This is a genomic window from Citrobacter sp. RHBSTW-00570 (genome assembly GCF_013739755.1).
Lineage (GTDB): Bacteria > Pseudomonadota > Gammaproteobacteria > Enterobacterales > Enterobacteriaceae > Citrobacter > Citrobacter braakii.
Window position 1 is genome coordinate 1,901,283 of record NZ_CP056399.1, and the last position, 115,343, is coordinate 2,016,625.

Consider the following 115,343-nt stretch of genomic DNA (forward strand, 5'->3'; position numbering starts at 1 on the left):
AGCGCGACACCGGCAAATCCAATACCCAACTCCGGGAATGCTGCGGCCAGAACTGCGCTACCGCACCCACCAAAGACGAGCCAAAACGTACCGAAGAATTCGGCTGCTAATTTCCTGAACATAACCACCTCAATTAAAAGTTCCGGGTTCGTGTTCCTTACCCGGTAATTCATCGCTAAAAGGGACGATGATGAAAGAGCCGGTATTTTAGAAAAAAACATCATCCCTTCGCCAGTTAAATTGATGAAAAAATTTGATTTAAGGCAATATGTTGTGATTCCTTTTTGAATATTGGATGAATGAAGCATAGTTCAATTAGCAAAACGGCGATGATTGAGTTCTGAAATAATATTCTGGAGAAAACATAAGAAGAATATTCTTATATTTTTTGATTTCTGCGACTAACCTCCTGATCATATCGGGTGTCCTGAGCGCCCGCTTGCCGTTATACTCCTGATAACTTGAAGGAAAAAGTTAGCATTTCCGGAGGCTATATGATTCTCGAACGCGTTGAGATTGTTGGATTTCGTGGTATTAACCGTCTGTCGTTGATGCTGGAGCAAAGCAACGTGCTGATTGGGGAGAACGCGTGGGGTAAGTCCAGTCTGCTGGATGCTTTAACCCTGTTGCTGTCGCCGGAAACTGATTTGTACCACTTTGACCGCGAAGATTTCTGGTTCCCGCCGGGTGATATACAAGGCCGGGAACATCATCTGCATATCATCCTGACGTTTCGTGAGTCTCAACCGGGTCGCCACCGCGTGCGCAGGTATCGTCCTCTGGAAGCCAGCTGGACGCTGTGTCAGGATGGCTATCACCGCATTTTCTATCGACTGGAAGGTGAATGTGCGGACGACGGTAGCGTTCTGACGTTACGCAGTTTTCTGGATGGCGAGGGCCATCAGCTTCCCCTCGACGACATTAACGATCAGGCGCGGCACCTCGTGCGTTTGATGCCAGTACTGCGCCTGCGCGACGCGCGTTTTATGCGACGGATCCGTAACGGTACGGTGCCGGATTCGGCGGATGTCGAAGTGACCGCGCGGCAACTGGATTTTCTGGCACGTGAACTGGCTACCCGACCGCAAAACCTGACAGATGGGCAGATACGTCAGGGGTTATCGGCCATGGTACAGCTATTGGAACACTATTTTTCTGAGCAAGGTTCCAGTCAGTCCCGCTATCGTCTGATGCGTCGACGTTCCAATAACGAACAACGTAGCTGGCGCTATCTGGATATTATCAACCGTATGATTGATAGACCGGGCGGACGCACGCACCGCGTGATCTTGTTGGGACTGTTTTCGACGCTGTTACAGGCCAAAGGTACGCTGAGGCTCGATAAAGACGCCCGGCCGTTACTGTTGGTAGAAGATCCTGAAACGCGTTTACATCCGATTATGCTGTCGGTTGCCTGGCACCTGCTGAATTTGCTTCCTCTGCAACGGGTGGCGACCACCAACTCAGGTGAGTTACTGTCCCTCACCCCCGTGGAACACGTTGTCCGCCTGGTGCGTGAGTCCTCCCGCGTCGCCGCTTGGCGGCTTGGGCCAGGTGGGATCAGCGCAGAAGATGGTCGGCGTATTGCCTTTCATATTCGTTTTAACCGTGCATCGTCGTTGTTTGCCCGCTGTTGGCTGCTGGTGGAAGGCGAAACGGAAACCTGGGTCATTAACGAACTGGCCCGCCAGTGTGGGCACCACTTTGATGCGGAAGGTATCAAAGTCATTGAATTTGCCCAGTCCGGCCTTAAGCCGCTGGTTAAGTTCGCCCGCCGGATGGGTATCGAGTGGCATGTGCTGGTTGATGGTGATGAAGCCGGGAAAAAGTATGCCGCTACGGTGCGGAGTTTGTTGAATAACGACAGAGAAGAAGAGCGCGATCATTTAACCATGCTTCCCGCGCTGGACATGGAACACTTTATGTATCGCCAGGGGTTCGCTGACGTTTTTCACAGGGTGGCGCAAATCCCCGAAAACGTGCCCATGAATATGCGCAAAATTATCTCGAAGGCGATTCACCGGTCGTCAAAACCAGATTTAGCCATTGAGGTGGCGATGGAAGCCGGGCGGCGCGGCGTTGACGCGGTGCCAACGCTACTGCGAAAAATGTTTTCCCGCGTGCTGTGGTTGGCACGCGGCAGAGCGGATTAGTTGCGAAACATCGACGACAGCTGCGAGTGGATGCTGTCCAGTAACTGGTAGCGACGGCGGTATTCCGCGCGTTTTTTGCTGGCAATGTCCGCTTCGCTTTTTCGCGCCATTGTGCGTGGGATATGGTAATAGCCGTGACTGTCGCACTCACCGCCAACCGACTCCCAAAATGCGTTGTAGTCGGAAAGTATCACCTTGTTTTTATCGTGGTAACGCGGGCTGCGAAAGATATGCTGTTCATTGCTGACCGCCATGACCTTTTCGATATTCAACTGTTCTGCTAAACGGCAAATGGCTTCCATAATTATACGTTTTGGGAAAATACCGTGGCAGGACTTCGTCGCTTTTTGTATTGCTTCATGTGGAAGTTGCGAATTGCCCTGTACGCCGCCAATGAATAATGTACTTTTCCCATTATATTCGCAGAACGTAAACGTCATTTTGGTCAGCACGTCCCCGTCGCCATTTTGCACCTGAATGGTACTTTCTCCCTCTTTATCCAGTACCGGGAACATCATCATGGTTACGGTAAATATATCGCCATCTTTGCCTTCAATTTGCGCCAGCTGTAAACCGTCATTGGTTAATAAGGCGTTAAACTCTGCGGGTAAGAATGCGTGGCGGATAACATGGTAATGAAAACGCACCGCGTCTAAACGCATTTTACGAGTGAAATTTGCCGCGAGGTAAGGACGGTGCATACGCACCGGCAGCCGGGGTTGGCGGGAGAGCAGGCTTTCAAGATCCGGCCATTGGGCGAGTTCACTCATCCATTCCTGAGTCAGACGGGGTATCAACAGTGAGCGCCAGATAAACTTACGACGAAAGCTCCGTTTATCCCAGCAATGTGCGGGTCGTATATGACCGCTGCTCAGGCCGTAAAAAAGGCCAAAGCTGGTAATGGGTTTAGTGGAAAGAAAAGTGCTTTCAGTTAGTTGACTCATAATTTAAATCCGATTGATACTCTGGTACTAATTTCAACACAGCGGATCTTAACCATTCATCAATAACTCTGTTATTCTTGCGTTTTTCAACGGCTATTTATTTAACGTTGATGTTTACCACTCCACTCTGGTGGACGTATTGGGGGAAATTGGGACATTTATGAAGCTCAAGGGAAAAATCAAAAAGCGCTATTTTCTCTTCGCCATCATCATTATTGTGGCGATAATTGCACTTTGGCGAACGCTTAATGCGCCTTTACCTCAGTATCAAACGTTAATTGTGCGTCCGGGCGATCTGCAGCAAAGCGTACTGGCAACCGGCAAACTGGATGCGTTGCGTAAAGTTGACGTCGGGGCGCAGGTAAGCGGGCAGTTAAAAACGCTGTCGGTAGCCATTGGCGACAAAGTAAAAAAAGATCAACTGCTTGGCGTTATCGATCCTGAACAGGCGCAAAACCAGATTAAAGAGGTTGAAGCGACGCTGATGGAATTACGCGCTCAGCGTTTACAGGCTGAAGCCGAGTGGAAACTGGCGCGGGTAACGCTTTCCCGTCAGCAACAGCTGGCGAAAACCCAGGCTGTCTCGCAGCAGGATCTCGACACGGCGGCTACTCAGATGGCGGTCAAACAGGCGCAAATCGGCACAATTGATGCGCAAATTAAGCGTAATCAGGCCTCTCTCGATACGGCAAAAACCAACCTTGATTACACCCGCATCGTCGCGCCAATGGCAGGCGAAGTCACGCAAATTACTACCCTTCAGGGGCAAACCGTTATTGCTGCCCAGCAGGCACCTAACATTCTGACATTGGCAGATATGAGCACCATGCTGGTGAAAGCGCAGGTTTCCGAGGCGGATGTGATTCACCTGCATCCCGGGCAAAAGGCCTGGTTTACCGTACTGGGCGATCCTCAGACGCGCTACGAAGGTAAGCTCAAAGATGTTCTTCCGACGCCAGAGAAAGTGAATGATGCGATTTTCTACTATGCTCGCTTCGAAGTTCCCAACCCGAAAGGGATCCTGCGTCTGGATATGACCGCTCAGGTCCATATCCAGCTCACGGATGTGAAAAATGTCCTGACGATCCCGCTGTCGGCGCTGGGCGATCCTATTGGCAACAATCGTTATAACGTCAGGCTGCTGCGTAACGGCGAAACCCGTGAACGCGAAGTGGTTATCGGCGCGCGTAATGACACCGATGTGGAAATCGTTAAAGGGCTGGAAGAGGGGGATGAAGTCATCACCGGTGAGGGCAACGCTGGAGCGCCAAAATGACGGCATTGCTTGAACTGAGCAATATCCGCCGCAGCTATCCGTCAGGCGAAGGTCAGGTCGAGGTATTGAAGGACGTATCCTTGAGCATTCAGGCCGGGGAAATGGTGGCGATTGTCGGGGCGTCTGGCTCGGGTAAATCGACGCTGATGAATATTCTCGGCTGTCTGGACAAACCCACCAGCGGTACGTATCGGGTTGCCGGGCGCGATGTCTCCACGCTGGATAGCGATGCGTTAGCCCAGCTGCGTCGCGAACATTTCGGTTTTATCTTCCAGCGTTATCATTTGTTGTCGCATTTAACCGCCGCGCAAAACGTTGAGGTGCCTGCAGTCTACGCTGGCACCGAACGTAAGCAGCGCCTGGCCCGTGCGCAAGAACTCCTGCAGCGACTGGGTCTGGGCGACAGAGTCGACTATCAGCCTTCCCAGCTTTCCGGTGGTCAGCAGCAGCGGGTCAGTATTGCGCGTGCGCTGATGAACGGGGGACAGGTTATCCTCGCCGACGAACCCACCGGCGCGCTGGACAGCCATTCAGGCGAAGAGGTGATGGCGATTTTGCATCAGTTGCGCGATCGCGGGCATACGGTGATTATCGTCACTCACGACAGCCAGGTCGCCGCACAGGCCGAACGCGTCATTGAAATTCGTGACGGCGAGATTGTGCGCAATCCGCCGTCGCACAAACCCTCTACCGGGCGCGATATCGCGGAGCCGACGGTGAAAACGGCGTCCGGCTGGGGGCAGTTTGTCAGCGGTTTTCGCGAAGCGCTCACTATGGCCTGGCTAGCAATGGCTGCGAATAAAATGCGAACGCTTCTGACCATGCTTGGGATCATCATCGGTATTGCTTCGGTGGTGTCGATTGTGGTGGTAGGCGATGCGGCTAAACAGCTGGTGCTGGCAGATATTCGCGCTATCGGCACCAATACCATCGATATCTATCCTGGCAAAGATTTCGGCGACGACGACCCACAATATCAACAGGCGCTGAAGTATGACGATTTAACGGCGTTACAGAAGCAGCCCTGGGTCAGTTCGGTGACGCCTGCGGTGTCGAAAAACCTGCGGCTACGCTATGGCAATATCGACGTGGCAGCCAGTGCTAATGGCGTTAGCGGCGACTATTTCAACGTCTATGGCATGACGTTTAGCGAAGGGACCACTTTTAACGCTGAACAACTGGCGGGTCGCGCTCAGGTGGTGGTGCTCGACAGCAATACCCGGCGTCAATTGTTCCCCAACAAAGCGAAAGTTGTCGGCGAAGTCGTGCTGGTGGGGAATATGCCTGCCACGGTGATTGGTGTTGCAGAAGAGAAACAGTCGATGTTTGGCAGTAGCAAGATCCTGCGGGTCTGGCTGCCTTACAGCACCATGTCCGGGCGAATTATGGGGCAGTCGTGGCTGAACTCGATCACCGTGCGGGTGAAAGACGGTTTTGATAGTGCCCAGGCTGAGCAGCAGCTCACTCGACTACTGACGTTACGCCACGGTAAGAAGGATTTCTTCACCTGGAATATGGACGGTGTCTTGAAAACCGCCGAAAAGACCACACGTACATTACAACTCTTCCTGACGCTGGTGGCCGTGATTTCGCTGGTGGTCGGTGGAATTGGTGTGATGAATATTATGCTGGTTTCGGTAACCGAACGAACGCGCGAGATTGGCATTCGTATGGCGGTTGGCGCCCGCGCCAGTGACGTACTGCAGCAGTTCTTAATCGAAGCGGTGCTGGTGTGTCTGGTTGGCGGCGCGTTGGGCATTAGCTTGTCGATGCTGATCGCCTTTACGCTTCAGCTATTCCTGCCTGGCTGGGAAATAGGTTTCTCACCCGTAGCCTTATTGACGGCGTTTCTGTGTTCGACTGCGACCGGGATTTTGTTTGGCTGGCTACCGGCGCGAAATGCGGCGCGGCTGGATCCGGTAGATGCTCTGGCGCGGGAATAATACTATCGAGATAAAAATGCCAGCCGCAAAGGCTGGCATTTTGACTGCGGGATGTACACAATGAAACAGAAGAGCTATGCGACAGCTTCTGCTTCAATGACAGGCACGATGACGCTGGCATGATTGCCTTTTGGCCCCTGGTGGACATCAAACTGGACAGACTGCCCGGCTTTTAGCGTTCTGTAACCATCCATCTGAATGGTGGAGTAATGGGCGAAAATATCTTCGCCGCCGCCTTCGGGGCAGATGAAACCAAACCCTTTGGCGTTGTTGAACCACTTAACAGTACCCGTTTCCATGCTTCGACATCCTTCGTAAATCTTATATAAGTAAGATGGAATGAACCGGTGGCGGAGTGGGGGCTGTTCAAAACCTCGCCAACTCTCGAAACTACAATTTAGAGAAATCAGGCGAGGCGTCAAGCGCCAGGCTGACGGAATAGGGTAAAAATGCATCAAAATTTGAAGCAGTTAACGCTATTGTCGGTTATGTGACAGATGTCGCGGATGGCACTAATAGATGATAGTTATCTAATACTTGAGGTAGATTGATTGTGCGCATAGGCTGCTTGTCAGCGGCAAGATTTTCTGCCGGAAACCGTAACTGAAGATGACGACTGACAATGGGTAAGACTAACGACTGGCTGGATTTCGATCTGCTGGCGGAAGATAAATTGCGCGACGCGCTAAAACCGCCATCTATGTATAAAGTGATATTAGTCAATGATGATTACACTCCGATGGAGTTTGTTATTGACGTGTTACAAAAATTCTTTTCTTATGATGTAGAACGTGCAACGCAACTGATGCTTGCCGTTCACTATCAAGGTAAAGCGATTTGCGGCGTATTCACTGCCGAAGTGGCTGAAACCAAAGTTGCGATGGTGAACAAGTATGCGAGGGAGAACGAGCATCCGTTGCTGTGTACGCTAGAAAAAGCCTAAATGCAGGCATAAATATTGGGGGAGGTGCCTATGCTCAATCAAGAACTGGAGCTCAGTTTAAACATGGCTTTCGCCAGAGCGCGCGAGCACCGACATGAGTTTATGACCGTCGAGCACTTGCTACTGGCATTGCTCAGTAACCCATCGGCCCGCGAAGCGCTGGAAGCGTGTTCTGTGGATCTGGTGGCGCTGCGTCAGGAACTCGAAGCCTTCATTGAACAAACCACACCCGTATTGCCTGCCAGTGAAGAAGAGCGCGACACGCAGCCCACGTTGAGTTTTCAGCGTGTGTTGCAACGCGCGGTCTTTCATGTTCAGTCCTCCGGGCGCAATGAAGTTACCGGTGCTAATGTGCTGGTCGCCATCTTCAGCGAGCAGGAATCTCAGGCGGCTTATCTGCTGCGTAAGCATGAAGTGAGTCGCCTTGATGTGGTGAATTTTATTTCTCATGGCACGCGCAAAGACGAACCAAGTCAGTCCTCTGACTCTGGTAATCAGCCGAATAACGAAGAGCAAGCTGGCGGGGAGGACCGTATGGAGAACTTCACGACTAACCTTAACCAGCTTGCCCGTGTGGGCGGAATTGATCCGCTCATTGGACGGGACAAAGAACTGGAACGCGCCATTCAGGTACTGTGCCGTCGTCGAAAAAATAACCCGCTGCTGGTGGGTGAGTCTGGCGTCGGGAAAACCGCTATTGCGGAAGGCCTCGCCTGGCGTATCGTCCAGGGCGACGTGCCGGAAGTGATGGCTGATTGTACCCTTTACTCTCTGGATATCGGCTCGCTGCTGGCGGGTACCAAATACCGTGGCGATTTTGAAAAACGCTTTAAGGCGCTGCTGAAACAACTGGAACAGGATACTAACAGCATTCTGTTTATCGATGAGATCCACACCATTATCGGCGCGGGTGCGGCATCGGGCGGCCAGGTAGATGCGGCTAACCTGATCAAACCGTTGCTCTCCAGCGGTAAAATCCGTGTGATAGGCTCCACAACCTATCAGGAATTCAGCAATATCTTTGAAAAGGACCGCGCGCTAGCACGCCGTTTCCAGAAAATCGATATCACTGAGCCGTCGGTTGAAGAGACCGTGCAGATCATCAACGGTCTGAAGCCGAAATACGAAGCGCACCATGACGTTCGCTACACCGCCAAAGCGGTGCGTGCAGCGGTCGAACTGGCGGTGAAATACATTAACGATCGTCATCTGCCGGACAAAGCGATTGACGTGATCGATGAGGCGGGCGCGCGGGCGCGTCTGATGCCGGTCAGCAAGCGCAAGAAAACCGTCAACGTGGCGGATATCGAGTCCGTCGTGGCCCGCATTGCGCGGATCCCGGAGAAGAGCGTTTCGCAGAGCGATCGCGATACGCTGAAAAACCTGGGCAACCGTCTGAAAATGCTGGTATTCGGACAGGATAAAGCCATTGAGGCGCTGACTGAAGCGATCAAAATGAGCCGTGCTGGTCTGGGACACGAGCATAAACCTGTCGGTTCGTTCCTGTTTGCCGGACCGACTGGTGTAGGTAAGACCGAAGTCACGGTGCAGTTGTCCAAAGCGCTGGGTATTGAGCTGCTGCGGTTTGATATGTCCGAGTATATGGAACGTCACACCGTCAGCCGCCTGATTGGTGCGCCTCCGGGATATGTCGGTTTCGACCAGGGCGGTTTGCTGACGGATGCTGTCATTAAGCATCCGCATGCGGTACTGCTGCTGGATGAAATCGAAAAAGCGCATCCGGACGTCTTTAACCTGCTGCTGCAGGTGATGGATAACGGTACGCTGACCGACAATAACGGGCGTAAAGCGGATTTCCGCAACGTGGTGCTGGTCATGACCACTAACGCCGGCGTGCGTGAAACCGAGCGTAAATCGATTGGGCTGATTCATCAGGACAACAGTACTGATGCGATGGGCGAAATCAAAAAAGTGTTTACGCCGGAATTCCGTAACCGTCTCGACAACATTATCTGGTTCGATCATCTCTCTACTGAGGTGATTCATCAGGTTGTTGATAAGTTTATCGTCGAACTTCAGGTTCAGTTGGATCAGAAAGGTGTCTCTCTGGAAGTGAGTCAGGAAGCCCGCGACTGGCTGGCTGAGAAGGGCTATGACCGCGCAATGGGCGCACGCCCGATGACGCGCGTTGTCCAGGATAACCTGAAAAAACCATTGGCTAACGAACTGCTGTTCGGTTCGCTTGTGGATGGCGGTCAGGTGACCGTTGCGCTGGATAAAGAGAAAAATGAGCTGACCTATGGTTTCCAGAGTGCGCAAAAGCACAAGCCAGAAGCAGCACATTAATATCTAATCACCTAATGAACCGGGCGTAATGCCCGGTTTTTTTTCGCCTGAAAGTCGTGATTTGAATAGGGGGGATTCGCAGAGTTTAAACGGCAGGCAAAAAATAAGCCTGCGTAAGGGAGATTACGCAGGCTAAGGAGGTGGTTCCTGGTACAGCTAGCATTTATGGGTTATGTTTTTCAGCGGATGGGATAATACCCTTAATGAACGAAGCGGTATGTGATCGATTTCTAAGAATCTTCCGAACGCTGAAAAATAACCGTAATTAACTACTTAGCATGTGGGTTGCGCGTGGACTCACCGGCAAAATTACGCATTAACAATGCATAATTCAGATCGATATCCTCCGGTACAGGCATCCACACGGTGTAACCATCGCCCGGCGCAACCGGCATCGCTTCGCCTTTCGCGTTTTCCATCTGTTCGAGGGTAAAGTTGATATTGCCCTGTGGGGTCATTAGCTCCAGGCTGTCGCCGACGGTGAATTTATTTTTCACCAGCACAGCCGCCAGTTCACCTTTACGTTCGCCAGTGAATTCGCCGACAAACTGCTGACGCTCGGAAACAGAGAAGCCGTATTCGTAGTTCTGATAGTCGTCATGCGTATGGCGGCGCAGGAACCCCTCGGTGTAACCGCGATGCGCCAGACCTTCCAGCGTTTCCAGCAGTTGCGGGTCGAACGGTTTACCGGCAGCGGCATCATCAATGGCCTTGCGATAAACCTGCGCGGTACGTGCACAGTAATAGTATGATTTAGTACGGCCTTCAATTTTCAGCGAATGCACGCCCATCTGAGTCAGGCGCTCAACGTGGGCAATGGCACGTAAATCCTTCGAGTTCATGATGTAAGTGCCGTGTTCGTCTTCAAACGCGGTCATGTACTCACCCGGACGCTGGGCTTCTTCGATCATAAAGACTTTGTCAGTCGGCGCGCCAATACCCAGCGTCGGCTCAACATTTTGTACCGGGATAGGCTCGTACTTATGCACGATATTGCCCACCACGTCTTCTTTGCCTTCCTGCACGTTGTATTCCCAGCGGCAGGCATTGGTACAGGTACCCTGATTTGGGTCACGCTTGTTGATGTAGCCAGAGAGCAGGCAGCGGCCGGAGTAAGCCATGCACAGCGCGCCGTGAACAAAGATCTCAATTTCCATATCCGGCACCTGGGTGCGGATTTCTTCAATTTCTTCCAACGACAGTTCGCGGGACAGGATCACACGGGTCAATCCCATCTGCTTCCAGAATTTCACCGTCGCCCAGTTTACGGCGTTAGCCTGTACTGAAAGGTGAATGTCCATGTCAGGGAAGTTTTCGCGCACCAGCATAATCAGACCGGGGTCGGACATGATCAGTGCATCCGGCCCCATTTCCACCACCGGTTTCAGGTCACGAATGAAGGTCTTCAGCTTGGCGTTATGCGGGGCAATATTAACCACCACATAGAATTTTTTACCCAGTTCATGGGCTTCATTAATGCCTAGCTGCAGGTTTTCGTGATTGAATTCGTTGTTGCGTACGCGCAGTGAGTAACGCGGTTGGCCCGCATATACAGCGTCTGCGCCATAGGCGAAAGCGTAACGCATGTTTTTCAGCGTTCCCGCCGGGGAAAGGAGTTCCGGTTTAAACATAATTTTCTCGTTCTGATGACAGGTCAGACTCGCCTCACTCAATGAGGCGGTTAGGGGAGTGCCCCCATATTAAGGGCGGGCATTGTAGCGCTGTGGGGAAGACAGGTAAAGAAAAACGCCGGGCGACAGCGTGGCGTTACCCGGCTGAGCGAGTCATTATCAGGTTTTATCTTTTATCGTCTGACTTACACCATTGGTCTTAACTGAAGCAATACCGGTCTCGCGCGACTGTTCATTCGCATACAGTTGACTGCTACCAATAATCTGGTGGTTTGCTGCTTTCAGATTGAAATGCAATTTGCCATTAGCTGCCGTTTTTTTCTCATAACGCTCGGCTAGAGGGCTGTTAGCCTGGACAGATGCGATCCCTTTTTCTGCCGCGCCTTTTGTCGTGTAAAGCTCACTGGTAAGGATAGTTTCCCCGTTTCCAGCCTTAAGAACAAAGCGGTACTGATCATCGCTACTCTTGCTTAATTCAAACCAACCAGCCATATGAACTCCTTGATTAAAGTTTTATATCAAACAGTTATTGACGACAGTGTTGCCACAAAGAGTATGAGCGATATTTGGAGAGTTGCTAGTCAACAGGACTCCACGAAGCCGCGGAGTCCTGACGGGAGTGTTTACGCAATCCGACAGGCGTCGGCTTCCCAGCGATACCCTACGCCATAGACCGCGCGGATAAATGACTGCTCCGCATCCAGCGATTCCAGCTTGCGTCGCAGGTTCTTAATATGGCTGTCGATGGTTCGGTCGGTAACGACTCGGTAATCGTCATAGAGATGATTGAGCAACTGTTCACGGGAGAACACTTTTCCCGGTTCATGCGACAGCGTTTTGAGTAAGCGAAATTCAGCAGGCGTTAAGTCGAGCATTTTCCCACGCCAGGACGCCTGAAAACGACCTTCATCGACGATCAACGGGCTGTCAGCATCCATCTGTTGCAGTTCGCGCTGCGGCTTGCAACGGCGCAGAATCGTCTTCACGCGAGCAACAACTTCACGCGGGCTGTAGGGTTTGCAAATATAATCATCCGCACCGATCTCCAGCCCCAGCAGGCGATCAATTTCTTCTATCTTGGCGGTTACCATCATGATGGGGACTTCAGAGAATCGGCGGATTTCCCGGCACAGAGTCAGGCCGTCGGTACCAGGCAGCATCAGGTCCAACAAGATCAGGTCGGGCGGCGTCTGACGCACGTAAGGAAGAACCAGATCGCCGTGGCTGATGAGCGTAGGAGCGTAGCTTGCCGCGCGCAGATAGTCGATAAGCAGTTGCCCCAGCTTGGGCTCGTCTTCCACGATCAGAATACGCGGCGTGTTTTCATCAATGGGTAGCTCAGTCATACATCTCTCTGTAAATCGCGTTCCAGCGGTAATGTTACTGTAATGCTCACCCCGCCAAAAGGCGAATGGGCGGCGCGGATCAGACCATTATGCGCCTGTACGATATTGACGCAAATTGCCAGCCCCAGCCCGGAACCACCGCTGGCACGGTTACGCGAGCCTTCGGTGCGATAAAATCGTTCAAACAGCTTCTGTAACTGGTCGTCACTTACGCCGGGAGCGGAATCAGCGAAGGTTAATAAAACCATACGCTCGCGTTGTTCGGCGCTGATGTGCAGCCCACCGCCGCTGTCGGTGTAGCGCAGACTGTTTTCCAGCAGATTGTTGAACAACTGCATCAGACGATCCCTGTCGCCAAATACCGTCATGCTGTCCGGGAGTGAAAGTTGTATCGTCAGTCCACGGCTGGCAAAGCGTTCACGAAATGCGCCACTTGCCACTTCCAACAGCGGGATGAGATCCAGCGATGTTTTCTGGTAGGCCAGCGCGCCTTCATCGGACATGGAGAGCTGATGCAGATCGTCCACCAGCTTGGTGAGCGTACCCACTTCAGCTTGCAAAGAGGCAACGGAGTCAGGGGTGAACTGGCGTACGCCATCCTGAATGGCCTCCAGTTCACCGCGCAACACCGCTAACGGCGTACGCAGTTCGTGAGAAATATCGGCCATAAAGTCACGACGCATCTGCTGGTTTTTTTCCAGCGTACTGGCAAGCTGGTTGAAGTCCTGCGCCAGCTTGCCCAGCTCATCCGTACTGGTCGGCGCAACGCGAGTGGTGAAATCGCCAGCCGCCAGTTTGTGCGTGCCTTCCACTAACCGCTTGACCGGGGCCAGCAGGCTGCGCGCCAGCGTAAACGTTGCCAGCGCAGCCAGGATCGTGGAAAGCGCGACGATGAGCCAACTGGAACGTCTTTGCTGCATGTCGAAATTGATATCCGTATTGCGCGTTAAGCGTTCCACGGGAGAGGCAATCACGGCACCGACTTCGCTACCGTTGACGCGGATCGGATGGCGCATACCGTCACGGGGGACCGGAGCACGCGGACCGACCAGCACGCGGGCATTTTGGTCGACAACCCAAAACTGCGTACGCCAGCCGTGCGGCGGCATGCCGGGGCCGGGTTTATCATCGTCGTTGTCGTGTTCAAAAGAGCGCAGGATCTGAAAAACAAACCGATCGTTATTGCGTAAGAATCGCCAGTTGCCGTGCTGTTCATACTGCTCGCTTAATGCGTCGCTGAGCATTTGCAGCCGCTGTTCGTTACCGTGCTTGATATAGTCAATAAAACCGCGTTCGAAGCTTATGCGTACGGCCCAGTGCATGCTGATCAGCAATACGATGCAGGTGGCGAAAATCGCCAGAAACAGTTTGCCGGTGATACCGGGCCGCCAGAACTTCATCAGGTGCTCCTTTTGCGCCGTGAAATCACCGCGTTGGTTTGCGTGTCGTTCGGCACGCGGGCAAAAATAATGGCAGGCAGCGCGATAATGAATGCGATGCACAGCCAGGTATACATAAAGACGGTATGCGTACTTCCGCTGTCGATGACGCTATGCTGCTGACCGAACATGCCTAGCAGCAGGCCCGCGATGGTCACCCCGATACTCATCGACAGCTGCATGATCATTGACAGCAGGCTGTTACCACTGCTGGCGAGATCGTCAGGCAGGTCTTTTAACGTCAGGGTGTTCATGGATGAAAAGCGCGTTGAGTTGACCATTCCCTGTAAGAACAGTACGAAGGGCAGGGCGTAATACCAGCCGAGCAGCGCGGTGGTCATCAGCAGCAGACTGACCAGCGACAGGCCAAGCGTTGTAGCGACCAGTACGCGACGGTAGCCAAAGCGATTAACGACCTGCACCACAATGCGCTTCATGCCCATACTGCCGAGCACCATCGGGATCATCATCAGCCCGGCATGAAAGGGCGAAAAACCGAGGCCTATTTGTAAAAACACCGGCGTCATAAACGGCAGCATACCGCTACCGATGCGTCCGGCAAAACTGCCGAAAAGACCCAGCGAGAAGGTCGGTGTGCGAAACAGATTCAGGCTGAACAGCGCGCGTGGATTACGATGGGCGTGTTTCAGATACAGCGCAATAGCCAGCACTCCGCAGATAACCAACGCTGCCAGCGAGATGCTGGAGATGCCGGTTCCTTTACTGCCATCAAGCGCCAGCGTCAGTACCGCCATACCGACTGCCAGCATCGCAAATCCTGAGAGATCGAAGCGTCGGGTTTGCATGGTGTAGTTGGGCATCAGCATTAACGTCGCTATCGCGCCGACAATACCAACCGGAATGTTAATCAAAAATATCCAGTGCCAGGAGGCGTACTCAACCAGAATACCGCCTAATGCCGGTCCCAGTAGCGGGCCAATCTGACCGGGCAATGTGACAAACGTCATCGCCGCCATATATTGCTCACGTGGGACGATTTTCATCACCGTTAGCCTGCCGACCGGCACCATCATCGCACCGCCAACGCCTTGTAAGACGCGCGCCATCACCAGCTCGTTGAGTGTGCTGGACCCGGCGCAAAACAGCGAGCCAAGCGTAAACAGGATGATGGCGGTGAAGAAGATATTACGCACGCCAACTTTGTCCGCCAGCCATCCGCTGGCGGGCAGCATCACGGCAACGGTTAAAACATATGACACAATGACCATATGCATGTGTAACGGGCTTTCCCCGAGGCTTGCCGCCATCGAGGGAAGCGCAGTATTCACGATGGTGGTATCCAGCGACTGCATAAAAAAGCCGAATGCCACAATCCAAAGTTGCCAGCGGGTGCTGTCGGGAAGTTCTGTCATAACTCTGCTACCGGTTTGCTGTTTTTACGCGAAAAACGCAGACGCAGACGGTCGAAAAAGAGATAGACCACGGGCGTGGTGTACAGCGTCAGGAGTTGACTCACGACCAGCCCGCCGACAATGGTTATCCCCAAAGGTTGACGTAGTTCGGAGCCATCCCCGGCGGATAACACCAGCGGCAGCGCGCCAAACAACGCTGCCAGCGTGGTCATCATGATTGGGCGAAAGCGCAGCAGGCAGGCCTGGAAAATGGCTTCTTCTGGCTGTAGCTTGCCGTTTCTCTGCGCTTCCAGCGCAAAATCGACCATCATGATGGCATTTTTCTTCACAATGCCAATTAATAGCATTATCCCTATCAGGGCGATTAGGCTGAACGGGGCATTGAACAGCTCCAGCGCCAGCAAAGCCCCGACGCCAGCTGAAGGTAGCGTGGAGAGAATGGTCAGGGGATGAACATAGCTTTCATACAGCATCCCCAGAACGATGTAGACCGTGGCAATGGCGGCGATAATCAGGATCACCTGTGAGTTCATGGTGTCCTGAAATACCTGTGCCGTGCCGGCAAAGCTACCGCGAACTGTGGAGGGGACGCCGAGCTGGGTCATGGTTCTGTTGATAGCCTCTGTCGCCTCAGACAGTGAAGAACCTGTTGGCAGGTTAAACGACACGGTTGAGGCAGCGGACAAGCCCTGATGGTTTACCGACAGCGGGGCATTCGCCGGTTGCCATTTGGCAAAGTACGATAGCGGGATTGCCTTACCGTCATTGTTGATGACGAACATTTTATCCAGCGCACTGATATCCTGGGTGTAACGTCGATCGACCTCCATCACCACTTTGTACTGGTTCATCGGTTGATAAATAGTTGAAATTTGCCGTTGTCCAAAAGCGTTGTTCAACAGGCTGTTAGCGGCTGCAACGTCGATCCCCAGACGAGACATGGTGTCGCGATCGTAGACCAGGTTCATTTCCGCGCCATTGTCCTGCTGATCTGAGTTGACATCCGCCAGTTGGGGCAGGGCGGCAAGCGCTTTACGGATCTTCGGTTCCCACTCGCGCAGCGCCGCCAGATCGTCGGAAAGCAATGTGTATTGATAGCTGGCATTGGCCTGGCGGCCGCCGACGCGAATATCCTGCACCGCCATCAGAAACAGATTCGCGCCAGGCTCTTTTGCAAGCGCGACGCGCAGGCGGTCGATCACCTGCTGAGCGGTTTCACCGCGCTCATCGCGTGGCTTGAGGGTGATAAACATCATCCCGCTGTTAACCCGGGAACCGCCGGTAAAACCGGTGACGTTATTCACCGCCGGGTCGTCGCGGATGATCTTCATAAAGTCCTGCAGTTTGCCGCGCATCGCCTGGAAAGAGATGCTCTGGTCGGCCTGAATCCCCCCCATCAACACGCCCGTATCCTGCTCCGGGAAGAAGGTTTTGGGGATGGAAATATAAAGCCAGATATTCAGCGCAATGGTGCCAAGTAACACCACGCCTACCAGTCGCGTATGGCGCAGCACCCATTTAAGCGAAGTGCCGTAACTCTGTTGCAGTGCCACCAGCACACGACCAAAACCTCGTTTACGAGACTGTTCACGCGGGGCGCTGGATTTGAGCATCCAGCCACACATCATTGGCGTTAATGTCAGCGACACCAGCAGCGAGATACCGATAGCAACTGACAGCGTGACGGCAAATTCGCGCAGCAAGCGCCCAGGCAATCCGCCCATTAACAGCAGCGGGAGGAACACCGCTACCAGCGACAGGCTCATTGAGAGCACCGTGAATCCCACTTCGCGCGTACCTTGTAGCGCCGCCTGCAGTGGCTTCATTCCCGCTTCCAGGTGGCGGGCAATATTTTCCAGCACCACGATCGCGTCATCAACGACAAATCCCGTGGCAATGGTCAACGCCATTAATGACAGGTTGTTCAGGCTGAACCCGCACAGATACATGGCGGCAAAGGTACCGATCAGCGAGACCGGAACCGCTACCGCAGGGATCAGGGTCGCGCGCCCGGAGCGCAGGAAAACAAAGACCACCAGAATAACCAGCGCAACGGAGATAATCAGCGTCTGTTCGACTTCCTCCAGCGAGGCGCGAATGGTCGGTGAACGGTCCTGGGCAATTTGCAGATCGATGGCGGCCGGGACCAGCGTTTGTAACTCCGGTAATTTGGCCCGAATGCTGTCTACCGTTTGAATAATATTGGCTTCTGGCAGCTTGCGGATCATCAGCAGGATAGCCGGTTTTGCGTTGGTCATCCCCGCGTTACGTACGTCCTGCACCGAGTCGCTCACAGACGCAACATCGCCCAGCCGCACCGCAGCGCCGTTATTGTAGTGGATGATAATCGGCTGGTACTCGGCGGCGGTTTTCAGCTCATCGTTGGTTTGTACCTGCCAGCGGTGGGTATCATTCTCGATAGCTCCCTGCGGCTTACGCACATTGGCGTTAGCAATCGCGCTACGCACGTCGTCCAGCGACACGCCCTGATTAAACAGCGCTTGCGGATTAAGCCCTACGCGCACGGCAGGCAGAGAGCTGCCCCCAACGTCGACGTCACCCACGCCGTCGATTTGCGCGATGGTCTGTGCTAATTGGGTTGATGCGAAATCGTACAGCTCGCCCTGCGAGTAAGTGTCCGACGTGAGCGTCAGGATCATGATTGGCGCATCGGAAGGGTTGGCTTTGCGGTACGTGGGACGGCTTGGCATACCGCTGGGTAGCAGGCTTTGCGCTGCGTTAATCGCGGCCTGAACATCCCGCGCCGCGCCATTGATGTCACGGTCGAATTTGAATTCAAGAATAATGCGCGTACTGCCAAGGGAACTGCTCGAGGTCATTTCGTTCACGCCCGCGATGCGCCCCAGTGAGCGCTCCAGCGGGGTGGCTACCGAAGACGCCATCGTTTCAGGGGAAGCGCCGGGTAATGATGCGCTGACCATGATCACCGGGAAATCCACCTGCGGCAGCGGAGCTACCGGCAGCAGACGAAAGCCCAGTATCCCGCATAGGGTGATGGCCACCGAAATGAGAATGGTCGCCACCGGACGATGAATGAAAAGCGCGAAAAATTTCATCTACGCTTCCTCTTCCTGACGCGGGAAGCGGCTTTTCACGTACAGCGACAGACGGTCAAACAGCAGATAAATCACCGGGGTGGTAAACAGGGTTAATACCTGGCTTACCAGCAGACCGCCGACCATACCAATTCCTAATGGACGACGTAATTCGGCCCCCACGCCGGTACTTAACATCAGCGGCAACGCGCCGAGCAGTGCCGCCAGCGTAGTCATCAGAATCGGGCGAAAACGCAGCAGACAGGCCTGGAAAATAGCGTCGCGTGGGGTCATGCCCTGTTCGCGCTCCGCGGCAAGGGCGAAGTCGATCATCATGATGGCGTTTTTCTTGACGATACCGATGAGCAAAATAATGCCGATAATCGCGATGACGTCCAGTTCACTGCCGGCAATCATTAACGCCAGGAGGGCGCCAACGCCCGCCGTGGGTAGCGTGGAGAGAATGGTAATCGGGTGAATAAAGCTCTCATACAGCACGCCGAGGACGATATACATCGCGACAACCGCAGCCACAATCAACCAGATGGTATTACCCAGTGCGGCCTGGAAAGCGAGCGTACTGCCCTGGAACTGGGTGGTAATATTTGCTGGCAGATTGAGCGTTTTTTCGGCATCCAGAATTGCCTGCACCGCATCGCCCAGCGAATGATCGTCCGGTACGTTGAACGAGATGGTGGTGACCGGGAACTGATCGAGGTGGTTAATCGACAGCGGAGCGAAACGCTGTTCAATGCTGGCGATTGCGCTGAGCGGAACCTCGCCGCCGTCGCTGCTGGTCAGACGGATAGTGTCCAGTGCAGCAAGCCCCGGCGTACTATTGGTGTCATGTTCCAACACGACGCGATACTGGTTGGCCTGGGTGTAGATGGTTGAAATCAGTCGCTGGCCGAAGGCGTTGTACAGGGCGTTATCGACATCCGCCATGCTGATGCCTAAACGGCTGGCGCTATCGCGATTGACGTTCACATACGCCACCAGCCCTTTGTCCTGCCAGTCGCTACTGACATCGGACAGTTGCGGTAGCTGGTGAAGTTTTTCTAACAGCTGTGGAACCCAGGTGCTGAGGGCGTCAAGGGACGTTGCTTGCAGCGTAAACTGATATTGCGTCCGGCTGACCTGGGTATCAATCGTCAGGTCCTGGGTGGGCTGAAGATAGAGATCAACGCCGGGTACTCTGTCAACCGCGTCCTGTAGGCGTGCGATCACTTTCTGCACGCGATCGTCGCGATCGTCCAGCGGCTTAAGGTTGATTTGCAGACGCGCGCTGTTCAATGCCGGATTAGTACCATCCACGCCGACAAAAGCTGTCAGGCTCTCGACCGCCGGATCTTGAAGGATGACATCGGAAACCTGGCGCTGGCGCTGGGCCATGCTGGCAAATGAACTGGACTGCGGCGCCTGCAGCGTACCCTGGATGATGCCGTTGTCCTGGATTGGGAAGAACCCTTTGGGGATAAAGACCCATAACATAACGCTCAGTGCCAGCGTGCCGAACGCCACGCCCAGCGTGAGCCACGGATGGTTCAGCACTTTTGCCAGCCAGTGACCGTACCCGGCAATGACGCGATCGAACATACGCTCCGAGGCGCGGGAGAAGCGGTTTTGCTTACGCAACGAGGCCTGATTAAGCATGCGCGCGCACATCATCGGCGTGAGGGTGAGCGAGACGACGGCGGAAATCAGAATTGCCACGGCCAGCGTAACGGCAAACTCGCGGAATAATCGGCCAACGATATCACCCATAAACAACAGCGGGATCAGCACGGCAATTAGCGAAAATGTCAGAGAGATGATGGTAAAACCAATCTCACCAGCCCCCTTCAGGGCGGCAGTCAGCGGTTTTTCGCCTTTTTCGATATAGCGAGAAATATTCTCGATAACCACGATAGCGTCATCCACTACGAATCCTGTCGCGATGGTTAGCGCCATTAGGGTCAGGTTATTGATGGAGAAATCAAGAAATACCATCACCGCGAAGGTGCCGATGAGCGACAATGGAACGGCGACCGCAGGAATAATCGTCGCCGGAATATTGCGCAGGAACAGGTAGATGATCATCACCACCAGCGCAATCGCCAGCATTAGCTCAAACTGGGTGTCTGCAACGGACGCACGAATATTGGTCGTACGATCCGAAAGCACGCTGACCTTAACTGATTTGGGCAGGCTTTCGGTGAGCTGCGGTAGCATTTGACGGATACTGTCTGCCGTGGAGATGATGTTCGCCCCAGGCTGGCGCTGAACATTCATTACAATGGCTTGTTGCTTATTGGCCCATGCGCCCAGCCAGCTATTTTCTGCCCCTTGTTCGACGGTGGCGACATCGCCCAGACGAACCGGCGCACCGTTTTTATAGGCCACGATGAGCTGGCGATATTCGTCTGCGGACTGCATCTGGTCGTTGGCGGAAAGGGTGACAGCACGCGTTGGGCCATCAAGACTCCCTTTTGCCGAATTGACGTTAGCCCCGGTAATGGCTGTACGGATGGTTTCGCTGGTCAGACCGAGTGCGGCAATAGCCTGTGCGTTAAGCTTCACGCGGACCGCCGGTCGTTGCCCGCCGGAAAGTGTTACCAGACCGACACCGGAAACCTGAGAGATTTTCTGCGCGACGCGGGTTTCGACCATATCTTCCACCTGCGTCATCGGCATGGCGCTGGACGTGACCGCCAGCGTCATGATCGGTGGATCTGCCGGGTTTACCTTGCTGTAGACTGGCGGATTGGGCAGATCGCCCGGTAATAAATTGGTGGCGGCGTTAATCGCAGCCTGAACTTCCTGCTCGGCAACATCCAACGGCAGCGTCAGTTGAAACTGCAACGTGACGACCGATGCGCCGCCGGAACTTTGCGAGGACATCTGTTTTAAGCCGGACATCTGTCCGAACTGACGCTCAAGTGGTGCGGTTACCGCCGAGGTCATGACGTCCGGGCTGGCGCCCGGGTACAGCGTAACGACCTGAATCGTGGGGTAATCGACTTCCGGTAAGGCGGCGATCGGCAGGAAACGATAACCGATAATACCGGCAAGCAAAATCGCGACCATCAGCAGCGTGGTGGCGACAGGTCGCAGAATAAACAGGCGTGATGGCCCGCCTGTGTTGTGCGGAGGTAACACCTGCATCAGGAGTTAGCTCCTTTTTTGCCGTATCCGCGGGGCGCAGTTTTCTCATCCTGAGCAGAGGCGTCATGCGCCTCTACGACTTCTACTTTTGCGCCTTCCGTCAGGCGGTCAATACCGTCGGTTACGACCCGATCGCCTGCGGACAACCCGGCGGCGATCACTACTTTTTGGCTATCCTGAATACCTGGTTTAACCAGATGTTTGCTCACTTTATTCTCGCTGTTCAGCACCCAGACAAAATGGCCCTCATTGCCCATCTGCAGGGCGGCCGTTGGGATCACCACGGCATTTTGTTCCGTGTCGACCAGCATGCGGGCGTTAACGAACTGGTTAGGGAATAAAGCATCATCCTGATTGTTAAAACGGGCTTTAACTTTGATGGTTCCGGTCGTGGCATCAATCTGATTGTCGAGACTGAGCAGGACGCCTTCGCTCAGTTTTTGCGAATTGGTTCGGTCCCAGGCTTCGACCTTTAACGGAGACCCCGATTTTTGCGCCCGCAACACGGTGGCAATGTCGTTTTCAGGCAAGGTGAATATCAGGTCGATAGGATGGGTTTGCGTAATGACGACGATTCCGGTGGTATCGCCGCTGGAAATTTGGTTACCGACGTCGACCTGCTTCAGACCGACACGCCCCTCTACAGGCGCGGTTATCCGGCTCCAGTCAAGCTGCAATTGGGCGCTGGCGACGCTGGCTTCATCGGCTTTGATTGTCCCTAACGTTTCATTTACCAGCGCCTGCTGGGCATCCAGCTCCTGGCGGGAGAGCAGATTAGTTTTCACCAACTGTTGATAGCGGGCAAGGTCGCGACGGGCATTTGCCAGCGTGGCTTTATCTTTTGCCAGTTGGCCCTGCGCCTGAGCCAGAGCAACTTTGAACTGGCTGGGATCTATCTCTGCCAGCAGGTCGCCGGCTTTTACCTGCTGTCCTTCCTCGAAGTGTAAGGCAATGAGCTGACCATCCACCCGGCTACGTACCGTGGCGGTATTTGCGGCAGTAATGGTACCCAGTCCTGTCAGGTAACGCGGAACGGCTTCCATGGCGGCGGTGGCAGCCTGAACGGGAGCCAACGGCCCGGAGCGCATTCCACGCCGTCCCGAACCTGGGGTGTGCTGCGCTGGTTTGGTCGCGCCCGGTGCGTTTTCCTGGGCGTCGTTACGGCTTTGCCAGAACCAGATGGCGGCGACAGTGGCCACAACGATCGCGATTGCTATCACCCAGCGGGATTTTTTACTGCCTTTCATTGTTATAAGTTTCTCATCCTGAAACGATTCGCGGAATGATACTAGTTTAGCCAGCGAACAAGGGAGAAAAATGGAGGAATTATGAAACACTGTCGGGATTCGTCTGAATGCTGATGCGGCTTTGCGAAGCGTTACGCAACAATCGGTGGTGAAGATAGCGAATACGTGATTGTGCGTTAGAGTGCTGACAAGGCAAAAAGGAGGAAAGCCAGAGATTTCAGCGGGACGCTGGAACGGAAAAGCCCCTCCCGAGGAAGGGGCCAAAATAGGGAAAGGGTTATGATGAAGCAGGTCATCATCCTGGTGATACTCTTAGTGATTAGCTTACCGGCTTACTAAGACACCAGGAGGAGGGGAAGCCCTCCCTAACCCTCACTCCTGAAATTAAGCCACAGCAATGGTGATGTCAATACACGTACTTTTCAGCATGCGAGCCGCTTAGCGGAAAACAACGTCAGCCCAGCGGGCCAGTCCGGCAGTAACGGAACCGAAATCATCGCCCCCCGCGATCGGAATCCCGGGAAGTTGCTGGGTGAGGGCTTTTTTAATCAGCGGCGAACGCGCGCTACCGCCGGTCAGGTAAATCACGTCCGGTTTTTCCTGCGCGTTTTCCAGCGCCAGTTGAACCTGCTCCAGAATGCGCGCCAGGGGCTGATTGAGCGCAGCTTCCAGCCCGTGTTGACTGATATCGGTTGCCAGCGTGTCGCTGATAAACGGTATCGCCGCCGTCACAATGGTCTGATCGGAAAGCGCGATTTTGCTCTCTTCTGCGCTGCGCACCAGGCGATAGCTCAGACGCTCGCGCCAGACTTTAAGCAGTAGGGCGACTTTATCGGCTTCTTTCGCGTCACGGACAAGATCGTTGAGCAAGCGACCGTTGGCGCTACTGTAGAAGTCACTTTGCGCGGGAACATCGTTGATCGCGACCGCGTTCCACCAGGGCAGAATAGGTAAGGCAATCCCTTTTTCCGTTTCTCCCCCCATACCGAGCAGCGGCATCAGATGTTTAAACGCCAGCGCAATATCCAGATCGTTCCCGCCAACGCGGCAGCCGCTGTGCCCCAGCAGGCTGTTTTCGCGATCGGCGCGCTGATGCCATTGCGGCCCCATCAGCAGCAGTGAACAGTCGGTTGTACCCCCGCCAATATCCACTACCAGCACGCGTTTTTCTTCCTGCAGCGTGGCTTCGTAATCCAGACCAGCCGCTACCGGCTCGTACTGGAAGACGACATCCTGAAAACCGGCGCGTTTAGCCGCACGTTCAAGAATACCCTGCGCCTGGGCGTTGGCGTCATCGCCCCCTAACCCCTGGAAGTTGATGGGACGACCAATAACGGCCTGGGTGATGGCTTCCGGCAACTGATTTTGTGCCTGGTTGCGTATGTGCAGCATCATCGCGCAGACCAGATCTTCAAACAGCGCAACCTGCTGCGGCTTCAGACCGCTGGCACCCAAAAATGATTTTGGCGATTTAACGAAATACACCTCTTCCGGGTCTTCAATATATTGACCCAGCGATGCCAGACCGAACTGCACGCTGTTGGCGTTAACGTCGATGTCTTCTTCGCGGTTATAGCGCATCGCGCGGCGAAGAAGCGCCTGCGTTTCGTCGTCCGTGGTTGGGATGTCGTGATGGCGATACAGCCACTCGCTGACCGCTTCGCGCGTTGGCGCGCACAGCATTGAAGGCAGAAGCGTGCTGTTATTTTCCATTTTGAGCAGGTGAGGCTGCCCGTCACGCATAACGGCCACTGAACAGTTTGCCGTACCGTAGTCAAAACCAATAAACACCGTAAAAATCCCCATGCCAGTGAAGAAGGGGCGTGACTTTAACGAAATGTTGACGCTCCGACAACTGGAATATGAAAGCAAGGCGCATCGATTGAATACCGTTTATGCTGTAGGTTTGCATAAAAAGGAAAACTGAATGTTCACGCTGAGCTGGCAACCGCCTTATGACTGGCCCTGGATGCTGGGATTTCTTGCCGCCCGTGCGGTTGACGGTGTCGAAACGGTGGAGGAACTGAGTTATACCAGAAGCCTGTCCGTAGGGGAGCATCGGGGTCTGGTGCGCGTCGTACCGGATTTGCACGCCAATGTGCTACACGTGACGTTAAGTCCGGGATTACAACCCGCCGCCCCCGAGTGCCTGGCGAAAATAACCCGCTTGTTTGATCTTACCTGTTGCCCGCAGCAAATTGTCAGCGCGCTGGGAAGCCTTGGTGCGGCGCGTCCGGGACTGCGCCTGCCGGGATGTGTCGATGCTTTTGAGCAAGGGGTACGGGCGATTTTAGGGCAGTTAGTCAGCGTGGCTATGGCGGCAAAACTGACAGCGAAAGTCGCGCATGCTTATGGCGACACGCTGGAGGATGCGCCAGGGTATGTTTCTTTTCCCACGCCTGAAGCGCTTGCTGACGCCGAACCTCTGCACCTGAAAGCGTTAGGGATGCCGCTCAAACGCGCTGAAGCGTTGATTCACCTGGCGCGTGCAACGCTTGAAGGAACGCTTGCGACAGAAGCGCCTGACGATATTGAGCAAGGCGTTAAGCAACTACAAACGTTTCCCGGAATAGGGCGCTGGACCGCCAACTATTTTGCGCTGCGTGGTTGGCAGGCGAAGGATGTTTTTCTGCCGGATGATTATCTGATTAAACAGCGTTTTCCCGGCATGACGCCAGCCCAGATCCGGCGGTATGCAGAGCGTTGGAAACCCTGGCGCTCCTATGCACTCTTGCATATCTGGTACACGGATGGCTGGCAACCGTCAGTTGATGGCGAAATTACTGGTATTCAGTAGCAGATCCAGCGGTTGGGCGTTGGCAATAATGTCGCCATAAATCATATCAATACCGATGCCGGAAAGCGCATCCATAATAAGCGGCAACTGCACCGGACCGGCGATGCTTTTAATGTCCAGACGCTGGGCATGGCCCTGGATAATGGACACCCACATCTCGTCAATCAGGTCTCCGTGAGCGCTGGCGCTTAGCTCGCTGTCAAGCAACAGGTAATCGACAATGTGGTATTTCAGATTGTCAAAAAGCTCTAAATCACGACCGACCTGACTTAACACAATTCGACAACCGAACTGACGTAGCCGATGCAGGGCGGATATCGCCTGCGTTGGATTCGTTTTGATGACGCTGGCCGGAACGGTCAGGTGCAGCAGCCGTGGCGGTAACGGGCTATGTTGCAATTGTTCCAGCAGCTCATCAACAAGTTCTGAATTGAGCAGCCCGGCGGCGGAAAGGGGGAGCGCAACACTGAGGCCCTTGCTGGCGACTGCCGGGGCAGCATTCTGGAAGAATTCGCTGAATACCCGACGGTCGAGCGCTTGATTCAATGTGGGATCGACCAGCCCGGTACGGAATGTCTGCTCTTCAATCACTTCGCCTTCAGCGGTCCCTAAGCGTAGCGATATAAGCCAGAAGCTAAACGTCTCAGGTATACGTGGAGAAGCCACGCCTCTGGCGATCATCAGCATCGGGCTGTGCGTAATGGTATGCTTTTGTTCGTCCAATGACAGTTGGCTACGCGCGGCATGCGCCTGGCTTTGCTGGGGTTCATAGACGCAGACACGCCCACGTCCGCTGTTTTTCGCCGCGTAGCAGGCGATATCCGCCTGAGACATGACGTCAGTCGCGATATGGTTTTTGTCATCAATCAGCGTAATTCCCGCACTGGCGCCAATGCGGTGCAAGCGGCCATCCCACATGAAGTGGTAATCGTTAATAGCACTGATGATGCGACCTGAGATGAAGCGGGCGCTTTCGATATTACAATCCGGCAGCAACAGACCAAACTCGTCGCCGCCAAGGCGCGCCAGCATATCGCTGGACCGCAGCATGCTTAGCATCAGTGAAGAGAGTTCGCGCAGCAGGGCATCGCCTGCGGCATGACCTGCGCTATCGTTCACCGCTTTAAAACGATCAAGATCGATAAAAACCAGCACATGACTCTGGTGCGCGTCGTGCACCGTATGCAGCAACTGTTTGAGATGGTTTTCAAAGCTGACCCGATTGGCCAACTGCGTCAGGTCGTCATGCGAAGCGCTGTAGCTAAGCTGGCGTAGCATCTTACGTGACTCGGTGACATCCTGAATGACCAGCACCGAGCCAATGCTGCCGCCATCAAGGGTGCTGAGGGGCGTGATGCTGTACTGAATGTCATAACTGTTGCCGTTGCGACAATGCAGGACGACTTCCTGCTCCATTGCCTTACGTGACATGTCGGCACTGTAGATATTTTCCATCAGCGGACCGTTATCGCCGAAAGTAATACGCAGTACTGTCAGGAGCGGAATGCCAATTGCGTTTTCCTGCTGCCAGCCGCTCATTTTCTCAGCGACCGGATTCATAAAGGTCACATTCATGTCGACATCAATACAAATCACCGCCTCGCCGATGGAGTCCAGCGTAATATGCAAACGCTCTTTTTCTTGAAACAGCGCTTCGTTGAGCTGCTTCACCTCGGTCATATCCATATTGATGCCAAGTAAGCGTTCAACTTCACCGTCTTTATTCAGTACCCGGTTGGCCAACGAGCGGATATGCCGTATGCCACCTTTTACTGCGATACGAAACTCAAGCTTAAACGGGGCTCGTGCGGCCAGCGAATCGCGAATCACATTTTCGGCGTGTTCGCGATCTTCAGGCACAACGCATTCATACCAGACTTGCCAGCTGGGCTTGATATGTGCCGGGACTTCGTAGAGATCGAACATACGCTTATCCCAACTGATCACATCAGGCTGCAGTTCCCATTCCCAAATGCCGATCCCCCCGGCTTCATTAGCGAGCGTAATGCGCTCCATCAGCCGTTTGTTCATCCACTCGGTGTGCTTCAGATCGTTAATGTCCTCAATCTGCGCAATAAAGTAGAGTGGGGTGTTGTCGCTATGGCGCACCAGCGAAACGGCCAGCAAAGCCCATACCACCTCGCCTGCGCGCGTGTAATAGCGTTTCTCCATGGAATAGCTGTTAATTTCCCCGCGCGCCAGCATGTTTAACTGTTCGAGGTCATTGTTCAAATCTTCCGGCCAGGTTAATTGCTGGAAGGTGAGCGAACGTAGCTCCTCCTGGCTATAGCCCAGAAACTGGCACAAGGCTTTATTGGCCTGTAGCCATTGCCCCTCGGTCCCGACCAGCGCCATGCCAATTGCGGAATACTCCATAGCATTGCGAAAGCGCGCTTCGCTTTCTGAGATGTGCTTGCGTTCAGCCCGAAACGCGTACATCACCATGGTCATCATATTGGCTGGCAACAGGATCATCAAAAACGGCAGCCACGGTATGCTGGTCATCATGTTCTGTTTGGGGGTGTAGAGCAGCGAAGGGTCAGCGGCCAACATCAGCGAAACCATCATCACGGTGCTGAGGAAAATTAAAAACGCCTCCATACGCGGCAGACGGACAGCGCTCCACATCAACAGGACAATAACGCAGGTAAACGGCCATGGAATGAACATCATCGACAGCCAACTGAACGTTAACGTCACCAGAAGCGTAATCAGAGTTTCAAGCAGTAATCGCGGATTGCGGTGGCGCAGCAGATAATGTGGCTTAAACAGTAAACCTAATGGTACCAGCGCCAGCGCGCCGATGGATTCTGACAGCACCCAAATGAGGAAGGTATTTAACGACGTTTCTTGCGGTAATAATAACCAGAGTAATACGCCGCCCAGCAGCGGAGGGACCACTGCGCTGCCGAATGCCAGGCGCGCCCAGTCGTTGAGATTTTGTAAAGGATTGTACCAGGGCAGCAGTTTGCGCAATAACATTGCCCCCACGACAGCCTCAATAATGTTGATGGCCGTGTAGGTAAAGCTAAGCGACTCTCCGGGGAAGAAGAGCAAAGAACCCGCGATGTTACCCAATGAGCACGCCAGCGCGATCCCCGGCCACATTTTTCCCGCATGACGGTAAAAAGCCACCATCATGATTGAGGTCGGAAACCACAGCGGCGCCAGCTGCGCCCCGAAACGAGACAGTTCCAGCGAGAACAGCGTAAAGATGAAAGCCACCAGACCTAAACTGGCCAGGCGCAGTAGAGGATGAGGTAAGGTAACTAAAACATGTTGGGATTGTTTACTCATTACCACTCTACCCAAATAGCCGTTGTCGCCCAGTAGAGATGCCGGACGCATCACATTTAATCTGGGTTTATGCTAGTACAAATAATTTACAATTTATACGCCAGCTGCTCATAAATTAACACTCTCAAGCTATTAATTACTAAGGCTGGCGAATAAATGTAGCGCATGCTTTAAATATGACCGTTTTAATTTGCGACAGGGAAGGCATTGGTGCAGCCTGGGCTGGCGTCGCGCCGCTGAAATCCCTATAATTGCCGCGTTTGGCGTTTCGGCGCCGCCCTTCCTAACATCCAGGTTAATCAGGTCGCTAAATTTATGACTGATCAGTCCCATCAGTGCGTCATTATCGGCATTGCCGGCGCATCGGCTTCCGGCAAGAGTCTTATTGCCAGTACTCTTTATCGCGAATTGCGTGAACAAGTCGGTGACGAACATATTGGCGTTATTCCCGAAGACAGCTATTACAAAGATCAAAGCCATCTATCGATGGAAGAGCGTGTAAAAACCAACTACGACCATCCGAACGCGATGGATCACAGCCTGCTGTTCCAACATCTGCAAACGCTGAAACGCGGTAGTGCCATTGAGCTGCCGGTGTACAGCTACGTTGAGCACACGCGCACGCAAGACACTATTCATATCGAACCCAAGAAAGTCATCATCCTGGAAGGCATTTTGCTGCTGACGGATGCGCGTTTGCGTGATGAGATGAACTTCTCTATTTTTGTTGATACCCCGCTGGATATTTGCCTGATGCGCCGTATCAAGCGCGATGTGAACGAACGTGGTCGTTCAATGGATTCAGTGATGGCGCAATATCAGAAAACCGTCCGTCCGATGTTCCTGCAATTTATTGAGCCTTCAAAACAATACGCCGACATCATTGTGCCGCGCGGGGGTAAAAACCGCATCGCCATCGATATTCTGAAGGCTAAAATCAGTCAGTTCTTTGAATAAGTTCAGCGAATTGTGTACCGTTCAGTGATAACCTGGTTCACCCTTAATGCACCTGGCATTAAGGGGTTGAAGCACGAAAGGAGAAAGTGCCATGCGTTTATGTGACCGAGATATTGAAGCCTGGTTGGATCAAGGTCGTCTGTCGATCAATCCACGCCCTCCTGTCGAGCGAATCAACGGCGCCACGGTAGATGTGCGCCTTGGCAACAAATTCCGTACGTTCCGCGGGCATACGGCGGCGTATATCGATCTGAGCGGACCGAAAGATGAAGTCAGCGCCGCGCTGGATCGCGTGATGAGTGATGAAATCGTCCTCAAAGACGGCGAGGCATTTTTCCTGCATCCGGGCGAACTGGCGCTGGCAGTGACGTTCGAATCCGTGACGCTGCCTTCCGATCTTGTGGGTTGGTTAGATGGCCGCTCTTCGCTGGCGCGTCTGGGACTGATGGTACACGTCACCGCACACCGTATCGATCCGGGCTGGTCTGGCTGTATCGTACTGGAGTTTTACAACTCCGGAAAACTACCGCTGGCCCTGCGTCCTGGCATGCCGATTGGCGCATTAAGCTTCGAACCGCTTTCCGGTCCGGCGGCGCGACCTTACAACCGTCGTCAGGATGCAAAGTATCGCGATCAGCAGGGCGCCGTTGCCAGCCGGATCGATAAAGACTGAGTATTTTCAGTCCATTGGGGATAGCATGAGACGATTTCTGACGACGCTGATGATTCTACTGGTCGTGCTGGTGGCCGGTTTTTCTGCGTTAGTACTGTTGGTGAATCCGAATGATTTCCGCGCATATATGGTCAAGCAGGTTGCTGCGCGTAGCGGGTATCAGCTGCAGTTGGATGGTCCGCTGCGTTGGCACGTATGGCCTCAGCTGAGTATCCTCTCGGGGCGCATGGTGTTAACGGCTGAAGGCGCCAGCGAACCCCTGATTCGTGCCGACAATATGCGTCTTGACGTCGCGTTGTGGCCGCTGTTGAGTCACCAGCTCAGCGTGAAGCAGGTGATGCTCAAAGGCGCGGTGATTCAACTGACCCCGCAAACTGAAGCGGTGCGCGGCGAAGATGCGCCCGTTGCCCCAAAAGACAATACGTTGCCCGACCTGGCTGAAGACAGAGGATGGTCGTTTGATATTGCCCGCCTGCGTGTTGCCGATAGCGTTCTGGTATTCCAGCATGAAGACGATGAACAGGTCACGGTTCGCGATATTCGTCTGGACATGGAACAGGATAACCAGCACCGCGGCACGTTTGATTTCTCCGGGCGCGTTAACCGCGATCAGCGTGACCTCGCATTATCCTTCAACGGCAGCGTTGATGCCTCCGACTATCCGCATAACTTATCCGCGAATATTGAGCAGCTAAGCTGGCAACTGCAGGGGGCTGATCTACCGGCGCAGGGGATCAAAGGTCAGGGACAGTTTCAGGCGCAGTGGCTGGAAGAGAAAAAACAGCTCGCGTTTAGCCAGATTCATTTGACCGCTAACGACAGCTCTCTCGCCGGGCAAGCTCATGTGACATTGTTGGATAAACCAGAATGGGCCGTCGACCTGAAGTTTGGTCAGCTCAATCTGGACAATCTGCTCGTACAGCGTGAGGCTGTGACGACGAACGGTGAGGTTCAGCAAGGTCAGAGTCAGTCAACGCTGGCGCGCCCCGTTATTGCTTCTCAAGTTGATGCCGTTTCGTATCAGGGACTGAAGGGATTTTCGGCAGACATCGCTTTGCAAGCTGACAAAGTGCTGTGGCGGAAAATGGTGTTTGACAATGTCTCGGCAAAAATTGACAACCAGTTCGGCTTATTGAACGTTACGCAGTTGCAGGGGAAAAGTGACGGTGGGCTGGTGTCGCTTCCTGGTATGCTGGATGCCAGAAAAGGACAGCCGCGAGCGGTCTTCCATCCGCGCCTGGAAGGCGTAGAAATTGGTACTATTCTGAAAGCCTTCAACTACCCCATAGCCCTCACTGGTAAGCTGTCACTGGCAGGGGATTTCTCTGGCTCAGATATTGATGCCCAGGCGTTTCGTCATAGCTGGCAAGGGCAGGCCCATGTCGAAATGAGCGATACGCGAATGGAAGGAATGAACTTCCAGCAGATGATACAACAGGCCGTCGAGCGTAACGGTGGGGATGTTAAAGCTCAGCAAAACCTGGATAACGTGACCCGGTTGGATCATTTTGTAACCGATATGACGCTGGATAACGGCGAGGTTACGCTGGATAACATGGCGGGTGAGTCGGCGATGCTGGCGCTGACCGGCAAGGGAACGCTGGATCTGGTGAAGCTGAATTGCGACACGCTGTTTAACATTCGCGTGCTGGGCGGCTGGGATGGCGAAAGTAAGCTGATTAACTTCCTGAAGGCTACCCCAGTTCCTCTCAGAGTCTACGGTCAGTGGCAGGCGCTAAACTACAGTCTGCAGGTCGACCAGATTTTGCGTAAGCATTTGCAGGATGAAGCGAAACGTCGCCTTAACGACTGGGCCGATCGCAATAAAGACTCCCGCAACGGTAAAGATGTTAAAAAGTTGCTGGATAAACTCTGATTCATATTGCCGGATGGCGGTTGATGCCGCCTCCGGCTCGTGATTTACACCTCGTAATCCATCTCTTCTTCACTGTGCAGCGGTATCAGTTGGACTTTTTGCACGCGATGATTTTCCACCTGCAGGGTTTTTAGTCGATAGTCGCCAACCTGAACTTCCTCCCCGGTTTTCGGGATGCGCTGCAAATACTCCATTAACAGTCCGGCAATGGTGTGATATTCACGCTTATCATCTAACGGGATAGGCACGTACTGCACCAGATCTTCCAGCGGCATGTGTCCGTTTGCGGTCCATGAACCATCCGCGTTTTTCTGAATGTCATGGCGGGCGTCAATCTCCTCTACCTCATTTGGCAGGTTACCGGCGATGGTTTCCATCACGTCACTGAGCGTTACAATCCCTTCAACTGACCCAAATTCATCGGCCACAAAAGCGAAGTGCGTCCGGGCGTTACGAAACTGCTCAAGCGCCGGAAGCAGCGGCAGAGTTTCCGGGAATACCAACGGCTGGCGAATCAAGACGCGTAAGTCGAGCGGCTCGCCGCGAAGAGATTGCTGCAGCAGGTCGATGACATGCACCACGCCCAGCAAGTCTTCCTGCTCATCTTCGCCGGTGACCACCAGACGCGTATGCTGGTTTTTTTCCAGCAAAGCGCGGATTTCTGTTTCCGGCGCATTGAGGTCGATGTGTTCAATATCATGGCGCGAGGTCATGATGCTGCTGACCGTACGCTGATTAAGGTTCAGCACACGTTCAATCATCCGCCGTTCCTGAGGGGCAAAAATTTGTCCTTCATGATGGTCTGCCAGCATGGCCGCGGTTTCGGCATCCAGTTCGGCGTCTTCTTTTTGCCCGCTCAGCAGTCGCATTACCGCCTCGGCGGTGCGCTGGCGCAGGGTATGGTTGGCTGACAGGAAGCGACGGCGGTTAAAGATAGCTAACTGGTTCAATGCTTCTATCATGACCGAGAAGCCGATGGCGGCGTACAGGTAACCTTTCGGAATATGGAAACCAAACCCATCGGCGACCAGGCTGAAACCAATCATCAGCAAGAAGCTCAGGCACAGAATGACGATAGTTGGATGGCTGTTGACAAAGCGCGTCAGCGACTTGCTGGCAAGCACCATCAGGCTGATGGCAATAATCACCGCAGCCATCATTACTGCCAGGTGATCGACCATCCCTACGGCGGTAATGACGGAATCCAGGGAGAAGATAGCGTCCAGCACGACTATTTGCGCGACGACGCCCCAGAACTTAGCGCCTTTACGCTGGGTCGGGTTCTCGCTGTCTTTGCCTTCCAGCCGTTCGTTTAGCTCCATGGTGGCTTTAAACAGCAGGAAGAAACCGCCGAACAGCATGATCAGATCGCGCGCGCTGAAGCTCAGGCCGCGAATGCTGAACAGCGGTGTGGTCAGCGTTACCAGCCATGATATTGATGCCAACAGCAGCAGGCGCATGACCATCGCCAGCAGTAGCCCGGTAATACGCGCCTTATCCCGCTGGGCAGGAGGCAGTTTCTCCGCGAGGATGGCAATAAAAACAAGATTATCAATGCCAAGAACAAGTTCGATCACGATTAGCGTGACGAGTCCGGCCCAGATTGACGGATCGGCAATCCATTCCATAGTAAATGCTATACCCATAGTTGTATGACAATTGTCACAATTCGATCATGGGTAAAACTGGCGAAAAATGCAATGGCGAGGAGGGATTTCTCTGTAGCCTATTACAACCAGGTACGGGATATTAGCCTTAATGTAACTACAGGAAATAATATTATTAATCCAAAGCTCTTTAAGAAATATCGCAGGTGGGATATTTATATATTAATGTTGTCAATATCAATAAAATCCTAAAAATATACAAATTCAACGCTTAATATTAATCTTAAAAGCAAGTTGTCGGTAACTTGTTACCTTGCCTGATATTCGCTTAGCTGCAACAATTCCTCCGGTAATAATCAAAAGATAAATATTTCCTTATCAACCAGCGGCGCTATTCCTGATGCGTTCCCGTTGTGAATGTGATGAAAATAAAGGGGAAGATAAAAATTTAAATTAATCAGTGCATTGGTAGCTAATGAAGCCAGGGGCGGTAGCGTGTCTGGTCGCCTGAGACGAGCCTAAATTATTCTGTCAAGAGACCGCAGATGAATTCATTTTTTTTAGGACAGATGCCAGTTAAATTCCTTTTCAATTAACGGCAAGGTAAATACGTACAGGCGAAGTCGCTATTTAGATCGCACGTGATAATTACTCTGCCAAAGTGATAAATAATCAATGATGAAATCCAAACTTAAATTGATGCCTGTATTGGTATCGGTAATCTTGATAAACGGTTGTACCGTGCTTCCGGGCAGCAATATGTCTACGATGGGCAAAGATGTGATTAAACAGCAGGACGCTGATTTTGATATCGATCGCATGGTGAATGTTTATCCACTCACCCCACGACTGGTCGAACAATTACGTCCCCGACCAAATGTTGCGCAGCCTAATATGTCTCTCGACCAGGAGATTTCCGGGTATCAGTACCGGGTCGGCCCGGGCGATGTCCTGAATGTCACCGTCTGGGATCATCCTGAACTCACCACGCCGGCCGGACAGTATCGTAGCTCAAGTGATGCCGGCAACTGGGTGCAGCCTGATGGCACCATGTTTTACCCCTACATCGGCAAAGTTAGCGTGTCAGGGAAAACGTTGGCCGAAATTCGTAGTGATATTACCGGGCGCTTGGCGAAGTACATTGCTGACCCGCAGGTGGACGTTAATATCGCCGCTTTCCGTTCGCAGAAGGCCTATGTCTCCGGGCAGGTGAACAAATCCGGCCAGCAGGCCATCACCAACGTGCCGCTTACCGTTCTCGATGCCATTAACGCCGCAGGCGGTCTCACCGAGGCGGCAGACTGGCGCAACGTTGTACTGACTCATAAAGGTCAGGAGCAACGTATTTCACTGCAAGCGCTAATGCAAAATGGCGACCTGAGCCAGAACCGTCTGCTCTATCCTGGCGACATCCTGTTTGTTCCGCGTAATGACGATTTGAAAGTCTTCGTGATGGGGGAAGTGAAAAAACAGAGCACCCTCAAAATGGACTTCAGCGGCATGACGCTCACCGAAGCACTCGGCAACGCAGAAGGTATCGACCTGACCACCTCCAACGCCAGCGGCATTTTCGTTATTCGTCCATTGAAAGGCGAGGGCGGGAACAACGGCAAGATTGCCAATATCTATCAGCTTGATATGTCCGATGCGACATCGCTGGTGATGGCGACGTCATTCCGACTCCAGCCATACGATGTGGTGTACGTCACTACCGCGCCGGTTGCTCGCTGGAACCGTTTGATCAATCAGTTGCTGCCGACTATTAGCGGTGTTCGCTATATGACGGACACGGCCAGCGACCTTCACAACTGGTAATCGTCATGTTTAACAAAATCTTAGTTGTCTGTGTGGGGAACATTTGCCGCTCTCCGACGGCAGAGCGCTTGTTAAGGCAATTTCACCCGGCGCTGACGGTCTCTTCTGCCGGTCTCGGGGCGTTGGTAGGCAAAGGCGCGGACCCGTGCGCCATCAGCGTGGCGCAGGCGCACAACCTGTCACTGGAGAATCATTGTGCCCGGCAGATCTCGGGACGAATGTGCCGGGAGTATGACCTGATCCTGACCATGGAAAAACGCCATATCTCTGCCCTGTGTGAAATGGTGCCGGAGATGCGCGGCAAAGTGATGCTGTTTGGTCACTGGGACAGCGAGCGCGAAATTCCCGATCCGTATCGTAAAAGCCGTGATGCGTTTGACGCGGTGTACGCATTACTTGAACGGTCTGCCCGCCAATGGGCTCAGGCATTGAACGCAGAGCAGGGAAAACAATGACAGAAAAAGTAAAACAGTCTGCTGCGCCGGTAACGGGCAATGATGAAATCGATATTGGTCGTCTGGTGGCAACGGTGGTGGAAGCCCGCTGGTGGGTGCTTGGTATTACTGCGGCATTTGCATTATGCGCAGCGGTCTACACGCTGTTTGCCACTCCGATCTACAGTGCGGACGCGCTGGTGCAAATTGAGCAAAATACCGGAAATTCACTGGTGCAGGATATTGGCTCGGCGTTGTCGAACAAACCTCCGGCCTCTGAAGCGGAAATTCAGCTCATCCAGTCACGGCTGGTATTGGGGAAAACGGTAGACGATCTCAACCTGGATATCGCGGTTACCAAAGATACGTTCCCCATTTTTGGCGCGGGTTGGGATCGGTTGATGGGTCGCCAGAACGAAACGGTTAACGTGACGACTTTCACGCTGCCAAAGGCAATGAATGAACAGACCTTCACGCTAAGCGTGCTGAATGACAAACGTTATCAGCTGGTGAGTGACGGGGGTTTTAGCGCCCAGGGGCAGGTTGGGCAGGTGCTGAAACATGACGGCGTGACGATGCTGGTCGAGGCGATCCATGCCAGCCCTGAGAGCCAATTTACCGTCAGCAAATTCTCCACGCTGGGCATGATCAACACCTTGCAAAATAATCTGATGGTGACGGAAACCGGCAAAGACACTGGCGTACTGAGCCTGACCTTTACCGGCGAAGACCGCGAGCAAATCCGCCAGATCCTTGACAGTATTACCCGCAACTATCTGCAACAAAACGTGGAGCGTAAATCTGAAGAGGCCGCCAAAAGTCTGGCGTTTCTGGCAAAGCAGTTGCCCGAGGTGCGTAACCGACTGGACGTTGCCGAAAACAAGCTGAATGCCTTTCGTCAGGACAAAGACTCCGTGGATTTGCCGCTGGAAGCCAAAGCGGTGCTGGATTCCATGGTGAATATTGATGCGCAGCTTAATGAGCTGACCTTCAAAGAAGCGGAGATTTCCAAGCTGTTCACCAAAGCGCACCCTGCGTACCGCACCTTGCTGGAAAAACGCCAGGCGCTGGAAGATGAGAAAAGCAAGCTGAACGGGCGCGTAACGGCGATGCCGAAAACGCAGCAGGAAATTGTCCGTCTGACGCGTGACGTGGAGTCCGGCCAGCAGGTCTATATGCAGCTGCTGAACAAGCAACAGGAGCTGAAGATTACCGAGGCCAGTACGGTCGGAGATGTGCGCATCGTCGATCCCGCGATTGCCCAGCCAGGCGTACTGAAGCCGAAAACGACGCTGATTATTCTCGGCAGCATCATTCTTGGTTTGATGCTTTCAGTGGTGGGCGTACTGCTGCGTTCCCTGTTTAATCGCGGCATTGAAAGCCCACAGGCGCTGGAAGAGCAGGGCATCAGCGTGTATGCCAGCATTCCGCTATCAGAATGGCAAAAAGCACGCGATAACGTGCAGACCATTAAAGGCGTGAAACGCTACAAGCAAAGCCAGTTGCTGGCGGTGGGGAATCCGACGGATCTTGCGATAGAAGCGGTCCGCAGCCTGCGTACCAGCCTGCACTTTGCCATGATGCAGGCGCGCAACAACGTCTTGATGCTGACCGGCGTCAGCCCGTCAATTGGTAAAACGTTTGTCTGCGCCAACCTGGCGGCGGTCGTTAGTCAGACCAACAAACGCGTGCTGTTGATCGACTGCGACATGCGCAAAGGTTATACCCACGAGCTGCTGGGGACCAATAACGTTAACGGTCTGTCTGAGATCCTCATCGGCAAGGGGGATATCTCATCCAGCGCGAAACCGACATCGATTCCACATTTCGATCTGATCCCTCGCGGACAAATTCCCCCCAACCCCTCCGAGCTGCTGATGAGTGAACGCTTTGGCGAACTGATTGCATGGGCCAGCTCGCACTATGACCTGGTGCTGATCGATACCCCGCCAATACTGGCGGTGACCGACGCGGCTATCGTGGGTCGTCACGCTGGAACCACGCTGATGGTGGCGCGTTACGCGGTCAACACGCTGAAAGAGGTGGAAACCAGCCTGAGTCGCTTTGAGCAAAACGGCATTCAGGTGAAAGGGGTGATCCTGAACTCGATCTTCCGCCGCGCCAGCGGGTATCAGGATTACGGGTACTACGAATACGAGTACACCTCGGATTCGAAATAGGTAACGAACATTGCCGGATAGCGGCCCACAAAAACATATTTATACCCTAAATAACTCGAGTTGCAGGAAAGCCAACGCAGATGCAACTTGAAGTATGACGGGGATATCTGGGAAACGAAAATGACGACAGACAACCCGCTAATTTCAATTTATATGCCCACCTGGAACCGTCAGCAACTGGCCATCCGGGCGATTAAATCGGTACTGCGCCAGGACTATCCTCACTGGGAGATGATCATTGTGGATGATTGCTCTTCCTCATATGAGCAACTGCAGCAATTTGTTGAAGAGCTCAACGATCCGCGTGTGTCGTATACGCGTAATCCCACTAACTCCGGAGCCTGTGCGGTGCGTAATCAGGCCATCATGCAGGCCTGTGGGCAATATATTACGGGTATTGATGATGATGATGAATGGACGCCGAACCGCCTGAGCGTATTTCTCAATTATCGCCATCATCTGGTGACGCGGGCGTTTCTGTATGCCAATGACTATGTCTGTGAGGGCGAAGTATATTCGCAGCCGACCAGTTTGCCGCTCTATCCGAAGGCCGTTTATTCACGCCGTAAATTTTATAAGCGCAATATTATTGGTAATCAGGTGTTTACCTGGGCCTGGCGGTTTAAAGCATGCCTGTTCGATACCACGCTGAAAGCGGCGCAGGATTATGACATTTTCCTGCGTATGGTGGTGGCGTATGGCAAACCGTGGAAGGTAAAAGAGGCAACGCAGATCCTGCATGTGAATCACGGTGAAATGCGTATTACCTCATCCCCGCATAAATTCTCCGGCTACTTTCAGTTCTACCGTAAGCACAAAGGCAAATTTGACCGGGCCAGCAAGAAATACCAGCTGTTTACCCTCTACCAGATCCGCAATAAACGGATGAACTGGCGCACGTTGCTGACGCTGCTTTCTGTTCGCAATAGTAAGCGCCTGGCCGACGGACTGCGAGGACGCTAAGTATGCTGGAAGATTTACGCGCGAACGGCTGGAGTCTGCGACCCTGCTGCATGGTGGTGGCCTATCGGATTGCCCATTTTTGCTCCGTCTGGCGTAAAAAAAATGTCTTGAACAACCTGTGGGCGGCGCCGGTGCTGGTGATGTATCGCCTTATCACTGAATGCGTGTTTGGCTATGAAATCCAGGCCGCTGCATCTATTGGTCGTCGTTTCACCATCCATCATGGCTATGGGGTGGTGATCAATAAACACGTGGTGGCGGGGGATGATTTCACCCTGCGCCACGGCGTCACCATCGGCAATCTTGGCGGCAACGATCTGTCCTGTCCGGTCATCGGTAACGGCGTTGAGCTGGGGGCCAATGTCACTCTGCTTGGCGGCGTTGCCATTGGCGATAACGTGACGATTGGCGCCGGGAGCGTCGTAGTGGATAGCATCCCGGACAATACGCTGGTCGTGGGCGAGAAGGCACGGGTGAAGGTAACAAAATGAAAATATTACAGTTTAATGTGCGGCTCGCAGAAGGCGGGGCGGCAGGCGTAGCGTTAGATTTGCATCTGAGGGCGCTGGAGAAAGGGCTATCGTCGCGTTTTGTCTACGGCTATGGCAAAGGCGGTAAGAAAAGCGTCAGTCACGAGAATTACCCGCAGGTTATCAAACATACGCCACGTCTGACGTCGGCGGCGAACATTGCGCTGTTTCGTTTCGCGAACCGCGACATGTTTGGCAATCTCGACAAGTTGTACCGTACGGTAACCCGCACTTCCGGCCCGCTGGTACTGCATTTTCATGTGTTGCACAGCTACTGGTTGAATCTGGAAGAGGTGGTCACCTTTTGCCAAAAAGTGAAGGCGCATAAACCGGATATCACCTTCGTCTGGACGCTGCACGATCACTGGAGCGTGACCGGGCGCTGTGCCTTTACCGATGGTTGCGAAAGCTGGAAAACGGGCTGTCAGAAATGTCCAACGCTCAGTAACTATCCGCCGGTAAAAATCGATAAAGCCCATCAACAGTTGCCTGGTAAACGGCAGATGTTTCGCGCCATGCTGGCGCTGGGCTGCCAGTTCATCTCGCCCAGTCAGCATGTGGCCGACGCATTCAACAGTCTGTATGGCGTCGATCGTTGCCGCATTATTAACAACGGCATCGATGTGGCAACGGAAGCCATTCTTGCCGAACTTCCCGCTAAGCATGAGGAAAGCGGCAGACCGAAAATCGCCGTAGTGGCCCATGACCTGCGCTATGACGGAAAAACCAGTCAGCAACTGGTGCGAGCGATGATTGCGCTCGGAGACAAAATTGAGCTGCATACCTTCGGCAAATTTTCTCCGTTTGTCGGGGATAACGTCATCAATCACGGGTTTGAGAGTGATAAGCGCACGTTGATGAGCGCGCTTAACGAGATGGATGGGCTGGTGTTCAGCTCGCGCGTTGATAACTACCCGCTGATTCTGTGCGAAGCGCTTTCCATCGGCGTACCGGTGATTGCTACGCACAGCGATGCCGCGCAGGAAGTGCTGGCGAAATCGGGCGGCAAAACGTTCAGCGAAGCGGACGTTTTGCACCTGGTGCAACTGAAAAGATCAGACATTGCGCAGGCGGTATTTGACACGTCGCTTGCCGCGTTCAGCCAGCGCAGCCGGGTGGCATATAGTGGGCAACAGATGCTGGAGGAGTATGTCTCGTTCTATCAGAATCTGTAGCTATCTGGTGCTACCGCTGCTTTATCTGCTGGTTAACGTCAAACTCGCCCAGCTTGGCGAGAGCTTCCCGATAACTATCGTCACGTTTTTGCCCGTTCTGCTGTTGCTGTTTGTCGAGCGCATCAATATTAAAAAATTAATGATTGCGCTGGGCGTGGGGGGCGGACTGACGGCGTTTAACTATCTGTTCGGACAATCACTGGATGCCAGCAAGTACGTGACGTCCGCAATGCTGTTTGTCTATACCGTGGTAATTATCGGTATGGTGTGGAGTATTCGCTTCAAAACCATTTCGCCGCATAACTACATTAAGATCTTGCGTTTTTTCTGGCTGGTTGTGGGCCTGGTGGTGGGGTTAGCTGCGGTGGAAATGGCGCAGATAATTCTTAGTGGCGGCAGCAGTTTAATGGAAATTATTTCGAAATATCTTATTTACAGTAATAGCTATGTTCTGAACTTTATTAAGTTTGGCGGGAAGCGCACCACTGCACTCTATTTCGAACCGGCATTCTTCGCTCTGGCGTTAATCTCAATTTGGCTCAGTATCAAACAGTTTGGTATCAAAACGCCTAAGTCCGATGCTATGATTCTGGCAGGGATAATATTATCAGGATCGTTTTCAGGGGTAATGACATTTATTTTGTTTTACCTCCTGGAGTGGGCGTTCCAGTATCTGAATAAAGATGCGATAAAAAAGAAGTTGCCGCTGGCGATAATCTCATTAAGCGTGTTTGTTGTTGGTGTGATATTTGCGTTTCCGTACATCGCGACACGGCTTGGAGATTTAGGAACTGAAGGCTCATCATCGTATTATCGTATCGTGGGACCATTAGTAATGGTCGGTTATTCATTACTTAACGTTGATGGGGTAGTGAGATTCGGCTCACTTTATGAATATGTTGCGTCATTCGGAATTTTTAACGGTGCAGATGTTGGTAAAACGATAGACAATGGCTTGTATCTGCTGATTATTTATTTCTCATGGTTCGCGGTGATATTAGCCCTGTGGTACATGGGGAAAGTCATGAAGATGATGATCAATGCGTTTGGTGATAATCAGAATTATCGGGTGCAGCTTTATCTTTTTACGCCGCTGTCGCTGTTTTTTACAGGTTCAGTATTTAGTCCGGAATACGCATTTTTAATTGTATGTCCGTTTATTTTGCGCAAGGCGCTGAATATAGCGAGGTAGAACGCATGCTGCTCAGTATTATTACCGTCGCCTTTCGTAATCTGGAAGGGATCGTCAAAACTCACGCGTCGTTAGCTCATCTGGCGCAGGCGGGTGATATCAGTTTTGAGTGGATTGTTGTTGATGGCGGCTCCTCTGACGGTACCTCGGCCTTTCTTGAAGGGCTCAGTGGAGAGCACCGGTTACGGTTTGTCAGCGAGCCGGATAAGGGCATCTATGATGCAATGAACAAAGGTATCGCTATGGCGCGAGGGCGGTTTGCGCTGTTCCTCAACTCCGGGGATATTTTGCATGCAGATGCGGCTCATTTTATCCGCCAGCTAAAAACGCAGAGCGATAAAGCGATGGTCATTGGCGATGCGTTGCTGGATTTCGGTAATGGTAACAAAATTAAGCGGCGGGCCAAGCCGGGTTGGTATATTTATCACAGCCTTCCCGCCAGCCATCAGGCAATCTTCTTTCCTCTCTCTGGACTGAATGTCTGGCGCTATGATTTGCAATATAAGATATCGTCTGATTACGCACTGGCAGCCAAATTATACAAGTCAGGTTACGCGTTTAAAAAGCTGAGCGGGCTGGTGTCAGAGTTTTCCATGGGTGGGGTGTCAACGACGAATAATCTGGAATTGTGCCGGGATGCAAAAAAGGTACAGCGCCAGATATTACACATGCCAGGTTTTTGGACCGGGTTGTCAGAATATTTACGTCTGCGCACAACCGGTAAAACAAAAACCTTATATGGAAAAGCGTAAGGGTACATTATGCAGGATTTAAGCGGCTTCAACGTGCCGGGAGGTTTTCGCGGCGGCGGTGCCATTAAAGTGCAATTATGGTGGGCAGTGCAAGCCACATTATTTCGCTGGTCCCCACAGGTAATGTATCGCTGGCGTGCGTTTTTATTACGAATGTTTGGCGCAAAAATAGGAAAAAACGTAGTTATTCGACCTTCAGTAAAAATTACTTATCCGTGGAAATTAACCCTGGGAGATTATTCCTGGGTGGGTGATGACGCGGTTTTATATACGCTGGGTGATATTACGATTGGTGCGCACGCGGTTATTTCGCAAAAAAGTTATTTATGCACCGGGAGTCATGATTATGCCAGTCAACATTTTGATATTAACGCCACACCAATTGTAGTTGGTGATAAATGCTGGCTGGCGACAGATGTCTTTGTCGCGCCTGGCGTGACGATTGGCGATGGCACCGTCGTCGGAGCACGCAGCAGTGTATTTAAATCGCTGCCAGCCAATGTCGTTTGTCGGGGAAATCCCGCAATAGTCACACGCGAACGCGTCGAGAAAGTTACTCCCTGAGGGGATCATTTAAGAGGTAATTACATGTCAAAAGTCGCTCTCATCACTGGCGTAACCGGGCAGGATGGTTCTTACCTGGCAGAGTTCCTGCTGGAAAAAGGGTATGAAGTACACGGTATTAAGCGCCGCGCTTCATCATTCAACACCGAACGAGTGGACCACATCTATCAGGATCCGCATTCGGGCAATCCCAAATTCCATCTGCACTATGGCGATTTGACGGACTCCTCCAACCTGACCCGTATTTTACAGGAAGTGCAACCGGATGAGGTCTATAACCTCGGCGCCATGAGTCATGTCGCAGTGTCGTTTGATTCACCGGAATACACCGCGGATGTCGATGCTATCGGCACCTTGCGTTTGCTGGAAGCTATCCGCTTCCTCGGGCTGGAAAAGAAGACCCGTTTTTATCAGGCTTCCACCTCTGAACTGTACGGTCTGGTACAGGAAATCCCGCAGAAAGAGAGCACGCCGTTCTACCCGCGCTCGCCGTATGCCGTTGCTAAGCTGTACGCCTACTGGATAACCGTCAACTACCGCGAATCTTACGGTATGTATGCCTGTAACGGTATTCTGTTTAACCACGAATCTCCGCGCCGCGGCGAAACCTTTGTCACGCGCAAAATTACGCGTGCGATCGCCAACATCGCGCAGGGGCTGGAGTCTTGCCTGTACCTGGGCAATATGGATTCGCTGCGTGACTGGGGGCATGCCAAAGATTACGTCAGGATGCAGTGGATGATGCTGCAGCAGGACAAGCCGGAAGATTTCGTGATTGCCACCGGCGTGCAGTATTCCGTGCGCCAGTTTGTGGAAATGGCCGCCGCTCAGTTGGGGATTAAATTGCGCTTTGAAGGCGAGGGCGTGAATGAGAAAGGCATCGTGGTTTCCGTAACCGGACACGACGCGCCGGGTGTGAAACCTGGGGATGTCATGATTGCCGTCGATCCGCGCTATTTCCGTCCGGCAGAGGTGGAAACGCTGCTGGGCGATCCGGCCAAAGCACATGAAAAACTGGGCTGGAAGCCGGAAATCACGTTGCGCCAGATGATCTCGGAAATGGTTGCCAACGATCTTGAAGCAGCGAAGAAGCATTCCCTGCTGAAGTCGCACGGTTACGAGGTCGCCATCGCGCTGGAGTACTGAGGATGAAGACACAACGTATTTTTGTGGCGGGCCATCGCGGGATGGTGGGGTCCGCCATAGTCAGACAATTGTCGCAGCGAGATAATGTCGAGCTGGTGCTGCGTACCCGCGACCAACTTAACCTGCTGGACGCCAGTGCGGTGCAGGCGTTCTTTGCCACTGAACGTATTGACCAGGTTTATCTGGCGGCGGCTAAAGTCGGTGGGATCGTGGCGAATAATACTTATCCTGCTGATTTTATTTATGAAAACATGATGATTGAGAGCAACATTATTCATGCTGCGCATTTGCATAACGTGAATAAACTGCTGTTTCTCGGGTCATCCTGTATTTATCCAAAGCAAGCCACCCAGCCAATAGCCGAAAGCGAACTGTTGCAGGGGCAGTTGGAACCGACCAATGAGCCGTATGCGATTGCCAAAATTGCCGGGATCAAGCTGTGCGAATCGTATAACCGCCAGTATGGCCGCGATTATCGCTCGGTGATGCCGACCAATCTGTATGGGCCGCATGACAACTTCCACCCGAGTAATTCGCATGTGATCCCGGCGCTGCTGCGCCGCTTTCATGACGCTCGCGAGCACAATACGCCGGATGTGGTGGTGTGGGGAAGCGGGACGCCAATGCGTGAATTTCTGCATGTTGACGATATGGCAGCGGCCAGTATCCACGTGATGGAGCTGGCTCAGGAAGTCTTGCAGGAATATACCCAGCCGATGCTGTCGCATATCAACGTGGGCACCGGCGTGGACTGCACCATCCGCGAACTGGCGCAAACCATCGCGCAGGTCGTGGGTTACAAGGGGCGCGTGGTGTTCGACGCCAGCAAACCGGATGGAACGCCGCGCAAATTGCTCGATGTTACGCGTCTGCATCAGTTGGGCTGGTATCACGAGATATCACTGGAAGCGGGGCTTGCCAGTACCTGGCAGTGGTTCCTTGAAAACCAGCAGCGCTACCGGGGGTAAGCATGTTTTTACGTCATGAGGATTTTGCCACCGTAGTACGTTCAACTCCGCTGATTTCCATCGATTTGATCGTGGAAAACACCCACGGTGAATTTCTGCTCGGTAAGCGTCTCAATCGTCCGGCGCAGGGTTACTGGTTTGTGCCCGGCGGTCGGGTGCAAAAAGATGAACCGCTGCACGTGGCCTTTGAGCGGCTTACCGAAACGGAGCTGGGGTTACGTTTACCGCTGTCCGCTGCGGAGTTTTACGGTGTCTGGCAGCACTTCTATGACGACAACTTTTCTGGGGATGATTTCTCAACGCATTACATCGTGCTGGGATTTCGTCTGCGGGTGTCGGAAAACGACTTGCTACTGCCCAATGTCCAACATGATGCGTACCGATGGATGGCGTCTACACAGATTCTGGCCAGTGACCACGTGCACGACAACAGTCGGGCTTACTTCTGTAAAACAAGTCAGGCCGGAGTACCCGGGCTATGAAGATCCTCGTGTATGGCATCAACTATTCGCCGGAGTTGACCGGTATCGGCAAATACACCGGTGAAATGGTGGAGTGGATGGCGCAGCAGGGGCATGACGTTCGGGTGATCACCGCGCCGCCTTATTATCCCCAGTGGAAGGTAAACGGCAGTTATTCATCCTGGCGCTACCGTCGCGAAGAGGGCGACGCCCTCGTCTGGCGTTGTCCGCTGTATGTGCCTGAGCAACCCTCAACGCTCAAGCGCCTGCTGCATTTGGGCAGTTTCGCCCTGAGCAGTTTTTTCCCGCTACTGGCGCAACGTCGCTGGAAGCCGGATCGCATTATCGGCGTAGTGCCGACGCTGTTTTGCACGCCGGGCATGCGCCTGCTGGCAAAGCTTTGTGGCGCACGTACGCTATTGCACGTTCAGGATTACGAAGTCGATGCCATGTTGGGGCTAGGAATGGCGGGCAAAGGCACGCGCGGTATGGTGGCAAAACTGGCCAGCGCCTTTGAGCGCAGTGGGCTGTTGAATATGGACCATATTTCGACGATTTCCCGTTCCATGATGCACAAAGCCATGGAAAAAGGCGTTGCGCCGCACAAGGTTATTTTCTTTCCGAACTGGTCGGAAGTGACGCGCTTTCGTGATGTGAGCGACGCCGATGCCCTGGCGTTGTCCCGGCAACTGGGATTGCCTGCCGATCAAAAGATCGTTCTTTACTCAGGCAATATCGGTGAAAAGCAGGGGCTGGAGAGCGTGATAGACGCAGCGGTCGAGTTGAGCGAACACCCCTGGCTGTTTGTGATTGTCGGGCAGGGCGGTGGTAAAGCGCGGCTGGAGAGCATGGCCAGCGAACGCGGCCTGAACAACGTGATGTTCTTTCCGCTGCAATCATATGACGCGCTGCCAGCGTTGCTCAAGATTGCGGATTGTCATCTGGTCGTGCAAAAGCGTGGTGCGGCTGATGCCGTACTGCCCTCCAAATTGACCAATATCCTCGCTGTTGGTGGTAACGCAGTTATTACTGCCGAACCTGAAACCGAGCTGGGTCAGCTTTGTGACGCTCACCCTGGCATTGCGGTGTGCGTGGAGCCGGAGTCGGTAAACGCGTTGGTTTGCGGTATTAAACGGGCGCTGATGATGCCAAAAGTAAACACGGTGGCACGTGATTATGCCGAACGCACGCTGGATAAAGAAAACGTGCTGAGTCAATTTCTTGCAGATATACGGGGTACATGATGAGTCAAAGCAAACTCTTTCCGGTGGTGATGGCCGGTGGCTCGGGGAGCCGTTTATGGCCACTGTCCCGCGTGCTGTACCCAAAGCAGTTCCTGTGCCTGAAAGGCGATCTCACCATGCTGCAGACGACGATTTGCCGTCTGAACGGCGTGGAGTGCGAAAGCCCGGTGGTTATCTGTAATGAACAACACCGTTTTATCGTAGCGGAACAGTTACGACAGCTGCACAAGCTGACTGAGAACATCATTCTAGAACCTGCCGGGCGTAACACGGCACCGGCGATAGCGCTGGCCGCGCTGGCGGCAAAACGTCAAAGTCCGGGTGAGGATCCGCTGCTGCTGGTCTTGGCGGCCGATCACATGATTGCCGACGAAGAGGCATTCCGCGAGGCGGTTCGCAATGCGATGCCCTATGCCGGAGCGGGTAAGCTGGTGACGTTTGGTATCGTGCCGGACCAGGCGGAAACCGGCTATGGCTATATCCGCCGGGGGGAAGTCTCGCCGACGAATACCGACGCCGTGGCTTTTGAGGTGGCACAGTTTGTTGAAAAGCCCAATCTGGAAACCGCGCAGGCTTACGTGACGAGCGGCGACTACTACTGGAACAGCGGCATGTTCTTGTTCCGGGCCGGACGTTACCTGGAAGAACTGAAAAAGTATCGTCCCGACATTCTTGCAGCCTGTGAGAACGCCATGAGCACGGTCGACCCCGATCTCGATTTTATCCGCGTTGATGAACAGGCGTTTCTCGCCTGCCCGGAAGAGTCTGTGGACTATGCGGTAATGGAACGTACCGCCGATGCGGTGGTGATGCCAATGAACGCAGGCTGGAGCGATGTTGGCTCCTGGTCATCGCTGTGGGAAATCAGTGCACATACCGCTGAAGGCAATGTGCATCACGGCGATGTCATAAGCCACAAAACGGAAAACAGTTACGTGTATGCTGAATCCGGCCTGGTGACGACCGTCGGGGTGAAAGATCTGGTGGTGGTGCAGACCAAAGACGCGGTGCTGATAGCCGATCGCAACGCGGTGCAGGACGTCAAAAAAGTGGTAGAGCAAATTAAGGCTGACGGGCGTCATGAGCATCATATTCACCGCGAAGTTTATCGTCCGTGGGGCAAGTACGACTCAATTGATGCCGGAGAGCGTTATCAGGTGAAGCGAATTACCGTCAAGCCTGGTGAGGGATTGTCTGTGCAGATGCATCATCACCGGGCTGAACACTGGGTTGTGGTTGCCGGTACCGCGAAGGTGACAATCAATGATGATATCAAACTGCTTGCTGAAAACGAGTCTGTCTATATTCCGCTGGGGGCGACCCATTGTCTGGAGAACCCCGGGAAAATCCCGCTCGATCTGATTGAAGTGCGCTCCGGATCTTACCTCGATGAGGATGATGTGGTGCGGTTTGCGGATCGCTACGGGCGCGCGTAACACAACATCATCGTTGCCGGATGGCGGCGTGAACACCTTATCCGGCCTAAAAACTAACGGCGAGTCATTTTGGGAAAAATATCTCCAGTCAGGAGAGGGCTAACTGTTGCCTGAAGAAGGGGAAATCATGACGAAATTAACCTGTTTCAAAGCCTACGATATTCGCGGCAGGCTGGGCGAAGAGCTGAATGAAGAGATCGCGTGGCGCATTGGCCGCGCTTACGGCGAGTTCCTGAAGCCAAAATCTATCGTTCTGGGCGGCGATGTGCGTCTGACCAGCGAGACGCTAAAGCTGGCGCTGGCGAAAGGGCTGCAGGACGCGGGGGTGAATGTGCTGGATATTGGCATGTCGGGCACCGAAGAGATTTACTTCGCCACCTTCCACCTTGGCATTGACGGCGGTATTGAAGTGACCGCCAGCCATAATCCGATGGATTACAACGGTATGAAGCTGGTGCGGGAAGGGGCGCGGCCCATCAGCGGTGATACCGGTCTGCGCGACGTGCAGCGCCTGGCGGAAGCCAACGACTTCCCGGCGGTTGATGTGACAAAACGTGGCCACTACCAGCGTATTACTACCCGCGATGCCTACATCGACCACCTGCTGGGTTACATCAATCCCGGCAGCCTGAGACCGATGAAGCTGGTGCTCAACTCCGGCAACGGTGCGGCAGGTCCGGTGGTTGACGCCATTGAAGCCCGTTTTAAGGCGCTGGGGGTGCCGGTCGAGTTCATCAAAATTCACAATACGCCGGATGGCAACTTCCCCAACGGTATCCCCAACCCTCTGCTGCCGGAATGCCGGGCCGACACGCGCAATGCGGTGATTGAACACGGTGCGGATATGGGGATTGCCTTCGACGGTGATTTTGACCGCTGCTTCCTGTTCGATGAAAAAGGTCAGTTCATTGAGGGCTATTACATTGTCGGCCTGCTGGCGGAAGCGTTTCTGGAGAAGAATCCGGGGGCGAAAATTATCCACGACCCGCGCCTGTCCTGGAATACCGTGGACGTGGTGACGGCAGCAGGCGGTAAACCGGTGATGTCAAAAACCGGGCACGCGTTTATCAAAGAGCGCATGCGCCATGAAGATGCCATTTATGGCGGTGAAATGAGCGCGCATCACTATTTCCGTGATTTTGCTTACTGCGACAGCGGAATGATCCCGTGGCTGCTGGTGGCGGAACTGCTGAGTCTGAAAGGACAGTCGCTGGGTGAACTGGTCCGTGACCGGATGGTGGCCTATCCGGCGAGTGGGGAAATCAACAGCACGCTGGCAGAGCCGGCGGCAGCGATTGCGCGTGTGGAGCAGCACTTTTCCCGTGAGGCGCTGACGGTGGACAGAACGGACGGTATCAGCATGGCGTTTGTCGACTGGCGCTTCAATTTACGCTCTTCCAATACCGAACCGGTGGTGCGCCTGAACGTGGAATCGCGCGGAGATATTCCGTTGATGGAAGCGCGAACGCGCACTCTTCTGGCGTTACTGAATCAGTAATGCCGGTGCTTCCTTTGCCCGCTTATGGGCAAAGGGTGACTAACAGGAACCACGATGACACATCTAAAAAAGCGCGAACGCGCCAAAACCAATGCGTCGTTAATTTCGATGGTGCAACGCTTTTCAGATATCACCATCATGTTTGGCGGGTTGTGGGTGATCTGCGAATTAAGCGGTTTGCCTTTCCTGTATATGCACCTGCTGGTGGCGCTGATCACGCTGGTCGTTTTTCAGATGCTCGGTGGCATAACGGATTTTTATCGCTCCTGGCGCGGCGTCAAAATTTCCACTGAGCTGGTGCTGTTACTACAAAACTGGACGCTGAGTCTGATTTTTAGCGCAGGTCTGATCGCCTTTAATAAAGATTTCGATAACCGTCTCGCCGTCTGGCTGGCATGGTATCTGCTTTCAAGCGTCGGCCTGGTGTTGAGTCGTTCGTTTATTCGCTACGGTGCGGGGTGGCTGCGTAATCGTGGTTACAACACCCGCCGGGTGGCGGTGGCTGGCGACCTGCCCGCCGGACAAATGCTGCTGGACAGTTTTCGCCATGAACCGTGGCTGGGATTTGAAGTGGCGGGGGTCTATCACGACCCAATCCCTGGAAAAAACTCCCGCGACTGGGCCGGTAATTTGCAACAACTGGTGGACGACGCCAAAGCTTCACGCATTCATAACGTTTATATCGCCATGTCGATGAGCGATGGCGCCAGCGTAAAAAAACTGGTGCGTGAGTTGGCCGACACCACCTGCTCGGTGATCCTCATTCCTGATGTCTTTACCTTCAATATTCTGCATTCACGGATTGAAGAGATGAACGGCGTTCCGGTAGTGCCGCTGTATGACACGCCGCTTTCGGGGATTAATCGCCTGTTAAAGCGCGCGGAAGATATCGTGCTGGCTTCACTGATCCTGCTGCTTATTTCCCCGGTGCTATGTGGTATTGCGCTTCTGGTAAAACTGACCTCCAAAGGTCCGGTGATTTTCCGCCAGACCCGCTATGGCATGGACGGGAAGCCGATCAAAGTCTGGAAGTTTCGCTCGATGAAGGTGATGGAGAACGACGCGGTGGTAACGCAGGCGACGCAAAACGATCCGCGCGTTACCCCTGTGGGAAATTTCCTGCGCCGGACGTCGCTCGATGAACTGCCGCAGTTTATTAACGTCCTGACCGGGGGGATGTCTATCGTCGGGCCACGTCCGCATGCGGTAGCGCACAACGAACAGTACCGCCAACTGATCGAGGGGTACATGTTACGCCATAAGGTGAAACCGGGCATTACCGGCTGGGCGCAAATCAACGGCTGGCGCGGTGAAACCGATACGCTGGAAAAAATGGAAAAACGTGTGGAGTTTGACCTCGAATACATTCGCGAGTGGAGCGTGTGGTTCGATATCAAAATTGTTTTTCTGACGGTATTCAAAGGCTTTGTGAACAAAGCGGCGTATTAACATGAGCTTACGAGAAAAAACGCTTAATGGCGCAAAGTGGTCGGCGATTGCTACGGTGATCATTATTGGTCTGGGACTTATCCAGATGACCGTCCTGGCGCGGATTATTGATAACCACCAGTTTGGGTTGTTAACCGTGTCGCTGGTGATCATTGCGCTGGCCGATACGCTGTCGGATTTCGGTATCGCCAATTCAATTATTCAGCGCAAAGACATCGGTTATCTTGAGCTGACAACGCTGTACTGGCTCAACGTTGGGCTGGGTATGGTGGTATGTGTGGCGATGTTTCTGCTTAGCGGGACGATTGCCAGCGTGCTCAATAATCCCGAACTGGCGCCACTCATCAAAACCTTATCGCTGGCGTTTGTGGTGATACCGCACGGGCAGCAGTTTCGCGCGCTGATGCAAAAAGAGCTGGCCTTCAACAAAATTGGCATGATTGAAACCAGTTCGGTGTTGGCCGGTTTTACCTTTACCGTGGTCAGCGCCCATTTCTGGCCGCTCGCGCTGACGGCCATTCTCGGGTATCTGGTGAACAGTACGCTACGAACGCTGCTGTTCGGCTATTTTGGTCGCCGGATTTACCGTCCGGGGCTGCATTTTTCGCTGGCATCCGTTTCGTCGAACCTGCGTTTTGGTGCGTGGCTGACGGCAGACAGCATTATCAATTACCTCAATACCAACCTTTCCACGTTGGTTTTAGCCAGAACGTTGGGCGCAGGTGTGGCGGGCGGATTCAATCTCGCCTGGAACGTGGCGGTTGTCCCTCCGATCAAACTGAACCCGATTATTACCCGTGTCCTGTTTCCGGCGTTTGCCAAAATTCAGGACGACAGTGAAAAGCTACGGGTGAATTTTTACAAGCTGCTGTCGGTGGTCGGGATCATCAACTTCCCGGTACTACTGGGATTGATGGTGGTGTCGAACAATGTGGTGCCGCTGGTATTTGGCGAGAAGTGGAACGGTATTATTCCCGTCTTGCAACTGCTGTGCATTGTTGGACTGCTGCGCTCTGTGGGGAATCCGATCGGTTCACTGCTGATGGCGAAAGCACGGGTCGACATCAGCTTCAAATTCAATGTGTTCAAAACCTTTCTGTTTATTCCCGCCATTTTCATCGGTGGTCATCAGGCCGGGGCGATTGGCGTGACACTGGGCTTTTTGCTGGTCCAGGTGATTAACACGATCCTCAGTTACTTCGTGATGATCAAACCTGTTCTTGGCTCCAGCTACCGCCAGTACATGCTCAGTCTGTGGCTGCCGTTATATCTCTCTTTACCGACCCTTGTGGTGAGCTATGCGCTGGACGTAATGCTGCGCAGCCAACTGTCGCCAGGCGCGTTGCTGGGGATCCAGGTAGCGGCAGGAGCGCTGGCGTTCGCGGCGATGATTGTGGTGTCGCGCCATCCGTTAGTGGTGGAAATAAAACGCCAGTTCTGCCGCAGTGAAAAAATGAAAACCTTGCTTCGTGCAGGATAAGAACAACGCTTTAAGAGGTCATAATGAAACTATTAATTTTAGGCAACCATACCTGTGGGAACCGTGGGGATAGCGCGATTCTGCGCGGTTTGCTGGATGCCATTAACGCGTTGCGTCCTGAGACTGAAGTGGATGTTATGAGCCGTTATCCGGTGAGTTCTTCGTGGTTGCTGAACCGCCCGGTAATGGGCGATCCGCTGTATTCGCAGATGAAGCAGCACAATAATGCTGCCGGCGTTATGGGACGCGTGAAGAAAGTGCTGCGTCGTCGCTATCAGCATCAGGTGCTGCTCTCGCGTGTCACCGATTCCGGTAATCTGCGCAATATCGCGATCGCCCAGGGGTTTACCGATTTTGTTCGTCTGCTGTCGCGCTACGACGCCATTATCCAGGTTGGCGGATCGTTTTTTGTCGATTTGTATGGCGTACCGCAGTTTGAACATGCCCTGTGTACGTTTATGGCGAAAAAACCGCTGTACATGATTGGCCACAGCGTGGGGCCATTCCAGGATGAACAGTTTAATCAACTGGCGAACTACGTTTTTGGACACTGTAATGCATTGATTTTGCGTGAATCCGTCAGTCTGGATCTGATGAAGCGCAGTGCAATAAACACGGATAAAGTCGAAACCGGGGTAGATACCGCCTGGCTGGTAAATAACCATGATGAGGATTATGAGCCTGGTTATGCCGTACAGCACTGGTTACACATGGCGGCAAAACAGAAGACCGTTGCCATTACTCTGCGTGAGCTGGCTCCTTTTGATAAGCGTCTGGGGACTACGCAGCAGGCCTATGAGCAAGCTTTTGCTGGGGTAGTGAACCGCATCCTTGATGAAGGTTACCAGGTGATAGCGCTGTCAACCTGTACCGGTATTGATAGTTACAACAAAGATGACCGCATGGTGGCGTTGAACCTGCGCCAGTATGTTAACGACCCGGGCCGTTATCACGTGGTGATGGATGAACTCAACGACCTGGAGATGGGGAAAATTTTGGCTGCATGCGATCTGACGGTGGGGACTCGTTTACACTCGGCCATCATCTCGATGAATTTTATGACGCCAGCCATCGCCATTAATTATGAGCATAAATCGGCAGGGATCATGCAACAACTGGGGTTAGCAGAGATGGCCGTCGATATTCGCCATCTGCTCGATGGCAGCCTGGAAGGGAAGGTCGCCGATGCTCTCGGACAGCTACCTGAGCTGAACATACGTCTCGGCGACGCGGTTAGGCGTGAGCGTGAACGTGGGGTGAACATGGTGCAATCGGTTTTAACGCGTATTGAGGGGGAAAAATGAAGGTTGGCTTTTTCCTGCTTAAATTTCCGCTCTCCTCCGAGACCTTTGTACTCAATCAGATTACTGCATTTATCGACATGGGCTACGACGTGGAAATTGTCGCGTTGCACAAGGGCGATCTTGAAAATACCCATGCTTCATTTAATACCTACCGTCTGGGTGAAAAAACGCGCTGGTTACTGAATGAGCCGAACAGCAAACTGGCGAAGCTTAAGTATAGGGCAGTGGCGGCCCTGCGCGGTATTACCCGCGCAGCCACCTGGAAAGCGCTGAATGTTTCACGCTATGGCGATGAGGCGCGCAATCTGATTTTGGCGGCCATTTGTGGCGCGAACCCGCGGGCGTTTGAAGCGGATGTCTTTATCGCTCATTTTGGACCCGCAGGCGTAACGGCCGCCAAACTGCGTGAGCTAGGGATGATTTGCGGCAAAATCGCCACGGTATTTCACGGCATTGATGTTTCGCATCGGGATGTGCTTGCCCACTACACCCCTGAATATCAGCAACTGTTTGAACGTGGGGATTTGATGTTACCTATCAGCAACCTCTGGGCCGGACGTTTAAAAAATATGGGGTGCCCGCCGCAGAAAATCGCGGTCTCGCGCATGGGAATCGATATGACGCGCTTTACGCCACGCCAGTTGAAATCGCCAGCCGCACCGCTGGAGATTATCTCTGTCGCCCGGTTAACTGAGAAAAAAGGACTGCACGTCGCCATCGAAGCCTGTCGTCAGTTGAAAGAGCAGGGCGTCGCATTCCGTTATCGCATCCTTGGCATTGGCCCCTGGGAGCGTCGTCTGCGTACGCTGATCGAGCAATATCAACTTGATGATGTGATTGAGATGCCCGGCTTTAAGCCCAGTCATCAGGTAAAGGAGATGCTTGAGCAGGCGGATGTATTTTTGCTGCCGTCGATCACCGGAAGAGACGGCGATATGGAGGGGATCCCGGTGGCGCTGATGGAGGCGATGGCGGTAGGGATCCCGGTGATTTCCACCGTCCATAGTGGGATCCCGGAGCTGGTCGAGTCGGGAAAGTCTGGCTGGCTGGCACCGGAAAATGACGCGCAGGCACTGGCAGAGAGATTAGCGGCATTCAGCCTGCTCGACAGTGAACAGGTACAGCCGATTGTGCAGTGCGCGCGCGAAAAAATTGCAACTGAATTTAATCAGTTAGCGATCAATAAACAGTTAGCCAGTCTGCTGCAAACGATGTAAATCGAGGTTGTATGTCAGAGAACAAACTCTCACGCCGTACTTTTCTGACGGCAGGCTCTGCGCTTGTCGTGCTGCATTCTCCCGTTGTTCGGGCGTTAGAATCACCGGGCAGTGTCAATATTCAGGATTACAACCCACAGGATTGGGTGGCTTCTTTCAGGCAGGCGTTCAAAGAAGGACAAACGGTCGTCGTACCAACAGGCCTGGAATGTAAGGATATCAATACCGCCATCGTTATCCCGCCAGGCAAAACGCTATTCCTGCAAGGGCGAATAAGCGGCAATGGCCGTGGGCGCTTTGTTCTGCAGGATGGATGCAAGGTGATGGGCGAGCAGGGCGGGAGCCTGAGGAACGTTACCCTCGATGTGCGGGGGTCGGACTGTGTGATAAAAGGGATTGCCATGAGCGGTTTCGGTCCGGTGACGCAAATCTATATCGGCGGTAAAACCTCGAGGCTGATGCGTAATCTGACTATCGATGATATTACCGTCACGCGCGCTAACTATGGCATTTTGCGTCAGGGTTTTCATAATCGAATGGACGGCGTAAAGATCACGAACAGCCGTTTTAGCGATTTACAGGGTGATGCTATCGAGTGGAATGTAGCGATAAATGACAGCAACATCCTCATTTCTGACCATGTCATTGAACGTATCAACTGTACCAACGGCAACGTGAACTGGGGCATTGGCATCGGTCTGGCGGGGAGTACCTATGACAATACCTATCCCGATGAACTGGCGGTAAAAAACTTTGTGGTAGCGAACATCACTGGTAGCGACTGCCGACAGTTAGTCCATGTGGAGAACGGCAAACACTTTATTATTCGTAATATTACCGCGCGAAATATCACCCCGGATTTCAGTAAGAAAGCGGGCATTGATAATGCGACGGTCGCTATTTACGGATGTGATAATTTCGTAATTGATAATATCAATATGGAGAATAGCGCTGGTATGCTCATTGGTTACGGCGTAATCAAAGGGCGTTATTTATCCATTCCACAAAACTTTAAGTTAAATAATATTCATCTGGATAATACGAAACGTGAATACAAATTGCGCGGTATTCAGATCTCCTCTGGTAATGCGACATCATTTGTGGCGATTACCAATGTGGAAATGAAGCGTGCCACGCTCGAGTTACACAACCAACCGCAGCATCTTTTCTTACGTAACATCAAAGTGATGCAGCAATCTGTAACGGGACCAGCGCTTAAGATGCACTTCGATCTCCGTCAGGATGTGCGCGGCAAGTTTATGGCTAAACAGGACACATTACTCTCGCTGGCGAATATCCATGCGGTAAACGAAACCGGGCAAAGCTCAGTTGACATTGACCGGGTAAACCATCAGGTGGTGAATGTCGAAGCGGTGAATTTTCGACTGCCGGGGCAGGGGAGGTAACCCCACTATATTCTTACTGGATATCATTGGCTAAAAGATTATAATCACCCAATTACTGTTAAAGCTGGGGCTGGGCAGCATTGACTACTCAGGGAAGACGCTCATCTTTATCATATGTTTCTTGTGTTACGAACAGACAAAGTGATTTATGAACGATAAAGTTTTGCTCATCGGTGCATCCGGATTCGTGGGGACCAGACTCCTGGAGACGGCTGTTGCGGATTTTGATATCAAGAATCTGGATAAACAGCAGAGTCATTTCTATCCGCAAATCACGCAAATCGGCGATGTTCGCGATCAACAAATTTTGGACCAGGCGCTTTCAGGCTATGATACGGTTGTTTTGTTAGCGGCTGAACATCGTGATGATGTCAGTCCTACTTCACTTTACTATGATGTGAATGTTCAGGGGACGCGCAATGTATTGGCCGCTATGGAGAAAAATGATGTTAAGAACATCATTTTCACCAGCTCTGTCGCGGTTTATGGCCTGAACAAAACCAATCCTGATGAAAACCATCCTCACGATCCCTTCAACCATTACGGTAAAAGTAAGTGGCAGGCAGAAGAAGTCCTGCGTGAATGGCATGCCAAAGCTCCAGATGAACGCTCGCTGACCATTATCCGCCCGACGGTTATCTTTGGCGAACGCAACCGCGGCAACGTTTATAATCTGCTGAAGCAGATCGCGGGCGGTAAGTTCATGATGGTTGGGGCTGGTACTAACTATAAATCAATGGCTTATGTTGGTAATATTGTTGAGTTTATCAAGTATAAACTGAAGAATGTGACTGCTGGTTATGAGGTTTATAATTACGTTGATAAGCCTGATCTGAATATGAATCAACTGGTTACCGAAGTTGAACAGAGCTTAAGTAAAAAAATCCCCTCAGCACACTTACCTTACGCTTTAGGCATGTTAGGTGGTTATTGCTTTGATATTTTGGGTAAAGTGACCGGCAAAAAATATGCTGTCAGCTCTGTGCGCGTGAAGAAGTTCTGTGCCACCACACAGTTTGATGCAACGAAAGTCCACTCATCCGGTTTTGTTGCTCCTTACACATTGTCTCAGGGACTGGATCGCACTTTAAAATACGAATTTTTGCACGATAAGAAAGATGACATTACGTTTGTCTCTGAGTGATTGGTGTTTGTAGAGTGTCTGGGGCTTAGTTAACTACGATTTTTCGGAAATGCTATAAAACTGGCGAGATGAGTTCGTTTCCGAAGAATCCGAGTTCACCTCGGTGTTGGTGAAGTGTAGAGTTTGCATTCGGTTTACCTTAACCTGGTTATTTCGTGTTGAGGATGGAGCCAGCAATACTGGCTAACGTACGGCTAAAGTCTATACTTTATCAGCCGTTAAGAGGTAGGAGAGAGAATGACTAATTTGAAAGCAGTTATCCCGGTAGCGGGCCTGGGGATGCACATGTTGCCGGCTACGAAGGCAATCCCAAAAGAGATGCTGCCAATCGTAGACAAGCCGATGATTCAATACATTGTCGACGAAATTGTAGCTGCTGGCATTAAAGAAATCGTTCTGGTGACTCATGCATCAAAGAATGCGGTAGAAAACCACTTCGATACGTCTTATGAACTCGAGTCTTTGCTTGAGCAGCGCGTCAAGCGCCAGTTGCTGGCCGAAGTGCAGTCTATCTGTCCTCCAGGCGTAACTATCATGAACGTTCGTCAGGCTCAGTTACTGGGCCTGGGCCATTCAATTCTTTGTGCTCGCCCAATTGTTGGGGATAACCCTTTTGTCGTCGTATTACCTGACGTCATTCTTGATACAGCGAGCGCGGATCCGCTGCGCTACAACCTGGCTGCCATGGTTGCTCGTTTTAATGAGACAGGGCGTAGTCAGGTGCTGGCTAAGCGTATGGAAGGCGATCTGTCTGAGTACTCTGTTATTCAGACCAAAGAGCCTTTAGATAATGAAGGCAAAGTCAGCCGTATTGTTGAATTCATTGAAAAACCAGACCAGCCGCAGACTCTGGATTCCGATCTGATGGCTGTAGGGCGCTACGTGCTTTCTGCTGATATCTGGGCAGAACTGGAGCATACCCAGCCAGGTGCCTGGGGGCGTATTCAGTTGACGGATGCTATTGCTGAGCTGGCGAAAAAACAGTCTGTCGATGCGATGTTGATGACAGGCGACAGCTACGACTGCGGTAAAAAAATGGGCTATATGCAAGCGTTCGTGAAGTATGGGCTGCGGAATTTGAAAGAAGGGGCGAAGTTCAAATCAAGTATTGAAAATATGCTCAAATAAAATGAGCTAAATATGTAATAGTTATTTTTATTATAATGTAAGTATTGAAATCATAGTTATTTTTCTAAATGGCTATGTTTTCTCGTTATATGGATGAGTTTTTTTATCATAGGGTTCTAGTAACTACAAGCTAGGGGCGGTAGCGTGCTAATTTCAAATTATGTATATTAGAAGAATTTTAAATAATCCAGTTTTTAACAACATCTTTTGGCTAGTATCAGAAAAAATTGTAACTCTTTCTTTGATTTTTTACTCCGAAGGATTAATTGCACGATCGCTAACAAAAGAGCTATATGGACAATGGATCTATTCTCTTAATTTAGTTACTTTATTATCATCAATAGCATTAATTGCTGGTGCAGAAGTCGCTGTGCCAGCATTATCAAGAAATAAAAAAATCAGCGGAGAACTTATAGCATCAGTTTTTTCTGTAAGACTTATTTTTGCGATAATTGCATATATAGGGGTGAATATATATTCGCTTTTAATTATTAATGATAATAGCATAAGATCGTTTATTTCTATTTTGGCATTTATAATACTTTTAAGTGAGCCAATATCAGTAATAATTAACTATTATCAAGCAAGGGTCAGTATTAAAAAAATAGCATTTTTTAGAATATTATCTCTTGCATCGCGAGTAATAGTAGTGGTAATAAGTTATAAATATCACTTGAATCCTGAATTTATTGCTTTGTCACGAGTAGTTGAAATGCTTGTGCTAGCATTATTATTAGGTTATCTATGGAAAGCTAAAAAGTTTGGGTTTAGGCTAAATAAAAAAATATGTAAAGTTATTATAGCTAGGGGGGTATATTTTTGGCCATCATTAGTTCTTATGTATGTGTATCTTAGAGCGGATCGCTTTTTTGTTGAACATTATACATCATTCACTACATTAGCTTTATATGGTGTTGCGGTCCAACTGACGGAGCAAACATTTGTGTTAACAAAAATGATTATCCAGTCGGTATCACCAATCTATATATTTTCTAAAGTATCAAAAAATATTCTGAAAAGAAACATCCTAAGATTAATCGGTTTAATTTTAGTAGTCAATTTCGTAGTAATAATTTTTAGTTATCTTTTATTACCCATGATCGTTCCGTTTTTGTTCGGCGACAAATATTCAGGTGCTGTTCAATTCGCTTTATGTATGTTGCCTGCTTTAGTATTCTATTCTATTGATAATGTGTTAATGCAATTAATCTTTAGAGAAAAAATGGGGGGGGCATTGTTAATAAAATGGGGAGGGGGGGTTATCATAATGAGCTTAATCTATATAATCTATTTCCAAATATATAGAGGGAATGATTTGGCTCTAATATACAATATCAATTATTTCATCATGCTGCTTATGACACTTTTGCTTTTTTTTATAAGGTCTAAAAATGCGAGACATTCCTAATATAATTATATTTACTCCAAGCTTTAATCGTGCGCATACCTTAAAGCGTTGCTATGATAGTATATCTGCGCAAGGTTATCCAAACTTAGTTTGGTTAATAATAGATGATGGATCAACAGATGATACAAGAAAAATGGTGTCTGATTTTATAGAAGAAGATAAAATTACTATCCATTATATATATCAAAATAATTCAGGGAAGCAAGCAGCTTGGAATGTAGCTGTCAAATATTCGCAAAAATTCGATCTTTTCATGGGACTTGATTCTGACGATAAATTGATCGAGGGTGCGCTAAGGAATATTAGCAAATATTTTTCAATGTTGCTTAACGAACAAGATGTTATTGGGCTAAGGTGTATTGCTGTACGAGAATCAACTCAGAGACCTGATAGCATATTTAGCCTAGATAAAGTAAGTAAAAAATCGTGGTTTACTGAGATCAGTAGTAGAACATTTGGTGAAAGAATAGATATATATAAACCACAATTATTAATTAACTATTTATATCCAGTAAGTAAAAAAGTTAAATTCATACCTGAAATGTGGTTTTACTCTAGCGTCGCTGGTGAATATAAATATATTTATGTGCCGATTGCGATAACAATATTTTATGATCAACACACTCATTTCCGATTAAGTCAAGCTGGCGTAAAAACACATGCTGAAGGGCAAAAAATAGCTAGACTTCAGTTTATAAAATCTGCACCATTGTCTGTTTGGGTTAGAAACCCTGTATATATGCTAAAGAATTTAGTGAGATATATTCAATGTATATATTTTATAAATAAAAAGAGAAAGTATAATGAAGTGTGATAAATTCTTAATATATACTCTTTTGGTTATCTGTACTATAGATTTATCTGCACCTATAATCGTGTATGGAACTCAAATTATTGGGGTTACGGCAGTAGCAATATTGATGGTTTTCAAGCGTAACATTTTTAATTTACAAGGTTTTATTTTATTTTTAGTGGTTTCACTATTTTTATTGATTATATCATACGTACAAGAAAGTAACCTTAAATATTCTAGCATGATCTGGCTATATACATTAAGAACACTTTACTGGATTTTTCTTTTCGTCATAATTTATCCCTACATTAAAAGTGTTTCACGTGTGGATTTGATGTGCTCACTCAGATGTTGGATTGTTATATACAGCATTTTTTTATTTTATCAGTACATAAATTATTATTTTTTTAATGTTGTTATTGATTATTCGGTTCTTCTGGGTGGTGAACCATCAAGAATGTTCAATAATTTAGGTTTAAGACCATCTGGTTTAACTTCAGAACCTTCGGTAATACCCCCATTTTTGACGGAGGTGATAAGTAGAATCAGGCCATGCGTTGAATATGTTGCATCGGCGTGAAACCATTCAACGCCATATTTGGTCGTTCATGATTATAAAACCATTGCCACTGCGTGGCATAGTTCTGCAATTCATCCAGTGATGTAAACAGGTGTTGCCCCAGCCAATCATAGCGTACCGTACGGTTGTAACGCTCAATATAGGCATTTTGCTGCGGATTGCCGGGCTGAATAAAGTTAATCTGGATGCCCCTGTCATTAGCCCATGATATCAACGTGTTACTGGTATATTCTGGTCCATTATCACATCGTATTGCTATGGGTTTACCTTTCCATTCAATGAGCTGTTCCAGCGTTCGCACAACTCGGTTTGCCGGCAGAGAAAAATCGACCTCTATTGCCAGTGCCTCACGGTTAAAATCATCGATAATATTCAGCAGACGGACTGAGCGACCATCTGATAATTGATCGTGCATGAAGTCCATCGACCAGCATTCATTACTGTTTTTAGGTACCGTCAGCGGTTCGGGCTTATCCCGTTTCAGTCGTTTTTTCGGCTTTATTCGCATGTTCAGCGATAACTCGCAGTAAATTCGGTACACCCTTTTGTGGTTGAACTTAAAGCCTTTTACGTTACGCAGATACAAAAAGCACAGGCCAAATCCCCAGTTGCGCTGATTGCCAGTGATGCGGAGCAACCAGTCGGCAATAATGACATTTTCTTCATTCAACTGAGGCTGATAGCGATAGCAACTTTCGCTGACAGCAAACAACTGGCAGGCAAAATGTATGCTGACGCTTCGACTCCTGACTGCGTCCTGTGCCATCTGCTTTCGATGCGATGGCTTCACCACTTTTTTGCCATAGCCTCCTGAATGATCTCGGCTTTTAGTCGTTCTTCGGCATACATCTTTTTAAGGCGGCGGTTTTCATCTTCCAGCTCTTTCAGACGGGCCATCATGGAGGCATCCATCCCGCCAAAGCGTGAGCGCCACTTATAGAAACTGGCGCTACTCATGCCATGCTCGCGGCACAATTCAGCCACCGGCGTTCCTGCTTCTGCTTGCTTGAGGATGGCCATGATCTGGCTGTCGGTAAAACGTGATTTTTTCATAGAAATCTCCCGGTTCAGATTACGAGAAAATTCTACTTATGAACACACCGGCTTTTCGGGGGGATTACCCTTCTATATATTCAGGGATAATGATTTCACTTTTGTCTTTATATTATTTTTTAAACGGAAATAGAAATACTGTTGTAATTTACATTGGGATTTTTAGCATTTTCTTTACCTACTCCACATTAGGCATATTGTTAGCTATTGCATTTTTAATTGTCACAAATTTGAAGAAAATAAATGCAAAATCTGTATCTGTTCTTATATTTTCTTTTGTCTTGGTATGTATATATTTCCTACCATCAATTCTATCTAGATTCGATAAAATTAGCACTGGAAGTGATGTAAGTAATAATATCAAGTTTGAGGTTGTTCAAGGTTTATTTAATGAATCATCCATAATGCTACTTGGATATGGTTTGATTGGTAATAGCCCAGATGCACCCGCATATTATCAAGCTCTATATGATCTTACTTATTTTGGAAACCTAATTGTTATATTCGGATTGCCTATTGGGATTATATTTATTGCTATTTCTCTTTATTTTTTGCTTAGATCAAGTTTCACTTATAGTGAAAAAATAATTATATTATTAACATTAGTTAAGATAACTATCCCTAATTTTATATTTTTTTATTTTTTACTTGCTATGCTTTTATATTGTAATGATTTTCGGAGATGTTATTTAAGATGAAAAAAATATGTTTCTTTATTTACGACCTCAGTAACTCTGGTGGTACAGAACGGATTACATGCATAGCAGCAAACGGCTTGGTTGAGAAAGGATACAAAGTATCAATTGTATCTATTAAAAAGTTAGGAAATGAGTATTTTACTGTAAATGAAAAAGTGAATCTTGTAAGTCTTTCTGAAAAAAATAAGCTCTCCAAAATATCTACGATACAAAAACTAAGAGAGCACTTAGTGAGAGAAGAAATTGATGTACTTATAACAGTTGATTCGATATTGTGCGTATATAGCATTCCTGCTGTTTTCTTTTTAAAATGTAAAGGTATCTGCTGGGAACATTTTAATTATAAGATTAATCTTGGAGTTAAGTTCAGAGACATAGGTCGTATCCTAGCAATGTGCTTCTGTCATAAAATTGTAGTTTTATCACAGAAGGACATTACCTTTTGGCGTAATTCTTTATTTTATAAAAACAAAGACAAACTTGAAGTTATATATAATCCATCAACGTACCCTATCACGAGTAACGAATATGATTCGAATTCTCGTATTATTTTATCAATCGGAAGGCTAACGTATCAGAAGGGATTTGATCGTTTACTCAAGGCTTGGCAATCAATCGACTGTAAAAATGGATGGAAATTACAAATAGTTGGCAATGGTCCGGAAGAGGATAACCTAAAAAAATTAATAATTGACTATAATTTATGTGAATATGTTGAAATAATACCGCCAACGCCCAATGTTTCAGAGTTATATTTAAAATCCTCTATATTTTGTTTACCCTCACGATTTGAAGGATTTGTGTTAGTATTACTTGAGGCTCAGGCCTTTGGGCTTCCAGTTGTCGCTTTTGATTGTGATTGTGGCCCGAGCGAGGTTCTTACAGCTAATAATGGTTATTTAATCGAACAAGACAATATCCAGGAGTTATCCGAGAAAATTTTAAGTTTGATGCAAGATGAAAATCTGAGAGTAATAATGTCTGATAATGCAAAAAATAATGCACAAAAGTTCACCGTGCATGCGTTCATCAGTAATTGGGTCGAAATTCTGGGACAGTTGAAGTGAAAATATTACATGTTATCCCTAAGCAGAAAATGGGCGGGGTGGAAACTGCCGTATTTAGTGCATATGAGAACATAAATAGGGTTCATTGTGATTTTAATATTGTAATTATAGAAAAAAATGCAGGTGTTATGGCTAATGCAAATGATTCTTTTTTAAGGTTGAATGCTAGCCTTATTAATCCTATGGTTTTTGTCAAATTTATACGAGTCATTTATAGAGAAAAGCCTGATATTGTAGTTTGCTCGTTATGGAAATCTGTTTTATTAGGACTTTTTGCGAAGCTATTATTTATACCTATAAAAAAGAAACCTAGATTTGTTATGATAAGACATAGCACACGATATGCTCATCTTGTTGATAAGCTAATAAATAAGCTAGGATATAATTACTTTGATGAGGTGTTTTTTGACTCTTATATAACTAAGGAAAAATGCCTTCAACAAGAAAGAATAAGAAAAGATGGCGCTGTAATAAGCTTCTTAACTAAGAAGCTAAAGCCCAAAGACTATTCATTCAATAGTGATGTTTTTCGCTTTGTTTTTATAGGTCGATTACATTCTATTAAAAATATCATAAGCTCTTTAAAATTTATAAGTTTTTTGAAGGATTTAAATGTCAATGTTAGATTTGATATATATGGTCCTGATGAGGGGGAGCTTAAAACTATTAAAAGTTTTATGAAAACACATAGATTAGAAAATAATGTAAAATATCGTGGTAGCGTAGAGAATAAAGAAATAGAGTTAGTACTTAGTAAATATGATTTCTTTTTACAAATGAGTAGACAGGAAGGCATGGCAATGTCTGTAGTTGAAGCATTGCAAGTGGGGGTAATTCCGTGCGTCACTAATGTAGGTGAAATATCATCTTACTGTAATGATGGAACTAATTCATTTCTGTTTGATTCAAAACAAATAGATAATGAAGAATATCTTTACGAACGAGCAAAGTATTTTATAAATATAATGGCGCAGGGAAAGGTTCATAGCATGTATAGTGCTTCAATTTCTACATTTAACGATGTTGAAATATATAGCGATGATTTCATAAAAAAAATTGTAAAATTGTAAAATTGTAAAATTGTAAAATTGTAAAATTGTAAATAAATATATTGATTGAGATAATTTGGCGGTGTATATGCATGTATTATATATAATTACTAAGGCTGATGAGATTGGGGGGGCGCAGATTCATATCAGAGATTTGTGCTTGCAACTACAAAAAGACGGATGCAAAGCAACCGTTATTGTAGGAGAAAATGGTTCATTAGTTAATCAATTGAATGCTAATGGCGTTCATGTAAAAATAATAAGTACACTTAAGAGAAGTATCTCACCTCTGAGTGACTTAAAATCTATATTTTTGATAAGACGTGAGATTAAAAAAATTAAACCTGATATAATTTCCTTACACTCGTCTAAGGCAGGAATTATTGGACGATTTGCGGCTTGTGGATTAAATATTCCTGTGATTTTTACTGCCCATGGGTGGGCATTTGCTAATGGTGTTGGAAAAAGAAAACAGAAAATATATTGTGCGATAGAAAGAATGATGACTCCATTGGCTTCTAAAATTATAACGGTTTCTGAGCAAGACAAGAAACTTGCAATGCAGTACAATGTAGCATCAGATTCTAAACAAATAGTTATTCATAATGGCATGCCAGAGATTGGTTTTACTTATAAAAACAGCAACAGCAACAGCAACAGCAACAGCAACAGCAACAGCAACAGCAACAGCAACAGCAACAGCAACAGCAACAGCAACAGCAACAGCAACAGCAACAGCAACAGCAACAGCAACAGCAACAGCAACAGCAACAGCAACAGCAACAGCAATTTCAATAAAAATGTAAAAATGGTATCGGTTGCTAGGGAAGGTGCGAACAAGTTCCTGATATGAGATCATCATATTCATCCGGAGCGCATCCCAGAGGGACATCATGAGCCATCAACTCACCTTCGCCGATAGTGAATTCAGCACTAAGCGCCGTCAGACCCGAAAAGAGATTTTCCTCTCCCGCATGGAGCAGATTCTGCCATGGCAAAACATGGTGGAAGTCATCGAGCCGTTTTATCCCAAGGCGGGCAATGGCCGACGGCCCTATCCGCTGGAGACCATGCTGCGTATTCACTGCATGCAGCATTGGTACAACCTGAGCGACGGTGCCATGGAAGATGCCCTGTACGAAATCGCCTCCATGCGCCTGTTTGCCCGATTATCCCTGGATAGCGCCCTGCCGGATCGCACCACCATCATGAATTTCCGCCACCTGCTCGAGCAGCATCAACTGGCCCGTCAATTGTTCAAGACCATCAATCGCTGGCTGGCCGAAGCAGGCGTCATGATGACCCAAGGCACTTTGGTGGATGCCACCATCATTGAGGCACCCAGCTCTACCAAGAACAAAGAGCAGCAACGCGATCCGGAGATGCATCAGACCAAGAAAGGCAATCAGTGGCACTTTGGCATGAAGGCCCACATTGGTGTCGATGCCAAGAGTGGCCTGACCCACAGCCTGGTCACCACCGCGGCCAACGAGCATGACCTCAATCAGCCGGGTAATCTGCTTCATGGAGAGGAGCAATTTGTCTCAGCCGATGCCGGCTACCAAGGAGCGCCACAGCGCGAGGAGCTGGCCGAGGTGGATGTGGACTGGCTGATCGCCGAGCGTCCCGGCAGGGTAAAAACCTTGAAGCAGCATCCGCGCAAGAACAAAACGGCCATCAACATCGAATACATGAAAGCCAGCATCCGTGCCAGGGTGGAGCACCCGTTTCGCATCATCAAGCGGCAGTTCGGCTTCGTGAAAGCCAGATACAAGGGGCTGCTGAAAAACGATAACCAACTGGCGATGTTATTCACCCTGGCCAACCTGTTTCGGGTGGACCAAATGATACGTCAGTGGGAGAGATCTCAGTAAAAACCGGAAATAACGCCAGAAATGGTGGAAAAAATAGCCTAAATAGGCTGATTCGATGTGTTTGCGGGAAAAAAATCGGCCCAGATCCGCGAAATTTTAATCAGCGAGTCAGCTTGGGAAGAAATGACCTGCTTATTCGCACCTTCCCTAGATTTTCAGAACAAAAAGATCACAAAAGTCTTTTTTTAGCTTTATCCAGCATGTCCACTTTAGATTGGGAATTGAAGCTTGTAGGTAAGGGGCCGTTAATCGATTTTTATAAACAATATTCTGTGGAGCTAGGTTTAGACAAAAAGATTGAATTTTTAGGGGAACGAAATGATGTGGAAGAAATTTTGGCGGATTCAGATATTTTTCTATTAATTTCTAACTGGGAGGGTTTTCCTCGTAGTATTCTTGAGGCAATGCGTGCAAGTCTTCCTGTGATAGCATCAGATGTCGGAGGGGCATCTGAATCAGTCATCAATGGTAAAACTGGATATTTGATACCTCGTGGTGATGTAATTGAAATTAGGAAAAAGTTAACAGAGTTAATCAGTGATTCTCAGTTACGGGAAATTATGGGTAATTCAGGGCGTAAGTTGTATGTTGAAAATTTTACTTTCAATTCAATGTATAAAAAAACTTACTCGCTTTATAATGATCTGGCTAAAAAAAACAAGCATTAAAATGACTCAGGATTTTATGTCTCCCTCTATCATCCTTATCAACATTTAAGATAGTATTTGTGTATAATCAAGGTCGCTTATTTATGTTGTAGAAGTGACTATCACCTGACAGGAGTATGTAATGTCCAAGCAACAGATCGGCGTCGTCGGTATGGCAGTGATGGGGCGCAACCTGGCGCTCAACATCGAAAGCCGTGGTTATACCGTCTCCATCTTCAACCGCTCCCGCGAAAAAACTGAAGAGGTTGTTGCCGAGAACCCGGGTAAGAAACTGGTACCTTATTACACGGTGAAAGAGTTCGTCGAGTCTCTTGAAACCCCACGTCGTATCCTGTTAATGGTGAAAGCGGGCGCTGGCACCGATGCTGCCATCGATTCCCTGAAACCGTATCTGGATAAAGGCGACATCATCATTGATGGCGGTAATACCTTCTTCCAGGATACCATTCGTCGTAACCACGAACTGTCTGCTGAAGGCTTCAACTTCATCGGTACCGGTGTTTCCGGCGGTGAAGAGGGCGCACTGAAAGGCCCTTCCATCATGCCTGGTGGCCAGAAAGAGGCCTACGAGTTGGTTGCACCGATCCTGACTAAGATTGCTGCGGTTGCTGAAGATGGCGAACCGTGCGTGACCTATATCGGTGCGGATGGTGCAGGTCACTATGTGAAGATGGTCCACAACGGTATCGAATACGGCGATATGCAACTGATTGCTGAAGCCTATTCCCTGCTTAAAGGCGGCCTTAACCTGTCTAACGAAGAGCTGGCAACTACCTTCACCGAGTGGAACGAAGGTGAGCTGAGCAGCTACCTGATCGACATCACCAAAGATATCTTCACCAAAAAAGATGAAGAGGGTAAATATCTGGTTGATGTGATCCTCGATGAAGCCGCTAACAAAGGCACCGGTAAGTGGACCAGCCAGAGCTCTCTGGATCTGGGCGAACCGTTGTCGCTGATCACCGAGTCCGTCTTCGCGCGCTACATCTCTTCTCTGAAAGACCAGCGCGTGGCCGCATCTAAAGTTCTCTCGGGCCCGCAGGCTAAACTGGCTGGTGATAAAGCAGAGTTTGTTGAGAAAGTGCGTCGCGCGCTGTATCTGGGCAAAATCGTTTCCTACGCGCAGGGCTTCTCTCAACTGCGTGCTGCGTCTGACGAGTATAACTGGGATCTGAACTACGGTGAAATCGCGAAGATCTTCCGCGCGGGTTGCATCATTCGTGCACAATTCCTGCAGAAAATCACCGACGCCTATGCTGAAAACAAAGGTATCGCCAACCTGCTGCTGGCTCCGTACTTCAAAAATATCGCTGACGAATATCAGCAAGCGCTGCGTGACGTTGTGGCTTACGCTGTGCAGAACGGTATTCCGGTACCGACCTTCTCCGCTGCAGTGGCGTACTACGACAGCTACCGTTCTGCGGTGTTGCCAGCTAACCTGATCCAGGCACAGCGTGACTACTTCGGTGCGCACACGTATAAACGCATAGATAAAGAAGGCGTGTTCCACACGGAATGGCTGGATTAATCTGATTTATCCCTGCTGTAAATCTAGGCCCGGAGCGTTCCTTCGGGCCTTTTTTATGGACAAAAAATGCATTCGGTCAAGTCTGGTAGGCATAGCTGCACTAAATCGCGATATAATGTATTCACTCTGATCCAATACGGTAACGTTGGGTCTAACGATGGTGATTATTTCACTCTTTAATGCTTAACCAAAAGAAGTCAGAGCTAATGAAAATAACTATTTCAGGAACAGGTTATGTGGGACTTTCAAATGGGATTTTGATTGCCCAAAATCACGAAGTGGTCGCGCTGGACATTGTGCAGTCTAAAGTGGATATGCTTAACAGGAAGCAATCACCCATTGCTGACAAAGAAATAGAAGAGTACCTATCAACGAAAGATCTTAATTTTCGCGCAACAACCGACAAGCAAGATGCTTACAAAAATGCCGATTATGTCATTATCGCTACTCCGACTGATTACGATCCTAAAACCAACTACTTTAATACCTCCAGCGTTGAATCAGTCATTCGCGATGTGTTGGAAGTGAATCCTCAAGCAGTGATGATTATTAAATCAACCATCCCGGTAGGTTTTACCCAGTCAATTAAAGAACGTTTGGGCACAGATAATATCATTTTCTCGCCTGAGTTTTTGCGAGAAGGGAAAGCGCTTTATGATAATCTTCATCCCTCACGTATTGTGATTGGGGAGTGTTCGGCACGTGCTACTCGATTAGCAGAGTTATTGCAGGAAGGCGCAGTAAAACAAAATATTCCAACTTTATTTACAGACTCTACTGAAGCCGAAGCGATAAAACTTTTTGCTAATACTTATCTAGCTATGCGTGTAGCATATTTTAATGAGTTGGACAGCTACGCTGAAAGCTTAGGTCTAAATGCCCGACAAATTATAGAGGGTGTTTGTCTGGATCCACGTATTGGCAACCATTATAATAATCCGTCATTCGGCTACGGCGGATATTGCTTGCCGAAAGATACTAAACAGTTGCTGGCGAACTACCAGTCGGTGCCTAATAATCTCATTTCTGCAATTGTGGATGCTAACCGTACGCGCAAAGACTTTATTGCCGATTCTATCCTTGCACGCAAACCTAAGGTCGTCGGCGTGTACCGTTTGATCATGAAAAGTGGTTCCGATAACTTCCGGGCATCATCTATTCAGGGAATCATGAAGCGTATTAAAGCCAAGGGTGTGCCCGTTATTATTTATGAACCTGTGATGGAGGAAGATGAGTTTTTCCACTCTCGGGTCGTTCGTGATCTTCAAACGTTCAAAAATGAGGCAGATATTATTATTTCTAACCGCATGATGTCAGAATTATCTGATGTTGCCGAAAAAGTGTATACACGCGATCTGTTTGGTAGCGATTAATCTTCCTCTTCATATAAAAGGCCTTTTTATTGTGCACAGAAAACCCCCAGCTAGGCTGGGGGGTCCGGAAAGCTTTCAGCTTTGGGCCAGTTATTAAAACCCCTTTTGATTTGTTAAACCACATTGCGGTCTGGCAACTGCAAATGTTTAACAAGAAATCAAAAGGGGGTCCCAATGGGGGACGAAAAGAGCTTAGCGCACACCCGATGGAACTGTAAATATCACATAGTTTTTGCGCCCAAATACCGGAGACAAGCATTCTACGGTGAGAAACGCAGGGCGATAGGCAGCATCTTAAGAAAGCTGTGTGAGTGGAAAAACGTGCGGATCCTGGAAGCGGAATGCTGTGCGGATCATATCCATATGCTTGTGGAAATCCCACCCAAAATGAGCGTATCCGGCTTTATGGGGTATCTGAAAGGGAAAAGCAGTCTGATGCAGTATGAACAGTTTGGGGATATGAAATTCAAGTACAGGAATAGAGAGTTCTGGTGCCGGGGATACTACGTAGATACGGTGGGTAAGAACACGGTGAAGATACAGGAATACATAAAGCAGCAGCTTGCAGAAGATAAAATGGGTGAGCAGTTATCGATCCCTTATCCGGGTAGCCCGTTTACGGGCCGTAAGTAACGAAGTCTGATGCAAATGTCAGATCGTATGCGCCTGTTAGGGCGCGGCTGGTAACAGAGCCTTTTAGGCGCATCCGAAAAACCTCCGGCTATGCCGGAGGATATTTATTCTAAATTGGTGCGTAATTAAACTTTGTAGAAATCACGGTACCAGTCAACAAAGTTCCTCACCCCATCTTTGACTGACTTTTCAGGTTTAAAACCAATAACATCATACAGTGCTTTAGTATCTGCGCTGGTTTCCAGTACATCGCCAGGCTGTAGCGGTAGCATATTTTTCGTAGCTTCAATGCCCAGTGCATCTTCAAGGGCTCGGATGTAGTCCATTAACTCAACTGGTGAGCTATTACCGATATTATAAACTCGATACGGCGCAATGCTGGCCGCTGGTGTTCCTGTTTCAACGGTCCACTGCTCGTCTGATTGCGGAATAACATCCTGCAGGCGAATGATTGCTTCGGCGATATCATCAATATAGGTAAAGTCACGCTTCATTTTGCCGTAGTTATAAACGTCAATACTTTTCCCTTCCAGCATCGCTTTGGTGAACTTGAACAGCGCCATATCCGGACGACCCCATGGACCGTACACGGTAAAGAAGCGCAGGCCAGTTGTGGGCAATCCGTACAAATGGGAATAAGTATGGGCCATCAGCTCGTTGGCTTTTTTGGTCGCTGCATACAGCGACACGGGATGATCGACGGAATCATCCGTAGAGAAAGGCATTTTTCGATTCAGGCCATAAACAGAACTGGAGGAAGCATAGAGTAAATGCTGAATTTGATTATGGCGACAACCTTCCAGTATGTTCAAAAAACCGGTGAGGTTAGAGTCCGAGTAAGCATGCGGGTTTTCGAGTGAATAACGTACGCCAGCCTGTGCTGCGAGATGAATTACGCGTTCAAAATGCTCTGATGCGAAGAGCGAAGCCATGCCTTCCCGGTCAGCTAAATCAATCTTATGAAAATGGAAACTGGGCTGTGCCAGTAAGTCCAGACGAGCCTGCTTAAGGTTGACGTCGTAGTAATCGTTAAGATTATCAATGCCGACTACTTGATGGCCAGCTTCAAGGAGACGTTTGCTAACGTGGTAGCCGATGAAACCAGCAGCACCAGTAACTAAGTAGTTCATTCTAATTCCTCTGTTCGGCTAAAGGATAGCCAAGCACCATCAATTGCTACTAAAGGTGGAATGATACCGCTAGATGGCAAAAAAGCTAATCGTTATCTTTTTTTACTCTTGCCATTTTTACTCATAAGTCTGTAAATATTCATGTTGTGAATTAAATAAAATAAAAGTAGGTATGGCTACTGACGGGATTGAGACTCGTGATTGGCGTTTTTCCTCAGGAATGATCTTGACCCTCCATCTCCGGACAGCTTTTGTATCTTAAGTTAACGATGTCCGCTGCCGCCGGTATTCCCTCGGGGAGTGATATCCCAGCGCGCTGTGCGGGTGGTTTTCATTGTAATGCGTGAACGCTACTGCAAGGTTTCGCAGTGCTGTTCTCACATCCGGTTTTGGCATGAACGCGATATAGTCTTCTTTCATCGTTTTCACGAACCGTTCGGCCATGCCATTACTCTGCGGGCTGCTCACCGCTGTTGTGCAGGGCTCCAGATTCAGCTCTCTCGCGAACCTCCGCGTTTCATACGCGGTATACGCTGAACCGTTATCCGTCAGCCACTGCACTGGTGTTTCCGGTAGCCTGTCGCCGAAGCGCTTTTCCACCGACCTCAGCATCACATCCTGCACGGTCGAACTGTCATAGCCTCCCGTGCTTGCTGCCCAGTCTATGGCCTCACGGTCGCAGCAGTCCAGCGCGAACGTTACCCGCAGTTTTTCGCCGTTGTCGCAGCCGAACTCGAAGCCATCTGAACACCAGCGCATATCGCTTTCTGCCACCGCTATCTTGCCCTTATGTTCACGCTTCGGTCGCTCTGGTTTGTCATGCAACAACAACAGGTTATGCTCGCTCATTATCCTGTAAAGCCGTTTGGCGTTCACAGGTGGCTGTCCCTCTGTGCGACGTTGCTTGCGCAGGATGCCCCACACGCGTCGATAACCATAACTCGGCATATCGCTGATGATGTCGAGGATAGCCGACAGTATTTCTTCGTCTGCTTCGTCATTACGCCGGTTACAGCGCCTGTCCTGCCAGTCGGCAGAACGGTTAATCCGCAGTGACAGCTGCGCACGCGACACGCCCATGGTGCGGCTGACCAGGGCTATTCCCCGTCCTTTGGCAACAAGGGCGCGTGCGCTATCCATTTTCGCGACTGGCCGTACTCCACGGCTTCTTTCAGGATCTCAACTTCCATCGTCTTCTTGCCCAGAAGGCGCTGAAGTTCCCGGACCTGCTTCAGAGCAGCAGTAAGCTCAGAAGCAGGAACGACTTCCTCTCCGGCCGCAACGGCGGTGAGGCTGCCTTCCTGATATTGCTTCTTCCACTTAAACAGCAGGCTGGGCTGGATACCATGCAGGCGGGCGACATGGGAGACATTCATGCCCGGCTCCATCGTCTGCTGGATAATGGCGATCTTCTCCTGAGGAGTTTTACGTTTACGGGCTTCTTGCCCTAACAGGATCCCGGTCATCTCAAAATTGGCGTTAGTGTTAGACATATATTCAAGCCTATCTCTTATCTGGAGATACAGCTACTGTCCGGTGTTTCAGGGGGCTACATCACGTTTTTCCTCAGGAAGTAGTCTTTGAGTATTGACATGATTGTTTAATCGCTTCCCTTTTTCGCCAGTGATTGAAATACCAATCAAAACCTCTCAAACAATTTGATTTTTTTATCATTAATCCTATGGAATTGCTTCAAATTATAGCTAAACTAACTCGAGTTTAAGTCTTTCCTTAATTAGGGTATCTATGTCTGTGAGTGATAACAACGTATCCGGGCGCAGTAACGATCCGGAGCAGATTGATCTGATTGATTTATTGATGCAGCTGTGGCGTGGGAAATTGACGATTATTGTTGCTATCGTTATTGCTATTGCCTGTGCTGTCGGTTATTTAGCGGTTGCTAAAGAGAAATGGACCTCTACAGCGATTATCACTCAACCGGATGTTGGACAGATTGCCACGTATAACAACGCACTCAATGTGTTGTATGGTGCCAGCGCGCCTAAGGTGACTGAACTTCAGACAAACGTTATTGGTCGTTTCAGTACCTCTTTCTCTGCATTGGCGGAAACGCTGGATAATCAGGAAAAACCGGAAAAACTGTCGATTGAGCAGTCTGTAAAAGGCCAACAACTGCCGTTAGCGGTTTCTTATGTTGGTGCTTCCCCAGAAGAAGCTCAGCGTCAACTTGCTGAATATATTCAACAAATAGATGAAAAGGTTGCCAAAGAACTGGAGCTTGATCTTGCTGATAATGTCAAGTTGCAAACAGCTACGCTGCAAGATTCTCTGAAAACTCAGGAAGCGGTTGCTCAGGAACAAAAAGATCTGCGAATTAGGCAAATTCAGGAAGCTTTGCGTTATGCAGAACAGGCTGGGGTAATTAAGCCACAAATTCAGCAAACTCAGGATGTCACGCAGGACAGTATGCTATTGCTGGGCAGTGATGCACTGAAATCAATGATTGAACACGAAGCGACTCGTCCCTTGATCTTCTCTGGTAATTACTACCAGACCAAGCAAAACCTGCTGGATATTGAGGCGTTAAATCTTGAAAAGGCAAAACTGCACTCCTACCGCTATGTGATGAAACCAACGTTACCGATTCGTCGTGATAGCCCCAAAAAATCAATAACTTTGGTGTTGGCGGTTCTGCTCGGCGGGATGATTGGTGCCGGGATCGTGCTGGGGCGAAATGCGCTGCGCAACTATAAAGACAAAGCCGAATAAGCGCTCATCTCAATAACAAAAAAACCGGGCTCGCCCGGTTTTTTTACGTCTACAGATTACTGATGTCTTTTGCGTAAATTCTCAATCACCGTCGTCAGGTCGAGGTCCTGATCCTGCAGCAGAACCAGCAGGTGATACATCAGATCAGAGGCTTCATTGGTCAGTTCGAAACGATCGTTCACGGTTGCGGCCAGCGCGGTCTCTACGCCTTCTTCACCCACTTTTTGCGCAATGCGTTTGGTGCCGCTGGCATACAGCTTCGCAGTGTAGGAGCTTGCCGGATCAGCGGTTTTACGTTCGGCCAGTAGTTGCTCCAGTTGATACAGGAACAGCCACTGGTGGCTGGCATCGCCAAAGCAGCTTGAGGTGCCTTTATGGCAGGTCGGGCCAATCGGGTTAACCAGTACCAGCAGGGTGTCGTTGTCGCAGTCGGGCGCGATGCTCACCACGTTCAGGAAGTGACCGGAGGTTTCACCCTTGGTCCACAGGCGCTGTTTGGTCCGCGAGAAAAAGGTCACTTTGCCGCTTTCAAGCGTTTTATCCAGTGCTTCCGGGTTCATATAACCCAGCATTAGTACCTCACCGGAAACCGCATGCTGCACGATGACTGGCATCAGTCCGTCGGTTTTTTCCCAGTCCAGCTCGCGGCATTGTTGCTTCGTTAACATATCCTGATCTCCACGCCCTGTGTTGCCAGGTACGCTTTTAATTCGCCAATATTAATAATTTGCTTGTGAAAGACGGAAGCGGCAAGCGCGCCGTCAACGTCGGCGTCCCGGAATGCTTCAAGGAAGTGTTCCATGGTGCCCGCGCCGCCGGAGGCAATCAGCGGTACGTGGCACACGTCGCGCACTTTTTTCAGTTGCTCCAGGTCATAACCGTTACGCACGCCGTCCTGGTTCATCATGTTCAGGACGATTTCGCCTGCGCCGCGTTTTTGTACTTCCTGCACCCAGTCCAGCGTTTCCCACTGCGTGACGCGGGTACGGCTTTCATCCCCGGTATATTGATTAACATGATATTTGCCGGTTTCAGCGTCATACCAGGTATCAATGCCTACCACGATACACTGCACGCCGAAGCGGTCCGCCAGGCGGGTGATAAGCTCCGGTTCAGCCAGCGCCGGGGAGTTGATAGAGATTTTATCCGCCCCGAAGGAGAGGATGCGCGCCGCATCGTCGATGGATTTAATGCCACCGGCAACGCAGAACGGAATATCGATCACTTCCGCCACGCGAGATACCCAGCTTTTATCCACTACGCGGCCATCGCTGGAGGCGGTGATATCGTAGAACACCAGTTCATCTGCGCCTTCATCGGCATAGCGTTTTGCCAGCGGGACAATGTCGCCAATAATCTCGTGATTGCGAAACTGGACGCCTTTTACCACCTGCCCATCACGAACGTCCAGACAAGGAATTATGCGTTTTGCCAGCATTGAATGGCCTCCTCAACGGTGAACTTACCTTCCAGCAGGGCGCGTCCGACGATCACGCCGCGTACGCCGGTTCCACGCAGGGCTGCTACGTCCTCGATCCCGCCAATGCCGCCAGATGACTGGAATGCTACCTGCGGATATTTGGCGCACACTTCTTCATAAAGCGCGACGTTTGAGCCAGCCAGCGTGCCGTCGCGGGAGATATCGGTGCACAGCACGTGTTTCAGGCCGACGGGTAAATAGGTCTCAACCAGTTCTTCCAGAGAAACCCCGGAATCTTCCTGCCAGCCGCTAACCGCTACCTGTTTATTACCGCGCTTGTCAATACGAACGTCCAGCGCCAGTACCAGCGCGTCGGCGCCAAAACGGGCAAACCAGCTCTTGACTACCTCGGGGGATTTTACTGCCGTCGAACCTACCACCACGCGCGCCACCCCTGCGTCAAGCAGCGCCGCAACGTCCGATTCAGTGCGCACGCCACCGCCAACCTGTACCGGAACATTGACACCAGCGACCAGCGTTTTAATCAGTGGGATCTGCCGCTGCGCCGGGTCTTTCGCGCCAGTTAAATCAACCAGGTGCAGTACTTCGGCACCCTGAGCTGCGTAATCCTGTAAACGGGGGAGAGGATCGTTGCCATAATCACGTTGCGTTGCGTAATCGCCCTGATGAAGACGCACCACCGTGCCGTCGATTAAATCTAATGCCGGAATAATCATTACATCTCCAGAAAGTTTTTCAGCAACTGCGCCCCAGCCGCGCCCGAGCGTTCAGGGTGAAACTGCACGCCAAAGAAATTGTCCTTTTGTACTGCCGCGGTAAATGGTTCGCCGTAATGGCACTGGGCGATGGTCCACGGGTTCACCGGCATAGCATAGCTGTGTACAAAGTAGAAATATGCGCCATCTTCAATGCCCTGGAACAGACGATTTCCCGCCTGCGGATAGACGCGATTCCAGCCCATATGCGGCAGCGGCAGACCGAAATCGGTCATCTTCGGAACGTCCTGCTCAATAATGCCCAGCAGAGAGACACCGTTACTCTCTTCGCTGCGGCGGCCAAGCAGTTGCATGCCTAAGCAGATCCCCAGTACCGGTTGCGTACAGGCTTTAATCAGTTCAATCAGTTCACGCTCGTGCAACTGGTCCATAGCCGCCTGGGCGGTACCGACGCCCGGCAGAAACAGTTTATCGGCACGCAGCACCACGTCCGGGTCACGGCTGACAACCGGGTCGTATCCATGGCGCGCGACGGCGGATTTCACCGAGTGCAGATTGGCGCAGCCGGTATCAAGGATCACCACGTTCATTACAGCACTCCTTTTGAGGAGGGCAGCGTATCGCCTTCTACGCGAATAGCCTGACGCAGCGTACGACCAAAGGCTTTAAACAGGCTCTCCACACGGTGGTGGTCATTTTTCCCTTTGGTTTTCAGGTGCAAGGTGACACCCATGGTGTAAGAGAGTGAACGGAAGAAGTGTTCAATCATCTCTGTGCTCAGATCGCCAACGCGCTGGTAGGTAAACTCCGCGCGGTATTCCAGGTGCGGACGCCCCGAGATATCCAGCGCGCAACGTGCCAGGCACTCGTCCATCGGCAGCACAAAACCAAAACGGTTGATACCGCGTTTATCGCCTAATGCCAGCCTTAAGGCTTCACCCAGCGCCAGACCGGTATCTTCAACGGTGTGGTGATCGTCAATATACAGATCGCCTTTGACGGCAATCTCCATGCGAAAACCGCCGTGGGTGGCGATTTGATCCAGCATGTGGTCAAAGAAGCCAACGCCGGTATTGATTTTGCTACGGCCTTCGCGGTCCAGCCAGACTTTGACGTCAATCTGCGTCTCTTTGGTATTACGCTCAACGTGCGCGTAACGGTCTCGTTTGGTCAACTGCTCACCGATCATCGCCCAGTTCAGGGTGTCGCGGTGGTAGCGTAATCCGCTAATGCCCATGTTTTCTGCGAGCTGAATATCGGTCGCCCGATCACCAATGACGTAGCTGTTTGCCACATCCATGGCCTGTTCAACCAGATACTGCTCAACCAGTTTCACTTTTGGCTTACGGCAATCACACGCGTCCGCTGGCAGGTGCGGGCAGATCAGCACCTCATCAAATGCTACGCCCTGAGAGGTGAATATTTGCATCATCAGGTTATGCGGACCGTCAAAATCGGCCTGCGGGAAGCTCTGCGTACCGAGTCCATCCTGGTTAGTAATCATCACCAGCTTAAAGCCGGCTTTTTGCAGCTTCAGCAAAACGGGAACGACGTCCGGCTCGAAGGCGAGTTTGTCAAAGCGATCGACCTGAAAGTCACTTGGCGGTTCTGAAATCAGGGTTCCATCACGGTCAATAAAAAGATACTTCTGGCTCATACTTGCTCCGCACGTAAGGCGTCAATGACGCGCTGGCTCTCTTCGCGGGTTCCGACAGTAATTCGCAGACAGCCGCTTAATGAAGGTTGTTTATTCTGATCTCGTAAGATAATGCCCTGATCCCACAAAGATTTAAATACGCTGCTTGATGCGGTGAAGCGCGCCAGAACATAGTTGGTTTCAGAGTCGAAAACCTGCTCTACACAGCGAATGGTTTTCAGGTTCTCCACCAGATACTGACGCTCTAGCAGGATCTGCTCTACGCGTTGGCGCATGGCGGAAATCCCTTGTGGCGTCAGCGCCTGGGCGGCAATATCCGCTACCGGGGTAGAAAGCGGGTAGGGAGCAATCACCTTTAACAGCAGATTGATAACCTCTTCATTCGCCAGCGTAAATCCGCAGCGTAAACCGGCGAGAGCAAACGCTTTAGACAGCGTACGTAATACTGCCAGATGCGGATACTCAGACAGCCAGCCTGCCAGCGTGGCCTGAGGACAAAATTCAATATAGGCCTCATCAGCGACCACGATGGCTTTACCCTGCGTCATTTCGAGCAGTGAACGTAGGTCCTGCGGATTTATCAGCTGGCCGGTTGGGTTATTGGGGCTGCATACGTAGACCACTTTCACGCCATCAAGCTTGTCCGCGATGCCTTGTAAATCCAGCTGCCAGTTATCCAGGGTCGGGACGGTGCGGCATTCAACGCCAATCGTTTCGGCGCTGACGCTGTACATGCCGTAAGTCGGCGGACAGTAGAGAATGGCATCTTTACCGGGTTCGCAAAAAGCGCGCACCAGCAGTTCGATCCCTTCATCTGCGCCGCGGCTGACCAGCACCTGCTCTGGTTTGACGCCAGCATATTGCGCGTAATTCTCAATTACGGCTTTCGGCTGACACTCCGGATAGCGGTTCAGCGTCTGCTGGCGTAGCTGGAACTCAACGGCGGTTGGGTACTCATTCGCGTTGAGCCACACGTCCCCGTTACCGCCAAGACGACGGGCAGACTGATAGGGCGTTAACTCGCGAACATTCTTACGGGCTAAATCAGTGACGCTGAGAAAGTTGTCAGTGCTCATGCTTGCTCCTTCAGGGCGTTAACGCGCAGGGTGACGGCATTTTTGTGGGCAGTCAGTCGTTCAGCCGCGGCCAGTGTTTCAATGGTGGAGGCCAGGGCAGAGAAACCTTGGGGAGTTAATTCCTGTACCGTCATCCGTTTCTGGAAATCAGCCAGCCCAAGGCTTGAGCAGGTTGCGGTATAGCCGTAGGTCGGAAGAACGTGGTTGGTGCCGGAAGCATAGTCGCCAGCCGACTCAGGAGACCAGTCACCCAGGAAGACCGAACCAGCGCTGGTGATATCGTCAACCAGTTCACGCGCGTTACGGGTCTGAATAATCAGGTGCTCCGGGCCGTAGGCGTTAGAGATGGCCACGCATTGCTCAAGGTCTCTGGCGACGATCAGTCGACTGGCGGCGAGCGCCTGACGTGCGGTGTCGGCGCGGGAAAGCTCGGCAAGCTGGCGTTCAACGGCTTTAGCCACGCCTTCGGCAAGCGTAGCGTCTGGCGTCAGCAGGATAACCTGCGAGTCGGGGCCGTGTTCGGCCTGAGAGAGCAGGTCGGAAGCAACAAAGTCAGGCGTCGCGCCGCTGTCGGCAATAACCAGCACTTCAGACGGGCCCGCAGGCATGTCGATAGCCGCGCCGTCAAGACGTTGGCTGACCTGACGTTTGGCTTCGGTCACATACGCATTGCCTGGCCCGAAGATTTTATCGACCTTAGGAATAGATTTGGTACCCAGCGCCAGCGCGGCAATGGCCTGCGCGCCGCCCACGTTGAACACCTCTTTTACGCCACACAGTTGCGCGGCGTAGAGGATTTCATCGGCAATCGGCGGCGGTGAGCAGAGCACTACTTTTTTGCAGCCGGCGATACGCGCCGGGGTCGCCAGCATTAATACGGTCGAGAATAGCGGTGCCGATCCCCCAGGAATATACAGCCCCACGGAGGCGATAGGGCGAGTAACCTGCTGGCAGCGCACGCCAGGCTGAGTTTCAATATCCACCGGCGGCAGGATTTGCGCGGTGTGGAACGCATCAATATTACGCACCGCCGCCTGCATGGCTTGTTTCAGCTCGTCGCTCAGGCGGCTACTGGCTTGCTGAATTTCTTCTTCGGTGACGCGCAGCGCGCCGACCTCGGTTTTGTCAAACTTTGCACTGTATTCACGCAGCGCCCGGTCGCCGTTATTTTTGACGTTCTCAAGAATCTCGGCCACCGTACGGCTGATGCTTTCAGAGGCGGATATCGCCGGGCGCATCAGCAGTTCGCGCTGCTGCTCGGGGCTACAGCTATTCCAGTCGATCAGGGTATTGAAGCTCATGGCTATCACTCCATCATCTTCTCAATCGGCAGCACCAGAATTGAGCTGGCGCCGAGCGCTTTCAGTTTTTCCATCGTTTCCCAGAACAGGGTTTCGCTGCTGACCATGTGCATGGCTACGCGCTGTTGGTCACCTGCCAGTGGCAGAATGGTAGGGCGCTCAGCGCCAGGCAGCAGGGCGATGACTTCGTCCAGACGTTCGCTCGGCGCGTGCATCATGATGTATTTTGATTCACGTGCCTGAATAACCCCCTGAATACGGGTCAGCAGTTTGTCGATCAGTTGTTGCTTGGCTTCGGCCATTTCGCCGTCGCGCTGAATCAGGCAGGCTTTAGAGCGGTAAATCACTTCCACTTCACGCAGACCGTTGGCTTCAAGCGTGGCTCCGGTTGACACCAGATCGCAAATCGCATCAGCCAGACCTGCGCGGGGAGCGACTTCTACAGAGCCGTTTAACAGACAGGATTTAAACAACACTCCTTTTTGATCAAGATAACGTTTAAGCAGGTGTGGGTAAGAGGTAGCGATACGCTTACCGTTCAGCGCTGCCGGGCCATCCCAGGCTTCATCAACCGGGGTAGCCAGCGAAAGACGGCAGCCGCCGAAGTCCAGACGACGCAGGGTAAAATAGCGCGGATCTTCACCCTGTGCCCGGCGGTTGAGCAGTTCCTCTTCGAGAACGTTTTCCCCGATGATGCCGAGATCAACGACGCCGTCCATCACCAGACCCGGGATATCGTCATCACGCACGCGCAGAATATCGATCGGCATATTCTCAGCCATCGCGATCAGGCGCTGGGTGTGAAGATTAATTTTAATGCCGCAACGGGCCAGCAATTCGCGTGAATCATCGCTTAAACGACCTGATTTCTGCATAGCTATGCGTAAACGGGTGTTATCTAACATTCTTTATTCCTCGTTATCCTGTCTGAATCAGTTTGGGTCACGCACAAAAAAAAGCCCCCGGAAGAAATCTTCCGGGGGCTTTCTCATACGCTCATGCACCGCTGGAAGATTTAAATGTCTCCCAGCACACATCGCCTGAAAGACTAGTCAGGATGATGGTGATGATGGTGTTTGAATTGAGCGCGTGTCATAAATTTTCTCGATGAATGTTTATTCATTTGATGTCTTTTAACCTAAACCACTTTAGCTACGGAAAGCAAGGGCTTTTTTTGATCATTAATTCATTTCATATTGATACTATGAATTGTCAGCCACTGTGGGCTAGCGTAGCCTTGCGTTATAGGCCAAAAGTCAGGAGAGAAGGCATGAAAAAGGTCGCAATTGTCGGTTTAGGTTGGTTAGGCATGCCGTTAGCTATGTCGCTGGCGGCGAGAGGCTGGCAGGTTACCGGCAGCAAAACCACATTGGATGGGGTGGAAGCGGCCCGCATGAGTGGTATAGAGAGCTACTCGCTGCGCCTGGAGCCTGAACTGGTTTGTGAGACAGACGATCTCGACGCACTGATGGACGCCGACGCGCTGGTTATTACGCTACCTGCGCGCCGTAGCGGTCCGGGGGAGACATTTTACCTGCAGGCTATGCAGGAGCTGGTCGACAGTGCGCTGGCGTACCGTATCCCGCGGATTATTTTTACCAGTTCGACGTCGGTCTATGGCGATGCACAAGGCATCGTGAAAGAAGGGACTCAGCGTAACCCGGTCACGGCAAGTGGTCGCGTTTTGAAAGAACTTGAAGACTGGTTGCACAATTTACCCGGCACTTCGGTGGATATTTTGCGCCTGGCCGGACTTGTCGGCCCGGGAAGACATCCCGGTCGTTTTTTCGCTGGCAAGACAGCGCCAGATGGACACCATGGCGTCAATCTGGTGCATCTGGATGATGTGGTTGCCGCCATCTCTTTGCTGCTGCAAGCGCCAAAAGGGGGACACATCTATAATATATGTGCGCCTATGCATCCGGCGCGCAATGTGTTCTATCCACAGATGGCCCGCCAGTTGGGGATGGAGCCGCCGGAATTTCGTGGCAATGAGGATAACGGTAAAGGTAAAGTCATTGATGGCAACCGTATTTGTAACGAGCTTGGGTTTGAGTACCAGTATCCTGACCCGCTGGTGATGCCGATGGAGTGACAGACCAGCAGAGTGCCGCTGATACCGCCAGGGGGCGAGTATGAAACCACTGCTGGACGTTCTTATCATCCTCGATGCGTTGGAAAAAGAGGGCAGTTTCGCAGCGGCGTCGGCAAAATTGTTTAAGACGCCGTCTGCGCTTAGCTACACCGTCCATAAGCTGGAAAGCGATCTTAATATTCAGCTACTCGATCGCAGCGGACATCGGGCTAAGTTTACCCGTACCGGGCAGATGCTGCTGGAAAAGGGGCGGGAGGTGTTGCACACCGTCCGCGAACTCGAAAAGCAGGCGATTAAACTTCACGAAGGCTGGGAGAATGAACTGGTTATTGGCGTAGATGATACGTTTCCCTTTTCGCTGCTGGCCCCACTCATCGAATCTTTCTATCAACACCACAGTGTGACGCGCCTGAAATTTATCAATGGCGTGCTGGGCGGCTCCTGGGATGCCCTCACTCAGGGGCGGGCGGATATTATTGTCGGCGCCACGCATGAGCCGCCTGCAGCGAGCGAATTTGGCTTTGCGCAGCTAGGGGTTCTGGAGCAGGTGTTTGTGGTTGCGTCGCATCATCCGCTGGCGCAGGAACAGGAGCCGTTGAATCGTCGCACTATTCGGCGTTTTCGCGCGATTGTGGTGGGCGACAATGCACAGCATGCCAACGTCTCCGGCTCCCAGGTGCTTGACGATCAGGAAGCCATCACCGTTTTTGACTTCAAAACCAAGCTGGAACTGCAAATCAGTGGTCTGGGATGCGGCTATATTCCGCGCTACCTGGCACAGCGATTTCTGGAGAGTGGCGCTCTGATTGAGAAAAAGGTGGTCGCACAAATTATCTTTGAACCCGTGTGGATAGGTTGGAATGAACAGACTGCCGGGTTGGCCAGTGCCTGGTGGCGGGATGAGATTTTAGCAAATAGTGCTATTGCGGGGATGTATGTTAAAACGGCTGCTGATAAATCAATCAGTTAAGAAAAAATATTCTTTTGTAGTAGCTTCAATCTCTTGTTATTTCTCTCCAAATTAGTGCAAAATACGCCGCTTGCAAAAAATGACATTAACCGACGTTTTAATACGCGTCGGTTATTTTTTTGCATCAAACCAATCATTCATAAAAGAGGCCGGGCTTCGTACCGGATAGATACTTACTTAAAAATCGACAGTTGTTGTCGCTGAGGATTAACAAAAAATGGGGCAATTTTTTGCTTACGCGACGGTTTTCGCCGTAATGGGGGATAACCATGTCGCATAACGCTACTCCAAACACCTCTCGCGTGGAATTACGTAAAACGCTTACGCTGGTTCCGGTTGTCATGATGGGCCTTGCCTATATGCAGCCGATGACGCTGTTCGATACATTCGGTATCGTATCAGGAATGACCGATGGTCACGTCCCGACAGCTTACGCCTTTGCACTGATCGCCATCCTCTTTACCGCACTGAGCTACGGTAAACTGGTGCGTCGCTATCCGTCTGCAGGCTCTGCCTACACTTACGCCCAGAAATCCATTAGCCCGACCGTTGGCTTTATGGTGGGTTGGTCATCACTGCTGGACTACCTGTTCGCACCGATGATCAACATTCTGTTGGCGAAAATTTATTTTGAAGCTCTGGTGCCGTCGATACCGTCATGGATATTCGTGGTGGCGCTGGTGGCCTTTATGACTGCCTTTAACCTGCGCAGCCTGAAATCTGTTGCGAATTTCAACACCGTCATCGTGTTGTTGCAGGTGGTGCTGATTGCAGTGATCCTCGGCATGGTCGTTTATGGCGTGTTCGAAGGGGAAGGTGCCGGTACGCTGGCGAGCAGCCGTCCGTTCTGGTCAGGTGATGCGCATGTGATCCCGATGATCACGGGAGCGACTATCCTGTGCTTCTCGTTCACCGGTTTTGACGGTATCAGCAACCTGTCTGAAGAAACCAAAGACGCTGAACGTGTGATCCCGCGGGCGATTTTCCTGACCGCGCTGATTGGTGGCCTGATCTTTATCGTCTCCACCTATCTGTTGCAGCTGTACTTCCCGGATATCTCACGCTTCAAGGATCCGGACGCTTCGCAGCCGGAAATCATGCTGTATGTCGCTGGTAAGTTCTTCCAGGTCGGCGCGCTGATTTTCTCTACCATTACCGTACTGGCGTCAGGTATGGCGGCGCATGCAGGCGTAGCGCGTCTGATGTATGTGATGGGGCGTGACGGTGTGTTCCCGAAAAGTTTCTTCGGTTATGTCCACCCGAAATGGCGTACTCCGTCCATGAACATCATTCTGGTTGGTGCGATTGCTCTGCTGGCAATTAACTTCGACCTGGTGATGGCGACGGCGCTGATTAACTTCGGTGCGCTGGTGGCGTTTACCTTCGTTAACCTGTCGGTGATCTCCCAGTTCTGGATCCGTGAGAAGCGTAACAAGACGCTGAAAGACCACTTCCAGTATCTGTTCCTGCCAATGTGCGGTGCGCTGACCGTTGGTGCGCTGTGGGTGAACCTGGAAGAGAGCTCAATGGTTCTGGGTCTGATCTGGGCCGCTATTGGTCTGATTTACCTGGCTTGCGTGACCAAAAGCTTCCGTAACCCGGTGCCACAGTACGACGAAGATATCGCGTAATAACTGTATTTAGATAAAAAAACCGGAGACATGTTCTCCGGTTTTTTTATACGTGGGAGTTATACAATCTCTTGCGCATACTGCCAGAGTGACTTCAGCAGCATCAGTTTCTCTTTGTTATCTGCATATTGCTGGCTCAGCATCTGCAATTCATTGGCGTAATTTTGCAAAAACTCCGGCGTGAATATTTGACGACGATGGTCCAGCCAGCGCTGCTGTTCGGCTTCATCCAGCGTTCCAGGGAAGTTACGTGCGCGGTAGTTAAACAGCAGCTTTTCAATGCGCTTATCGACAAAGGAGATATCCAGCGCCGGTAAATTGCGCGGCTCAGTTTCCAGGACGATTTTCATCGCGGCACGGTCAGCATCGCTGAAAAAACCATTGTACAACTGTGCGTCTACGTTATCTGATGGCGTAAAGGGTTCCGCATCGGCGAAGATGGCCACCACTTTGTCGCGAACCTGCGGGTTTTCGCGCAGTATTTTGAGATTATCCAGACAATGCTGGCGGTTAATGCCAAGGCGATCGGCATCTTCCGGGCGCAAGGTATTCGCCTGTGCCAGTACCGGGCATTTGTTGATGTGCACCAGTTTAACCGGCACGGCTGGGTTATCTCCCAGATCAGCTTTAGCAGTGTAGAGCCGCTCACGCAGCGCGTCGCTGTCCAGTTCGAGCAGCGGTGAAATATCACCGGCTAAGTCGACCATAATCACCGCGTTGCGATTCTCAGGATGCCAGGCTAATGGCGCCACCCAACTGGTGTTGCCGCGCCATGCGCCGAACATCCCCGAAACATGGACCAGCGGCTTCATTTGCGGGACATCAATCAGTGCGGCCAGCTTGTGCTTATTGCGATGGCTGTAGAGATAATCAAACAGGCGCGGCTGGCGCGACTTCACTAATTGCGCCATGGCAATTGTGGCGTATACATCGGCCATCGCATCGTGGGCATTGGCATGTTCAATACCGTTGGCTTTGGTCAAATGCTCCAGGCGAAAGCTGGGTAAGCCGTCGTCGTTTTCCGGCCAGTTAATTCCTTCAGGACGCAGGGCATAACAGGCGCGCATCACATCCAGCAGATCCCAGCGTGAATTATCGTGCTGCCAGCTCCAGGCGTAGGGATCGTAGAAATTGCGATACAGGATGTTGCGCGTCACTTCATCATCGAAGCGCACGTTGTTATAGCCCAGGATACAGGTTTTCGGCACGGTGAACAGGGCGTGGATGCGCGCAGCAAAAGCGGCTTCATTTTCTCCTTTTTCACGCGCTTCCTGCGGTGTGATACCGGTTATCAGCACCGCCTCAGGCTGCGGCAGATAGTCGTCTGCGGGTTTGCAATAAAAGACTTCAGGTTCACCGATGATGTTGAAATCGCTATCTGTGCGGATAGCCGCAAATTGCGCGGGTCTGTCCAGCGCCGGATGGGTACCAAAGGTCTCGTAATCGTGAAAGAGAAAACCAGGTTGCTGCTTGCCGTCATTCATTGTTCAGTTATGTCCGGGATCAATTTAGCGCTCGTCCAAGAATACCAAAAAATAGCGAGGTAATCAGCAAAGCGATTATCAATGCTGAATGATGTACGCAATAAAATTGAGATGAACAGGATTTAATAGAATTGATTAATAAATTTTGCACTGTTAAGGGACATTACTGGAATAAATTTTCTGAAATCTATGAGCTGATAAATAATATAAATGAGAACCATTATTGTTATTTAGTGCTGATTTGTTGTGTTCTGGAAATTTTAAAATTCTTTTATAAACAATGGTTTTTTATTTTGGCGGTTAACTGCTCTATATTCTAATGAAATGTGAGTGAGGTTAAAAATTAATAATTTAAACACCATATAATAATTGGATATATCTAATAACAGGAGGTTATATGAGCATTAGTCGGCGTAATTTTTTGCGAGGAGTGGGTATCGGTTGCTCGGCCTGCGCGATAGGCAGTTTTCCGCCTGGCGCACTGGCGCGAAATTCTCCAGAGAGCATTAAGGGGAAAACATCCCTGACGCCAAGCTTGTGCGAAATGTGTTCTTATCGTTGCCCAATACAGGCACAGGTAATTAATAACAAGACAGTTTTTATTCAGGGGAACCCTAATGCGCCTCAACAAGGCACGCGTGTCTGCGCGCGCGGAGGCAGTGGTGTTAGCCTGGTCAACGACCCGCACCGTATTGTTAAACCCATGAAACGCACAGGGCCTCGCGGCAGCGGAGAATGGCAGGTTATTAGTTGGGAACAGGCTTACAAAGAAATTGCCGAAAAAATGACGGCAATAAAAGCGCAGCATGGTCCTCAGGGGGTCGTATTCTCTTCCAAATCCGGTTCGCTTTCGGGTCATTTATTTCAGCTGGCAACGGCGTTTGGATCGCCAAACACCTTTACGCATGCGTCGACATGCCCCGCCGGAAAATCGATTGCCGCCAAAGTGATGATGGGTGGCGATTTGGCTATGGATATCGCCAATACCCGTTATATGGTCTCTTTTGGCCACAATCTCTATGAAGGTATTGAGGTTGCCGAAACGCATGAACTGATGACCGCGCAGGAAAAGGGCGCAAAAATGGTCAGCTTCGATCCCCGTTTGTCAGTTTTCTCCAGCAAGGCGGATGAATGGCATGCGCTCAAGCCGGGCGGCGACTTGCCGGTGTTAATGGCCATGTGTCACGTCATGATTAATGAACATCTGTATGACGCGGACTTCGTTGCACGCTACACCACAGGGTTTGACCAACTGGCAGAAGCAGTACAAGAGACCACGCCGGAATGGGCGCAAAAGCAGGCTGACGTGCCTGCTGATGTCATTGTTCGGGTCACCCGCGAAATGGCCGCCTGTGCGCCTCATGCTATCGTCAGCCCTGGCCATCGCGCGACGTTTTCGCAAGAAGAAATTGATATGCGGCGTATGATTTTCACCCTCAATGCGCTGCTGGGAAATATTGAGCGTGAAGGCGGCTTGTACCAGAAAAAAGCCGCGGCAACCTACAATAAGCTGGCCGGAGAGAAGGTCGCTCCGGTGCTGGCAAAACCTGATGCCAAATTGCCCAAGCCAACGGCGCAGCGCATCGATTTGGTTGCCCCACAATTCAAGTACATCGCGGCGGGCGGCGGCGTGGTGCAAAGCATCATCGATGCCGTGTTAAACCAGACGCCGTATCCGGTGAAGGGATGGATTATGTCCCGCCACAATCCTTTCCAAACCGTGACCTGCCGACCTGATCTGGTCAAAACCGTCGAACAACTCGATCTGGTGGTCAGTTGCGATGTCTATTTAAGCGAAAGCGCGGCATATGCCGATTATCTGTTACCCGAATGCACCTACCTTGAACGTGATGAAGAAGTCTCTGACATGTCGGTCGGGCCTGAATCCGGCCTATGCCCTGCGCCAGCAGGTTGTAGAGCCGATTGGGGATGCGCGTCCGAGCTGGCAAATCTGGAAAGAACTGGCCGTGCAGTTAGGCCTTGGGCAGTTCTACCCCTGGCAGGATATGCAGACACGGCAGTTGTACCAGCTTAATGGCGATCATGCGCTTTCCGCTGAACTGCGTCAGAAAGGATATCGGGAGTGGGGGATTCCGCTGCTGCTGCGGGAACCTGAAGCGGTGCGTCAGTTTGTGGCGCGTTATCCGGGCGCAGTGGCGGTTGACGGCGACGGTACCTATGGCGAGCAACTGCGCTTTAAATCCCCGTCTGGAAAAATTGAACTCTACTCTGAAGAGCTGGAAGCACTTTTGCCTGGCTACGGTATTCCGCGCGCCCGCAATTTTGCCCTCAAAGGCGACAATGAACTCTATTTTATTCAGGGAAAAGTGGCGGTGCATACAAACGGCGCGACGCAATATGTACCACTGCTGAGTGAGCTGATGTGGGATAACGCGGTGTGGATCCACCCGCAAACGGCCCGTGAAAAAGGCATCAAAAACGGCGATGAGATTTGGCTGGAAAATGCGACCGGTAAGGAAAAAGGCAAAGCGCTGGTTACTGCCGGAATACGACCCGATACGCTGTTCGTTTATATGGGATTTGGCGCCAAGGCGGGAGCTAAAACCGCGGCGACGACGCACGGTATTCACTGCGGTAATTTGCTTCCGCATGTTACCAGTCCGGTTTCCGGTACGGTGGTGCACACCGCTGGCGTCACGCTTCGTCGGGCATGAGAAAGGAGAACATCATGAATCAATCAACAAACCCTTATGTCATGCTGCATGACGAGAAACGCTGTATTGGCTGCCAGGCGTGTACGGTTGCCTGCAAGGTACTGAATGACGTGCCGGAGGGATTTAGTCGCCTACAAGTGCAGATCCGTTCCCCCGAACATGAACCCGAGGTGCTGTCCCACTTCCAGTTTGTTCGCGTTTCCTGTCAGCATTGTGAAGATGCGCCGTGCGTCAGCGTCTGTCCTACCGGTGCTTCATTTCGTGACGAAAATGGCATTGTACAAGTGGATAAGTCTCGCTGTATTGGTTGTGACTACTGCGTTGCCGCTTGCCCGTTCCATGTCCGCTACCTCAACCCACAAACGGGGATTGCCGACAAATGTAACTTCTGCGCCGATACTCGCTTGGAGGTCGGACAATCGCCAGCCTGCGTTTCCGTTTGTCCGACGGATGCGCTGAAATTTGGTCGTCGCGATGACCCGGAAATTCAGCACTGGATTAATCAAAAAGAGGTTTATCGCCAGCAGGATACGCGTAGCGGCCCGGTAAGCGTCTATCGGCGTAAAGAGATCCATCAGGAGGGTAATGTATGAATTCTATCTGGGGAGCAGAGCTTAACTATGCGCCGGACTACTGGCCGCTGTGGCTCATTTATGCAGGCGTTATTATTGTGCTGATGATTGCGGGCCTGGTAACGCACGCGCTGTTACGTCGGATGCTGGCGCCCAAAACGGCAACCGGGGAAGAGCATCGGGACTACCTCTATTCGCTGGCGGTCCGCCGCTGGCACTGGGGTAATGCGCTGCTCTTTATCCTGCTTCTGCTGAGCGGCCTGTTTGGCCACTTTTCTGTCGGACCGGTGGCCTTAATGGTGCAGGTACATACCTGGTGTGGCTTCGCATTGCTGGCCTTCTGGATTGGCTTTGTGTTAATAAACGCAACCAGCGGCAACGGCTGCCATTATCGCGTGAAATTTAGCGGGTTGATATCACGCTGCCTGCTGCAAACGCGCTTTTATCTGTATGGCATTATGAAAGGTGAGCCGCACCCGTTTGCCGCAACGGCAGAGGACAAATTTAACCCGCTGCAACAGCTGGCCTACCTGGCCATCATGTACGCACTGGTTCCACTACTGATCATCACCGGGTTGCTATGTCTCTACCCGCAGGTGGTAGGGGCGGGGCCGGTGATGCTGGTGCTGCATATGGCGTTAGCGATTGTGGGCTTACTGTTCATCTGCGCGCATATTTACCTGTGCACGCTGGGTGACACGCCAGGGCAAATTTTTCGCAGTATGATCGATGGTTATCACCGCCATCGCAGTCATCACGCAGAGACCGCGCCGCGTAAAGGGTAGTTCCTGCGAGGTTTGTCTCTGAAACCCTTTCCTGATAGCAAGAAAATGTGCCTTATGTCACATTTTCTTGCAATTTATCCATGTTTGTTCGACAGAACTTCCGTAAAAAGAACGGCTATTTCTCCCTTTCCTGAGGACATGCTGTTGAAACGCCGTTTGTTTATTGCCGCTTCACTATTAACGATGAGTTTTTCGCCCGCCTGGGCGAGCGATGCCGTGAGCTTCGCCCCACAACCTCCTGCGATTACTGCCGGGGCATGGGTGTTAATGGATTACACCACGGGCCAAATCCTGACAGCCGGTAATGAACACCAGCGGCGCAATCCTGCCAGCCTGACGAAACTGATGACTGGCTATGTTGTCGATCGCGCAATTGACAGCAAGCGTATTAGTCCGACAGATATTGTGACCGTCGGGCGCGATGCATGGGCAAAAGATAATCCGGTATTTGTCGGTTCATCCTTGATGTTCCTGAAAGAAGGGGATCGCGTTTCGGTACGCGACCTCAGCCGTGGGTTAATTGTTGATTCCGGTAATGATGCCTGCGTGGCACTGGCGGATTACATCGCTGGAGGGCAGCCGCAGTTTGTCGCGATGATGAACAACTATGCGCAAAAACTGAACCTGCAGGACACCCATTTTGAAACGGTACATGGTCTGGATGCGCCGGGTCAGCATAGCTCCGCGTACGACCTGGCCGTGCTGTCCCGCGCTATCATCCACGGGGAACCGGATTTCTACCATATGTACAGTGAGAAAAGCCTTACCTGGAACGGCATCACACAGCAAAACCGTAACGGTTTGTTGTGGGATAAAACCATGAACGTAGATGGCCTGAAGACAGGGCATACGTCCGGTGCCGGGTTTAACCTGATTGCTTCCGCCGTCGATGGTCAGCGCCGCCTGATTGCGGTGGTGATGGGCGCGGAGAGTGCGAAAGGGCGCGAAGATCAGGCGCGTAAACTGCTGCAATGGGGGCAACACAACTTCGATACAGTGCAGGTTTTGCGTAGCGGTAAGCAGGTTGGCACTGAACGGATCTGGTATGGCGATAAAGAAAAAATCAGCCTCGGAACCGAGCAGGATTTCTGGATGGCCCTGCCTAAAGCAGAAGTCCCTAACATCAAAGCAAAATATGTCCTTGATAAGAAAGAGCTGGTTGCTCCCATCGCTGCACATCAACGTGTGGGGGAAATTGAACTCTACGATCGGGATAAGCTGGTGGCGCATTGGCCTCTGGTTACGCTGGAATCCGTCGGCGAAGGCGGCGTTTTCTCGCGCCTGAGCGATTATTTCCACCACAAGGCGTAGATTTTCCTGATGCGTCTGACTGGCAAGAGTGCGAATCTGCTCACATAATAATCACTATTTCCTTGTGGCCGACATAGCCAGAAATTACACTGTATATAAATACAGTGTAACGGTGGAGGTTGTATGGAGTACGAGATAAAGCTGGTCGAAAAACGCATGATTGCCGGTTTCCATATGGTTGGACCGTGGGAACAAACGGTGAAGCAGGGGTTTGAGCAATTAATGAAGTGGGTCGACGGTAAACAGATTGTGCCGTTGGAATGGATTGCTGTTTATTACGACAACCCTGATGTTGTTCCTGCGGAAAAACTGCGCTGTGATACCGTGGTTTCTGTGCCTCAAGGTTTTGAAATCCCGGAAAACAGCGAAGGGGTGATCCTCACCGAACTGGCGGGTGGCGACTATGCTGTCGCCGTTGCGCGCGTTGAGAATCACGATTTTGCGACGCCTTGGTATCAGTTCTTCGAGCGCCTGTTGCAGGATACGACTTATGCGATAGCCGCTAAACCCTGCTTTGAAGTTTATATGAACAATGGCATGGAGGACGGTTACTGGGACATTGAAATGTACGTGCCAGTGCAGACGAAGTAACTGTTTGGGGTGTAAATCAGGATGATCTTTTCACGCTAAAAACAGGTACAATTCGCTTCTTTGCTATTCCCTGACGGAGTGCATGAGTGCGTGCAGACAAATCGCTGAGTCCTTTTGAAATTCGTTTGTATCGTCATTATCGTGTGGTGCATGGTATTCGCATTGCGCTGGCGTTTCTCCTTACTTTTCTGTTGGTACGCCTGTTAAACATTCCCGAAGGTACATGGCCTCTGATCACGCTGGTGGTGATCATGGGGCCAATATCTTTTTGGGGTAACGTTGTTCCCAGGGCCTTTGAACGTATAGGCGGCACGATCCTGGGCTCGGTCCTGGGACTGGTTGCTCTGCGTCTGGAACTCTTCTCGCTGCCGTTAATGCTGATATGGTGCGCGGTAGCGATGTTTCTCTGCGGCTGGCTGGCGCTGGGTAAAAGGCCGTACCAGGCGCTGCTGATTGGCATAACGCTTGCGGTGGTCGTGGGTGCGCCTGCCGGAGATATGAATACCGCGTTATGGCGCGGTGGTGATGTTATTCTGGGGTCGTTACTGGCGATGCTGTTTACCGGCATCTGGCCGCAGCGGGCATTTATACACTGGCGTATCCAACTGGCGCATTGTGTCACGGGGTACAATCGGGTGTATCAGGCCGCGCTATCCCCCAATCTGCTCGAGCAACCGCGGCTGGAAAAGCATTTACAACAACTGTTGAGCGACGTTGTCAAAATGCGTGGGCTCATCGCTCCTGCCAGCAAGGAAACCCGCATTCAAAAATCGATCTTTGAGGCTATTCAGACGGTGAATCGCAATCTGGTCTGCATGCTCGAGCTGCAAATTAATGCGCTGTGGGCCAGCCGTACCAGCCACTTTGTCATGTTGAATGCGCATACTCTGCGTGAAACTCAGCTCAGGACCCAGCAGGCACTACTGACAATAACCCACGCCTTGTATGAAGGTAATCCGCAGCCGGTGCTTGCCAATACGGAAAAGCTCAATGACACCGTGGCAGAGCTGCGTCAGCTTATTGCTGAGCATAAAGGCGATAATGTCGCAGAAACGCCCATTCACGGCTACGTTTGGTTGAACATGGAGATGGCTCGACAGCTGGAGTTACTCTCACATTTAATCTGTCGCGCACTGCGCAAATAAAGAGCAGATGAGGGGATTGGTTCTACTGCTGCTTCGATTCAGCAAAGATTAGAGGTATGATACTGAAAAAGGCTAAAACCATTGGTAACTGCAATGGCTTTACCCTCGATAACTCAGGTTTCAACCATGCATTGTCGATGCAGATGCAACTTGAAGTATGGCGGGCATGAAAGTAATGTTGACCCACTTTAGCCGTTGTTTTAACGAATCCGAATCTCACATTATCAGGGGTGTAAAAATGGAAACTACCAAGCCTTCTTTCCAGGACGTGCTGGAATTTGTTCGTCTGTTCCGTCGTAAAAACAAACTGCAACGTGAAATCCAGGACGTTGAGAAAAAGATCCGTGACAACCAGAAACGCGTTCTGCTGTTGGACAACCTGAGCGACTACATCAAGCCTGGTATGAGCGTGGAAGCGATTCAGGGCATCATTGCCAGCATGAAAAGCGATTATGAAGATCGTGTTGATGACTACATCATCAAAAACGCAGAGATCTCTAAAGAACGCCGCGATATCTCTAAAAAGCTGAAAGCCATGGGCGAAGTGAAAAACGGCGAAGCGAAAGCCGAGTAACGATTTTATGCTTGTCCGGGTCGCTGCCGTGCGGCGACCCTTATTGCAGTTCGACCCCGCCTGTTACCATGCGTAACAAATGCTGTTCTGGCCAGTGAATCGTAAGTTTTTTCTGCGTCAGCATCCATTTAATGTAATCCACATCATGACGATTTCTGTCCAGCATCAGTCCAACTACGCTGCCGCTGTGCGCGACGTTGACGCCGTATAAATCACATTCTTCCACCAGTGCTAATAGTGAATCAAAATCCGGCTTTGGTAACAGCAGTTGGCTGGCGATTGCGCTAAGCGTAGCCGCTTCTCCCAACCGGTAAGGATTTTGGCTAATACAGGCTTCCTGTACTTTTTCCCATGCCCGTTGGAGGGCCGCAGCTCCCGCCTGCAAGCCGGAATGACGTGGAATACGGTGATAATCCGCGGTACGCAATGTTTCAGGGCTTTCGAGAACCAGCAGATCGAGTTGAGGCTGAGCTTCACAACCAATTTGCGTGGAAGCGTTGTTATGATCGAAAAGGGTTAGCTTACGAAAAACGGTGCTGTCGGTTGGCTCCAGCGAAACGCAAAGCTGTGCCAGTGTTGGCTCGTCCAGTTGATGGCCCAGATAATGCGCTGCGGCGATGGCCGTGGCGGCAATATCCGCAGTGCTGCTGGCCATTCCTTTCGCGATGGGAATGGTTGACTGAACATCTATCCGGATATCCTGACTGAGATGCGCCGGGTACTGCCAGTGCTGTAATAACCTGTCAACCATTGCCCGAGAAAGTGGACGTTCATCTGTCAGCGGTGAGCCTGAAGTGACCTCAACGGTGCTATACCATTCGACCGGGCAGGAGACCAGCTTCTCACTGCCCAGAATCCAGCCCTGGATAAGTTCTCCGCACGATGCGGGACATTGCGCAACAGCCACGTCTTCACCTTTGTGTTCAGCAATCCTCGGCGCATAGTGTCATGGCGATCGCGCTATTACCATGATTTGCCGCAATTTGCGGTGCGGCAATATCAGGCGGGAATGCCCAATGTCACAGTTTCTGATATCGCTAAACGCATAACGTCCTGGGCTATCATCAGCTCTTCATTGGTATTAATCACCGCCACTTTAACCACCGCATTTTCCGTTTGAATAAAGGTGGCGTTACGCTGATTTTTTTCTTCATCAACGGCCAGACCTAAGAAATTCAGGTTGTGGCAAATCGCGGCGCGAGCACGCGCTGAATTTTCACCAATTCCCCCGGTAAACACCAGCGCATCCAGACCGCCCATCTGCATAATATAGCTGCCAATAGTGGCGCGAATCCGCTCGGCAAAAAGCGTCAACGCCAGTGCTGCCTGGTGATTGCCCGTATCTGCGGCATGTTCAACGTCCCGGTAGTCGGGTGAAACACCAGAAACTCCGAGTAATCCGGACTCATTGTTGAGCAATTGGTTGAGCTGCTGCGGGGTTTTGCCTTCACGCAGGGCAATCCACGGCAGAATGGATGGATCAATATCGCCACTTCGCGTGCCCATCATTACGCCAGACTGCGGCGTAAAACCCATGGAGGTATTCACCGAGTGTCCGCCTTTGATAGCGCAGATGCTGCTGCCGTTGCCCAGATGACAACAAACAACCCGCAGGGCGCTGAGCGGCACGCCCAGCTTTTCAGCAAGCTGAGCGCTGACATACTTGTGGCTGGTACCATGAAAACCATAACGACGAATACCCAGCTCTGAGTAGTAGCGCCAGGGCAGGGGATAAATGAAAGAAGGCTCATCAAGGGTCTGATGAAAAGCCGTGTCAAAAACCGCAACGGCTGGCGTTTTCGGCAGTAGCTGGCGAAATATCGCAATCCCCAACGCATTAACCGGGTTATGAAGCGGTGCCAGTTCCGCAAGGCGTTCGATTTCCGCCAGTGTATCATCGGTTACCCGTGCGGAATCTTTGAAGGATTCTCCACCGTGTGCGACGCGATGGCCTACGCCGTCGATCTCTTCCAGACTGCTGATAATATTGTGACTGAGCAGTTTTTCCAGTAGCAGCGTTACTGCTTCACGGTGATCGGCTACGGGCAAAGTCTCCTGCCATTTTTGCGCTGGTGCTTTTAGGGTGACCTGCGCATCAGACATACCGATACGCTCGATCAGTCCCTGGCAAATCATTTCACCCTGCGGCATCGCCAGGAGCTGAAACTTAAGCGAGGAACTGCCTGCATTAATGGCCATTATTTTGTGAGACATGAAGGTTCCTTTGCATTCAGAAAAATGAACATCTCATCGACCCCGGTATTCTCCAGCGCGCTGGTGACAAATACTTTTTGCGCGCCAGCCTGAACTAACCAACTCTCCACGAGAGAAATACGCTGCGGGATGGCTAAATCGGCTTTGGTGACGAGGCCGATAACGGGTCGGTTCATCGGGCCAGTAAAACCTGGAGAAAAAGGTGACCACGGCGCGTCAGCATTGAGAACCAGCGCGATGATGTCTGCTTCACAGGCGCTGGCCAGCAGTGCGCTGTACAGGCAGCGGTTTTCGAGATATTCACCCGGTGTGTCTATCGTTGTGGGAGACCAGACAATGGCCTGGGTCTTCTGATAGTGAAGCGCCTCTCCCCGCATGCACTGCGTGAGTGACGTTTTACCGCACTGGCTGGGGCCAATTAGCATTATGCGTTTCATGAGATTATGTCCGGGTGATGGGACAGGCGGTAAAACGCATCATTTCGCCCAGCGTCCGGGTTACCTGTTTCAGCGCGTACTCAACGGCGGAAACATCGCCCGTCAGTACCACAGCGCCGGTAAAACGGTCGAGAAAACCAATCTCTACCGCCCCGGATTTCGTGGCGATATCACAGGCGATGATTGAGGCTTCGCTGGGGGTAATCGTCAGAATACCGATTGCGGAAACCGACTCTGGTAATCCCAGTTTCTTGAACAAATCTTTACCCGGATTAGCGATAAGATGCGCCAGCGTAACCTGCTTGCCAGGAACATATTCCTGAATCATACGATCCGTGGTGGGTTGTCTTTCCATTATCCCTCCACCATCTGTCGCCACATGCTTTCATGCGGACGAGGGATGACCGAACGGTAAACCAACAGACCTTTTTCACCTGCACTTTCACTGGCAACTGTCACTGCGTTATTCACATCAGACACATCGCCAGCGACAACCATGTAGCACTTGCCGCCAATACCAAATGCCATATGGACGCGTACCAGCGTGACATTGGAGGCTTTAACCGCACGGTCGGCGGCGCAGATGCAGGCCGCAACGCTCCATGTTTCAACAATGCCAACGGCCTGACGCTTATCCACGCTGTTAAGTCCACTGATCGCAGGAAGTACGCTGGCGTGAATGTTGGGTAGTACCAGACTATCAACGAGCATATCGCCAGCAAGAGAAGTTCCGGTGGCGATCGCCTGTTGTATTGCGCCTACGTCACCACCGAGCATAAGCAGAAATTTGCCCGGGCAGATGGTCTTGCTGACCAGTAAATTCACATTCGCGCTTTTTAACATGGCATCGCCAGCTTCCATTCCTTTGGCAATGCTGGTGAGTTCTAAAATCCCTATGGCCTGAGACATGATTAACCTCTTATTACCGTGATGGATTGCTCAGTAATTTCGCTGACAATACCGTCAATACTGGCGTGGACAGGTGCGCCTAATACACCGGACGGCACATCGGCAACGCATTGACCGCGAACAACGTGTTCGCCCTGCAGTACACATGGGATGGCGCTGGCACCAATATGCTGGCGTAGCAACAGCGTCGTTTTATCTGTGGGATAATCAGTCTCAGCCAGTGGCGCATCGTGATACCAGTCGCTAAGGCCCAGTTTGGTAATAAGGCGCTTCACCGGAATAAGCCGATACTTCGCCATTTCATCCTCAGGATTTAACGGCCCTTCATAACGATGGTTGAGCGCCCGTAGCTCGCGTTTAAGCATGCGGTTAATTCGCATCGGTGAAATCCCAACCGGACAGGCTACGCTTTCACATACATTGCATTCTGAACAGGTCAGGGCCGTGAGCAGTAACTGCGGTGTGGCCGCCTGCTGATAATTAACCGCGCGAACCAGCAGGTGCGGCGATAATTCATGGCCGATCAAATGTCTTGGGCACAAATCCGTACACAACCGACACTGCTCGCAAACGGTTTTTGCGACGGAAAGCACGGTGCGTTCATCCTGCATCCGCCGCTGAATCAACGCATGAGACTTTGGTAAAACCAGCAGTCCCCCGGTGGTTTTGCTGACTGGGGTATCCAGTGAGGTAATCAGGCCGCCCATCATCGGACCACCGTTAATAAAACCGGGATCGTCAACGGTAGCACCACCTGCCAACGCCAGAACCTCACGTAAAGACATTCCGATAGGGACGGTAAGAGTGATTGGTCTGGCGACCGCGCCGTTAACGGTCAGGGTACGACGCGTAACCGGGTATTGCTGCTCAACGGCTCTGGCGATATTGAGTACAGTCTGGACGTTATTGACCACCACGCCGACGCTGACCGGCAGCGCGGCAGGCGGAACTCTCCGGCCCGTTGCCATCCAGATGGTCAAAACCTCGTCACCAGCCGGGTAGACATCAGGCAAAATATGTAAGCGGATCCCGGCAGGCAGAAGGGGCGTTAACGCATTGATAGCCCTTTGATATTTCTCTTTGAGCGCAATAATACCGGCCCTGGCCCCGGTAGCCGTCATGGCATATTGAACGCCACGGATAAGTCGCTCAGCCTGAACGGCCATCAATTGCTGGTCAACTTTCAGCATCGGTTCACATTCTGCCGCATTGACCAGAAACGTATCGACCTGCGCCTGTAATTTTACGTGAGCAGGAAAGCCTGCGCCTCCGGCCCCGACAACACCCGCTGCGCGAACGCGTTCGCGAATTGTCTGCGCATCATAAAGCGTGGACTCTGCCGTCATGGCTGTCTTCATAATAATTCCTCAAGCAGTTCCTGCATGGCGCTGGCGTCGGCAACACGAGGATTGGTTTGCAGCGTGACATCAGCCAGCGCGGCCTGAACCATCGACGGTATACGTTGTGACCAGGCTTGCTTTCCGTCTTTAAGCGCGTCAGCAAAAGAAGGTAACGCACACTGTTTTTTGAGTAGCTCTATATGACGAATTAGCGCATTCAGTGCCGCCGTATCGTTCGCGTTATCCGGGCATAGGTGGCAGGCTTTAGCGAAACGGGCATAGCGCTTCGCAGCCCGCGGATCGCGGGCATTAAAATGAATGACATGGGTCAGCAGCAGCGCATTGGCAAGTCCGTGGGGCAGATGAAACTGGCCGCCCAACTGATGGGCAATCGCATGATTGATACCCAGACCAGCCTGACTGAATGCCATTCCCGCGAGCGTTGACGCGTTGTGCATTTTTCCTCTGGTTGCCAGGCAGTCGCCTTTGCTGACGGCGACAGGCAGGTACTGGAAGACAATTTGTGCCGCTTTTTCAGCCAGCGCATCGGTGAAGTCGCTGGCTTTCGTGGACACGTAAGCCTCCAGCGCATGCGTTAATACGTCCATGCCGGTATTCGCTGTTATGGCTGGTGGAACGCTGACGACCAGCGTCGGATCAAGGATGGCCATGTCCGGATAAAGCGCCTTATTAAATAATGGATACTTAATGCCTTTATCCGGATCGCTAATCACGCAGGCGCTGGTCACCTCCGATCCCGTGCCGCTGGTGGTGGGAATTGCAACGCAGGTTTCAATCTCAATACCGAACTGTCGGCTGAACCAGACGATGGCTTTTGCGGCGTCCAGTGCAGAGCCACCGCCAAAACCAATTACGACGTCCGGTCGTAGGGACTGCATTTGCGCAATCCCTTGTACTACCGTGTTAATGGTGGGATCGGGGGTGATATCGCTGAAAATGCTGATGCGGTTATCCGCTGGCAGCGCGTCGCGCAGCTTTTCAATCAGGGGAGAACGCGCGAGAAAACCATCGCAGATAATCCAGATATGCTTATTCGTGAAGCGCTTAAGCACATCCAGGCTTCCCTGGCCGCTGTACAATCGAGTTTGCAGTGAAAAGCTTTTCATAACGGCCCCATTAGCGAATAGAAAAACCGTTTGTCAGCACGCAACGACGAGAGCGTGCGAAAGTGCGCGCAGATGTCGTTCCTTCGCCGGTCGGCGTTGCGATGGTGAAGGTGGTAAAGCCTTCACCACCAACGCCAATCCCAGCATAAGAGGGGCCATTTTTCACAAAAATGGAGGTCTGAAGCGTGCGCGCGGCAAGGTTCAGACGTGACACATTTTGCGAATGCATAATGGCGGTGTGATGCAATCCCTCTTCAACCTTCAGGGCCAACGTTAACGCGCTGTCAAAATCGCTCACCGTTACGATGGGGAGCATTGGCATCAGTTGCTCGCTGGTAACCCATGGGTCGTCAGCCTTGACGATACCTATCAGTAATCGAGGTGCTTTTGCCGGAACCGGTATTCCCGCGGCTTCCAGTAAGGTTGCCGGGCTTTTCCCTACCAGTTGTTTATTGGCTATTCCTTCTGGTAGACAAACTGCGCGCAGTTTGTCTACCTCTTCGCTATTGAGTCGCATCGCGCCAAAAGACTGCATTTGTTGAACCAGTCGTTCGGCAACGGCATCAACAACAATGAGGCTCTTCTCAGCAATGCAGGGGAGGTTGTAATCAAAGGATGCGCCATTGATGATATCTTCCGCCGCCTTAACCAGGTCGGCTGTTTCATCAACAATGCAGGGAGGATTGCCTGCGCCTGCGCCAATGACTTTTTTCCCGCTTTTCATGCCCATAGCAACAATGCCTGGACCACCGGTAATCGCCAGAACTGCGATTTTAGGGTGCGCCATCATCTGCTGGGTAGCCTCAAAAGTGGGTTCTGTGACCGTGACGACAAGATTCCGAATCCCGCAGCAGCGAAAAGCAATATCTTCAATCATGGTAATCAGCTTCAGTGAGACCGCTTTTGCACCTGGATGTGGGCTAAAATAAACGCTATTTCCCGCAGCCAGCATACTGATGCTGTTGTTAATAATGGTTTCCGTCGGGTTGGTGCTGGGGGCGACGGAACCAATCACGCCAAAGGGTGAATACTCGAATAACACCATGCCGCCGTCACCGGTAAGCGCCGTAGTGGTGAGATCTTCGATACCCGGGGTATTATCCAACGCAGCTTTATTTTTAAGGAACTTATCCTCTTTGTTGCCCATTCCCGTTTCGGCAGCGCTTTCAGCAGCCAATGAAGCAAGGTGAGGCGTCAGCTCTTCTCGCAGGGCGTTAATGATGGCGCTGCGGGTTTTCAATGGACATTGCTGATAACGCAGAAAAGCCTGATGAGCGGCATCGATCGCTTCGCTAACGGACGGAAAAATTCCATTACCCTTAACTTCTGCTTTTGCCGGGGCAAGTTGCTCACTCAAAATGTTACGAATAAGGGTTTCAAGTTCTGAAGTGTTCATTGATGTGTTCTCACGTTAATTGCCGCAATGGCCGTTTCTGCAATGTCCATATCCTGCTCAACGCTTCCCCCGCTGATGCCAAGACCCCCAAGGAGTAACCCCTCACGCCATAATGCGTACCCGCCACCGAAGGTGACGACTTTTCCCTGCATATGGCTTTCCAGACCGTAAAGCGCGGCGCCTGGCTGCACTGCCGATGTCAGCTCATGCGTGGCGGTTTTCATTGCCACGGCGGTCCAGGCTTTTTTCGGTGCCAGTTCGCTACTGACGAGTAATGCGTCAGGCATGCGCCAGGTCACCGTTTGGGTCCCATTCGCATCAACAATGCTGATGACGACCGGAACCTGAAGTTCTTCTGCTCTCGTTACCGCAGCGCGAGTGAGTTGGTGGAGTTCCTGAAAAGACAGAGACATGGCTGGCTCCCTGGTGGCTGATGTACGGATGGCTGCGAGATAACGCTCCGCCACTTTCTGAATAATGTTGTTTTGATGGGCGTCATGATCTTCTGCTCGTGCAAGCGCATATAAGCAGTCGGAGAGGCGATTGATATAACGCATCAGCACGTGTCTGACGGAAATCTCGGTGGAGAGTTCGACCAGTCGCCTCTCTGCGCGGCGGGCCAGCGTGCGGGCAAAGTGCAGACGGCTGGCGGCTTCGCTGCGGCCAGGTAAAATAAAGCTGCGTAGGGGGGGCACTCTCCCCATCGCGGTATCAATGGCGGCTTCCAGCGCGGCAATTTCTTCTGAGCTGATGTAGCGCTGCTCTGGCGCTGGCTGTTCGCTTTCGCTTGCCAGCTCGGCGCTGAACCAAAAAAGCTGCAGTTGAATGTTTTCGAGTAACTGGCGGTGCTGCGGGTTTTTCGCTGCGCAAACACACAGGCTAAGCGCCGCATTAAGTTCGTCCAGCGTACCGTAAGCCTCGACGCGCGGGTGCGTTTTGCTCACGCGTTGCCCGGTAAAGAGGGCCGTTGTGCCAGCATCGCCAGTGCGGGTATAAATCGCCATAGTTCCTCCTAACGAGAAAGCGTGTCGACAATGCCGACAATAGCCAGATCGATGGCCTCATTAGGGCCGGAAAAAACGTGTCTGGCGCTGGAGCCACTGCTGAGTAATACCAGTTCTCCAGTTCCAGCGCCGACAGAATCAACCGCGACTTCATCTCCACTCACAGGGGACGCGGGAAGCTCTCCGTCCGCACTCACCCGACGTACCAGCAACAGTTTCTTCCCCACCAGTGATGGGGATTTTTGCGTGGAAACCACAACGCCTGTAACCCGTGCCAGATGCATAGCTCACTCCTGCTTAATCAATTGGACATTTCGCGTACCGACTGCGTCCTGAGCCAGAGCCGTCACGACACATCGACGACGTAGCACCAGAACGCCCCCCTTCAGTTGGGCGACGTCGGCATAGCTGAGAAGTTTGTCAGGATGCAAAACGATGATTCGCCCCAGCTCGTCACTGAACTCCAGAGGCAGACGCGCAAGTTTTCTAACGGGGATAGCGGGTAACAATCGGTGTTGTAGTGAAATTTTCACGCGGACTCCGCATGCCAGCGCTTCGTGGATCGTTACCACCGATATGTTGTCCGCGCAGCCCTCGGCAATTTGCTCCAGCAATGGCAGGTCCGCCTGCAGGAGGTGGAGCGACGAGTACTGGCAGCATAATGTCCGTGGTTCGATTTCCCGTAACTGCGCGACGCTAAGCGAGAGCGTGCTTTCCGCGCGTTTTTTTAATCGGGAAACAACCTCCTCGATAATGCGTTGCAGCAGTTCGTTGTTCATCGTGGGCTCACCAGTGTGGCAAATGCCTGCGGATTATCTGCGCCCGCAGCATTGGCTTCGTCGGTATCGATATGCATTTCAAGGCGCATATCCGGCGAAACGCGTACGGCGACGTTATCGAAAATCAGTCGACGTTCATCGCCATTAATGGCAACAGAGACTTTATCGCCATGGGAAACGCGCAGGATTAGGGCATCGAGCGGCGACATATGGATATGGCGTTGGGCGACGATTACCCCGGATGCTAAGTCCAGTTCAGCAAATGGACTGATAAGGCGAACGCCTGGCGTGCCCTCGATACTGCCTGACATCCGTAGTGGAGCAGCAATTCCCAACGTACGAGCGTCGGTACGAGAAATTTCGACCTGACTGGTGCTACGCAGTGGGCCGAGTAAGCGCACATTTTTTAACTGACCTTTTGGTCCCACCAGCGTGACGGTCTGGTCTGCTGCATATTGTCCGGGCTGCAGCAGCTCTTTTTTCTCACTAATAGGGTGATTGGGAAACAAGCGGTCGTAATCTTCAGCGCATAGATGAATATGACGATTAGAGATCCCTAGCGGAATAGGGCGCTCACGCATTTCATCCAGAACTTTGGTGACCGTTGTCTCCAGTTGCTGTTTATCCATCACGCTTCACCTCGTTTGCCTGAGTGCAGACAAAGAGAGCGCGGCTCGCCCTTTTGACGGGGGCAGGCAGGGTCAAGACACAGATTGCAGCTAATCAACTCTGCATCTTGTGGCGCTTCGGGCGCTGCATGGTCCTCAGGGATCTCTTCATGTGGTACGACCGGTGTCGGGGCGGGCGCTGGCTCAGACTCAGACTCCGGGGTGATGCTATGTGACAGAATGCCATCCCCTGGTCTGGATATGACTTTGTGAGCCACCAGTCCATCTCGCTGGTCAGCGAAACTGACACCGGTGGAAATGGCCGCCTGGACGGAGGCCACATCCCCGATTATCTTGATCACCATCCAGCCTGAACCGTTGGTTTTTTCGAGGCCCACCAGCGTGATGGAGGCGGCTTTCGCCATGACGTCCGCGCAACTGATGGCTAATGCCAGACCACTAACTTCAAGTAATCCCAGTGATTGCTTCACGCTGTGCTCCTTGGTTGCAACGACTTATGCGGATTTAGGTAAAATGGCTTCAACGTCGCTGTGCGGACGCGGGATAACGTGGCAGGATTTCACCTCGCCAACGGCGCTTGCTGCAGCGCTTCCTGCATCTACGGCAGCTTTCACTGCGCCGACATCGCCGCGAACCATAACGGTGATAAGGCCTGAGCCGATTTTTTCGTAACCAACCAACTGCACGTTTGCGGATTTCACCATGGCATCAGCGGCTTCAATAGCGCCGACAAGCCCTTTTGTTTCAACCAGTCCCAGTGCGTTATTCATACTGCTTTTCTCCTGTGGGTTATGAGTGGCATTCCCGAAACGGAATGCCTTTAACCAGCCGCGCAGCGTTATTACCAATGCTGCGTCGGGCATGGTTATCTTGTTGATACGTCAGCGTAAATAGTGGCGCTGATGTGGGTAAGTTTTTATAGTGCACGACCAGTTTTTCGCGACTGCAGCCAATGCCAACCAGCAGTGGCGATTGGCAAGCCGCCAGCCATGCGTTGTGGATAACGTCAGTTGACGGGCTCTCCTGAATCACAAAGGGGATCCCTTCTTCTTCAATACCCAGCAGCACATCACTCCAGACGTCAGTGCATCCAGCAGTGGCGAAGATAACGATGGCTGGCGTGGTGAGATTACTTTCCATGAGCGAATGCCTTGTACCAGGAGAGAATCAGCCCTGTCGCGACCGCGTTGCGCGGACCTTCGGTGCCTCGAATGTTGCCGCGCCCGGCAACCAGGCGATAGTGTGCCAGCGCATCGGTGACCAGTTGCGGAACTTCAAAGTCCAGGGATGAGCCGCCAACCAGCACCACAAAGGGAATATCCCGAATGTTCCCGGTCGGACTCACCTGACGTAGCGCTCTGAGTGCGTTGGTGACGAAAACGCGTTCCTTAGCGCTGCGGCGAATGGCCCGGACTTTCTCCAGCGCCAGTTCGCCTGGCAGTGGCACCAGTTCATCGGGTTTTACTACGCATACGCGGGCAAAAACCGTTGGCGGGAGAGGTGTAGGGAAGAACTGGACGCTGCCATCTTCGTGGCGAAGATGGAATAAGCTCTCGACTTTAGCCAGCGGGTACTTTTTGATCTCTTCAGCGAGATAACGGTCTTCCAGCCCCAGTTCACGGGCAATAATCATCGTGACCATATCGCCCGCACCCGCCAGGTGTGTGGCAATAATTTCGCCTTTCGGGTTGATGATGGAGGCATCGGTCGATCCTGCACCGAGATCCAGAATAGCCAGTGGACGCGTCGTGCCGGGGGTGGTTAAGGCCCCCAGAATGGCAGCTTCGGCTTCGGCGCCGCCAACCTGGACGTCAATGTTGAGCTTTTGCGTGATTTCCTGAGCAATCATCGCCATTTGCAGGCGGTCTGATTTCACCATGGAAGCAATGCCGACAGCCTGTTCCAGCGAGAACTCACCGGCTAGTCCGCCGGTCACGCTGACGGGAACCGAGGTATCGACTGCCAGCAGGTCCTGAATAAAAATTTCGTGGCTGGGTTTGTTGGTTAATTCAGCCATTGTCTGGCGCACATGCTCCAGCATGCCGCCAATATTGGTGCCAGCCTCTCCGGTGACGTTATCCAGTTTCGGGCATTCACCAACCGCTTTCATAATCGCTTCAGCGCCAGCTGCAACGTCGACCCGTACGGTACGACCCTGTGACTGTAGCTCCAGATTTCCGGCAGGAATGGCTCGTGCTTTCACATCACCTGACGGTGTTTTCACAACCACGGCAGAACGGTTGCCAATCAGCGCCCGCGCCATCGGGACAATGTTTTTAGTCTCGTCGGCGTTGAGGCCAAAAACGGTCGCAATCCCGTAAGGGTTAGAAAGCGTTTCAATGACTTTTCCTGGAATTGCGACCTCAATGGCAGCCAGCATACCTAACGGGATGCGGTCGATATGAAGGACTTCATCGACGATAGGCAGGGGGTGGGTCAGACGATTACTGACCAACACGCCATCGTCCTGCTGCAAAATAACGCCAGTTAACTGGTATCCGGCGCGGACGGAGGCATTAATCATCGTGGCGACATCGGCGAAATCAAATGCCGATGACACCACCAGAATATAGGGCGTATCCGCCGGACGGCTGAGCAGGTCTTCCGGCGTAATAGTGACGCCAACGCCTAATCCGACGCCGCCCGGCGTTTTAGGGTTATGGCCGATCATGGTGGATTCAGTGATGATGGTTTCGGTTATCGTTTCCATCGCGACGTCACCAATGACCGGGGTGGCTTCGTTAATGCGGATGAGCGAAATATCGCTGACATTGATACCGGCATTTTTTGCTGCCAGCGAAAGTGCCTCCTGAATACCAAACACATTACGTAATGTGCCTTTAATTCCGGTGGTTTCTGCCAGCGCACTGCCGGTGATGCTCAGTGCGCCAGACTCATCGAGGGTAGCCAGAGCGACTTCCGTTGATGAGTTGCCTATGTCAATGCCAGCTATATATCGCATGATCCTGTCCCTGAGTTAGTCGTCGCCTTTGAGTTTTTTACGCTCAACGTACAGCGCTGCCGCTTCACGAACGAAAGCTGCACAGATCTTTGCCTGATAACGATTTTCGAGATCGTCAGCGATAGCCATCAGCTCGTCTTTCGTTGAGCGGTATGGGCGCAGCGCGTTGTAGATCTCAAGAATGCGATCGTCAGGTACAGCGGTTAGCTCAGCGGCGCGCTCGAAGTTCATCGCCAGCCTGTCACGTCCGGCATCTTTGGCGATTTCCGCCTGAAGGCGCAGCGTTTCAGGGGTGATGCGCATGTCCTGCGCCGTCACTTTGTTGCTCAGAACATTTTCGAGCGTGAAGTCATCCAGAGTTTTGTTGGTTGCGGTTTTTACCCACTCAGGATGTTTATTCGCGAGAGGGTAATCCGTGACTTTCGCGGTATGTGCTGGTGAACTCGCCGCGGCCGGCGTCGCGGGCTCGCCTTGCAGGCTGTTCATCCGGCTCAGCACATCCCGAACCATCGATTCAATTGCGTCGGTATTCATGGAGTTATCCTTTATCAAAGCGCCACGCGCAGTTCCTGCGGGTTTTTGCCCGTCACGACGTATTTGGTCTCTTTAATGTGCAGAATGGCCGATTTCGCCTGGTACTTAGGACGAGCCATCTGGTCATTCAGAGTAGGGACCGGTTGCGGAGATTCACGCTTGGCATAACGCGCGGCGTTTTTACCGATCTGACGATAGGTTTCCAGCGTCAGAAGCGGTGCCTGAGGGAACAGCTCCAGGTTAGAAAGCGGCGGTAACCCCTGCTGGTGGATAACCGTGGTGCCTTTTGACTGGATGCCGATAGAGATCCCGGAACCGCTCAGACGGTTACCTTCCACGGCGACAAATGCCACATCGGAAGATTTAAAGCAGCGGATAACGCGCGCTTTAATGCCTTCTTCTTCAATACCCGCAATCACTTCGCGCAAGATGTTCTTATGCGGGATCCCTACGATATTGACGGTTTGCGACAGTCCAAACGCGGGACCTACGGCAATAATCACTTCGTCCTGCTGCTGGCCTTGTTTGGCTTCGCCAATCTCGGTCAGAAAGCTGTCGCCCTGCACCGCTGCAGCCTGTGGAGCGCTAGCCGCTGTCGATGCACGGAATGAGACGGGTTTGTCGCTGGTTTGCATTTCAGACAGTACGTCTTCAATTATCTGGCGCAGCAGCTTTTCATTGATTTCCATTTTTCACCCCTTAGCCAAGTTCGTTGGGATCAAGTGCGCCAGGGATGTTTTTGATCTCTTCCCAGCGTTCGCCTTGTAGGCGATAACCTGTTGCCGGACCGGCATAGTCATTGACGTCATTTACTGCGGATAGCACCTGTCCGTCGCCAACGATAATGGCGGAGGTATGCAGATAATCCCCGGTTAACTTGGCTTTCTGGATGTTGAGCATGTCCTGAGCGACATCGGTAAACCCGCCCTGAGCAAGGGCTTTCACCACTTCCAGACCGTTACGGTTTTTATTGATGATCTCTTGCGCAAACTTGATATCTTCAACGATGTTTCGCTCCGGCATATCTTTCGAACCGTGGGCGTAAGTCGCCGCTTCCACTTCTTCATCAGTGATTGGCGGTAATCCCATCCCGGCAAAGACGGCCTGCAGTGCACGTGCCGCTTTATTACGAATGGCGATAACGTCTTCTTCACGAACCGGACGCAGACCCCCATCTACCTTGAGGTCTCGCTGGAGAACGTTGTAGTCGTCAAAATCTTCGGCATCCTCGTTCGAACCCGCAAACATATTGTCGTAGTTCGGTACAGCGGAATAACCGGAAGAAATGAAGTCAGTACCCGGCAGGAACTGCATCAGCAGGCGGGCAGTACGACGCATATCCGAGTGGGTAAAGGTTTGGTCGTTACTGGAGGCACACTCCAGATCCAGGGAGGAACAGATCAGGTTTTCAGCTAACACCGCACGAATGCCTGATGGCACAGCGGAAGGCACGCCGATGCAGCTTACTGAACCATTTTGTAAACCCTGTACGCCAGCGGCTTTGGTGATGTAAATACAGCGGGCTTCAAGGTAAAGCATCGATTTACCTTCGGCGTAACCCATCTGAACTTCTGAGCCAGAACCGGAGGTAAAGCGCATTTTCAGACCGCGTGAGGCGTAGGAAGAGGCGAGGAAACCTTTCGACCATGGCGTGTCATCGCCGTCGGTAAATACGGGTTCAGTACCATAGACAGAGATGGTTTCCGCGTAACAGGTGTGGCCTAACATACCGAGTTTAAGTTCGGTCGCTTCTTCCAGCGAGCACTGGGTTAATACGCCAGGGCGCCCAACCTGTGAGCCGACTAACAGCGCAATGGCGTTAAAGGGTGCATAACGCGCAACGGCAACCGTCGTTTCCTGTTCGTCAAATCCGCGCCAGGCACCTTCAGCCGCATCAGCGGCAATCTGCACTGGATTATCTTTAACGTTAGTGACGTGCGCCTGCTGAGACGGTGTACGACGAGCACGCATTTTCTGCATGGCCATCATCATCTCAACGACGTTCATATGGGACACCACTTCGACAATTTTTGCCGGGGTCATTGCGGTGGTCAGCGGCACAATGTCTTTGCGCTTCACGTTAGGGTCGCAAAGCATATTGGCAAGTTTTACTGAGTCCATCGCCATGACTTCTTCAGCGCGCGCCAGGTTAATGCCATAGCGGGCAATGAAATGGTCAATTAAGTCAAATTCACTGGCGGATTTGCCGTCCAGTTCTGTGACTGTACCGTTGACGATTTTAATCGACGGTTTAGGGTCGTTCGGGCTTTCCATCGCAATGAAGCCTTCTTCGATCCACTCCTTAACGAAGCCATCCTGATTCACAGGGCGCTTCGCCAGTGCTTCAAATCTTTTCGATCTCATGAATCAGCCTCACTGATATCAGATGTAGGACGGACGATCGTTTTTCGGTTCTGAGCCGAGGGTCCCGAGTACGGTTTTACCGATTTCGCGGGCGGAGATAACGGCCTGACGCACAGCGCCGGAATCGCCTGAAATGACCAGAATGGCTTCGTTACTGAAGCTGGTGCCATGGGCTGGGGAGCTGTAGGCCACTACTTCCACGTTGGCGGATTTCAGCGCAGTATCAGCCATCAGGACACCAACGGATGCCGGGGCGCCGACGATCACGCCACAGGCACGGCCAATCGGTGCACCAAAGGCTTTTTCCAGCGCGTAGCTGGCGCGTGCGGTGTATTGCATTTCGATGTGACCGGCTTCGTTGGCATACACATCGCCAAAGGTGCGATCCAGTTCTTTCAGCGCAACCTCAATTCCGCGTTTCACGTCGGAAACATCGTTGCCGCCGAGAATAATCAGCGAACCGTGACCCGCGCCGCCTTTGGTATCACGTGGCAACTCAATACTGACGACTTCAGTATTGGTGGCTTTTACCGCTTCATCTGCGGCCATGATGTGCGGGCCTGCACCAGTACGCGCGCCAAGGATGCCAATGGAGCGATACCGTTTTTCAAGTTTCATTGCGTCCAGTAGGGCGCTGTCCACGTTGGCGATTACCAGACCGACGGTGTCGCCAATCGCAGTACCGACAAACTCCGTTAAACTGCAGCTTTTCTCTGCCATAGCCGTTTCTCGTGTTGGAGGATTATTTTCAGGGATAGCCTGCTGTTCCGGCGTTGCCACGCGAGCAATCACCTGCGCCATGATCTGATCAACCAGCTCATTGCTGCTCATTAGCTAATTCCCTTCGGTAAGATTTTTTCTACATCGGTGTGAGGGCGTGGGATGACGTGTACGGCTTTCACTTCTCCCACATTACGTGCTGCGGCGGCACCTGCATCTGTTGCTGCTTTGACTGCGCCAACATCGCCGCGGACAATGACTGTTACCAGCCCCGAACCAATTTTTTCGTAGCCGACCAGCATTACATTGGCTGACTTCACCATTGCATCTGCGGCCTCTATGGCTGCAGTTAAGCCTTTGGTTTCTACCATTCCTAACGCTTCTTGTTGCATAAAGACCTCGCCTGGGTTGTCCCGATGTTCATGACTATAAAAAGAAGCGAGGAAAAAGAATGGCTGACTTGAAATTGAGAGTGAAAAAATAATAGAGGTAAGGTGATATAAAATTGCTATTAATTATTTTAACTTGTTGTTTTTAATGACTATATTAAATCTCATTGATATGATTATTTAGTTATGTCAGTTCCACATTTACACTTTTTCTGGTGACATTATAAATATCATTTGCTATGCGAAAAAAAAGAAATTGTGATGGTGGTTTGAAAACGGATTTCTGCTAATAGCAATATTTTATTGTTTTGAAAATGTCCGTGTAATACGCGAAATCCCGATTGTCTCTAATGTTTTAATAAAGTGCGTAGCAAGAATTTGCTATTGCGCCACGATTTTAAAGGGCAAGCTATCCGCAGAATGCCAACAATTTGCTGATACGGCCTTTTATAGTAAGCCTCGAAGTATTCTACTTGCCAGTAAGGAGTCCGCTGGTAAAGACACGAACTCTGCTTAGAAGGTGTCACAATGAACGATTCACTAAAAGCGCAATGCATTGCTGAGTTTTTGGGTACCGGGCTATTTTTGTTTTTTGGTATTGGCTGCCTGAGCGCTCTGAAAGTCGCAGGTGCCAGCCTGGGATTGTGGGAAATCTGCATCATTTGGGGGCTGGGGATCTCGCTTGCAGTCTACCTGACGGCCGGGATTTCTGGCGCGCATCTCAACCCTGCTATCACCATCGCACTGTGGCTGTTTGCCTGTTTTCCGGGGCGCAAAGTTTTACCTTACACTGTGGCGCAGGTCGCGGGGGCCTTTGGTGGCGCTTTGCTGGCTTATTTGCTCTACGGCAGTCTGTTTACCGAGTATGAGTCGGCCCACCAGATGGTGCGCGGCAGTCTGGAAAGCCTGCACCTTGCCAGTATTTTTAGTACTTATCCTGCGGCGGCGCTCAGCGTCTGGCAGGCAGCGTTGGTCGAAGTGGTGATTACCTCCATTCTTATGGGGATGATCATGGCGCTGACTGACGACGGTAACGGCGTTCCTAAAGGTCCGTTGGCACCATTGCTGATTGGTATTCTGGTTGCTGTTATCGGCGCATCCACCGGTCCGCTCACCGGATTTGCGATGAATCCGGCGCGTGATTTTGGTCCTAAATTGTTTGCCTGGATGGCCGGATGGGGAGATGTTGCGATGACCGGCGGGCGTGATATCCCTTATTTCATTGTACCGATTGTGGCCCCTATCATCGGCGCGTGCGCGGGTGCAGCAATTTATCGTTATTTGATTGGCAAAAATTTACCGTGTAATACGTGTAAGCTGGACGAAAATGAGAGCTAGCTTCACAGAAGCAGTTTATTTTTGAAAAGTAAAAACTGTTTTCGTGATCCGGTATCCTGAACTGCCCAAAAAGTCTCCCAAGAATGGGAGACTTTTGTTATGTTCAATTACGACTTTCATCAATGCTCAGGATGGCAGGGTGAAAACGAATGTGAATAATATGTTTTATTTATAACAATAAATTAACTGAGAGGTTTTATCATGATTTCTGCGAGTGCCCTGAACTCAGAACTCATTAATAAAATCGCACAGGATTTTGCGCAGGCCACCAGTCTGGCCGTTGTGGTTGTCAATATTCACGGTGATGAAATTTCTGAGCTTTTTAATTTCACCCCTTTTTGCCAGTTGATGCGTCAGCATCCTCAGCACAGTACCCGTTGTCGTATGAGCGATCGCTGTGGAGGGCTGGAAGCCTCTAAATCCGATCAACCCTGCATCTATCGCTGTCACGCCGGACTTACCGATTTCTCAATTCCGCTGGTCATTGCGGGGCACCTGGTAGGGTTTGTGCTTTGTGGCCAGGTACGCTTAAGTAACGATGTTGGTTTGGTTGATATTCTGAATGTAGATGACCGCTGGCAAGCCGATCCCGAACTGGTCAACGAGTTTCGTAATGTACCGGAAATGGACTATTCGCGAGTCATCGCCTCAGCGGATCTGCTGAAGCTCATCGTAGAAAATTGCCTTAAGAAACAACTTAATTTTGTGGTTATCAAAGATAACCCGCAGCAGTCAGAGCCGGTACGCGCTAACCGCAGCACCAATCCTCATGACAGCAAAATGAAAAAAGCACTGCGCTATATTGATGCGCATTTATCAGACGAATTGCGTCTGGAGGATGTCGCCTCTCATGTTTACCTTAGCCCTTACTATTTCAGCAAATTGTTCAAAAAATATCATGGTATCGGTTTTAACGCATGGGTAAACCAGCAGCGAATGGCCAGTGCAAAAGAGCTGCTTTGCCACAGTGACTGGAGCATAGCCAGCATTGCGCGTAATTTAGGATTTTCGCAAACCAGTTATTTTTGCAAAGTTTTTCGTCAAACGTATCAGGTCACGCCGCAGGCATTTCGCCAGCAAATAAATGTCATTTCACGT

Annotated in this window: 104 protein-coding genes, 1 pseudogene and 1 other annotated feature (2 of these 106 cut by a window edge); of the genes and pseudogenes, 57 read left to right on the plus strand and 48 right to left on the minus strand. The window is 51.2% G+C overall.

The features are described 5' to 3' along the window. Window positions 1-122, minus strand: partial view of an aquaporin Z gene (aqpZ, locus tag HV237_RS08890; protein WP_047359136.1) — the 5' end (the start) only. It extends 574 nt beyond the left edge of the window; 122 of the gene's 696 nt are visible here — the first part of the coding sequence; it begins with the start codon at window positions 120-122; its stop codon lies off the left edge, out of view. 372 nt (window positions 123-494) lie between these two features. On the opposite strand from aqpZ, the gene HV237_RS08895 reads away from it, so the two are divergent. Beyond that, window positions 495-2,153, plus strand: coding sequence for an ATP-dependent endonuclease (locus HV237_RS08895; RefSeq protein WP_016153655.1), 1,659 nt, complete (start codon window positions 495-497; stop codon window positions 2,151-2,153). Here HV237_RS08895 and HV237_RS08900 read toward each other — a convergent pair. Further along, the gene (locus HV237_RS08900; RefSeq protein ID WP_047359135.1) at window positions 2,150-3,097 is read right to left on the minus strand and encodes a VirK/YbjX family protein; all 948 of its coding nucleotides are present in this window, start codon (window positions 3,095-3,097) and stop codon (window positions 2,150-2,152) included. The two genes, HV237_RS08895 and HV237_RS08900, sit on opposite strands and share 4 nt — an antisense overlap. A gap of 160 nt (window positions 3,098-3,257) precedes the next feature. On the opposite strand from HV237_RS08900, the gene macA reads away from it, so the two are divergent. Together macA and macB are read left to right on the plus strand one after the other, a co-directional pair. Beyond that, window positions 3,258-4,373, plus strand: a complete 1,116-nt coding sequence (macA, locus tag HV237_RS08905; protein ID WP_016156938.1) for a macrolide transporter subunit MacA — start codon at window positions 3,258-3,260, stop codon at window positions 4,371-4,373. Next, the gene (gene macB, locus HV237_RS08910; RefSeq protein WP_016153652.1) at window positions 4,370-6,316 is read left to right on the plus strand and encodes a macrolide ABC transporter ATP-binding protein/permease MacB; all 1,947 of its coding nucleotides are present in this window, start codon (window positions 4,370-4,372) and stop codon (window positions 6,314-6,316) included. Before macA ends, macB begins: the two co-directional genes overlap by 4 nt. Window positions 6,317-6,390: 74 nt before the next feature. Here macB and cspD read toward each other — a convergent pair whose 3' ends face one another. Next, entirely contained in the window at window positions 6,391-6,615 is a 225-nt protein-coding gene (gene cspD / locus HV237_RS08915; protein WP_003036813.1) for a cold shock-like protein CspD, read from the minus strand. Between the two features lie 323 nt (window positions 6,616-6,938). Between cspD and clpS the strand changes: the two genes are divergently transcribed. After that, entirely contained in the window at window positions 6,939-7,259 is a 321-nt protein-coding gene (gene clpS, locus HV237_RS08920; protein WP_003036810.1) for an ATP-dependent Clp protease adapter ClpS, read from the plus strand. A gap of 30 nt (window positions 7,260-7,289) precedes the next feature. Then, window positions 7,290-9,566: an ATP-dependent Clp protease ATP-binding subunit ClpA gene (gene clpA / locus HV237_RS08925; RefSeq protein WP_016153651.1), complete on the plus strand. Its 2,277-nt coding sequence runs from the start codon at window positions 7,290-7,292 to the stop codon at window positions 9,564-9,566. A gap of 269 nt (window positions 9,567-9,835) precedes the next feature. Here clpA and yegQ read toward each other — a convergent pair whose 3' ends face one another. The 8 genes from yegQ to HV237_RS08965 form a co-directional block, all read right to left on the minus strand. Beyond that, the gene (gene yegQ / locus HV237_RS08930; RefSeq protein ID WP_006683890.1) at window positions 9,836-11,197 is read right to left on the minus strand and encodes a tRNA 5-hydroxyuridine modification protein YegQ; all 1,362 of its coding nucleotides are present in this window, start codon (window positions 11,195-11,197) and stop codon (window positions 9,836-9,838) included. 159 nt (window positions 11,198-11,356) lie between these two features. Then, window positions 11,357-11,689, minus strand: coding sequence for a YegP family protein (locus tag HV237_RS08935; RefSeq protein WP_016153608.1), 333 nt, complete (start codon window positions 11,687-11,689; stop codon window positions 11,357-11,359). Window positions 11,690-11,820: 131 nt separating this feature from the next. Next, entirely contained in the window at window positions 11,821-12,543 is a 723-nt protein-coding gene (gene baeR / locus HV237_RS08940) for a two-component system response regulator BaeR (RefSeq protein ID WP_019077149.1), read from the minus strand. Further along, window positions 12,540-13,943: a two-component system sensor histidine kinase BaeS gene (baeS, locus tag HV237_RS08945; protein ID WP_016153606.1), complete on the minus strand. Its 1,404-nt coding sequence runs from the start codon at window positions 13,941-13,943 to the stop codon at window positions 12,540-12,542. The genes baeR and baeS overlap by 4 nt, the downstream gene beginning before the upstream one ends. Continuing rightward, window positions 13,943-15,355, minus strand: coding sequence for an MFS transporter (locus tag HV237_RS08950; protein ID WP_016153605.1), 1,413 nt, complete (start codon window positions 15,353-15,355; stop codon window positions 13,943-13,945). The genes baeS and HV237_RS08950 overlap by 1 nt, the downstream gene beginning before the upstream one ends. After that, window positions 15,352-18,432 carry a multidrug efflux RND transporter permease subunit MdtC gene (gene mdtC / locus HV237_RS08955; RefSeq protein ID WP_016153604.1) on the minus strand — a complete coding sequence of 1,027 codons (3,081 nt, stop codon included), beginning with the start codon at window positions 18,430-18,432 and terminating at the stop codon, window positions 15,352-15,354. The genes HV237_RS08950 and mdtC overlap by 4 nt, the downstream gene beginning before the upstream one ends. Then, window positions 18,433-21,555 (minus strand): MdtB/MuxB family multidrug efflux RND transporter permease subunit, encoded by a 3,123-nt coding sequence (locus HV237_RS08960; protein WP_047359134.1) that lies wholly within the window; start codon window positions 21,553-21,555, stop codon window positions 18,433-18,435. Next, on the minus strand, window positions 21,555-22,802 hold the full coding sequence (locus HV237_RS08965) for an MdtA/MuxA family multidrug efflux RND transporter periplasmic adaptor subunit (protein ID WP_047359133.1): 1,248 nt from the start codon (window positions 22,800-22,802) through the stop codon (window positions 21,555-21,557). Before HV237_RS08965 ends, HV237_RS08960 begins: the two co-directional genes overlap by 1 nt. A gap of 279 nt (window positions 22,803-23,081) precedes the next feature. Here HV237_RS08965 and HV237_RS08970 point away from each other — a divergent pair, with 279 nt between their 5' ends. Then, window positions 23,082-23,141 (plus strand): type I toxin-antitoxin system Ibs family toxin, encoded by a 60-nt coding sequence (locus HV237_RS08970; RefSeq protein ID WP_109017525.1) that lies wholly within the window; start codon window positions 23,082-23,084, stop codon window positions 23,139-23,141. 99 nt (window positions 23,142-23,240) lie between these two features. Here the strand turns inward: HV237_RS08970 and yegD are convergent, their stop codons facing one another. Then, window positions 23,241-24,593 carry a molecular chaperone gene (gene yegD / locus HV237_RS08975; RefSeq protein WP_047359132.1) on the minus strand — a complete coding sequence of 451 codons (1,353 nt, stop codon included), beginning with the start codon at window positions 24,591-24,593 and terminating at the stop codon, window positions 23,241-23,243. Window positions 24,594-24,729: 136 nt separating this feature from the next. On the opposite strand from yegD, the gene alkA reads away from it, so the two are divergent. Then, window positions 24,730-25,599, plus strand: coding sequence for a DNA-3-methyladenine glycosylase 2 (gene alkA / locus HV237_RS08980; RefSeq protein WP_047359131.1), 870 nt, complete (start codon window positions 24,730-24,732; stop codon window positions 25,597-25,599). Here alkA and HV237_RS08985 read toward each other — a convergent pair. Beyond that, on the minus strand, window positions 25,567-28,896 hold the full coding sequence (locus HV237_RS08985; protein ID WP_047359230.1) for a diguanylate cyclase: 3,330 nt from the start codon (window positions 28,894-28,896) through the stop codon (window positions 25,567-25,569). The genes alkA and HV237_RS08985 overlap by 33 nt on opposite strands. A gap of 315 nt (window positions 28,897-29,211) precedes the next feature. Between HV237_RS08985 and udk the strand changes: the two genes are divergently transcribed. The 3 genes from udk to asmA all read left to right on the plus strand — a co-directional run bounded on the left by udk (window position 29,212) and on the right by asmA (window position 32,402). Beyond that, window positions 29,212-29,853 carry a uridine kinase gene (udk, locus tag HV237_RS08990; RefSeq protein ID WP_003036776.1) on the plus strand — a complete coding sequence of 214 codons (642 nt, stop codon included), beginning with the start codon at window positions 29,212-29,214 and terminating at the stop codon, window positions 29,851-29,853. A gap of 91 nt (window positions 29,854-29,944) precedes the next feature. Continuing rightward, complete coding sequence (gene dcd / locus HV237_RS08995) at window positions 29,945-30,526, plus strand: dCTP deaminase (RefSeq protein WP_016153598.1); 582 nt, start codon at window positions 29,945-29,947, stop codon at window positions 30,524-30,526. A gap of 25 nt (window positions 30,527-30,551) precedes the next feature. Continuing rightward, window positions 30,552-32,402: an outer membrane assembly protein AsmA gene (gene asmA / locus HV237_RS09000; RefSeq protein ID WP_047359130.1), complete on the plus strand. Its 1,851-nt coding sequence runs from the start codon at window positions 30,552-30,554 to the stop codon at window positions 32,400-32,402. Between the two features lie 44 nt (window positions 32,403-32,446). Here asmA and HV237_RS09005 read toward each other — a convergent pair whose 3' ends face one another. Further along, window positions 32,447-34,030, minus strand: coding sequence for a TerC family protein (locus HV237_RS09005; protein ID WP_019077138.1), 1,584 nt, complete (start codon window positions 34,028-34,030; stop codon window positions 32,447-32,449). Window positions 34,031-34,684: 654 nt separating this feature from the next. On the opposite strand from HV237_RS09005, the gene HV237_RS09010 reads away from it, so the two are divergent. The 24 genes from HV237_RS09010 (at window position 34,685) to HV237_RS09125 (ending at window position 61,717) form a co-directional block, all read left to right on the plus strand. Beyond that, window positions 34,685-35,824 (plus strand): polysaccharide export protein, encoded by a 1,140-nt coding sequence (locus HV237_RS09010; protein ID WP_046275963.1) that lies wholly within the window; start codon window positions 34,685-34,687, stop codon window positions 35,822-35,824. Between the two features lie 5 nt (window positions 35,825-35,829). Then, on the plus strand, window positions 35,830-36,279 hold the full coding sequence (gene wzb / locus HV237_RS09015) for a low molecular weight protein-tyrosine-phosphatase Wzb (protein ID WP_016156925.1): 450 nt from the start codon (window positions 35,830-35,832) through the stop codon (window positions 36,277-36,279). Beyond that, window positions 36,276-38,438: a tyrosine-protein kinase Wzc gene (gene wzc / locus HV237_RS09020; protein WP_047359129.1), complete on the plus strand. Its 2,163-nt coding sequence runs from the start codon at window positions 36,276-36,278 to the stop codon at window positions 38,436-38,438. Before wzb ends, wzc begins: the two co-directional genes overlap by 4 nt. A gap of 120 nt (window positions 38,439-38,558) precedes the next feature. After that, entirely contained in the window at window positions 38,559-39,401 is an 843-nt protein-coding gene (gene wcaA / locus HV237_RS09025) for a colanic acid biosynthesis glycosyltransferase WcaA (RefSeq protein WP_047359128.1), read from the plus strand. Between the two features lie 2 nt (window positions 39,402-39,403). Beyond that, entirely contained in the window at window positions 39,404-39,892 is a 489-nt protein-coding gene (gene wcaB, locus HV237_RS09030; protein WP_047359127.1) for a colanic acid biosynthesis acetyltransferase WcaB, read from the plus strand. After that, window positions 39,889-41,106: a colanic acid biosynthesis glycosyltransferase WcaC gene (gene wcaC / locus HV237_RS09035; RefSeq protein ID WP_047359126.1), complete on the plus strand. Its 1,218-nt coding sequence runs from the start codon at window positions 39,889-39,891 to the stop codon at window positions 41,104-41,106. The genes wcaB and wcaC overlap by 4 nt, the downstream gene beginning before the upstream one ends. Next, on the plus strand, window positions 41,081-42,298 hold the full coding sequence (gene wcaD / locus HV237_RS09040) for a colanic acid polymerase WcaD (RefSeq protein WP_047359125.1): 1,218 nt from the start codon (window positions 41,081-41,083) through the stop codon (window positions 42,296-42,298). The genes wcaC and wcaD overlap by 26 nt, the downstream gene beginning before the upstream one ends. Window positions 42,299-42,303: 5 nt before the next feature. Then, entirely contained in the window at window positions 42,304-43,050 is a 747-nt protein-coding gene (wcaE, locus tag HV237_RS09045) for a colanic acid biosynthesis glycosyltransferase WcaE (protein ID WP_019077134.1), read from the plus strand. Between the two features lie 9 nt (window positions 43,051-43,059). Beyond that, entirely contained in the window at window positions 43,060-43,614 is a 555-nt protein-coding gene (wcaF, locus tag HV237_RS09050; protein WP_016153587.1) for a colanic acid biosynthesis acetyltransferase WcaF, read from the plus strand. Window positions 43,615-43,638: 24 nt separating this feature from the next. Next, a complete protein-coding gene (gmd, locus tag HV237_RS09055; RefSeq protein ID WP_016156920.1) occupies window positions 43,639-44,760 on the plus strand; it encodes a GDP-mannose 4,6-dehydratase in 1,122 nt (373 codons plus the stop codon). A gap of 2 nt (window positions 44,761-44,762) precedes the next feature. Continuing rightward, the gene (locus HV237_RS09060; protein ID WP_016156919.1) at window positions 44,763-45,728 is read left to right on the plus strand and encodes a GDP-L-fucose synthase; all 966 of its coding nucleotides are present in this window, start codon (window positions 44,763-44,765) and stop codon (window positions 45,726-45,728) included. 2 nt (window positions 45,729-45,730) lie between these two features. Then, window positions 45,731-46,210 (plus strand): GDP-mannose mannosyl hydrolase, encoded by a 480-nt coding sequence (locus HV237_RS09065; protein WP_047359124.1) that lies wholly within the window; start codon window positions 45,731-45,733, stop codon window positions 46,208-46,210. Further along, window positions 46,207-47,433, plus strand: a complete 1,227-nt coding sequence (gene wcaI, locus HV237_RS09070) for a colanic acid biosynthesis fucosyltransferase WcaI (protein WP_047359123.1) — start codon at window positions 46,207-46,209, stop codon at window positions 47,431-47,433. The genes HV237_RS09065 and wcaI overlap by 4 nt, the downstream gene beginning before the upstream one ends. Further along, window positions 47,433-48,869 carry a mannose-1-phosphate guanyltransferase gene (gene cpsB / locus HV237_RS09075; RefSeq protein WP_047359122.1) on the plus strand — a complete coding sequence of 479 codons (1,437 nt, stop codon included), beginning with the start codon at window positions 47,433-47,435 and terminating at the stop codon, window positions 48,867-48,869. The genes wcaI and cpsB overlap by 1 nt, the downstream gene beginning before the upstream one ends. 127 nt (window positions 48,870-48,996) lie before the next feature. Next, entirely contained in the window at window positions 48,997-50,367 is a 1,371-nt protein-coding gene (gene cpsG, locus HV237_RS09080; protein WP_019077130.1) for a colanic acid biosynthesis phosphomannomutase CpsG, read from the plus strand. A gap of 54 nt (window positions 50,368-50,421) precedes the next feature. Continuing rightward, the gene (gene wcaJ / locus HV237_RS09085) at window positions 50,422-51,816 is read left to right on the plus strand and encodes an undecaprenyl-phosphate glucose phosphotransferase (protein WP_047359121.1); all 1,395 of its coding nucleotides are present in this window, start codon (window positions 50,422-50,424) and stop codon (window positions 51,814-51,816) included. A 1-nt stretch (window position 51,817) separates the two neighbouring features. Continuing rightward, on the plus strand, window positions 51,818-53,296 hold the full coding sequence (gene wzxC, locus HV237_RS09090) for a colanic acid undecaprenyl disphosphate flippase WzxC (protein WP_047359120.1): 1,479 nt from the start codon (window positions 51,818-51,820) through the stop codon (window positions 53,294-53,296). A gap of 23 nt (window positions 53,297-53,319) precedes the next feature. Then, on the plus strand, window positions 53,320-54,600 hold the full coding sequence (gene wcaK, locus HV237_RS09095; RefSeq protein WP_047359119.1) for a colanic acid biosynthesis pyruvyl transferase WcaK: 1,281 nt from the start codon (window positions 53,320-53,322) through the stop codon (window positions 54,598-54,600). Next, window positions 54,597-55,817 (plus strand): colanic acid biosynthesis glycosyltransferase WcaL, encoded by a 1,221-nt coding sequence (gene wcaL, locus HV237_RS09100; RefSeq protein WP_047359118.1) that lies wholly within the window; start codon window positions 54,597-54,599, stop codon window positions 55,815-55,817. The genes wcaK and wcaL overlap by 4 nt, the downstream gene beginning before the upstream one ends. A gap of 11 nt (window positions 55,818-55,828) precedes the next feature. Next, window positions 55,829-57,223, plus strand: coding sequence for a colanic acid biosynthesis protein WcaM (wcaM, locus tag HV237_RS09105; RefSeq protein WP_047359117.1), 1,395 nt, complete (start codon window positions 55,829-55,831; stop codon window positions 57,221-57,223). A gap of 148 nt (window positions 57,224-57,371) precedes the next feature. Then, a complete protein-coding gene (locus HV237_RS09110; protein WP_047359116.1) occupies window positions 57,372-58,367 on the plus strand; it encodes an SDR family oxidoreductase in 996 nt (331 codons plus the stop codon). Window positions 58,368-58,604: 237 nt separating this feature from the next. Next, a complete protein-coding gene (gene galF, locus HV237_RS09115) occupies window positions 58,605-59,495 on the plus strand; it encodes a GalU regulator GalF (protein ID WP_047359115.1) in 891 nt (296 codons plus the stop codon). A gap of 160 nt (window positions 59,496-59,655) precedes the next feature. Then, the gene (locus HV237_RS09120) at window positions 59,656-60,903 is read left to right on the plus strand and encodes an oligosaccharide flippase family protein (RefSeq protein WP_181541771.1); all 1,248 of its coding nucleotides are present in this window, start codon (window positions 59,656-59,658) and stop codon (window positions 60,901-60,903) included. Next, window positions 60,887-61,717 carry a glycosyltransferase family 2 protein gene (locus HV237_RS09125; RefSeq protein WP_047359246.1) on the plus strand — a complete coding sequence of 277 codons (831 nt, stop codon included), beginning with the start codon at window positions 60,887-60,889 and terminating at the stop codon, window positions 61,715-61,717. The genes HV237_RS09120 and HV237_RS09125 overlap by 17 nt, the downstream gene beginning before the upstream one ends. Before the next feature lie 524 nt (window positions 61,718-62,241). Here HV237_RS09125 and HV237_RS09130 read toward each other — a convergent pair. Next, window positions 62,242-63,329, minus strand: a protein-coding gene (locus HV237_RS09130; protein WP_095661766.1) for an IS3 family transposase whose coding sequence is annotated in 2 segments (ribosomal slippage) — window positions 62,242-63,077 and window positions 63,077-63,329 — 1,089 coding nt in all. Because the reading frame shifts where the segments join, the coding sequence is not laid out codon by codon here. A 38-nt stretch (window positions 63,330-63,367) separates the two neighbouring features. Between HV237_RS09130 and HV237_RS09135 the strand changes: the two genes are divergently transcribed. From HV237_RS09135 to tnpA, 9 genes are all read left to right on the plus strand, one after another. Beyond that, a complete protein-coding gene (locus HV237_RS09135; protein WP_181541773.1) occupies window positions 63,368-64,027 on the plus strand; it encodes a hypothetical protein in 660 nt (219 codons plus the stop codon). Beyond that, window positions 64,024-65,094 carry a glycosyltransferase family 4 protein gene (locus tag HV237_RS09140; protein ID WP_047359247.1) on the plus strand — a complete coding sequence of 357 codons (1,071 nt, stop codon included), beginning with the start codon at window positions 64,024-64,026 and terminating at the stop codon, window positions 65,092-65,094. Before HV237_RS09135 ends, HV237_RS09140 begins: the two co-directional genes overlap by 4 nt. Further along, window positions 65,091-66,164 (plus strand): glycosyltransferase family 4 protein, encoded by a 1,074-nt coding sequence (locus tag HV237_RS09145; protein WP_047359245.1) that lies wholly within the window; start codon window positions 65,091-65,093, stop codon window positions 66,162-66,164. The genes HV237_RS09140 and HV237_RS09145 overlap by 4 nt, the downstream gene beginning before the upstream one ends. Window positions 66,165-66,231: 67 nt before the next feature. After that, window positions 66,232-66,996: a glycosyltransferase gene (locus HV237_RS09150; RefSeq protein ID WP_181541775.1), complete on the plus strand. Its 765-nt coding sequence runs from the start codon at window positions 66,232-66,234 to the stop codon at window positions 66,994-66,996. A gap of 40 nt (window positions 66,997-67,036) precedes the next feature. Further along, window positions 67,037-68,017, plus strand: coding sequence for an IS5-like element ISKpn26 family transposase (locus HV237_RS09155; RefSeq protein ID WP_181541554.1), 981 nt, complete (start codon window positions 67,037-67,039; stop codon window positions 68,015-68,017). Beyond that, window positions 67,999-68,685 (plus strand): glycosyltransferase, encoded by a 687-nt coding sequence (locus HV237_RS09160; RefSeq protein WP_249415303.1) that lies wholly within the window; start codon window positions 67,999-68,001, stop codon window positions 68,683-68,685. The genes HV237_RS09155 and HV237_RS09160 overlap by 19 nt, the downstream gene beginning before the upstream one ends. Before the next feature lie 121 nt (window positions 68,686-68,806). Beyond that, a complete protein-coding gene (gndA, locus tag HV237_RS09165) occupies window positions 68,807-70,213 on the plus strand; it encodes an NADP-dependent phosphogluconate dehydrogenase (protein ID WP_047359243.1) in 1,407 nt (468 codons plus the stop codon). Window positions 70,214-70,419: 206 nt separating this feature from the next. Then, on the plus strand, window positions 70,420-71,586 hold the full coding sequence (gene ugd / locus HV237_RS09170) for a UDP-glucose 6-dehydrogenase (RefSeq protein ID WP_047359242.1): 1,167 nt from the start codon (window positions 70,420-70,422) through the stop codon (window positions 71,584-71,586). A 174-nt stretch (window positions 71,587-71,760) separates the two neighbouring features. Then, window positions 71,761-72,219, plus strand: a complete 459-nt coding sequence (gene tnpA / locus HV237_RS09175; RefSeq protein ID WP_181541777.1) for an IS200/IS605 family transposase — start codon at window positions 71,761-71,763, stop codon at window positions 72,217-72,219. A 125-nt stretch (window positions 72,220-72,344) separates the two neighbouring features. On the opposite strand, the gene HV237_RS09180 is transcribed toward tnpA, so the two are convergent. Together HV237_RS09180 and HV237_RS09185 are read right to left on the minus strand one after the other, a co-directional pair. Next, a complete protein-coding gene (locus HV237_RS09180) occupies window positions 72,345-73,349 on the minus strand; it encodes an NAD-dependent epimerase (protein WP_047357921.1) in 1,005 nt (334 codons plus the stop codon). Between the two features lie 258 nt (window positions 73,350-73,607). Next, window positions 73,608-74,815, minus strand: a protein-coding gene (locus HV237_RS09185; protein ID WP_116799391.1) for an IS3 family transposase whose coding sequence is annotated in 2 segments (ribosomal slippage) — window positions 73,608-74,494 and window positions 74,494-74,815 — 1,209 coding nt in all. Because the reading frame shifts where the segments join, the coding sequence is not laid out codon by codon here. Window positions 74,816-75,095: 280 nt separating this feature from the next. Between HV237_RS09185 and wzzB the strand changes: the two genes are divergently transcribed. Next, complete coding sequence (gene wzzB / locus HV237_RS09190) at window positions 75,096-76,079, plus strand: LPS O-antigen chain length determinant protein WzzB (protein ID WP_046275330.1); 984 nt, start codon at window positions 75,096-75,098, stop codon at window positions 76,077-76,079. Window positions 76,080-76,135: 56 nt separating this feature from the next. Here the strand turns inward: wzzB and hisIE are convergent, their stop codons facing one another. The 9 genes from hisIE to hisL all read right to left on the minus strand — a co-directional run bounded on the left by hisIE (window position 76,136) and on the right by hisL (window position 83,366). Continuing rightward, a complete protein-coding gene (gene hisIE, locus HV237_RS09195) occupies window positions 76,136-76,747 on the minus strand; it encodes a bifunctional phosphoribosyl-AMP cyclohydrolase/phosphoribosyl-ATP diphosphatase HisIE (protein WP_000956425.1) in 612 nt (203 codons plus the stop codon). Beyond that, window positions 76,741-77,517 (minus strand): imidazole glycerol phosphate synthase subunit HisF, encoded by a 777-nt coding sequence (gene hisF / locus HV237_RS09200; RefSeq protein ID WP_019077116.1) that lies wholly within the window; start codon window positions 77,515-77,517, stop codon window positions 76,741-76,743. The genes hisIE and hisF overlap by 7 nt, the downstream gene beginning before the upstream one ends. Continuing rightward, window positions 77,499-78,236 carry a 1-(5-phosphoribosyl)-5-[(5-phosphoribosylamino)methylideneamino]imidazole-4-carboxamide isomerase gene (gene hisA / locus HV237_RS09205; protein WP_047357922.1) on the minus strand — a complete coding sequence of 246 codons (738 nt, stop codon included), beginning with the start codon at window positions 78,234-78,236 and terminating at the stop codon, window positions 77,499-77,501. The genes hisF and hisA overlap by 19 nt, the downstream gene beginning before the upstream one ends. Next, on the minus strand, window positions 78,236-78,826 hold the full coding sequence (gene hisH, locus HV237_RS09210; protein ID WP_003030129.1) for an imidazole glycerol phosphate synthase subunit HisH: 591 nt from the start codon (window positions 78,824-78,826) through the stop codon (window positions 78,236-78,238). Before hisH ends, hisA begins: the two co-directional genes overlap by 1 nt. Beyond that, the gene (hisB, locus tag HV237_RS09215) at window positions 78,826-79,893 is read right to left on the minus strand and encodes a bifunctional histidinol-phosphatase/imidazoleglycerol-phosphate dehydratase HisB (RefSeq protein ID WP_047357923.1); all 1,068 of its coding nucleotides are present in this window, start codon (window positions 79,891-79,893) and stop codon (window positions 78,826-78,828) included. Before hisB ends, hisH begins: the two co-directional genes overlap by 1 nt. Next, the gene (hisC, locus tag HV237_RS09220) at window positions 79,890-80,969 is read right to left on the minus strand and encodes a histidinol-phosphate transaminase (RefSeq protein ID WP_047357924.1); all 1,080 of its coding nucleotides are present in this window, start codon (window positions 80,967-80,969) and stop codon (window positions 79,890-79,892) included. Before hisC ends, hisB begins: the two co-directional genes overlap by 4 nt. Further along, entirely contained in the window at window positions 80,966-82,270 is a 1,305-nt protein-coding gene (gene hisD / locus HV237_RS09225) for a histidinol dehydrogenase (RefSeq protein ID WP_047357925.1), read from the minus strand. Before hisD ends, hisC begins: the two co-directional genes overlap by 4 nt. Window positions 82,271-82,275: 5 nt before the next feature. Beyond that, window positions 82,276-83,175 (minus strand): ATP phosphoribosyltransferase, encoded by a 900-nt coding sequence (hisG, locus tag HV237_RS09230; RefSeq protein ID WP_047357926.1) that lies wholly within the window; start codon window positions 83,173-83,175, stop codon window positions 82,276-82,278. A 45-nt stretch (window positions 83,176-83,220) separates the two neighbouring features. Beyond that, window positions 83,221-83,343 (minus strand) — a sequence feature (His leader region). Further along, window positions 83,319-83,366: a his operon leader peptide gene (gene hisL, locus HV237_RS09235; protein WP_100250077.1), complete on the minus strand. Its 48-nt coding sequence runs from the start codon at window positions 83,364-83,366 to the stop codon at window positions 83,319-83,321. It overlaps the preceding feature by 25 nt. 174 nt (window positions 83,367-83,540) lie before the next feature. On the opposite strand from hisL, the gene HV237_RS09240 reads away from it, so the two are divergent. The 3 genes and pseudogenes from HV237_RS09240 to plaP all read left to right on the plus strand — a co-directional run bounded on the left by HV237_RS09240 (window position 83,541) and on the right by plaP (window position 86,966). Further along, on the plus strand, window positions 83,541-84,365 hold the full coding sequence (locus HV237_RS09240) for an SDR family oxidoreductase (RefSeq protein ID WP_047357927.1): 825 nt from the start codon (window positions 83,541-83,543) through the stop codon (window positions 84,363-84,365). Between the two features lie 40 nt (window positions 84,366-84,405). Continuing rightward, window positions 84,406-85,390: pseudogene (locus HV237_RS09245) on the plus strand (LysR substrate-binding domain-containing protein). A gap of 214 nt (window positions 85,391-85,604) precedes the next feature. Then, the gene (gene plaP, locus HV237_RS09255) at window positions 85,605-86,966 is read left to right on the plus strand and encodes a putrescine/proton symporter PlaP (RefSeq protein ID WP_016153551.1); all 1,362 of its coding nucleotides are present in this window, start codon (window positions 85,605-85,607) and stop codon (window positions 86,964-86,966) included. A 59-nt stretch (window positions 86,967-87,025) separates the two neighbouring features. Here plaP and sbcB read toward each other — a convergent pair whose 3' ends face one another. Next, window positions 87,026-88,450, minus strand: coding sequence for an exodeoxyribonuclease I (gene sbcB, locus HV237_RS09260; protein ID WP_047357928.1), 1,425 nt, complete (start codon window positions 88,448-88,450; stop codon window positions 87,026-87,028). A gap of 397 nt (window positions 88,451-88,847) precedes the next feature. Here sbcB and phsA point away from each other — a divergent pair, with 397 nt between their 5' ends. The 8 genes from phsA to HV237_RS09295 all read left to right on the plus strand — a co-directional run bounded on the left by phsA (window position 88,848) and on the right by HV237_RS09295 (window position 96,103). After that, window positions 88,848-90,485 (plus strand): thiosulfate reductase PhsA, encoded by a 1,638-nt coding sequence (phsA, locus tag HV237_RS09265; protein ID WP_240489677.1) that lies wholly within the window; start codon window positions 88,848-88,850, stop codon window positions 90,483-90,485. Beyond that, a complete protein-coding gene (locus tag HV237_RS26155) occupies window positions 90,457-91,125 on the plus strand; it encodes a molybdopterin dinucleotide binding domain-containing protein (RefSeq protein ID WP_249415304.1) in 669 nt (222 codons plus the stop codon). Before phsA ends, HV237_RS26155 begins: the two co-directional genes overlap by 29 nt. Before the next feature lie 14 nt (window positions 91,126-91,139). Beyond that, complete coding sequence (gene phsB / locus HV237_RS09270; RefSeq protein WP_016153548.1) at window positions 91,140-91,718, plus strand: thiosulfate reductase electron transport protein PhsB; 579 nt, start codon at window positions 91,140-91,142, stop codon at window positions 91,716-91,718. Further along, entirely contained in the window at window positions 91,715-92,482 is a 768-nt protein-coding gene (gene phsC, locus HV237_RS09275) for a thiosulfate reductase cytochrome B subunit (protein WP_032319018.1), read from the plus strand. The genes phsB and phsC overlap by 4 nt, the downstream gene beginning before the upstream one ends. A 138-nt stretch (window positions 92,483-92,620) precedes the next feature. Then, on the plus strand, window positions 92,621-93,793 hold the full coding sequence (gene dacD, locus HV237_RS09280; protein WP_047357929.1) for a serine-type D-Ala-D-Ala carboxypeptidase DacD: 1,173 nt from the start codon (window positions 92,621-92,623) through the stop codon (window positions 93,791-93,793). 123 nt (window positions 93,794-93,916) lie between these two features. Further along, entirely contained in the window at window positions 93,917-94,384 is a 468-nt protein-coding gene (sbmC, locus tag HV237_RS09285) for a DNA gyrase inhibitor SbmC (RefSeq protein ID WP_047357930.1), read from the plus strand. An 86-nt stretch (window positions 94,385-94,470) separates the two neighbouring features. Further along, window positions 94,471-95,529 carry an FUSC family protein gene (locus HV237_RS09290; RefSeq protein WP_016156885.1) on the plus strand — a complete coding sequence of 353 codons (1,059 nt, stop codon included), beginning with the start codon at window positions 94,471-94,473 and terminating at the stop codon, window positions 95,527-95,529. 238 nt (window positions 95,530-95,767) lie between these two features. After that, window positions 95,768-96,103, plus strand: a complete 336-nt coding sequence (locus tag HV237_RS09295; protein ID WP_003834176.1) for a DUF496 family protein — start codon at window positions 95,768-95,770, stop codon at window positions 96,101-96,103. A gap of 40 nt (window positions 96,104-96,143) precedes the next feature. On the opposite strand, the gene HV237_RS09300 is transcribed toward HV237_RS09295, so the two are convergent. From HV237_RS09300 to pduA, 21 genes are all read right to left on the minus strand, one after another. Beyond that, window positions 96,144-97,010 (minus strand): L-threonine kinase, encoded by an 867-nt coding sequence (locus tag HV237_RS09300; RefSeq protein WP_046275680.1) that lies wholly within the window; start codon window positions 97,008-97,010, stop codon window positions 96,144-96,146. Between the two features lie 92 nt (window positions 97,011-97,102). Further along, on the minus strand, window positions 97,103-98,317 hold the full coding sequence (locus HV237_RS09305; protein WP_047357931.1) for an acetate/propionate family kinase: 1,215 nt from the start codon (window positions 98,315-98,317) through the stop codon (window positions 97,103-97,105). After that, the gene (gene pduV, locus HV237_RS09310; protein WP_029139584.1) at window positions 98,302-98,754 is read right to left on the minus strand and encodes a propanediol utilization protein PduV; all 453 of its coding nucleotides are present in this window, start codon (window positions 98,752-98,754) and stop codon (window positions 98,302-98,304) included. Before pduV ends, HV237_RS09305 begins: the two co-directional genes overlap by 16 nt. A 4-nt stretch (window positions 98,755-98,758) precedes the next feature. Continuing rightward, window positions 98,759-99,109: a propanediol utilization microcompartment protein PduU gene (gene pduU, locus HV237_RS09315; RefSeq protein ID WP_016156881.1), complete on the minus strand. Its 351-nt coding sequence runs from the start codon at window positions 99,107-99,109 to the stop codon at window positions 98,759-98,761. Further along, on the minus strand, window positions 99,109-99,663 hold the full coding sequence (gene pduT, locus HV237_RS09320) for a propanediol utilization microcompartment protein PduT (RefSeq protein WP_046275683.1): 555 nt from the start codon (window positions 99,661-99,663) through the stop codon (window positions 99,109-99,111). Before pduT ends, pduU begins: the two co-directional genes overlap by 1 nt. A gap of 2 nt (window positions 99,664-99,665) precedes the next feature. Further along, window positions 99,666-101,021, minus strand: a complete 1,356-nt coding sequence (gene pduS / locus HV237_RS09325; protein ID WP_047357932.1) for a cobalamin reductase PduS — start codon at window positions 101,019-101,021, stop codon at window positions 99,666-99,668. Continuing rightward, window positions 101,018-102,130, minus strand: coding sequence for a 1-propanol dehydrogenase PduQ (locus HV237_RS09330; RefSeq protein WP_047357933.1), 1,113 nt, complete (start codon window positions 102,128-102,130; stop codon window positions 101,018-101,020). The genes pduS and HV237_RS09330 overlap by 4 nt, the downstream gene beginning before the upstream one ends. Before the next feature lie 10 nt (window positions 102,131-102,140). After that, window positions 102,141-103,526 carry a CoA-acylating propionaldehyde dehydrogenase PduP gene (pduP, locus tag HV237_RS09335; RefSeq protein ID WP_047357934.1) on the minus strand — a complete coding sequence of 462 codons (1,386 nt, stop codon included), beginning with the start codon at window positions 103,524-103,526 and terminating at the stop codon, window positions 102,141-102,143. Then, the gene (gene pduO, locus HV237_RS09340) at window positions 103,523-104,530 is read right to left on the minus strand and encodes a two-domain cob(I)yrinic acid a,c-diamide adenosyltransferase PduO (RefSeq protein WP_016153535.1); all 1,008 of its coding nucleotides are present in this window, start codon (window positions 104,528-104,530) and stop codon (window positions 103,523-103,525) included. The genes pduP and pduO overlap by 4 nt, the downstream gene beginning before the upstream one ends. Before the next feature lie 8 nt (window positions 104,531-104,538). Then, complete coding sequence (locus HV237_RS09345; protein WP_003030211.1) at window positions 104,539-104,814, minus strand: EutN/CcmL family microcompartment protein; 276 nt, start codon at window positions 104,812-104,814, stop codon at window positions 104,539-104,541. A 3-nt stretch (window positions 104,815-104,817) separates the two neighbouring features. Further along, the gene (gene pduM / locus HV237_RS09350) at window positions 104,818-105,309 is read right to left on the minus strand and encodes a microcompartment protein PduM (protein WP_016156875.1); all 492 of its coding nucleotides are present in this window, start codon (window positions 105,307-105,309) and stop codon (window positions 104,818-104,820) included. Then, on the minus strand, window positions 105,306-105,938 hold the full coding sequence (locus HV237_RS09355) for a phosphate propanoyltransferase (protein ID WP_016153533.1): 633 nt from the start codon (window positions 105,936-105,938) through the stop codon (window positions 105,306-105,308). Before HV237_RS09355 ends, pduM begins: the two co-directional genes overlap by 4 nt. Then, window positions 105,938-106,408 carry a BMC domain-containing protein gene (locus HV237_RS09360; protein WP_047357935.1) on the minus strand — a complete coding sequence of 157 codons (471 nt, stop codon included), beginning with the start codon at window positions 106,406-106,408 and terminating at the stop codon, window positions 105,938-105,940. Before HV237_RS09360 ends, HV237_RS09355 begins: the two co-directional genes overlap by 1 nt. 24 nt (window positions 106,409-106,432) lie before the next feature. Next, the gene (pduJ, locus tag HV237_RS09365) at window positions 106,433-106,708 is read right to left on the minus strand and encodes a propanediol utilization microcompartment protein PduJ (protein ID WP_001057752.1); all 276 of its coding nucleotides are present in this window, start codon (window positions 106,706-106,708) and stop codon (window positions 106,433-106,435) included. 19 nt (window positions 106,709-106,727) lie between these two features. After that, window positions 106,728-107,078 (minus strand): glycerol dehydratase reactivase beta/small subunit family protein, encoded by a 351-nt coding sequence (locus HV237_RS09370; protein ID WP_016156873.1) that lies wholly within the window; start codon window positions 107,076-107,078, stop codon window positions 106,728-106,730. After that, the gene (locus HV237_RS09375) at window positions 107,068-108,900 is read right to left on the minus strand and encodes a diol dehydratase reactivase subunit alpha (RefSeq protein ID WP_019077098.1); all 1,833 of its coding nucleotides are present in this window, start codon (window positions 108,898-108,900) and stop codon (window positions 107,068-107,070) included. The genes HV237_RS09370 and HV237_RS09375 overlap by 11 nt, the downstream gene beginning before the upstream one ends. Before the next feature lie 15 nt (window positions 108,901-108,915). Next, window positions 108,916-109,434 (minus strand): propanediol dehydratase small subunit PduE, encoded by a 519-nt coding sequence (gene pduE, locus HV237_RS09380; protein ID WP_046275691.1) that lies wholly within the window; start codon window positions 109,432-109,434, stop codon window positions 108,916-108,918. A 14-nt stretch (window positions 109,435-109,448) separates the two neighbouring features. Beyond that, complete coding sequence (gene pduD / locus HV237_RS09385) at window positions 109,449-110,123, minus strand: propanediol dehydratase medium subunit PduD (protein ID WP_047357936.1); 675 nt, start codon at window positions 110,121-110,123, stop codon at window positions 109,449-109,451. A gap of 10 nt (window positions 110,124-110,133) precedes the next feature. Further along, a complete protein-coding gene (gene pduC / locus HV237_RS09390) occupies window positions 110,134-111,798 on the minus strand; it encodes a propanediol dehydratase large subunit PduC (RefSeq protein WP_003030249.1) in 1,665 nt (554 codons plus the stop codon). Between the two features lie 18 nt (window positions 111,799-111,816). After that, entirely contained in the window at window positions 111,817-112,629 is an 813-nt protein-coding gene (pduB, locus tag HV237_RS09395; protein ID WP_016153528.1) for a propanediol utilization microcompartment protein PduB, read from the minus strand. Beyond that, window positions 112,629-112,910, minus strand: a complete 282-nt coding sequence (gene pduA / locus HV237_RS09400) for a propanediol utilization microcompartment protein PduA (protein ID WP_003030255.1) — start codon at window positions 112,908-112,910, stop codon at window positions 112,629-112,631. Before pduA ends, pduB begins: the two co-directional genes overlap by 1 nt. 525 nt (window positions 112,911-113,435) lie before the next feature. Here pduA and pduF point away from each other — a divergent pair. Both pduF and pocR read left to right on the plus strand, forming a co-directional pair. After that, window positions 113,436-114,245, plus strand: coding sequence for a propanediol diffusion facilitator PduF (gene pduF, locus HV237_RS09405; RefSeq protein WP_016153527.1), 810 nt, complete (start codon window positions 113,436-113,438; stop codon window positions 114,243-114,245). A 201-nt stretch (window positions 114,246-114,446) separates the two neighbouring features. Beyond that, on the plus strand, window positions 114,447-115,343 hold the 5' portion of the coding sequence (pocR, locus tag HV237_RS09410; protein WP_016153526.1) for a regulatory protein PocR. Its footprint extends 15 nt past the window's final position; the window shows 897 of its 912 coding nt (coding positions 1-897); the start codon lies at window positions 114,447-114,449; its stop codon lies off the right edge, out of view.

Coding starts and splice junctions, on each gene's coding strand:
- HV237_RS08895 (WP_016153655.1), top strand. CDS start 495: ATGATTCTCGAACGCGTTGAGATTGTTGGATTTCGTGGTATTAACCGT.
- HV237_RS08900 (WP_047359135.1), bottom strand. CDS start 3,097: ATGAGTCAACTAACTGAAAGCACTTTTCTTTCCACTAAACCCATTACC.
- macA (WP_016156938.1), top strand. CDS start 3,258: ATGAAGCTCAAGGGAAAAATCAAAAAGCGCTATTTTCTCTTCGCCATC.
- macB (WP_016153652.1), top strand. CDS start 4,370: ATGACGGCATTGCTTGAACTGAGCAATATCCGCCGCAGCTATCCGTCA.
- cspD (WP_003036813.1), bottom strand. CDS start 6,615: ATGGAAACGGGTACTGTTAAGTGGTTCAACAACGCCAAAGGGTTTGGT.
- clpS (WP_003036810.1), top strand. CDS start 6,939: ATGGGTAAGACTAACGACTGGCTGGATTTCGATCTGCTGGCGGAAGAT.
- clpA (WP_016153651.1), top strand. CDS start 7,290: ATGCTCAATCAAGAACTGGAGCTCAGTTTAAACATGGCTTTCGCCAGA.
- yegQ (WP_006683890.1), bottom strand. CDS start 11,197: ATGTTTAAACCGGAACTCCTTTCCCCGGCGGGAACGCTGAAAAACATG.
- HV237_RS08935 (WP_016153608.1), bottom strand. CDS start 11,689: ATGGCTGGTTGGTTTGAATTAAGCAAGAGTAGCGATGATCAGTACCGC.
- baeR (WP_019077149.1), bottom strand. CDS start 12,543: ATGACTGAGCTACCCATTGATGAAAACACGCCGCGTATTCTGATCGTG.
- baeS (WP_016153606.1), bottom strand. CDS start 13,943: ATGAAGTTCTGGCGGCCCGGTATCACCGGCAAACTGTTTCTGGCGATT.
- HV237_RS08950 (WP_016153605.1), bottom strand. CDS start 15,355: ATGACAGAACTTCCCGACAGCACCCGCTGGCAACTTTGGATTGTGGCA.
- mdtC (WP_016153604.1), bottom strand. CDS start 18,432: ATGAAATTTTTCGCGCTTTTCATTCATCGTCCGGTGGCGACCATTCTC.
- HV237_RS08960 (WP_047359134.1), bottom strand. CDS start 21,555: ATGCAGGTGTTACCTCCGCACAACACAGGCGGGCCATCACGCCTGTTT.
- HV237_RS08965 (WP_047359133.1), bottom strand. CDS start 22,802: ATGAAAGGCAGTAAAAAATCCCGCTGGGTGATAGCAATCGCGATCGTT.
- alkA (WP_047359131.1), top strand. CDS start 24,730: ATGTTCACGCTGAGCTGGCAACCGCCTTATGACTGGCCCTGGATGCTG.
- HV237_RS08985 (WP_047359230.1), bottom strand. CDS start 28,896: ATGAGTAAACAATCCCAACATGTTTTAGTTACCTTACCTCATCCTCTA.
- udk (WP_003036776.1), top strand. CDS start 29,212: ATGACTGATCAGTCCCATCAGTGCGTCATTATCGGCATTGCCGGCGCA.
- dcd (WP_016153598.1), top strand. CDS start 29,945: ATGCGTTTATGTGACCGAGATATTGAAGCCTGGTTGGATCAAGGTCGT.
- asmA (WP_047359130.1), top strand. CDS start 30,552: ATGAGACGATTTCTGACGACGCTGATGATTCTACTGGTCGTGCTGGTG.
- HV237_RS09005 (WP_019077138.1), bottom strand. CDS start 34,030: ATGGAATGGATTGCCGATCCGTCAATCTGGGCCGGACTCGTCACGCTA.
- HV237_RS09010 (WP_046275963.1), top strand. CDS start 34,685: ATGATGAAATCCAAACTTAAATTGATGCCTGTATTGGTATCGGTAATC.
- wzb (WP_016156925.1), top strand. CDS start 35,830: ATGTTTAACAAAATCTTAGTTGTCTGTGTGGGGAACATTTGCCGCTCT.
- wzc (WP_047359129.1), top strand. CDS start 36,276: ATGACAGAAAAAGTAAAACAGTCTGCTGCGCCGGTAACGGGCAATGAT.
- wcaA (WP_047359128.1), top strand. CDS start 38,559: ATGACGACAGACAACCCGCTAATTTCAATTTATATGCCCACCTGGAAC.
- wcaB (WP_047359127.1), top strand. CDS start 39,404: ATGCTGGAAGATTTACGCGCGAACGGCTGGAGTCTGCGACCCTGCTGC.
- wcaC (WP_047359126.1), top strand. CDS start 39,889: ATGAAAATATTACAGTTTAATGTGCGGCTCGCAGAAGGCGGGGCGGCA.
- wcaD (WP_047359125.1), top strand. CDS start 41,081: ATGTCTCGTTCTATCAGAATCTGTAGCTATCTGGTGCTACCGCTGCTT.
- wcaE (WP_019077134.1), top strand. CDS start 42,304: ATGCTGCTCAGTATTATTACCGTCGCCTTTCGTAATCTGGAAGGGATC.
- wcaF (WP_016153587.1), top strand. CDS start 43,060: ATGCAGGATTTAAGCGGCTTCAACGTGCCGGGAGGTTTTCGCGGCGGC.
- gmd (WP_016156920.1), top strand. CDS start 43,639: ATGTCAAAAGTCGCTCTCATCACTGGCGTAACCGGGCAGGATGGTTCT.
- HV237_RS09060 (WP_016156919.1), top strand. CDS start 44,763: ATGAAGACACAACGTATTTTTGTGGCGGGCCATCGCGGGATGGTGGGG.
- HV237_RS09065 (WP_047359124.1), top strand. CDS start 45,731: ATGTTTTTACGTCATGAGGATTTTGCCACCGTAGTACGTTCAACTCCG.
- wcaI (WP_047359123.1), top strand. CDS start 46,207: ATGAAGATCCTCGTGTATGGCATCAACTATTCGCCGGAGTTGACCGGT.
- cpsB (WP_047359122.1), top strand. CDS start 47,433: ATGAGTCAAAGCAAACTCTTTCCGGTGGTGATGGCCGGTGGCTCGGGG.
- cpsG (WP_019077130.1), top strand. CDS start 48,997: ATGACGAAATTAACCTGTTTCAAAGCCTACGATATTCGCGGCAGGCTG.
- wcaJ (WP_047359121.1), top strand. CDS start 50,422: ATGACACATCTAAAAAAGCGCGAACGCGCCAAAACCAATGCGTCGTTA.
- wzxC (WP_047359120.1), top strand. CDS start 51,818: ATGAGCTTACGAGAAAAAACGCTTAATGGCGCAAAGTGGTCGGCGATT.
- wcaK (WP_047359119.1), top strand. CDS start 53,320: ATGAAACTATTAATTTTAGGCAACCATACCTGTGGGAACCGTGGGGAT.
- wcaL (WP_047359118.1), top strand. CDS start 54,597: ATGAAGGTTGGCTTTTTCCTGCTTAAATTTCCGCTCTCCTCCGAGACC.
- wcaM (WP_047359117.1), top strand. CDS start 55,829: ATGTCAGAGAACAAACTCTCACGCCGTACTTTTCTGACGGCAGGCTCT.
- HV237_RS09110 (WP_047359116.1), top strand. CDS start 57,372: ATGAACGATAAAGTTTTGCTCATCGGTGCATCCGGATTCGTGGGGACC.
- galF (WP_047359115.1), top strand. CDS start 58,605: ATGACTAATTTGAAAGCAGTTATCCCGGTAGCGGGCCTGGGGATGCAC.
- HV237_RS09120 (WP_181541771.1), top strand. CDS start 59,656: ATGTATATTAGAAGAATTTTAAATAATCCAGTTTTTAACAACATCTTT.
- HV237_RS09125 (WP_047359246.1), top strand. CDS start 60,887: ATGCGAGACATTCCTAATATAATTATATTTACTCCAAGCTTTAATCGT.
- HV237_RS09135 (WP_181541773.1), top strand. CDS start 63,368: ATGAACACACCGGCTTTTCGGGGGGATTACCCTTCTATATATTCAGGG.
- HV237_RS09140 (WP_047359247.1), top strand. CDS start 64,024: ATGAAAAAAATATGTTTCTTTATTTACGACCTCAGTAACTCTGGTGGT.
- HV237_RS09150 (WP_181541775.1), top strand. CDS start 66,232: ATGCATGTATTATATATAATTACTAAGGCTGATGAGATTGGGGGGGCG.
- HV237_RS09155 (WP_181541554.1), top strand. CDS start 67,037: ATGAGCCATCAACTCACCTTCGCCGATAGTGAATTCAGCACTAAGCGC.
- gndA (WP_047359243.1), top strand. CDS start 68,807: ATGTCCAAGCAACAGATCGGCGTCGTCGGTATGGCAGTGATGGGGCGC.
- ugd (WP_047359242.1), top strand. CDS start 70,420: ATGAAAATAACTATTTCAGGAACAGGTTATGTGGGACTTTCAAATGGG.
- tnpA (WP_181541777.1), top strand. CDS start 71,761: ATGGGGGACGAAAAGAGCTTAGCGCACACCCGATGGAACTGTAAATAT.
- HV237_RS09180 (WP_047357921.1), bottom strand. CDS start 73,349: ATGAACTACTTAGTTACTGGTGCTGCTGGTTTCATCGGCTACCACGTT.
- wzzB (WP_046275330.1), top strand. CDS start 75,096: ATGTCTGTGAGTGATAACAACGTATCCGGGCGCAGTAACGATCCGGAG.
- hisIE (WP_000956425.1), bottom strand. CDS start 76,747: ATGTTAACGAAGCAACAATGCCGCGAGCTGGACTGGGAAAAAACCGAC.
- hisF (WP_019077116.1), bottom strand. CDS start 77,517: ATGCTGGCAAAACGCATAATTCCTTGTCTGGACGTTCGTGATGGGCAG.
- hisA (WP_047357922.1), bottom strand. CDS start 78,236: ATGATTATTCCGGCATTAGATTTAATCGACGGCACGGTGGTGCGTCTT.
- hisH (WP_003030129.1), bottom strand. CDS start 78,826: ATGAACGTGGTGATCCTTGATACCGGCTGCGCCAATCTGCACTCGGTG.
- hisB (WP_047357923.1), bottom strand. CDS start 79,893: ATGAGCCAGAAGTATCTTTTTATTGACCGTGATGGAACCCTGATTTCA.
- hisC (WP_047357924.1), bottom strand. CDS start 80,969: ATGAGCACTGACAACTTTCTCAGCGTCACTGATTTAGCCCGTAAGAAT.
- hisD (WP_047357925.1), bottom strand. CDS start 82,270: ATGAGCTTCAATACCCTGATCGACTGGAATAGCTGTAGCCCCGAGCAG.
- hisG (WP_047357926.1), bottom strand. CDS start 83,175: ATGTTAGATAACACCCGTTTACGCATAGCTATGCAGAAATCAGGTCGT.
- HV237_RS09240 (WP_047357927.1), top strand. CDS start 83,541: ATGAAAAAGGTCGCAATTGTCGGTTTAGGTTGGTTAGGCATGCCGTTA.
- plaP (WP_016153551.1), top strand. CDS start 85,605: ATGTCGCATAACGCTACTCCAAACACCTCTCGCGTGGAATTACGTAAA.
- sbcB (WP_047357928.1), bottom strand. CDS start 88,450: ATGAATGACGGCAAGCAGCAACCTGGTTTTCTCTTTCACGATTACGAG.
- phsA (WP_240489677.1), top strand. CDS start 88,848: ATGAGCATTAGTCGGCGTAATTTTTTGCGAGGAGTGGGTATCGGTTGC.
- HV237_RS26155 (WP_249415304.1), top strand. CDS start 90,457: ATGCAGACACGGCAGTTGTACCAGCTTAATGGCGATCATGCGCTTTCC.
- phsB (WP_016153548.1), top strand. CDS start 91,140: ATGAATCAATCAACAAACCCTTATGTCATGCTGCATGACGAGAAACGC.
- phsC (WP_032319018.1), top strand. CDS start 91,715: ATGAATTCTATCTGGGGAGCAGAGCTTAACTATGCGCCGGACTACTGG.
- dacD (WP_047357929.1), top strand. CDS start 92,621: ATGCTGTTGAAACGCCGTTTGTTTATTGCCGCTTCACTATTAACGATG.
- sbmC (WP_047357930.1), top strand. CDS start 93,917: ATGGAGTACGAGATAAAGCTGGTCGAAAAACGCATGATTGCCGGTTTC.
- HV237_RS09295 (WP_003834176.1), top strand. CDS start 95,768: ATGGAAACTACCAAGCCTTCTTTCCAGGACGTGCTGGAATTTGTTCGT.
- HV237_RS09305 (WP_047357931.1), bottom strand. CDS start 98,317: ATGTCTCACAAAATAATGGCCATTAATGCAGGCAGTTCCTCGCTTAAG.
- pduV (WP_029139584.1), bottom strand. CDS start 98,754: ATGAAACGCATAATGCTAATTGGCCCCAGCCAGTGCGGTAAAACGTCA.
- pduU (WP_016156881.1), bottom strand. CDS start 99,109: ATGGAAAGACAACCCACCACGGATCGTATGATTCAGGAATATGTTCCT.
- pduT (WP_046275683.1), bottom strand. CDS start 99,663: ATGTCTCAGGCCATAGGGATTTTAGAACTCACCAGCATTGCCAAAGGA.
- pduS (WP_047357932.1), bottom strand. CDS start 101,021: ATGAAGACAGCCATGACGGCAGAGTCCACGCTTTATGATGCGCAGACA.
- HV237_RS09330 (WP_047357933.1), bottom strand. CDS start 102,130: ATGAAAAGCTTTTCACTGCAAACTCGATTGTACAGCGGCCAGGGAAGC.
- pduP (WP_047357934.1), bottom strand. CDS start 103,526: ATGAACACTTCAGAACTTGAAACCCTTATTCGTAACATTTTGAGTGAG.
- pduO (WP_016153535.1), bottom strand. CDS start 104,530: ATGGCGATTTATACCCGCACTGGCGATGCTGGCACAACGGCCCTCTTT.
- HV237_RS09345 (WP_003030211.1), bottom strand. CDS start 104,814: ATGCATCTGGCACGGGTTACAGGCGTTGTGGTTTCCACGCAAAAATCC.
- pduM (WP_016156875.1), bottom strand. CDS start 105,309: ATGAACAACGAACTGCTGCAACGCATTATCGAGGAGGTTGTTTCCCGA.
- HV237_RS09355 (WP_016153533.1), bottom strand. CDS start 105,938: ATGGATAAACAGCAACTGGAGACAACGGTCACCAAAGTTCTGGATGAA.
- pduJ (WP_001057752.1), bottom strand. CDS start 106,708: ATGAATAACGCACTGGGACTGGTTGAAACAAAAGGGCTTGTCGGCGCT.
- HV237_RS09370 (WP_016156873.1), bottom strand. CDS start 107,078: ATGGAAAGTAATCTCACCACGCCAGCCATCGTTATCTTCGCCACTGCT.
- HV237_RS09375 (WP_019077098.1), bottom strand. CDS start 108,900: ATGCGATATATAGCTGGCATTGACATAGGCAACTCATCAACGGAAGTC.
- pduE (WP_046275691.1), bottom strand. CDS start 109,434: ATGAATACCGACGCAATTGAATCGATGGTTCGGGATGTGCTGAGCCGG.
- pduD (WP_047357936.1), bottom strand. CDS start 110,123: ATGGAAATCAATGAAAAGCTGCTGCGCCAGATAATTGAAGACGTACTG.
- pduC (WP_003030249.1), bottom strand. CDS start 111,798: ATGAGATCGAAAAGATTTGAAGCACTGGCGAAGCGCCCTGTGAATCAG.
- pduB (WP_016153528.1), bottom strand. CDS start 112,629: ATGAGCAGCAATGAGCTGGTTGATCAGATCATGGCGCAGGTGATTGCT.
- pduA (WP_003030255.1), bottom strand. CDS start 112,910: ATGCAACAAGAAGCGTTAGGAATGGTAGAAACCAAAGGCTTAACTGCA.
- pduF (WP_016153527.1), top strand. CDS start 113,436: ATGAACGATTCACTAAAAGCGCAATGCATTGCTGAGTTTTTGGGTACC.